91 protein-coding genes (1 of these 91 running past the window's edge) are annotated in these 115343 nt (G+C 74.9%); 41 read left to right on the forward strand and 50 right to left on the reverse strand.

Translation table 11 applies throughout. The annotated features are described in order from the left end of the window. From B086_RS0114720 to B086_RS0114730, 3 genes are all read right to left on the reverse strand, one after another. The coding region (locus B086_RS0114720; protein ID WP_037873528.1) for an NAD(P)-binding domain-containing protein at positions 1-362 on the reverse strand (362 nt) is incomplete at its 3' end. Positions 363-514: 152 nt separating this feature from the next. Beyond that, on the reverse strand, positions 515-1126 hold the full coding sequence (locus B086_RS0114725) for a flavin reductase family protein (protein WP_018567182.1): 612 nt from the start codon (positions 1124-1126) through the stop codon (positions 515-517). Between the two features lie 102 nt (positions 1127-1228). Continuing rightward, entirely contained in the window at positions 1229-2431 is a 1203-nt protein-coding gene (locus B086_RS0114730; protein WP_018567183.1) for an acyl-CoA dehydrogenase family protein, read from the reverse strand. A gap of 188 nt (positions 2432-2619) precedes the next feature. Here B086_RS0114730 and B086_RS0114735 point away from each other — a divergent pair, with 188 nt between their 5' ends. Then, on the forward strand, positions 2620-3207 hold the full coding sequence (locus B086_RS0114735) for a TetR/AcrR family transcriptional regulator (RefSeq protein ID WP_234020980.1): 588 nt from the start codon (positions 2620-2622) through the stop codon (positions 3205-3207). A 124-nt stretch (positions 3208-3331) separates the two neighbouring features. Here B086_RS0114735 and B086_RS0114740 read toward each other — a convergent pair whose 3' ends face one another. Next, positions 3332-3736, reverse strand: a complete 405-nt coding sequence (locus tag B086_RS0114740) for a hypothetical protein (RefSeq protein WP_018567185.1) — start codon at positions 3734-3736, stop codon at positions 3332-3334. Between the two features lie 412 nt (positions 3737-4148). On the opposite strand from B086_RS0114740, the gene B086_RS45910 reads away from it, so the two are divergent. Further along, on the forward strand, positions 4149-4271 hold the full coding sequence (locus tag B086_RS45910; RefSeq protein ID WP_267880886.1) for a hypothetical protein: 123 nt from the start codon (positions 4149-4151) through the stop codon (positions 4269-4271). A gap of 58 nt (positions 4272-4329) precedes the next feature. Here the strand turns inward: B086_RS45910 and B086_RS0114750 are convergent, their stop codons facing one another. After that, positions 4330-4689: a hypothetical protein gene (locus tag B086_RS0114750; protein ID WP_018567187.1), complete on the reverse strand. Its 360-nt coding sequence runs from the start codon at positions 4687-4689 to the stop codon at positions 4330-4332. Between the two features lie 331 nt (positions 4690-5020). Here B086_RS0114750 and B086_RS0114755 point away from each other — a divergent pair, with 331 nt between their 5' ends. Further along, positions 5021-5560, forward strand: coding sequence for a CGNR zinc finger domain-containing protein (locus B086_RS0114755; RefSeq protein WP_026252431.1), 540 nt, complete (start codon positions 5021-5023; stop codon positions 5558-5560). Between the two features lie 63 nt (positions 5561-5623). On the opposite strand, the gene B086_RS0114760 is transcribed toward B086_RS0114755, so the two are convergent. Next, entirely contained in the window at positions 5624-6199 is a 576-nt protein-coding gene (locus B086_RS0114760; RefSeq protein ID WP_018567189.1) for a TetR/AcrR family transcriptional regulator, read from the reverse strand. Positions 6200-6620: 421 nt separating this feature from the next. Here B086_RS0114760 and B086_RS0114765 point away from each other — a divergent pair, with 421 nt between their 5' ends. Both B086_RS0114765 and B086_RS0114770 read left to right on the forward strand, forming a co-directional pair. Continuing rightward, positions 6621-7055, forward strand: a complete 435-nt coding sequence (locus B086_RS0114765) for a hypothetical protein (protein ID WP_018567190.1) — start codon at positions 6621-6623, stop codon at positions 7053-7055. Positions 7056-7205: 150 nt separating this feature from the next. Beyond that, positions 7206-9923: an AAA family ATPase gene (locus B086_RS0114770; RefSeq protein ID WP_018567191.1), complete on the forward strand. Its 2718-nt coding sequence runs from the start codon at positions 7206-7208 to the stop codon at positions 9921-9923. Between the two features lie 515 nt (positions 9924-10438). Here the strand turns inward: B086_RS0114770 and B086_RS0114775 are convergent. The 3 genes from B086_RS0114775 to B086_RS0114785 all read right to left on the reverse strand — a co-directional run bounded on the left by B086_RS0114775 (position 10439) and on the right by B086_RS0114785 (position 16930). Continuing rightward, positions 10439-13237, reverse strand: coding sequence for an AAA family ATPase (locus B086_RS0114775; protein ID WP_026252432.1), 2799 nt, complete (start codon positions 13235-13237; stop codon positions 10439-10441). A gap of 198 nt (positions 13238-13435) precedes the next feature. Next, complete coding sequence (locus tag B086_RS0114780) at positions 13436-15694, reverse strand: ATP-binding protein (RefSeq protein ID WP_026252433.1); 2259 nt, start codon at positions 15692-15694, stop codon at positions 13436-13438. Between the two features lie 312 nt (positions 15695-16006). Beyond that, positions 16007-16930, reverse strand: coding sequence for an NmrA family NAD(P)-binding protein (locus B086_RS0114785; RefSeq protein ID WP_026252434.1), 924 nt, complete (start codon positions 16928-16930; stop codon positions 16007-16009). 105 nt (positions 16931-17035) lie between these two features. Between B086_RS0114785 and B086_RS40020 the strand changes: the two genes are divergently transcribed. The 3 genes from B086_RS40020 (at position 17036) to poxB (ending at position 20161) form a co-directional block, all read left to right on the forward strand. After that, positions 17036-17611, forward strand: a complete 576-nt coding sequence (locus B086_RS40020; protein ID WP_018567194.1) for a TetR/AcrR family transcriptional regulator — start codon at positions 17036-17038, stop codon at positions 17609-17611. A 240-nt stretch (positions 17612-17851) separates the two neighbouring features. After that, positions 17852-18325, forward strand: a complete 474-nt coding sequence (locus tag B086_RS0114795) for a Dps family protein (RefSeq protein ID WP_018567195.1) — start codon at positions 17852-17854, stop codon at positions 18323-18325. A gap of 102 nt (positions 18326-18427) precedes the next feature. Further along, positions 18428-20161 (forward strand): ubiquinone-dependent pyruvate dehydrogenase, encoded by a 1734-nt coding sequence (poxB, locus tag B086_RS0114800; RefSeq protein WP_018567196.1) that lies wholly within the window; start codon positions 18428-18430, stop codon positions 20159-20161. Positions 20162-20224: 63 nt separating this feature from the next. Here the strand turns inward: poxB and B086_RS40025 are convergent, their stop codons facing one another. The 6 genes from B086_RS40025 to B086_RS0114830 all read right to left on the reverse strand — a co-directional run bounded on the left by B086_RS40025 (position 20225) and on the right by B086_RS0114830 (position 26053). Next, on the reverse strand, positions 20225-20611 hold the full coding sequence (locus B086_RS40025; protein WP_018567197.1) for a hypothetical protein: 387 nt from the start codon (positions 20609-20611) through the stop codon (positions 20225-20227). 188 nt (positions 20612-20799) lie between these two features. After that, complete coding sequence (locus B086_RS0114810) at positions 20800-22146, reverse strand: cytochrome P450 (RefSeq protein WP_018567198.1); 1347 nt, start codon at positions 22144-22146, stop codon at positions 20800-20802. Between the two features lie 57 nt (positions 22147-22203). After that, positions 22204-24147 (reverse strand): acyl-CoA dehydrogenase, encoded by a 1944-nt coding sequence (locus tag B086_RS0114815; protein WP_018567199.1) that lies wholly within the window; start codon positions 24145-24147, stop codon positions 22204-22206. A gap of 10 nt (positions 24148-24157) precedes the next feature. Further along, positions 24158-24688, reverse strand: a complete 531-nt coding sequence (locus tag B086_RS0114820) for an EF-hand domain-containing protein (RefSeq protein ID WP_018567200.1) — start codon at positions 24686-24688, stop codon at positions 24158-24160. A gap of 106 nt (positions 24689-24794) precedes the next feature. Further along, positions 24795-25181 (reverse strand): DUF2255 family protein, encoded by a 387-nt coding sequence (locus B086_RS0114825; RefSeq protein ID WP_018567201.1) that lies wholly within the window; start codon positions 25179-25181, stop codon positions 24795-24797. Then, a complete protein-coding gene (locus tag B086_RS0114830; RefSeq protein WP_026252435.1) occupies positions 25178-26053 on the reverse strand; it encodes a helix-turn-helix domain-containing protein in 876 nt (291 codons plus the stop codon). Before B086_RS0114830 ends, B086_RS0114825 begins: the two co-directional genes overlap by 4 nt. Positions 26054-26247: 194 nt before the next feature. On the opposite strand from B086_RS0114830, the gene B086_RS0114835 reads away from it, so the two are divergent. Next, a complete protein-coding gene (locus B086_RS0114835) occupies positions 26248-27183 on the forward strand; it encodes an alpha/beta hydrolase (protein ID WP_018567203.1) in 936 nt (311 codons plus the stop codon). A gap of 249 nt (positions 27184-27432) precedes the next feature. Beyond that, positions 27433-27963, forward strand: a complete 531-nt coding sequence (locus tag B086_RS0114840; protein ID WP_018567204.1) for a VOC family protein — start codon at positions 27433-27435, stop codon at positions 27961-27963. A 15-nt stretch (positions 27964-27978) separates the two neighbouring features. On the opposite strand, the gene B086_RS0114845 is transcribed toward B086_RS0114840, so the two are convergent. Next, positions 27979-28329 (reverse strand): hypothetical protein, encoded by a 351-nt coding sequence (locus tag B086_RS0114845; RefSeq protein WP_026252436.1) that lies wholly within the window; start codon positions 28327-28329, stop codon positions 27979-27981. Between the two features lie 236 nt (positions 28330-28565). On the opposite strand from B086_RS0114845, the gene B086_RS0114850 reads away from it, so the two are divergent. Beyond that, positions 28566-30125, forward strand: a complete 1560-nt coding sequence (locus B086_RS0114850) for a dolichyl-phosphate-mannose--protein mannosyltransferase (protein ID WP_234029319.1) — start codon at positions 28566-28568, stop codon at positions 30123-30125. 55 nt (positions 30126-30180) lie between these two features. Here the strand turns inward: B086_RS0114850 and B086_RS40030 are convergent, their stop codons facing one another. The 4 genes from B086_RS40030 to B086_RS0114875 form a co-directional block, all read right to left on the reverse strand. Next, a complete protein-coding gene (locus B086_RS40030; protein WP_018567207.1) occupies positions 30181-30609 on the reverse strand; it encodes a DUF2690 domain-containing protein in 429 nt (142 codons plus the stop codon). A gap of 435 nt (positions 30610-31044) precedes the next feature. Next, complete coding sequence (locus tag B086_RS40035) at positions 31045-32004, reverse strand: hypothetical protein (RefSeq protein WP_158690390.1); 960 nt, start codon at positions 32002-32004, stop codon at positions 31045-31047. A gap of 68 nt (positions 32005-32072) precedes the next feature. Further along, entirely contained in the window at positions 32073-32441 is a 369-nt protein-coding gene (locus B086_RS0114870) for a hypothetical protein (protein ID WP_018567209.1), read from the reverse strand. A 141-nt stretch (positions 32442-32582) separates the two neighbouring features. Beyond that, positions 32583-33410 carry an SAM-dependent methyltransferase gene (locus B086_RS0114875; protein WP_018567210.1) on the reverse strand — a complete coding sequence of 276 codons (828 nt, stop codon included), beginning with the start codon at positions 33408-33410 and terminating at the stop codon, positions 32583-32585. Positions 33411-33554: 144 nt separating this feature from the next. Between B086_RS0114875 and B086_RS0114880 the strand changes: the two genes are divergently transcribed. The 3 genes from B086_RS0114880 (at position 33555) to B086_RS0114890 (ending at position 35636) form a co-directional block, all read left to right on the forward strand. Continuing rightward, the gene (locus B086_RS0114880; protein WP_018567211.1) at positions 33555-34394 is read left to right on the forward strand and encodes an alpha/beta fold hydrolase; all 840 of its coding nucleotides are present in this window, start codon (positions 33555-33557) and stop codon (positions 34392-34394) included. Between the two features lie 22 nt (positions 34395-34416). Then, positions 34417-34950: a TetR/AcrR family transcriptional regulator gene (locus tag B086_RS0114885; protein WP_018567212.1), complete on the forward strand. Its 534-nt coding sequence runs from the start codon at positions 34417-34419 to the stop codon at positions 34948-34950. A 224-nt stretch (positions 34951-35174) separates the two neighbouring features. After that, entirely contained in the window at positions 35175-35636 is a 462-nt protein-coding gene (locus tag B086_RS0114890; protein WP_026252438.1) for a hypothetical protein, read from the forward strand. A 121-nt stretch (positions 35637-35757) separates the two neighbouring features. Here the strand turns inward: B086_RS0114890 and B086_RS0114895 are convergent, their stop codons facing one another. Beyond that, positions 35758-36354: a TetR/AcrR family transcriptional regulator gene (locus tag B086_RS0114895; RefSeq protein ID WP_018567214.1), complete on the reverse strand. Its 597-nt coding sequence runs from the start codon at positions 36352-36354 to the stop codon at positions 35758-35760. A gap of 97 nt (positions 36355-36451) precedes the next feature. On the opposite strand from B086_RS0114895, the gene B086_RS0114900 reads away from it, so the two are divergent. Continuing rightward, entirely contained in the window at positions 36452-37711 is a 1260-nt protein-coding gene (locus B086_RS0114900; RefSeq protein ID WP_018567215.1) for an NADH:flavin oxidoreductase/NADH oxidase family protein, read from the forward strand. A 94-nt stretch (positions 37712-37805) separates the two neighbouring features. Here the strand turns inward: B086_RS0114900 and B086_RS0114905 are convergent, their stop codons facing one another. The 14 genes from B086_RS0114905 to asnB form a co-directional block, all read right to left on the reverse strand. Continuing rightward, positions 37806-38780, reverse strand: coding sequence for an alpha/beta hydrolase (locus B086_RS0114905; RefSeq protein WP_018567216.1), 975 nt, complete (start codon positions 38778-38780; stop codon positions 37806-37808). 157 nt (positions 38781-38937) lie between these two features. After that, on the reverse strand, positions 38938-40287 hold the full coding sequence (locus tag B086_RS0114910) for a condensation domain-containing protein (RefSeq protein WP_018567217.1): 1350 nt from the start codon (positions 40285-40287) through the stop codon (positions 38938-38940). Next, positions 40284-40556, reverse strand: a complete 273-nt coding sequence (locus B086_RS0114915; protein ID WP_018567218.1) for an acyl carrier protein — start codon at positions 40554-40556, stop codon at positions 40284-40286. The genes B086_RS0114910 and B086_RS0114915 overlap by 4 nt, the downstream gene beginning before the upstream one ends. A gap of 70 nt (positions 40557-40626) precedes the next feature. Further along, positions 40627-42282 carry an AMP-binding protein gene (locus tag B086_RS0114920; RefSeq protein ID WP_018567219.1) on the reverse strand — a complete coding sequence of 552 codons (1656 nt, stop codon included), beginning with the start codon at positions 42280-42282 and terminating at the stop codon, positions 40627-40629. After that, a complete protein-coding gene (locus B086_RS0114925) occupies positions 42279-42920 on the reverse strand; it encodes a 4'-phosphopantetheinyl transferase family protein (RefSeq protein WP_018567220.1) in 642 nt (213 codons plus the stop codon). The genes B086_RS0114920 and B086_RS0114925 overlap by 4 nt, the downstream gene beginning before the upstream one ends. Continuing rightward, entirely contained in the window at positions 42917-44158 is a 1242-nt protein-coding gene (locus B086_RS0114930; RefSeq protein WP_086024223.1) for an acyl carrier protein, read from the reverse strand. The genes B086_RS0114925 and B086_RS0114930 overlap by 4 nt, the downstream gene beginning before the upstream one ends. Beyond that, positions 44148-44786 carry an NADPH-dependent FMN reductase gene (locus B086_RS0114935; RefSeq protein ID WP_018567222.1) on the reverse strand — a complete coding sequence of 213 codons (639 nt, stop codon included), beginning with the start codon at positions 44784-44786 and terminating at the stop codon, positions 44148-44150. The genes B086_RS0114930 and B086_RS0114935 overlap by 11 nt, the downstream gene beginning before the upstream one ends. After that, the gene (locus B086_RS0114940; protein WP_018567223.1) at positions 44783-46795 is read right to left on the reverse strand and encodes a hypothetical protein; all 2013 of its coding nucleotides are present in this window, start codon (positions 46793-46795) and stop codon (positions 44783-44785) included. Before B086_RS0114940 ends, B086_RS0114935 begins: the two co-directional genes overlap by 4 nt. Further along, positions 46779-47759 carry a threonine ammonia-lyase gene (locus B086_RS0114945; protein WP_018567224.1) on the reverse strand — a complete coding sequence of 327 codons (981 nt, stop codon included), beginning with the start codon at positions 47757-47759 and terminating at the stop codon, positions 46779-46781. Before B086_RS0114945 ends, B086_RS0114940 begins: the two co-directional genes overlap by 17 nt. After that, positions 47746-49095 carry an MFS transporter gene (locus B086_RS0114950; protein WP_018567225.1) on the reverse strand — a complete coding sequence of 450 codons (1350 nt, stop codon included), beginning with the start codon at positions 49093-49095 and terminating at the stop codon, positions 47746-47748. Before B086_RS0114950 ends, B086_RS0114945 begins: the two co-directional genes overlap by 14 nt. 35 nt (positions 49096-49130) lie before the next feature. Continuing rightward, on the reverse strand, positions 49131-50186 hold the full coding sequence (locus B086_RS0114955) for a MupA/Atu3671 family FMN-dependent luciferase-like monooxygenase (protein WP_018567226.1): 1056 nt from the start codon (positions 50184-50186) through the stop codon (positions 49131-49133). A gap of 49 nt (positions 50187-50235) precedes the next feature. Beyond that, a complete protein-coding gene (locus tag B086_RS0114960) occupies positions 50236-52290 on the reverse strand; it encodes a hypothetical protein (RefSeq protein ID WP_018567227.1) in 2055 nt (684 codons plus the stop codon). Positions 52291-52304: 14 nt separating this feature from the next. Then, a complete protein-coding gene (locus B086_RS0114965) occupies positions 52305-54089 on the reverse strand; it encodes a carbamoyltransferase (RefSeq protein WP_018567228.1) in 1785 nt (594 codons plus the stop codon). Further along, positions 54089-56377, reverse strand: coding sequence for an asparagine synthase (glutamine-hydrolyzing) (gene asnB, locus B086_RS0114970; RefSeq protein ID WP_078509866.1), 2289 nt, complete (start codon positions 56375-56377; stop codon positions 54089-54091). Before asnB ends, B086_RS0114965 begins: the two co-directional genes overlap by 1 nt. On the opposite strand from asnB, the gene B086_RS0114975 reads away from it, so the two are divergent. From B086_RS0114975 to B086_RS0115030, 12 genes are all read left to right on the forward strand, one after another. Next, positions 56376-57911, forward strand: a complete 1536-nt coding sequence (locus B086_RS0114975; protein ID WP_018567230.1) for a class I adenylate-forming enzyme family protein — start codon at positions 56376-56378, stop codon at positions 57909-57911. The genes asnB and B086_RS0114975 overlap by 2 nt on opposite strands. Beyond that, positions 57908-59227, forward strand: a complete 1320-nt coding sequence (locus tag B086_RS0114980; protein WP_018567231.1) for a hypothetical protein — start codon at positions 57908-57910, stop codon at positions 59225-59227. The genes B086_RS0114975 and B086_RS0114980 overlap by 4 nt, the downstream gene beginning before the upstream one ends. Further along, on the forward strand, positions 59224-59478 hold the full coding sequence (locus B086_RS0114985) for a phosphopantetheine-binding protein (protein ID WP_018567232.1): 255 nt from the start codon (positions 59224-59226) through the stop codon (positions 59476-59478). Before B086_RS0114980 ends, B086_RS0114985 begins: the two co-directional genes overlap by 4 nt. After that, positions 59475-60692: an acyl-CoA dehydrogenase family protein gene (locus B086_RS40040; protein WP_018567233.1), complete on the forward strand. Its 1218-nt coding sequence runs from the start codon at positions 59475-59477 to the stop codon at positions 60690-60692. The genes B086_RS0114985 and B086_RS40040 overlap by 4 nt, the downstream gene beginning before the upstream one ends. Further along, complete coding sequence (locus B086_RS0114995) at positions 60689-61864, forward strand: hypothetical protein (protein ID WP_026252444.1); 1176 nt, start codon at positions 60689-60691, stop codon at positions 61862-61864. Before B086_RS40040 ends, B086_RS0114995 begins: the two co-directional genes overlap by 4 nt. Positions 61865-61868: 4 nt before the next feature. After that, complete coding sequence (locus B086_RS40045) at positions 61869-63158, forward strand: ATP-grasp domain-containing protein (RefSeq protein ID WP_158690391.1); 1290 nt, start codon at positions 61869-61871, stop codon at positions 63156-63158. 66 nt (positions 63159-63224) lie between these two features. After that, on the forward strand, positions 63225-66362 hold the full coding sequence (locus B086_RS0115005; protein WP_018567235.1) for a non-ribosomal peptide synthetase: 3138 nt from the start codon (positions 63225-63227) through the stop codon (positions 66360-66362). A 43-nt stretch (positions 66363-66405) separates the two neighbouring features. Further along, on the forward strand, positions 66406-72243 hold the full coding sequence (locus B086_RS0115010; protein WP_018567236.1) for a non-ribosomal peptide synthetase: 5838 nt from the start codon (positions 66406-66408) through the stop codon (positions 72241-72243). Between the two features lie 44 nt (positions 72244-72287). Then, the gene (locus B086_RS0115015) at positions 72288-73679 is read left to right on the forward strand and encodes a KamA family radical SAM protein (RefSeq protein WP_018567237.1); all 1392 of its coding nucleotides are present in this window, start codon (positions 72288-72290) and stop codon (positions 73677-73679) included. A gap of 36 nt (positions 73680-73715) precedes the next feature. Next, a complete protein-coding gene (locus B086_RS0115020; RefSeq protein WP_018567238.1) occupies positions 73716-75272 on the forward strand; it encodes an aldehyde dehydrogenase family protein in 1557 nt (518 codons plus the stop codon). After that, entirely contained in the window at positions 75269-76594 is a 1326-nt protein-coding gene (locus tag B086_RS0115025; RefSeq protein WP_018567239.1) for an aminotransferase class III-fold pyridoxal phosphate-dependent enzyme, read from the forward strand. Before B086_RS0115020 ends, B086_RS0115025 begins: the two co-directional genes overlap by 4 nt. Next, on the forward strand, positions 76594-79185 hold the full coding sequence (locus B086_RS0115030) for an AMP-binding protein (RefSeq protein WP_158690392.1): 2592 nt from the start codon (positions 76594-76596) through the stop codon (positions 79183-79185). Before B086_RS0115025 ends, B086_RS0115030 begins: the two co-directional genes overlap by 1 nt. 129 nt (positions 79186-79314) lie before the next feature. Here B086_RS0115030 and B086_RS0115035 read toward each other — a convergent pair whose 3' ends face one another. Next, a complete protein-coding gene (locus B086_RS0115035) occupies positions 79315-85329 on the reverse strand; it encodes an AMP-binding protein (protein ID WP_018567241.1) in 6015 nt (2004 codons plus the stop codon). Between the two features lie 98 nt (positions 85330-85427). Continuing rightward, on the reverse strand, positions 85428-88862 hold the full coding sequence (locus tag B086_RS0115040; protein ID WP_018567242.1) for a non-ribosomal peptide synthetase: 3435 nt from the start codon (positions 88860-88862) through the stop codon (positions 85428-85430). A gap of 363 nt (positions 88863-89225) precedes the next feature. On the opposite strand from B086_RS0115040, the gene B086_RS0115045 reads away from it, so the two are divergent. The 3 genes from B086_RS0115045 (at position 89226) to B086_RS0115055 (ending at position 92379) form a co-directional block, all read left to right on the forward strand. Beyond that, a complete protein-coding gene (locus B086_RS0115045; protein ID WP_018567243.1) occupies positions 89226-90407 on the forward strand; it encodes an LLM class flavin-dependent oxidoreductase in 1182 nt (393 codons plus the stop codon). A gap of 40 nt (positions 90408-90447) precedes the next feature. After that, positions 90448-91044, forward strand: coding sequence for a GNAT family N-acetyltransferase (locus B086_RS0115050; protein WP_018567244.1), 597 nt, complete (start codon positions 90448-90450; stop codon positions 91042-91044). 177 nt (positions 91045-91221) lie between these two features. Continuing rightward, complete coding sequence (locus B086_RS0115055) at positions 91222-92379, forward strand: FAD-dependent oxidoreductase (protein ID WP_018567245.1); 1158 nt, start codon at positions 91222-91224, stop codon at positions 92377-92379. 50 nt (positions 92380-92429) lie between these two features. On the opposite strand, the gene B086_RS0115060 is transcribed toward B086_RS0115055, so the two are convergent. Then, positions 92430-93326 (reverse strand): winged helix-turn-helix transcriptional regulator, encoded by an 897-nt coding sequence (locus tag B086_RS0115060; RefSeq protein ID WP_018567246.1) that lies wholly within the window; start codon positions 93324-93326, stop codon positions 92430-92432. Between the two features lie 57 nt (positions 93327-93383). On the opposite strand from B086_RS0115060, the gene B086_RS0115065 reads away from it, so the two are divergent. Beyond that, positions 93384-94688, forward strand: coding sequence for an MFS transporter (locus tag B086_RS0115065; protein ID WP_018567247.1), 1305 nt, complete (start codon positions 93384-93386; stop codon positions 94686-94688). A gap of 126 nt (positions 94689-94814) precedes the next feature. Here the strand turns inward: B086_RS0115065 and B086_RS0115070 are convergent, their stop codons facing one another. Then, entirely contained in the window at positions 94815-95513 is a 699-nt protein-coding gene (locus B086_RS0115070; protein ID WP_018567248.1) for a tectonin domain-containing protein, read from the reverse strand. A gap of 349 nt (positions 95514-95862) precedes the next feature. Between B086_RS0115070 and B086_RS0115080 the strand changes: the two genes are divergently transcribed. Next, the gene (locus B086_RS0115080; RefSeq protein WP_018567250.1) at positions 95863-96075 is read left to right on the forward strand and encodes a hypothetical protein; all 213 of its coding nucleotides are present in this window, start codon (positions 95863-95865) and stop codon (positions 96073-96075) included. 4 nt (positions 96076-96079) lie between these two features. Here the strand turns inward: B086_RS0115080 and B086_RS0115085 are convergent, their stop codons facing one another. Next, positions 96080-96802, reverse strand: coding sequence for a TetR/AcrR family transcriptional regulator (locus B086_RS0115085; protein ID WP_018567251.1), 723 nt, complete (start codon positions 96800-96802; stop codon positions 96080-96082). A gap of 147 nt (positions 96803-96949) precedes the next feature. Here B086_RS0115085 and B086_RS0115090 point away from each other — a divergent pair, with 147 nt between their 5' ends. The 3 genes from B086_RS0115090 (at position 96950) to B086_RS0115100 (ending at position 99535) form a co-directional block, all read left to right on the forward strand. Beyond that, entirely contained in the window at positions 96950-97612 is a 663-nt protein-coding gene (locus B086_RS0115090) for an MSMEG_1061 family FMN-dependent PPOX-type flavoprotein (RefSeq protein ID WP_018567252.1), read from the forward strand. A gap of 158 nt (positions 97613-97770) precedes the next feature. Then, the gene (locus tag B086_RS0115095; protein ID WP_018567253.1) at positions 97771-98679 is read left to right on the forward strand and encodes a PDR/VanB family oxidoreductase; all 909 of its coding nucleotides are present in this window, start codon (positions 97771-97773) and stop codon (positions 98677-98679) included. Positions 98680-98767: 88 nt separating this feature from the next. Beyond that, positions 98768-99535 carry a siderophore-interacting protein gene (locus B086_RS0115100; RefSeq protein ID WP_018567254.1) on the forward strand — a complete coding sequence of 256 codons (768 nt, stop codon included), beginning with the start codon at positions 98768-98770 and terminating at the stop codon, positions 99533-99535. A gap of 40 nt (positions 99536-99575) precedes the next feature. Here B086_RS0115100 and B086_RS0115105 read toward each other — a convergent pair whose 3' ends face one another. The 4 genes from B086_RS0115105 to B086_RS0115120 form a co-directional block, all read right to left on the reverse strand. Then, entirely contained in the window at positions 99576-100004 is a 429-nt protein-coding gene (locus tag B086_RS0115105) for a hypothetical protein (RefSeq protein WP_018567255.1), read from the reverse strand. A gap of 136 nt (positions 100005-100140) precedes the next feature. Continuing rightward, complete coding sequence (locus tag B086_RS0115110; RefSeq protein WP_018567256.1) at positions 100141-101187, reverse strand: MerR family transcriptional regulator; 1047 nt, start codon at positions 101185-101187, stop codon at positions 100141-100143. Positions 101188-101192: 5 nt separating this feature from the next. Continuing rightward, on the reverse strand, positions 101193-101882 hold the full coding sequence (locus B086_RS0115115; RefSeq protein WP_018567257.1) for a HEAT repeat domain-containing protein: 690 nt from the start codon (positions 101880-101882) through the stop codon (positions 101193-101195). A 77-nt stretch (positions 101883-101959) separates the two neighbouring features. Then, positions 101960-102814 carry a LysR family transcriptional regulator gene (locus B086_RS0115120; RefSeq protein WP_018567258.1) on the reverse strand — a complete coding sequence of 285 codons (855 nt, stop codon included), beginning with the start codon at positions 102812-102814 and terminating at the stop codon, positions 101960-101962. A gap of 70 nt (positions 102815-102884) precedes the next feature. Here B086_RS0115120 and B086_RS0115125 point away from each other — a divergent pair, with 70 nt between their 5' ends. Further along, entirely contained in the window at positions 102885-103202 is a 318-nt protein-coding gene (locus B086_RS0115125) for a hypothetical protein (RefSeq protein WP_026252448.1), read from the forward strand. A gap of 39 nt (positions 103203-103241) precedes the next feature. Here B086_RS0115125 and B086_RS40050 read toward each other — a convergent pair whose 3' ends face one another. From B086_RS40050 to B086_RS40055, 3 genes are all read right to left on the reverse strand, one after another. Further along, positions 103242-103871: a class I SAM-dependent methyltransferase gene (locus B086_RS40050; RefSeq protein ID WP_018567260.1), complete on the reverse strand. Its 630-nt coding sequence runs from the start codon at positions 103869-103871 to the stop codon at positions 103242-103244. Between the two features lie 125 nt (positions 103872-103996). Further along, positions 103997-104431 carry a nuclear transport factor 2 family protein gene (locus tag B086_RS0115135; protein ID WP_018567261.1) on the reverse strand — a complete coding sequence of 145 codons (435 nt, stop codon included), beginning with the start codon at positions 104429-104431 and terminating at the stop codon, positions 103997-103999. 73 nt (positions 104432-104504) lie between these two features. Further along, positions 104505-106760, reverse strand: a complete 2256-nt coding sequence (locus B086_RS40055) for an ATP-binding protein (protein ID WP_051115839.1) — start codon at positions 106758-106760, stop codon at positions 104505-104507. 399 nt (positions 106761-107159) lie between these two features. On the opposite strand from B086_RS40055, the gene B086_RS0115145 reads away from it, so the two are divergent. Beyond that, on the forward strand, positions 107160-108035 hold the full coding sequence (locus B086_RS0115145; protein WP_018567262.1) for a LysR family transcriptional regulator: 876 nt from the start codon (positions 107160-107162) through the stop codon (positions 108033-108035). A 118-nt stretch (positions 108036-108153) separates the two neighbouring features. Here the strand turns inward: B086_RS0115145 and B086_RS0115150 are convergent, their stop codons facing one another. Next, complete coding sequence (locus B086_RS0115150; RefSeq protein ID WP_018567263.1) at positions 108154-108930, reverse strand: SDR family oxidoreductase; 777 nt, start codon at positions 108928-108930, stop codon at positions 108154-108156. A gap of 267 nt (positions 108931-109197) precedes the next feature. Here B086_RS0115150 and B086_RS0115155 point away from each other — a divergent pair, with 267 nt between their 5' ends. The 3 genes from B086_RS0115155 to B086_RS0115165 all read left to right on the forward strand — a co-directional run bounded on the left by B086_RS0115155 (position 109198) and on the right by B086_RS0115165 (position 113301). Next, complete coding sequence (locus B086_RS0115155; RefSeq protein ID WP_037873521.1) at positions 109198-109935, forward strand: S1 family peptidase; 738 nt, start codon at positions 109198-109200, stop codon at positions 109933-109935. 189 nt (positions 109936-110124) lie between these two features. After that, positions 110125-112353, forward strand: coding sequence for a protein kinase domain-containing protein (locus tag B086_RS0115160; RefSeq protein WP_018567265.1), 2229 nt, complete (start codon positions 110125-110127; stop codon positions 112351-112353). A gap of 168 nt (positions 112354-112521) precedes the next feature. Beyond that, a complete protein-coding gene (locus B086_RS0115165) occupies positions 112522-113301 on the forward strand; it encodes an SDR family NAD(P)-dependent oxidoreductase (RefSeq protein WP_026252449.1) in 780 nt (259 codons plus the stop codon). Positions 113302-113345: 44 nt separating this feature from the next. On the opposite strand, the gene B086_RS0115170 is transcribed toward B086_RS0115165, so the two are convergent. Beyond that, the gene (locus tag B086_RS0115170) at positions 113346-114230 is read right to left on the reverse strand and encodes an MBL fold metallo-hydrolase (protein WP_018567267.1); all 885 of its coding nucleotides are present in this window, start codon (positions 114228-114230) and stop codon (positions 113346-113348) included. A 56-nt stretch (positions 114231-114286) separates the two neighbouring features. Continuing rightward, positions 114287-114880: an NADPH-dependent FMN reductase gene (locus B086_RS0115175; RefSeq protein WP_018567268.1), complete on the reverse strand. Its 594-nt coding sequence runs from the start codon at positions 114878-114880 to the stop codon at positions 114287-114289. Positions 114881-115036: 156 nt separating this feature from the next. On the opposite strand from B086_RS0115175, the gene B086_RS0115180 reads away from it, so the two are divergent. Then, positions 115037-115343 carry the beginning of an Lrp/AsnC family transcriptional regulator gene (locus B086_RS0115180; RefSeq protein ID WP_018567269.1) on the forward strand. Its footprint extends 674 nt past the window's final position, so 307 of the gene's 981 nt are visible here — the first part of the coding sequence; the start codon lies at positions 115037-115039; the stop codon falls past the right edge of the window.

Here is a 115343-nt window from a genome sequence, read left to right on the forward strand (position 1 = left end):
GCCGGGGGCTTGATGAAGCCGTAGCGGATGTTCAGGCCGTGCCCGAAGAACAGCGCGTCGCCGTCCTTCAGGTTCGGCGCGATGTGCTCCTCGTAGACCTGGGCCTGGATCGGGTCCGGCACCAGGATCATGATGACGTCGGCCTCGGCCGCGGCCTCGGACGGGCTCACCACGCGCAGGCCCTGCTCCTCGGCCTTCGCCTTCGACTTCGATCCCTCGTGCAGACCCACCCGCACGTCGACACCCGAGTCGCGCAGCGACAGGGCATGGGCGTGACCCTGGCTGCCGTAACCGATGACCGCGACCTTGCGGCCCTGGATGACGGTCGGGTCGGCGTCGGCGTCGTAGAACAACTCAGTCACCGCAACTCTCCTTGCTCACATCGGCGCACCGCGGCCCGGGAACTCCGGGGCGTCGGTGCCGGATCGTGGGGGCGTCCCGCACCTACGGCCCGCGGATCGCACAGGGGGCCCGAAGACGGACGGATCCCGGCCAGCCTAGCCGGAATACGTTGTCACACGTGACGAGGGGCCGGACACGAAGAGGGGCCGGTGGCCGTTCCACGGCCCGGGTCCGGCTCGCCGCCGTCCTGCCGCCGTCCTCCCGGCTGCGCCAGCGTGCGGTAGCGCCCGCGGTGGAAGACGAGCGGGTCGCGGGCCGGATCCGCCCGGAGCGAGGCGACCCGGCCGACGACGATGGTGTGGTCGCCGCCCTCGTGCTCGTGCACCAGATCGCAGCCGATCCAGGCGCAGGCACCGTCCAGCGACGGTGCGCCCCGGTGGCCCGGCGTCCAGGACACCTGCCGGAACCGGTCCCCGCCGGACCGGGCGAAGGCCGTGCTGAGGTCTTCCTGCTCCTGGGCGAGCACATTGACGCAGAAGGCGGAGGTGTCCCGGATGAGGGGCCAGGTGCGGGAGGTCCGGGACACGGCGAAGGAGACCAGCGGCGGATCCAGGGAGAGGGACGCGAAGGACTGGCAGGTGAAACCCACCGGTCCGGAAGGTGTGTGTGCCGTGACGACCACCACGCCCGACGCGAAGTGTCCGAGGGTTTCGCGGTGGGTTCCGGCGTCGGCGGGGGGAGTGGCGCCGGTGCCGGGGGTGGTGTGCGGAGCGGGGTCGGCCATGGGGTGTCCTCGTCTGACGGGTCGGGAGAAGGTCCGGGTGTGGAACGGCCGTGGACATGGGGCGGTCTCGCGGCGCACGCCGCCCGAACGGGGGCGGTCGGGTCAGACCATGGGGCTCACCGGCCGGGTGTCGCCGACCAGCGCCCGCCCGTACATCTCCCGGGCCAGGCCGGGGTGGAGCGTGGGGTGGCGGGCCGCGGTCTCCAGGTCGTGCCAGTGGCGCTGGACGAGCCGTCCCCGGGCGAAGCTGCCCGCGCCGTTCACGGTGAGCAGCAGCTGCACCGCCTCGCGCAGACACCGTGAGGCGTGTCCGGCGTCCATGCGGACCCGTGCCCGGTCGACGAGGGGCGCGGTGCCGGGTTCCGCCGCCGCGGCGTCGACGGCCTCGGCGGAGCGCGCGAGGTGCAGGGCGGCGGAGTCGATCAGGGTGGCGGCGTCGGCGAGCGCGCCCTGGACGCCGGGGGAGTCGGCCAGCCGGGGATGGAGGGACATGGCCATCGGCTTGCCGCCGTCGACGGCCTCCATGGTCAGCCGGAAGACCGCGCGGGCGGCGCCCAGCAGCGGACCCATGGACGCGAGGGTCATCGAGCCCGGCGGGATCCGGTACAGCGGCTCCTCGGCGGTGTCCCGGCCCGCGGCCACGTCGGCGAAGGGACGCAGCCGGTGCTGCGGTACGAACACCGAATCGCCGACCAGGGTGTCGCTGCCGGTGCCGCGCATCCCCGCCATGTCCCAGGTGTTCTCGATCGTCAGATCGGCGGCCCGGACGAGCGCGAGGCCGCGCTCCGGCGCGGCGCCGGGCCGGGGCAGGGGCACCCCGAGCAGGGCCCAGTCCGCCTGGTGGCAGCCGGACGCCCATCCCCAGCGGCCGGAGACCAGCACTCCTTGCTCGACCGGTTCCGCGGAGGTGTCCGTACCGCCGAACACACCGCACATCGCGGTGTCCGGTCCGGTGCCCCACAGATCGAAGCGTGCCTGCTCCCCGAAGGAGGCCGCCAGCTGCTGTGCCACGTAGGCGACCATCGCGACCCACGCACTCGACGGACATGCCAGGGCGACCTCGGCGGATACGTCCAGCACGGCGGCGAGCGGGAGCTGGTGACCGCCGAAGCTCCGCGGGACGCCGAGCCGGAACAGCCCCGCCTCCCGCAGTGCCCGCTCGGTCTCGGGGGTCAGCCGGCTGTCGCGTTCGGCGGCGTCGGCCTCGGCGCGCAGCAGGGGGGAGATCGCGCGGACGGCCTGGATCAGGTCCTCCGTGGCGCGGGCGGCGGCCGGGGCGAGGCCGTGGTGGCGCGGTGTGTGCATCGCTCTGCTCCGAGGGGTCGAGTGAAACGGACTCAAGGGTCCACTTGTGTCCCCAGTATAATCGGACCCATGAGTCCGGTTGTTTCGGCGGGGTGCGGGCCGCCAGGCCGGACCGCTGTCCGGCCGGCTGGACAGCGGTCCGGCCTGGCGGCGGACCCGGCACACCGTGGGACGGGCACAATGGGACGGTGAAGGAAGTGGAGACGACACCGGAGACCACGGAGACCGCGGGGCCCGAGGCGCCCCAGCGCAGGGCCGACGCCCGGCGCAATCACGAGCGGGTGTTCGCCGCGGCGCTGGAGGTCTTCGGCGAGGCCGGCCTCCAGGGCACGGTGCCGCAGGTCGCCGAGCGGGCGGCGGTGGGCAAGGCCACGGTCTACCGCAGCTATCCCACCAAGGAAGACCTCCTGGAGGCCGTCGTCGGTCACCGGCTGGCCACGCTCGACCGGAACACCGCCCCCGCGCTCGAACTGACGGACACCTACGAGCGGTTCCGTGTGTTCGTGCTCCGCCTCTTCGAGAGCCTCGCCGGGGACCGGCTGCTGTCGGAGGCGCTGGCCACCGTCCAGTTCCAGACCGCCTCGAACCTGCTCGTCCGGCTCTCCGACCTCATGCAGGAGGCCAAGGCCACCGGGCGGGTACGGGACGATGCCACGGCCTTCGACCTGCGCGTCGTGCTGTGCGGCATGACCCTTCAACTGATGCGGACGGCCGAGCGCGACCCCGCGCTGTGGCGCCGGTACGGCGAACTGACCCTCCAGGCGCTGCGCCCCTGAGCCGGTACTCGCCCAAGGGCAGCGCACGGGCGGCCGCCCGCCCGTGCGAAGGCATGACAGCGGCCCCCTCGCCTCCGCCTGCGGGGCGGGTGCGAGGGGGCCTTTCGCCGCTGCGCGGTGCGTACTACTGCCAGCGCACCACGTACGGCGGGTTGTTCGGGTTGCCGGTGTCGCCCTCGGCTCCCCACTTGCTGCCCGGGGTGCTGGAGTTGTACCCGCCGGGCAGCGGCAGCACCGTGGTCAGATCGAAGTGCGCCTTGCTGACGTTGTAGAAGCCCCCGATGGTGTACGGACCGGTGCCGGCGATGTCGAAGGTCTGGCACTGGCCGGGGAAGACGACGTAGCTGTGGAGGCCGGTCGACCAGGTGATGTCGGCCGCGTAGTTGCCCTGGGCGCAGAGCTGGACCCGGTGGTTGCCGATGGCGGCGGAGGCGGGTGTGCCGACGGCGACGACGGCGGCACCGGCGGCGAGGACGGCGGTGCCCGTCGCGAGCGCGGTACGGCGGCTCAGCCGCTGCTTGATACGCATGGGAACTCCCGTGGTGGAAGAAGGCGGGGGACCGGCGGCTGCTGCCGCTCCGCGCGGTCCGGGATCTCAAGAGGACAACGAGCCGTGCGAGCAGCCGAGTTCACATCGGCCGGCCATCGGTGACATGTTTCCCGCCGCAGAAGGCACCGGCCTCGCAGGTGGGCACGGATGGCTACGCGGTCGTCGTCCCGGTCCGGGTCACCGGGCACAGCGAGCGGGGAGTGCTCCTGGAGGCCGCCGAGGGCCTGCTGCCGCCCGGCGTCCGCCGGGCGGGGCTCACCGCGCACTCCTTCGGTCCGAAGGCCGTGGGGCCGGCCGACCGTGTCTGCACGGGTGGCTGGAGACGTCCGGTGACACGGCCGGGTACGCGCCGCACACCTCCGCGGGGTTCGCCGCCCCGCCGGTCAAGAGCGTGCAGTTGTTCTTCGACGGCATGTTCGCCGAGCAGGGCTGGCGCAAGGCCCGGCGCGAGGGCACCCTCGCGAAGCTCGCGCAGCTCGAGGCGGAACACGGGGCGGACCGCCCCACGCGGTGAACCGGCGCCCTTGGGGGCACGGGAACGGCACGGTGCGGGCGGTCCGGGCGGCGTCACCTCACGCCGGGACCACCCGGTAGCTGAGCATGTTCCAGGGCAGGTTCTCCTGGTCCAGGGAACCGGTGCGCCAGGGGTGGCGGCTGGTGCAGCCGGCACCCGAGTACAGCTCCAGGGCCCAGGACCCGGAGACCACCTGGACCGACACGGCCGGCGAGGACAGTGTGTGACACGTCCCGGCGTCCCCGAGGTCGACCTTGGTCACGGTGCCGCTTCCGGTGGGACCCGAGTAGAGGTAGGCGCCGTTCTGGAGGGGCGGCCAGTCCGTGGCGCCCGCCGTCCCGGCACCCAGGCCCAGCAGTGCCGCGGCGGCGGCCAGCGCGGCGGCGGCGCCGGCGATCTTCGACTTCGGCATGAGCATGTTACCCACCTTGTCCTGTGTGGTGACGAACGAGCGAGGAATGTGTCGGGACGGCCCGACCGGTGCCGTCACACACAGATGCTTGCATCTTCAAGCATGTGTGGGTGAGTGCGGATCTCGCCATCGGAGGCCGTCCGGGATGCGCAGATACCGCGGCCTGTATATGGACATATCCACAGGAGATTGACTCACATGTGTGGCTGAAACCAGCGGTTCTCGGGTTGCCTCGCGTCGCGAGATTTGACCAACGACACATCGCGCCGACCGTCCGTCACCGGCTCGGGGGGTTACCTTAAGGGGTGGTACTCAAGTCACCTGTCAGGAGAGTGATGTGAAACATGTATTTCTCTGCGGGACGCCCACGCTCGACTTCGTGGGCACCTTGCAGGCACGGAGCGCCCCGGCCCCGGTGGAGCGGATCGGCTCCCCGCGGCTCCTCGACTCCTGGTTCGTCGCGTCCGGACTGGTCGACGAGGCGCCCGGGGCGGCGGAGGCGGACGTCCGGGCCGCCCTCACGCTCCGCGAGTCGATCTACGCACTGGTCACCGCGCGCCGCACCGGCGCGCCGCTCCCCGCCGACGCGATGGCCGCGGTGAACCGGCAGGCCGCCCGGACACCCGTGTCGGTACGGCTCGGACCGCGCGGGACGAGCCGTACGGGCACCGCTTCCCAGGCCCTCGCCGAACTGGCCCGCGAGGCGGTCGGCCTGCTCGCGGGGGCGGAGTCGGTCCTGCTGCGCGAGTGCGCGCGTCCCGGGTGCACCCAGGTCTACCTCGACCGTTCCCGGGGCCACCGCAGGGAGTGGTGCGCGATGAGGACCTGCGGCAACCGGGTCAAGTCGGCCGCCCTCAGGGCACGGAGGCGGCAGTGAACACACCTCACCCGCGAACACACCTCATCCATGCCGGGGCGCGGTGCCCCGCGCCCCGGTACCTCAGTCCAGCACGCGCAGCGCACCCGACACCGCGCCCTCCAGGAACACCCGGTCGGCACGTGCGTTCCCCATCACGTGCAGCCCCTGGACGAAGGTGACGAGGAACCGGGCGAGTTCCACCGGACAGCGCCCGGCGCCCAGCTCGCCGCGTTCGGCGGCACGCTCCAGCGCGTCCGTCAGCACCGCCTCCACCGCGGCCATGGTGACTCTCACCTGCGCGACCGTGGCGTCGTGCGCGGCGCGTTCCGTCGCGGCGTTCACCAGCAGGCAGCCGCGTTCGGGGTCTGCCACGTCGTCCGCCACCAGCGTCAGCAGTAACGCGCGCAGCGCCGTGCGGATGTCGGTGTCCGCCTCCGTCAGCCGGGCGAGATCGGCGACCAGGGCGGCGCAGTAGCGCTCCAGGGCCTGGGCGTAGAGCCCGTCCTTGGAGCCGAAGGCCGCGTACAGGCTGCCGCTGCCGATGCCGAGCCGGGCCGTGAGCAGGGGCAGGGGGGTGGCGTGGTACCCCTGCCTGCGGAAGAGGTCCATGGCCCGCTCCACTGCCAGGCCGGTGTCGAACGCGCGAGGGCGTGCCATGGCTCAGTCCTTCCTTCGCCGGTGCTGCGCCGACGGATGGGATCCGGTGGTGTCCGGCCGGATCCGGACGAGCGCGGGAAGGCCCTGGGGCCCTGTCGGCACACCGGGGAAACCCCTGGGAGCCGGCGACGGAACACGGTGCCGACTCTGGCAGGCGGGGGACCGGGAGGCATGAGTCGATCGACTGTCCTCCTGGAGAATCACGTGACGTCAAGGCACCTCTCCTGCGCATATGTACGGGTGTGTCCGACAGGTTGGTGCCGACGGAACTCGACGTTCCTGTTCTCGCGGTGCACCATGTGCCGCCGGGGCAGGTGGAACGGAACCGGCTGAGTTTCGGACCAGCGGAAACAGGGGCATGCTGCGCAGGTGTTATCCAGCTAGCCTCGACGACAGTGACGGCATCAGCCCGAGGACGAACATGCAGCTGCACCTGAAGCACCCCCTGGAGCCCGCAAGCGCGCCCCGGCACGCAGCTGCCATCGTCGCGACCGCAGCCGACATCAGCGGCGCGGAGCTGGACTACACCCCGGAGAGCCTCGACGTGGTGGAGGGGATCGTCGACGGCTTCCGCGCGGAAGGTGCCACCGGTGAGGAGATGGCCGAGTCGCTCGTCGCCTTCGGCTGCTACATCGGCGAGATGCTGACCCGCCGGGCCGGCGGGGTGTGGCGGCACGGACCGGGGCCCTCCGCGACCGCCTCCCCGCTCGTGGTGGAGCTGCCCGGCGCGCGGCAGTGCTGTCCCATCGACTGGGTCTTCCACCGCCTCGAATGCGGGGACCACGTCAGCATCCGCGGTCTCTACGCGGACGCCGACCCCGGGGCCGCCCACCTGGGCGACGTCGCTCGGTGTTAGCATCCGACCTGCCCTTTTGGCGGCGGACGGGAAGCTGATCGCGGTCGCCCCGCGGCCTCCGGGCCAGGAGCACCGCCGGCCTGCCGGGCGCGTGTGTGTCGAGCAGGGACGCACCGCGGCTGCTGGAGGGACGGCGGAGAAGGGCACGGGATGAGCGCGAGGCTCGGTTCGGACGACACGCGTCTGATCGGTCGTGCACACGAACAGGAGCAGGTGGCCGCACTGCTGGCCGCCCTGCCCGCCGGCGGACGGGTGCTCCACCTGAGCGGAGCCCCCGGCACGGGCCGCTCCGCCGTCCTGCGGTACGCCGCCCGCACCGCGGCCGACCAGGGCGTACGGGTACTCACGACGTCCTGGGCACCGGCCGAGCAGGACATCCCGCACGCCGCGCTGCACACCCTCCTGCGCCCGCATCCGGCCCCGCCCCGCACCCTGCCGGAAGCCGACCGCGACACGCTGGAGGCGGCGTTCGGCGGCGACCGGGCCCCGGCACCGGACCGGCTCGCGGCAGCCGTGCTCGCCCTCATCGCCCAGGCACCGGGACCGGCCCTGGTCTGCGTGGACGACCTCGACCGCATCGACGCCGAGAGCCGCGCGGCCCTGCGGGAGATGGCCCGGCTCTGCGCCGGCACCCGCATCGGCATGATCGTCGCCGAGCGGACGGCACCCGACACCCCGCTCGCCCCGGACGCGCTCGCCGTCACCCTGGGCCCGCTGTCCGGCCCCGAGGCCCGTGCGCTCGTCGAACACGCCGGACGGGCCACCGGATACACCGAGACGGAACTCGTCGTCGCCGTGGCCGGGGGCAATCCGCTCGCCCTCACCGAACTGTCCCTGGGCGACGGCGCCCCCGGCGACACCGCCGGACTCGGCCTGCTCCCCGCGACACCGCGCATGGCCCAGGCGTACGCGCAGGACCTGGCCGAACTGCCGGAGCCCGCGCGCCGCGCCCTGCTCAGCGCGGCACTGAGCACCTCGTCCCTCACCTGGGACGTGCTGGGCGCCACCCGGCACGTCCTGGGCAGCGGCGACGCGGCCCGCGACGGACTGACCGAGGCCGTCCGGCGCGGCCTGCTCGCCGAGGACGGCCGAAACCTGCGGTTCCCCCGGCCGCTCGTCCGCCCCGCCGTCCTGCACCTGGAGTCGGCCGCCCGGCGCATGGCCGCCCACGCGGCCCTCGGACGGAGCGTCACGAGCCCGCCGCACGCGGCCTGGCACGCCGCCCAGTGCGCGGTGGGCACCGACGAGGACCTCGCCGCCCGCCTGGAGGAACTGGCCGGACTCGCCAGTGCGGGCACCGCCGTCCTGACCGCCCTGGCCGCACTGGAGAACGCGGCCCGCCTCTCCCCGGACCCCGCCCGCCGGGCGGCCCGGCTGCTGCGCGCCACCGAACTCGCCTGCGACCACGGCCTGCGCGAACAGGCCCTGCGGCTCGCCCGCGGCATCGACCCGGCCGGACTCGGCACCTACGGCCGTGCCCTGCTGCTGTGGGTGCACGAACTCCTGCCGGGCAACTTCGTGGCCGGGCGGGAGAGCATCGCCGGACTGTGCGAGGCGGCCCGCGCGGTCGCCGCGACGGACCCGGAGCTGACCCGGAAGCTGCTGCACGCGGCGGCCCGCCGGTGCTGGTGGCACCAGGCCGGACCCGGCGAACGGCGCCTGCTCACCGACACCGTCGAGGACCTCAGGCCCCGCCCGTGGGACGCGCGCGACATCGCCGTCATGGCACTGGTCGAACCGCAGGCGGTGCCCGACGAGGACACCCACCGCGTGCTGCGCCGGCCCGGCGGCGCGGACGTCGGGCTGCTCGGCCAGCTCGCCCACCTCGTCGGCGACCTCGGCCGCGCGACCCTGCTGTTCCGGGAGGCGGAGCGGACGGCGCGCGCCGAGGGACGCCACGGGCGGCTGCCGCAGATCCTCGTGCCCAGGGCGCTGGAGGAGATCTGGCTCGGCGCCCAGTGGCACACCGCACGCGACCTGGCCGACGAGGGCCGGACGATCGCCGCCAGGACCGGTCAGACCGACTGGGTGGCCAGGGCCACCGGAGCCCTGGGCGTCGTCGCGGCCCTGCGCGGCGAGCACGAGCGGGCCCTGGAGTGCGCGGCGGAGGTCGAGGAGGCGTCCCTGCGCCTCGGCCAGAGCCGCCAGCTCAGCCTGGCCTCGCTCGCCCGCGCCCTGACGGCGTCCGGCACCGGACGGTACGCCGAGGCGTACGCCCAGCTGCGCTCGATGGTCACCGAACCGTCGGCGCCCTACTCCTACGAGCAGTTCTGGGGCCTGGCCTTCCTCGCCGAGGCGGCACCGCCGGCCGGTGAACAGGACGACGCCAGGGCCGTCGTCGCCCAGGTCGAGGCCGCCACCCGCACCGGCCGGACCCCGCTGCTGCGGCGGATCCTGGCCTACGCGGACGCGCTGATCGGCCCGGACGAGGAGGCGGCGGAGCACCGCTACCGCGAGGCGCTGCGGCCCGGCATCGAGACCTGGCCGCTGCTGCACGGCATGACCCTCTTCGGCCACGGCGCCTGGCTGCGGCGCAGACGCCGCGTCATCGAGTCGCGCGCACCGCTCGCCGAGGCCGAGTCCCTGTTCCGTACGCTCGGCGCGGAGCCCCGCGCCGAGCTGGCGGCCACGGAGCTGCGGGCGGCCGGCCGGCCCGCCGCCGAACCCGACGCCGGCGACGTCTCCCGGGTGCTGTCGCCGCAGCAGCTCACCATCGCCCGGCTCGCCGCCCGCGGCCTGTCCAACCGGGCCATCGGCGAACAACTGCGGCTGTCCCCGCGCACGGTGGCCTCCCACCTGTACCAGATCTTCCCGAAGCTGGGCGTCACCTCACGCGCCCAGCTCGCCGCGCGGATCGGCACGGACTGACCGGCCGGTGACCGGCGTTCGGCGGCCGGGCCGCGCCCGTGCGGTCGTACGTACGCCGCTGATCCGCGCGGCCGTCCCGCGGCACCCGGGGGAGCCGCGTCCGGCGGGGCGGCCTGCCGTCCGCACCGGGGGCCCCGGGGCCCGCGCGGAGCGGTCGTCCGCCGCCCCGGCGGCCCGGCCGGGTGTCACCTCGCATGCCCGGCTCGCCGCGCGGATCGGCGGGACCGACCGTCCGGTGCCCGGCGCAGTCACCCGGGTCGGGGCCGCCCCGCAGCACCCCGGCGTCCCGCGTCCGCGCCCTCGCGCCCGGCCGGCCCGGACGTATCCGCCGGCCGCCCCGGCCGCCCTGTCCGCCGAGGCGATCTGCCCCGTGGGCCCGGACCCGGACACCGGCGCCCGCGCGAGCGGGCTTTCGCCGTCCGGGCGGGGCGGCGGGTGTCAGCTCGGGTGGCCGGTTCGCCGTGCGGAGCGGATCGGTACGGGACGGCCGGACGGTGGCCGGTGCCGCGTGTGGATCAGCCGGGCAGGCCGTCGCGGAGCACCTCGGTGAGCTGCGCCCGCGCCGTCACGCCCAGCCGCGGGAAGATGCGGTAGAGGTAGGCCCCGATGGTGCGGGGCGAGAGGTGAAGGAGCTCGCCGATCTGGCGGTTGGACAGGCCCCGGCCCGCCAGCTCGGCCACCCGCAGTTCCTGGGCGTTGAGGACCTCGCGCACGGCGGTCCGCCGCCGCGCGCCGGGCGTGCCGCTCTCCTGGCGCTCGCCGGAGGCCCGCAGCTCGGCGGCGATCCGCGCGGCCCGCGCGTCGGCACCCGTCATCGTGTAGAGGGCCGCCGCCTGGCGCAGGCTGACCCGGGACTCGGCGAACTGGCGCCGCAGCCGCAGCCGCCGCCCGTGCGCCAGCCGCAGCGGAGCCTCCAGGAAGGGCAGCCGGGCCAGATCCATGGCGAAGGCCCGCTCGTACAGCGGCTCCGCGTCCCGCTCGTCGGCGAGGACGGCCCGTGCCACGGCGAGCCGGGCGGCGACCAGCGGCGCGCACTCCGGGCCCAGTTCGCGGGCGAGCCGGTCCAGCGTGGCCCGCGCCTTCCCGGCCGCGTTCACGGCGACGGCGGCCTCCGCGTAGGGGATCAGCGCGGGCATCGCCGCCGTGGGCCGGTCGGGCGCGGTGAGCAGCGACGTGAGCGCGGCGAACCCGGCGCCGAAGTCACCGCCCTCGACCAGGGCCCAGCCGCGGCCCACGGCCAGCACACTGTCGATCGTCGGCAGCGACCGCCGCGCCTCCTGGAGGCCCAGCGGGTCGGCGGGGGGCGCCGTGCCGGTGCGCAGCGCCCGGGTCAGGTCCAGGAGCAGCCGGGCCGCCGCCCGGTGGTGGGGCCGGCCGTACTCCTCGGCGAGCCGCCCCGACTCACCGAACGCCTGCTCGGCCTGGCCCCAGTCGCCCATGGCCAGATGCGCGAGGCCCTGCCGGAGCACGACCCGGGCCAGCCGTTCGGGCAGATCGTGGAAGCGGTAGCGGCGCTCCGCCTGCCGGTGCAGGTCCAGCGCGCGCGGCGGGTCCCCGGCGAGCAGCGCCGCCTCGCCCAGCCGTTCGAGATCGCGTACGGAGGTGTCCGTCAGACCGTGGAAGGCGGCCAGCCGGGAGACGACGGTCCCCGCCCGGCGCACCGGCGCCACCTTGGCCATGGCGTGCAGCAGCCGCGGGTCGCCCGCCCGCTCCGGCAGCGCGTCGAGGAACGCCAGCAGTTCCGCGGCGCGCGCGGGGTCGCGCGCGACCGAGGGCGCCGTGAGCCGCACCAGCTCCAGCGCGCTCTCCTGCTCGGCGGCACCGTCCGGCACGGGCCAGGACCCGGGACCGGACGGCAGCTGTACGCCGTTCTCGCCCGGCCAGGCCAGGACCTGGGCGCAGAGCCCCCCGAGCGGCCCCAGCGGATGGCGCAGCGCCCGCAGCGCCAGGGTCCGCGCGATGCGCTCGAAACCGAGGTCGTCGGCGAGCTGGGCGGCCCGCAGGGTGCACAGCCCGCGCTCCTCGGGCGTGCGGTACAGCTCGGCGGCCCGCCGCAGCAGACGTACGGCCATCGGCGGTTCGCACTGCTCCAGCGCGCGGCGGTGCGCGGCCTCCAGCCGGCGGGCCAGCTCCGGGTCGGGTCCCTCCACCGCCTGCGAGAGGTGCCACAGCATCCGTACCGACTCCGGGGGCAGTACGGCGGCCAGGGCCGCGTGCGCGGCGCGGCAGCGCTGCGGCGCGACGTCGTGGACCACGGCCCCGGCCGTGGCGGGGTGGCCGAACCGCAGCCGCATGCCGTCGAAGACCACGAGGCCGTCGCGTTCGGCCGGTTCCGCCGTGGCGAAGTCCAGCTCGGCGCCCGCGATCCGCGACGCGGCCGACAGCAGCAGCGGCAGCTCGCCCGCCGGGTGCAGGGCCGCCACCAGCAGCAGGTCCCGGGTGCCCGAAGGCAGCCGGGAGACGCCCGGCGCCATGGCGGAGGCCAGCCGGTCGGAGGAGGCCGGCACGTGGGGGAAGTCGTCCTCGGAACGGGTGGGCAGCTCAAGGAGCGCCAGCGGGTTCCCGGCGGCGGTGGCCAGCAGCTCGCGCACGGCCTCGGCGTCGTTGCCCGGCCGCCGCGCCGCCAGCAGCGCGGCGGACTGCACCGGCGACAGCGGGCCCAGCGGCAGCTCGGGAAGACCGGCCAGGGCCGTCAGCCGCGTCCGGTGCGGACGCGAGGACAGCAGGAAGCCCATCGCACGGCCCTCGGCACGGCGCGCCACGAAGGAGAGCACCTCCCGGCTGGGCCGGTCCAGCGCGTCCCAGTCGTCGACGGCTATCAGCAGCGGCTGCTCGGCGCTGACCGACTCCAGCACCCGGAGCACCGCGAACGGCAGCAGCGAGCGGTCGTCGCGGGGTGCGGCGGCCCCGTCGATCAGCAGCATCTCCAGGGTGCGCAGCCGTCCGGCCGCCGACGACCAGCCCGGAGTGCCGAGGACGGGCCACACGATCTGGAGCAGACCGGACAGGTCGGACGGGTGGCCGCCCCGGATGCCGGTGCAGCGCAGCACCCGTATCCCGGCGGCCGTCGCCCGCTCGACACAGGCGTCCAGCAGCGCCGACTTCCCCGAGCCCGCGTGCCCGCACAGCACCCGGGCCGCGCCGCGCTCCAGCGACTCGCGCAGGAACCCGTCGAGCTCCCGCAGTTCGCGCCCGCGGCCGACGAGGCCCGAGTCCCCGGGCGCCCTGCGGGCCAGGGCCGCCGCGAGCGGCAGCACCGGACGGCGCTCCTGCGTCCCGGCAGGGGCAGGGGGAATCTCGGTCTGCGCGTTCATGGATGACCCCCGATCTGCGGCGAACGGCCCCACCGGATTCCCGGGAGCGCTCTTCTGCCTGGGTCCATCCCACCGGAAGGCATACCCGCGGAACCAGGCAGTTCGCATGCAGCTTGCCGCTTCCTGCTTCTTCCTGCCGCAGGCGCAAGAACCGGCCGCCGCCGCGTCTGTGCAGGTCAGAGCCGTTCGGCCGGGCCCTCAGCGGTCCGTTCCGGGCCGCGCGCCCACTGCCTGTGCCTTGGCCCGCATCGCCGCGGCGCGCGGACTGCCGGTCTCCGCCAGCAGCTCCGCGGCCCGCGTCCAGCCGGCCCGCGCGGCCGCGGCGTCCCCCAGCTCCAGCTGCGCCGACGCCAGGTGGTCCAGCACCTCGGCCTGGTTGTAGCCGTCCAGGACCTCGCCGTACAGCTCCAGCGATCTGCGGTAGTTCACCACCGCGGCGTCCAGATCGCCCAGCCGGTGCAGCGCGTAGCCGATGCTGTCCCAGGTCGCGGCCTCGTTGCGGAGGTTGCCGTTGGCCTGGAGGATCGGCAGCGCCTCCTCGCACATGGTGATGGCCTCCCGGTACTCGCCGAGCAGGGCCAGGTACCAGCCGACGGCGTTCAGTTCGCGCGCCACCTCGTTGCGTTCCGGGAGCGTACGGTAGACCGCCAGCGCGCGCCGGGCATGGAGCAGGGCCTCCGCGTGACGGCCCTGCCGGCCCCGCACCCAGCCGATGCTGCGCTCGGTGGCGGCGCGCTGCGCCGGGGCCAGCCGGTCCAGTTGCCCGAGCATCAGGCGGACCTGCTCGTCGGCCTCGTCGGCCTGCCCCGTCTCGGCCAGCGCGCGCGCCAGACTGGCGCAGTTCACGGCGATGGCCGCCGGGTCGTCCAGCGCGAGCGCCGCCTCCAGCGCGACGCGCTTGGTGGAGACCTCCTCGGCCCAGCGGCCCGTGAAGGAGAAGTAGCCCACCCAGTCCGCCGTGAGGTCTGTGCGGCGCCGCAGCAGCCGGGGGTCGTCCAGCGAGGTCAGCGCGGCCATGACCGTCGCCTCCTCCTGGCGGTACCAGTCCAGTGCCTCGGCGCGGTCCTCGATCGCGACCCGCACCACTCCCGGCGGCGGCCCGGCGGGTCCGGGCTTGGGCCGGGTGTCCAGCACCCGGGCGGCCGCCGCGGCGTTGTGCCGCAGATAGTCCAGCAGCCGGGTCTCGGCGCCGTGGCGGTCGTCCTCCTCCTGGGCGCGCAGTTCGGCGGCGTAGGCGCGGACCAGGTCGTGCAGGACGTAGCGGCCGTCGGCGTCCCGGGACAGCAGGCTGGCCGCGGTCAGCTCGCGCAGATACCGGCGGGCCTCGGCCATCGGGACACCCGCCAGGGAGGCGGCGGCCTCGGCGGACGCCGCCGGACCGGGGTGCAGGGACAACTGCCGGAAGAAACAGGCCGTACCGGCGGAGAGCGCCCGGTAGGACCAGGAGAAGACGGCCCGGACGTCGCCCCTGCGGTCGTCGGCCGACAGGGCGTCGAGCCGGGACGCCTCCAGTTCGTGGACGGCGGCCCGCAGCGGCAGGTGCGGAGCGGCGCTGAGCTGCGCGCCGACGACGGCCACGGCCAGCGGCAGATGCCCGCACAGCCCGGCCAGCCGGGCGGCGGCCCCGGGCTCCGCCGCGCACCGCTCCTCGCCCACCCGCGCGGCCAGCCCGGCGACGGCCTCCTCCTGGCTCCACACGTCCAGGCCGACCAGCGTGGCGCCCTCCCTGGCCGCAAGACCGGACAGCTGGTTGCGCGAGGTGGTGATCGTCAGACACCCCGCCGAGGCGGGCAACAGCGGTCTGACCTGCTCCGCGTCGCGCGCGTTGTCCAGCACCACGATCAGCCGCAGGGAGCCGGTGCGCTCCCGGAACACGGCGGCCCGTTCCTCGGTGCCGGAGGGGATGTCGCCGCTCGGCACGCCGAGCGCGCTCAGGAATCCGCCGAGCGCCTCACCGGGATCCAGCGGCGCGGAGTCCTCGAAGCCGCGCAGGTTGACGTAGAGCTGGCCGTCCGGGAAGCGGTCGGCCACCTGGTGCGCCCAGTGCACCGCGAGCGTGGTCTTGCCCACCCCGGCCATGCCCCCGATCGCGGATACGACGACATGCCCGCCATGCCCCCCGCCCGCCGCGACCCGCTCGCCGAGGCCGCCGACGGTCGCCAGGGTCTCCGCGCGGCCCCGGAACACCGCCAGGTCGGGCGGCAGCTGCTGGGGAACCTGCCGCCGGGTGCGCCGCGCGGACGAGGTCGCCTGGAGCAGCCGCCGCCGTTCGTCCTCGTCCAGCTCCAGCGCGTCCAGCAGCTCGGCCAGCGTCGCCTGCCGGGGAAGGCTCCTGCCGCGTTCCATGTCGCTGATGGCCCGCACGCTCACCCCGGACGCGTCCGCGAGGCTCTCCAGGGTCAGCAGCGAACGCTGCCGCGCCTGGCGCAGCAGCCGGCCGAATGTGCTCTTGTCCATCCCCACCCCCGGGGAACCGCACCCCCGACGCGCCTGCCGTGTGTCCGCCGGTCCCGCTCCGCGACGCCGCGGAACCCTCGGATATGGATTGAACATTAAAGCAAGCCCGTGGGGCGCGGACGCCCCCGCCCGCCATCCGGACCGCGGCGGCGCCGCCGGGAGGCAGAAGCGGGAGCCCGGACCCGAGGAGGTGGTCAGGCCGTCGAGCCGGGGCGCGGGCCGGGTTCGCCGCCCTCCGGGCCCACGGCGCGGTTCCCGGCCCCCGCACCGGGGCCGGGACCGCGGCGGCGCGCCGACGTCACACGTGCCCGCTCAGGCGGCGGCCCGCAGGTGTGTGTGCGCCCACTCCTCGAAGCCGGTCGGCTCGATGCCCAGCGCACGGGCGAACCGCGGCCGGGCCGGCTGACCGAACACCTCCATGAACTCGTGCGTGGCGCCCATGTCTCCCATGCCGGCGGCGCGGGCCTGTTCCTCGGTCATGTCCGGGGCCGTCAGCGGGACGCCCAGGGCGCGGGAGAGGATCTCGGCGATCTCGGTCATGGTCAGGTGGTCGCCGGCCAGCTCCAGTTCCACCCGGTGGAACTCGGCGGGGGCGGACAGGGCGGCTGCCGCGGCCCGGCCCACGTCCCGGACTGTCACCAGCGCCAGGCGCGTGCCCGGTCCGACGACGGTGACCAGACCCCCTTCGATGCCGCGGGGGAAGTAGAACCGCAGGGACGGCTCGAAGTTCTCCATGAAGAACGACGGCTTGATCAAGGTCCAGGAGGGGAAGTCGAGTTCGCGCAGCCGGTCCTCGATCGCGGCCTTGGTGCCGAGCGGGGCCTCCAGTGCGGCCCAGCGTCCTTCGGCCCAGCCCGGAGCCTCGGTGTGCCGGCCCACGCCGCTGGTGGAGGACTGGACGAACTGCTCCACACCGGCGGCCCGCGCCGCCGTCATGAGGTTGTCCGCCTGGCTGACCTCACCGGCGAAGTCGAACCCCTGCTCGGTGTACGCGGGCATCTGCACGGAGAACACGGCCCGCACACCGTCCACGGCCGCCTCAAGGGTCGCGGGTTCGGTGAGATCGCCCACGCACAGGGCGGCACCGAGTTCCTCGACGGCCCGTGCCCGGGGCGTGTCCGGGTCGCGCACCAGGGCGCGCACCGGTGTTCCCCGCGCGAGCAGAGCGCGGGCGGTGGCGCCGCCCTGGCGGCCAGTGGCACCGGTGACGAGAACCGGTGGTGCGGCAGTGGTCATGAGTGCATCTCCCCGGCGGTCACGCACACCATAAACGGCGGGGCCCGCCGTTTCGTGTTCGCTACGATATGGCGGGCCCCGCCGCTTATCAACATCGGAGAGAGCATGACCGGCCGACGCTCGGACGCCCGCCGCAACCACGCACACATCCTCGCCGTGGCCGAGGCCGAGGTGGCCACCCGGGGAGCCCAGGCGTCCCTGGAGCGGATCGCCCGCGTCGCAGGCGTCGGATCAGCCACCGTGCGGCGCCACTTCCCCACCCGCAAAGCCCTGCTCGAAGCCGTCTTCCGGCAGCGCGTCCACGCCCTGTGCGAGCGCGCTCACACACTCTGCGGCGAGCACGACAGCCGCGCGGCGCTGGTGGCATGGCTGCGCGAGCTGCTCGCCTACTCGCTCGCCGCGCGCGGGCTCGCGGACGTCCTCTCCTACGAGCCCCTCCGGGACGAGGGCCAGGACGAGGCCGGCGAGGACTCCTGTGCGGCGGCCCTCGGCGCGGCCGGTGCCCTGCTGCTGCGCAAGGCCGTCGAGGACCGGGCGGTCCGGGCGGACGTCACCATCGACGATCTGCTCGTACTGATCGTCGGAATCGCCCTGGCCACCGAGAACTACACCGACCCGGCGGTGCACGCGGACCGCGCCTTCCGGCTCGCCGTCGCGGGCTTCGGCGCCGACGGCACCTGAGCACCCGCACCCGGGCGCCGCGGACCGGCTCGACGGCGGCTCCGGGTTCACCTCGGCACCGCCCCCCAACGGTCGCCGGGTGCACACCTGCACACTCCGGTGGACGGCGTGGACGGCGCGGACCAGCAACCCGAGCACCAACGGTCACCGGACGGATCGGCAGTCAAACGACTGATCCGCCGCCACCGGCGCGGCGAGCAGGATGGGACACACCCGCCAAGCACCAGGAGAGGACCACACATGTCTGTCATCCGCAGCCCGCTGCCGGACAAGGAGCGCGAGATCGCGGGGGGCGCCCTCCAGGCGACCCTGGTCGATCTGCTCGACCTGTCCCTGGTGGCCAAGCAGGCGCACTGGAACCTGTTCGGACCGCGCTTCCGCTCCATCCACGAGCAGCTCGACGAGGTGGTCACCACCGCGCGCGACTACGCCGACACGGTCGCCGAACGCGCGGCGGCCCTCGGCGTCGCCCCCGACGGCCGGGCCGCGACCATAGCCGCCACCAGCGGTGTCCCCGGCTTCCCGGAGGGCTGGACGAAGGACACCGCCGTCGTGGAGATCCTGGTCCGCACCTTCTCGACCGTCATCGAACGGGTGCGGCAGCGGATCGAGGACACCGGGCACGCCGACGCCGTCACCCAGGATCTGCTGATCGGCCTGACCGCCGACCTGGAGAAGCAGAGCTGGATGTTCCAGGCGGAGAACCGGACCTGAGCCGAGGAACCCGGCCCGGCCCCGCGCGGAGCCGGGCCGGGCGCCGCGCACCGGCACCGGCACCGAAGGCACACACCCGACGGACGGAAGGCACACACCCCCATGCACACGATCGCCGACCACCTCATCGCCTCGCTGAAGGCCAGTGGCGTACGGCGCCTCCACGGGCTGCCCGGCGACTCCCTCAACGGTCTCACCGACGCGCTGCGCCGCGACGGCGAGGTCGACTGGATCCATGTACGGCACGAGGAGAGCGCCGCGTTCGCCGCGGCCGCCGAGGCCGCGCTCACCGGTGAACTCGCCGTCTGCGTGGGCAGTTGCGGGCCCGGCAACCTGCACCTGGTCAACGGCCTCTTCGACGCCCAGCGCAGCCGCGTGCCCGTGCTCGCCATCGCCGCCCAGATCCCCGGCCCCGAGGTCGGCTCCGGCTACTTCCAGGAGACCCGCCCGCAGGAGCTGTTCCGCGAGTGCAGCGTGTACGCGGAGGTGATCAACAGCGCCGAGTCGGCTCCCCGGATCCTGCGGATGGCGATGCGGGCGGCCGTCGAACGCAACGGGGTGGCCGTGGTGGTGGTCCCCGGCGAGATCTTCCTCGCCAAGGCGCCCCAGGACACACCGCCCACCGTGGTCCGCGCGGCCCGTACCGTCGCCCGGCCCGACGAGGCGGACCTGAGGGAGGCCGCCGCGCTGCTGAACGCCGGGCGGCGGGTCACCGTGCTGGCGGGCGCGGGCGCGGCCGGTGCCCACGACGACCTGGTCCGGCTCGCCGAGGTCCTCCAGGCGCCCGTGGTGCACACCCTGCGCGGCAAGGAGCACGTCGAGTACGACAACCCCTACGACGTCGGACTCACCGGTCTGCTCGGCTTCGCCTCCGGCTACAAGGCGATCGAGGAGGCCGACACCCTGCTGATGCTCGGCACGGACTTCCCCTACCGCCAGTTCTACCCGCGGCACGCGAAGGTCGTCCAACTCGACCTGCGCGGCGAGCAGATCGGCCGCCGCACCCATGTCGACGTACCGCTGGTCGGCAGCGTACGGGACACCCTGCCCGCGCTGCTGCCGCTGCTGACGGCCAAGCCGGAGCGGGACCACCTGGACCGGGCCCTGGCCCACTACACCCGCACCCGCAGGTCACTGGACCGGCTCGCGGACAACGACCACGACCGCACCCCGGTCCACCCGCAGTTCGTGGCGAGCACGATCGACCGGCTGGCCGCCGACGACGCCGTGTTCACCACCGACGTCGGCTCGCCGGTGGTCTGGGCGGCCCGCTATCTGACCTTCAACGGGCGGCGGCGCCTGCTCGGTTCGTTCAACCACGGCTCGATGGCGTGCGCGCTGCCGCACGCGGTGGGCGCCCAGGCGGCGTACCCGGGGCGGCAGGTGGTCGCCCTGGCCGGCGACGGCGGACTCACCATGCTGCTGGGAGAGTTGTTCACGCTCCGGCAGAACAGGCTGCCCGCCAAGATCGTCGTCTTCAACAACGGCTCGCTGAACTTCGTCGAGCTGGAGATGAAGGCGGCGGGCGTCGTCAACTTCGGTACCGCGCTGGACAATCCCGACCTCGCGGCGGTCGCCTCGGCGATCGGGCTGTGGGCACGGCGGGTGGAACGCCCCAGCGATCTGGAGGGAGCGCTGAAGGACGCGTTCGCGCACGACGGACCCGCCGTCGTCGAGGTCATGACGGCACGTCAGGAACTGTCCGTGCCGCCCGCGATCACCGCCGAGCAGGCCAAGGGCTTCACCCTCTACGCCATCCGCACCATCCTGTCCGGACGCGGCGAGGAACTGCTCGACCTGGTCTCCACCAACGTCGCCCGGCGCATCCTGCGCTGACCCCGGCCCGTCGGGTACGGCGTGGGCCGGGTCCCCCCGCCGGGGGAGCCGGCCCACGGTCCGTCACTGCCGGCGGAAGCTGTGGGCCGGGCCGTAGGAGAGCCACGAGTGGAAGTCGCCCGCCGGTTCGGTCAACAGGGCGCCCGTGCAGTCGGCGTTCTTGTAGTACGTGACCGGCCTGTCCGTCATGTTGAAGTCGGCGAGGACACCGAACGGTGTGGTGACACACCCGCTGTCGACGTCCTGGTAGAGGGCCACCTTGCCGTCGAACCACTGCGTCTCGAAGACGCACACGTTTCCGCTGTTCACCGTGACACACCGCTCGTCGGCCCGGTCCAGGAACGTGGGGCCGGAGGTCGCGGATGCCGTGCCGGTGGCCAGCCCCAGCAGGGCCGCGGCGGCGGCCGAGGCGACGGCGACGGTGATACGTCTGTGCTGCGAACTACGCATGATTCTCTCCTCATGGGAACGGGAGTGGGACCGAAGTGCACACGTAGCCTGCCCGCACACATGGAAGTTTTAGATACTTCAACTATTTTTGGCTTGATCTGTTGGTCCGCGTGCACCGCGCGGCACCCCCGAAGAACCACACATGTGTGCCCTGTGCAGGCGGACCGGGGGCCGGGCCGCCGCGATGGTCACGTCCTCCCGGTGCGGGCCCGCAGCCGGATCCGGCCACCCCGGGCCGGGACGAGCGTCACCGACACCAGCCGCGCGGGCTCCCGGGGACCGGCCGGCTCGGGGACGGCCGCCGCGAGCACCACCCTCAGCACGGTCTCGATCTCCAGCTGGGCCAGCGCCACCCCGATGCAGCGCCGCACACCCCCGCCGAACGGCGTCAGGGCGTACGGCGCCGGATCCGCGCCCAGATGCCGCTCGGGCCGGAAGTCGTCCGGCCGCGGCCACAGCTCGGGGTCGAGATGGGTGAGCGGGAACAGCGCCGCGACGAACGCGTGCCGCGGCACCGGGCGGCCGCCGAGCATCGTGTCCCGCGCCGCGGTGCGCATGGCGTTCCAGACGGCGGGGCGCAGCCGGCCGGACTCCTTGACGGTGGCCTTGAGCAGGCGGTCCGAGCCGGCGTCGAGATCGGCGATCAGATCGTCGCGCGCGGCGGGGTGGTGGGCCAGCAGGTGCAGCGTCCAGGCGATCGTCGTCGCCGTCGTCTCGTAACCGGCCAGGACGAGACCGGTCAGCTCGTCCAGGAGCTGCGCGTCGTCCAGCCCGGCGCCCCGTTCGTCGCGCGCGTCCAGCAGCAGGGACAGCACGTCGTCGCGCCGGGTGCGGTCGGGGGCGGCCCGGCGGGCGGCGATCTCCTCGCGGGTCAGGTCCAGCACGGCGCCGCGCAGCCGGTGGAACCGGCCGCCCGGCGAGAGCGGCCCGAGGTCGCGCCGCAGCGGTTCGGGCAGGAACAGGTACACCAGGTTGCCGGTGGCGACGAACGGGCCGAGGGCCTGCCGGAAGGCGGCCGTCCGGGACGGGTCCGTCAGACCGAGGACGACCCGCAGGATGACGTCCAGGGTCAGCCGCTGCGCCCAGGGCCGCACCGGTGCCCCCTCGCCGGACAGCAGCGCGGGCAACTGGGCCCCGACGAGTGCGCGCACCCGCTCCGCCCAGACCGCGATCCGCGCGCCGTGGAACGACGGCAGCAGCAGCTTGCGGTGGTCCAGGTGCACCGGCGGCGGGGTGCAGATCAGCGAACCGGCACCGACCGCGGGCGCCAGCAGGGCGGCGGCGTCGCCGCCCGTGAACCGCTCGTGGTCGGTCAGCACCGCCCGGTTGGCCGAGGCGTCGGCGGCGCACACCAGCGCGCCGCGGTAGGGATGCGTACGCAGCGAGAAGACCGGCCCGAGCCGCGCCCGCAGCGAGCGGGCGTAGCCCTGGGGGTCCAGGAGCATCCGTGCGGTCTGCACGGCCCGTGGGGCGCGGGCGGCCGGCGGGAAGCGCCGGGGGTCCCACGAGGGCTCGCGGGTGAACGCGTCGTTCATGGCCGTGGTGCTCCTCGGAGGTGGTCGCGGGGCGGGGACGGGCCGGTGGGGCGGCGGTCAGCCGGGCGGTGTCCGCCGCCAGGGGCCGTCCGGGTCGTCGTACGCGGCGGCGTAGCCGTCGGTGGCGATGGGGGCCTGGAGCATCGCGTCCGGTACGGCGAACGCCGCCACGAGGTCCAGTGCGTACGGGGCCAGCTCGGCGCCGAGCCGGTCGACGGCGGGGGCGAGACCGCGGACCGTCTCGGCGCCGAGGCGGCCGTCCGCCAGCAGGACGCCCGCGTGCGGGCTCAGGCACTCCAGGGCGAACAGCCGGAACACCTGCTGGAGCAGGGCGCGTACGGCCGGGTCGCGGACCCGGCCCGCAGCGGCCAGGAACGCCTGCGCGGCCCGTCGCGCGGCGTAGGCGTCCACGAGGCCGAGGCCCGGGTTCACGGCGTGGTTCCAGCGGTCCAGCGCGCCGGTGCTGGGTCTGCCGAGGCTGTCGCGGGCCTGCCGCAGGCGGTACAGCTCGTGGTGCACGAGCAGGTCGAGCAGTTCGGCCGGGCCGAGGGGGCTGAGCGGGGCGGGCGTTTCGAGGGGGACGGGCGTTTCGAGGGGGTCGTGCGGGGCGGGTTCGGCCGGTGGGTCGTAGCCGTGGCCGGTCAGCATGTCGGCGGCGGCCTTGGTCCAGATGACCAGGTTGTCGCCCTCGGCCGTGATGGTGCTCTCGATCGGGGTGAGCAGGTCGACGACGCGGTTCGCGGACAGCAGGCCCTGCGCACCGCAGCGTTCACGGCATTCGAGCGCGATGTCCCTGGCCTGCCAGGTGATCCAGCCCTTCGCCGCCGCTACCAGGACGTCCGCCTCGCCGTCCGCTCCGCCGTCCGGCCCGCCGTCCACCCCGCCGCCTGGTCCGCTCCCCTCCGGGGCTCCGGCGGCGCGGGTGGTCTCGCGGAGCAGGAAGGTCGCCGCGTAGGCGCGGGCCACCGCGCCCAGGAGCCTCGTCTGATGGCAGCGGTAGGCGAAGAGCGGGACGCCGGATCTGCTCGCCGGGGCGAAGGTGTGCCGCCGGTGGGCGTGGCGCACGGAGATGGTGAGGGCGGCCCGCGCCCCGCCCAGCGCGGCGGCGCTCAGGCACAGCTTGCCCGTGGTGACGCGCTGGATGGAGCGCAGGAACCGGCGGCGCCGGCTGCCGGTCGTGCTGCGGAAGGTGCCGTCGGCGGTCAGCTCGCCGTGACCGCCGCCGAGCAGCGCCGTGCGCGGCAGGACCACCCGGTCGAAGGAGGTGAGGGCGTGGTCGACCGACGAGCCGGGGGTCTGCGACAGGGGCCGCACCCGGATGCCCGGCAGCGGGCCGTCCTGTTCGCGCAGCGGTACGAGGAACAGGAACACCCCGCAGTCCTGGCCGCGGACGATCAGGCGGGCCGCGACCAGACCGCTCTTGGGGCCGCCGTACGGGCCGGTGTTGGGCATGAACTTCTGGGCGCCGGGCGACGGGGTGTGCAGGACGAAGGTGTCGGTCTCCGCTTCGTGGGTCGCCGTGGTCTCCAGCGCGGCGGCGTTGTTGCCGTAGCCGAGCTCGGTGATCAGCACGGTGCCGTACCGGCGCAGCCGGAGGAACGGGGACAGGTCGGTCGTGCGCCGGGTGTCCAGGCGCAGCAGGCTGCCGAGGAACAGGTTGTAGTGGATGGTCGCCAGGGTGGTCAGACTGCCGTCGACCATGCCCAGCCATTCGTGCAGGGAGACCAGGTGGTCGGTCGCCGTGACCAGATCCTCGACGGACGGGATGTCCTCGTTGAGGATCCGCAGCCGCCGGTAGGCCAGTGCGGTCCGCTCCTCGGGGGACAGCCCGTCGCGGTACCGGAACACCTCGCGGCCCAGGATGTCCGTCCAGGGCCGGTGCAGTTCCTCGAAACGTCCGTCGAAGAGCGCCTCGGTCAGCAGCGGGACCCGGGTCCCGTGCGGCCGACCGGCGGCGGGGCCGGCCGCCGTGCCTCGTCCCGCCACCGCGGTCGCGTCCACCGGGGCTGCCTCAGAGCGCCCCGAAGAGGAGATGACTGCTGGTGTTCGCCGGGTCGTCGTCGCGGTAGTACCCGCCGGCGGCGCTCATCAACTGGTCTCTCGTCAGCTGTCCGTCGGGTCCGGCCAGGCTGTCGAAGGCCGGTCCGGCGTCATGGGCGGGGACCCCGATGGCGGTGAGGACCGTGACGAAGTCCTCCTTGCCGACCAGACCGTCGTCGTCGTGGTCGGCGAGCCGGAATCCGGCTTCGTAGAGCGGGCCGATCAGCGTGTCGAAATTGTCGCTCACATGGCGCACCGCCGCGCGGAACTCCTCCTTGTCGATCCGGCCGTCGCCGTCGGTGTCGGCGGTTTCGCGCAGCGCCTGCCAGTAGTTCGCCATCTCGGCGGCGTACGCCTGCCCCTTCACCGACTGCTCACCGCCGACCGCGGCGATGCACCGGCCCGCCATCAGGGTGAAGTCGTCCTCGGCGATGACTCCGTCGCCGTTCGCGTCGAGTAAGGAGAACAGCCGTGCGTACTTCTGGTTCAGCAGTTCGCTCATGCGGGCCTCCGGCAGAGGAGTGGCGAATTGATCCGAATGCGAGAATACGGGCGGGTGATCGGGTGAATCCATCCCCGGAAGCCTTCTCGTTCGAGTGAATGAACTCTTATGAGATTGACGAAAAGGCGGTCGAATGCGTGGGCGCCGGGTCGATCCGGAGCGTCGCGGCGCGGGCCGCGGGGGAGTGGACGAGGGCGGCGGCCGGTCCGTACCGGTCCCGGTAGGCGGCGTCGATCTCGGCGGCGGGTCCGGCGGCACCGGGCACGAACAGGACCTCGCGGGTGGCCGGGCCGACCCGGATCCGGCCGCGGCCGTGCTCGCGCGCCGCCCGGAACCAGCGGGATCCGACGCCCCGGAAGGCACGGACGTACAGGGCGCCGCGCACCAGCACCATGCCGGTCTCCACGCCGTCCGGGTGGCTGTCACCGGCGGTCAGCACGAGGGAGTCGTGCGCTGCGAGCAGGGCGAGGTCCTCGGGGGTCCAGGTGTTCATCGGGCGGGGTTCTCCGTTCTGCCGGTGTCCGGCTGCGGGGCGTTCCAGGAGGTGAGGATGCGCAGGGCGTCGTGCGAGGGGGTGCCGGGCGCGGCGGTCAGCACCAGCAGGCGCTGCCCCGAGCCGTCGGGTGCGTCCCAGGTGTCGCAGTCCAGGGTGAGGTCGCCGATCAGGCGGTGGCGCAGGTGCTTGGTCCCGTACGGGGCGACGGCGGCCCGGTGTCCGGCCCACCAGGTGCGGAAGTCGCGGTCCCGGACGGACAGTTCGCCCACGAGACGGGCGAGCGCGGGATCGTCCGGATGTGCCGCGGCCTCCCCGCGCAGCGCGTCGACGGCGTCCCGGGCGTCGTGCCGCCACCGCGTGTGCAGCTCCCGGACGACCGGATCGGTGAACAGCAGGAGCGCGTAGTTGCGGCGGGCCGCGGGCAGCGCGGCGAAATCCGTGTAGAGGGCCGAGGCGGCGGCGTTCCACGCCAGGATGTCCAGGCGCGGTCCGAGGACCATCGCCGGGGCGTGCGCGAGGTGTGCCAGCAGGCGGTCCAGGGCGGGGCGCACGGGCCGGACGGACCGCCGGCGGGGCGCACGGGTGTCGTCCCGGCCGGCGAGTTCGTACAGGTGTCTCGTCTCGTCCTCGTCCAGGCGCAGGGCGCGGACCAGTCCGGCGAGCGCGGCGGCGGAGGCGCGGACGCGGCCCTGTTCCAGCCGGGTGTAGTGGCCGACGCTGAGGGCGGCGAGCCGGGCGACCTCCTCGCGGCGCAGCCCCGCCGCCTTCCGGGCGGCGGCCGGAGCGGGCAGCCCGCACTCGTGCGGGTCGAGCCGTGCCCGGCGGGATCTGAGGAAGGCCCCGAGTGCGGGGCCGGGTGTCGAGTGCATGTCTTCGAGTGTCATGCCGTGGGTGCCGGGCCGGAACACATGGTGGGGGGGAAGGTTTCTTCCCAGGAAGAAACCTGTCTCTTTTCCCTCCCCCGGCGAGGAGTGATCGTAGGGATGTGCCCGCCGGGACGGCGGACACCGGGCCCCTCCCCGGGGCCCCTCCGATCCGACATTTCCTCGACAAGGAGCCTTCCATGGCCAGGACCGACGTCACCTTCGACAGCGCCGGCATCACGATCGCCGCCCACCTGCACACCCCCGGCACCCCGGCGGCGGGCCCGCGTCCGGCCCTGGTGGTCGGCCACCCGGGCACCGGTGTGAAGGAGCAGACCTCCGGCACCTATGCGCGGCTGATGGCCGAGCGCGGCTTCGTCACCCTCGCCTTCGACGCCGCCTACCAGGGCGAGTCGGGCGGTCTGCCGCGCGGGCTGGAGGATCCCGCACAGCGGGTGGAGGACTTCAAGGCCGCCGTCTCCTTCCTCACCGCCCGAGCGGAGGTCGATGCCGACCGGATCGGCCTGCTCGGCATCTGCGCCTCCGGCGGCTACTCGCTGGCCGCCGCCGGCGGCGACCACCGGGTGAAGGCCGTGGCCACCGTCTCCACCGCCGAGCCCGCGCGCCAGTTCCGTCACGGTGCGGAGGGCGCCCAGGACCCTGCGGTCTTCCAGACCCTGCTCGACGCCGCCGCCCAGGCCCGGACCCGGGCCGCCCGAGGCGAGGACCCGGGAGTGATGACCATGTTCCCCGAGACCGCCGAGCAGGCCGCCGCGCTCGGCGGCGAGCACGCCGTGGAAGGCTTCGAGTACTACTGCACCTCCCGGGGCGAGCACGAGCGGTCGGCGAAGTTCCTCGCCTGGGAGAGCATCGACAGGATGGCCTCCAGCGACGCCTTCCACGCCGTCCCCCTGATCGGCCCCCGGCCCATGCTCCAGATCATCGGCGCGCGCGCCGTCACCGCCTGGATGGCCGTCGAGGCCCACCGGCGCGCCACCGGCCCCGCGGAGCTCCACCGCATCGAGGGCGCCAGCCACGTCGATCTCTACGACAAGAAGGAGTACATCGACCCCGCCGTCGACAAGCTGACCTCCTTCTTCACCGAGCACCTGGGCGCCACGCCCCGCAGTGTGTGACGTGGTGGACTCACATGTGTCGGTGTGTGTCGCCATGTGTCCGCGGTGTCTCGCGCGCGCTCTCTCCCTCCCCCTCCCCGGTCTCTCTCCCCCCGGCGAGGACGCGAAGGTGCTGCGGCGAGTGGCGCGCGAACAATGGCCGAATTTAGTTTAACGTTAAACCGATGTAGGGGGCATGCTGATTGAAGCGCCGGAGACCGACCCCGGTACCCGGCTCAACGTCCCAGCCGATCAACGGAGATGCCCCCCATGAGCCAGACCCTGCCGCTCCGCCTTCACCACCACGCATGGATCACCGACGACCAGGAGGCCAACCGCCGCTTCTACGAGGACGTGATCGGCCTTCCCCTGGTGGCCGTGTGGACCGAACGCGAGGTGCTGGCCGGGGCCGAACGCGCCTACAGCCACGCCCTGTACGGCCTGGCCGACGGCAGCGCGCTCGCCTTCTTCCAGTTCGCCGACCCCAAGGACCAGGAGGAGTTCAGGACGGACATCAACTCCACCCCCTTGCGCCACCTGGCCTTCAAGGTCGAGGCGGAGACCCAGGAAGCCATCCTCAAGCGGGTCGAGGCGGCCGACCGCCCCGAGTCGAACGCCCATGTGCTCGACCACGGCTTCTGCGTCTCGCTGTACCTCACGGACCCCAACGGACTCATCCTGGAGTTCGCCGTCGACCACCCCGACGCGGAGAAGATCGACGCCGAGCGACGCGCCACGGCACACGCCGACCTGGCCCGCTGGCTCGCCGGCGACCACACCAGCAACAACGTCTGGCGCTGACCCTTCGGACATGCATCAGTCGCCCTGCGACCACGCGGCCACCGGCAGGGACAGATAGACGCCGACGTCGCCGAGTCCGGTCGCGGTGGTGATGTCGCGCTGGAGTCCGTCGACGCGTTCCTGGCGGTCGGCGGCCCTGCTCTCGAACCACTTGGAGCGCACCTCGATCACCACGTCCAGGCCGCAGCGGTCCAGCGGACCCAGGCTCCGGAAGCGGATCTCGACGTCGCCCGGCTGTAGATCGCCGTCGTACGGCTCCTCGGGGCACTCCACGGCCTTGGAGACCAGGTGCGGCAGCACCGCACCCAGTTCACGGAGCGTGGATTCGGGGACGTCCGGGGCGTAGGTGACTTCCACAAGAGGCATCGGACCACTCTAGGGCGGGCGCGGCGCACCCCCATGGGCCGGGCCGGGCGGCCCGGGGGCTGTGAACCTTTTCGCCCCGTGATTCGTGCGGCGGGACGGTCTGGACACGGGGCGGCGGCCAGTGGTTCGCTGCCGTGACAGATGTGTGCACCGGGATCCTGGCGGTTCGTGATGGTCGTGGCAACGCACTTCGAGGTCCGCCGGTGACGAGTGGTCCGGTCACAGCCGGTGGTGAGGTGTCGTCGGCACACCGCCCTGCACCGCGTACCGAACGCCTCGCGCGGGCGAGAAGCTGGCTGGGACCGGTGCTGGTCGCCGTCCTGGCCGGGGCGCTCCGCTTCCGGCACCTCGGCCGGCCGCGCGACCTGATCTTCGACGAGACGTACTACGCCAAGGACGCCTGGTCCATGCTGCGGCTCGGCTACGAGGGGGTGTGGCCCGACCGCAGGACCGCCGACCCGCAGCTCCTCGCCCACCCGCAGACCGTCCCGCTCTCCGACACGGGGGCCTTCGTCGCGCACCCGCCGGCCGGGAAGTGGGTGATCGCCCTCGGTGAGTGGACGTTCGGTCTGGACCCGTTCGGCTGGCGCTTCATGACGGCGGCCCTGGGCACCCTGTCGGTGCTCATGCTGTGCCGGATCGGGCGCCGCCTGTTCCGGTCCACCCTGCTGGGCTGCCTGGCCGGCGCGCTGATGGCGGTGGACGGACTGCACCTGGTGATGAGCCGCACCGCGCTGCTCGACCTCGTCGTCATGTTCTTCGTCCTGGCGGCGTTCGGCTGCCTGCTGATCGACCGCGACCACGCGCGCGCCCGGCTCGCGGCGGCCCTGCCGACCGGGCCGGACGGCCGCGCGCGCCCGGACGCGCGCGTCGCCGGCCGCGCCGGGACCGGGGTGCGCCCCTGGCGAATCGCGGCCGGGGTCTGCCTGGGGCTGGCCGCCGCCACCAAGTGGAACGGCCTGTACGTCCTCGTCCTCTTCGCCGTCCTCACGCTGCTGTGGGACGCCGGTGCCCGCCGCACCGCGGGCGCCGCCGCCCCGTACCGGACGGTGCTGCGCAAGGACCTCGGTCCCTCGGCGCTGTCGCTGGTGCCGGTCGCCGCGCTGACCTATCTGGCCACCTGGACCGGCTGGTTCCGCTCGGACGACGGCTACGGGCGCCACTGGGCCGACGGCCGCGGCGGCACCTGGTCCTGGATCCCGGCCCCGCTGCGCAGCCTGTGGCACTACGAGTCCGCGGTCTACGAGTTCAACGTGGGCCTGCACACCCCGCACGGCTACCAGTCCAACCCCTGGAGCTGGCTCGTCCTGGGCCGCCCCGTGCTGTTCCACTACCGCTCGGCCAAGTCCGGTCAGGACGGCTGCCACACCGCGGCCGACTGCTCGCAGACCGTCCTCGCCCTCGGCACCCCGCTCCTGTGGTGGACGGCGTGCTGCGCTCTCGTCTACCTGCTGTACCGCTGGGCGCTGCGCCGCGACTGGCGCGCCGGTGCGATCCTGTGCGCGGTGGCGGCCGGCTATCTGCCCTGGTTCCTCTACCAGGACCGTACGGTCTTCTCCTTCTACGCGGTCGTCCTCGTGCCCTACCTGTGCCTGGCCGTGGCGATGGCACTGGGCGCCCTGGCGACGGGCCCGCCGGACGCGACCCCCGCCCGCCGCCTGCGGGGCACGGTGGCCGCGGGGGTGCCCGTCCTCCTCATCGTCTGGAACTTCATCTGGTTCTTCCCGCTCTACACCGGGCAGACGATCCCGTACACCGCCTGGCAGAGCCGGATGTGGCTCGCCACCTGGATCTGAGGGCCGCGCGAGGGAGACGGCGCCGGAGGCGACGGGGTGACCGGAGGTCAGGAACTCAGTACCAGCCGGTGCACTTGATGTGCCCGGTGGAGTCGTTCCACGCGCAGGCGCGCATCACATAGCCGCCGTCGTAGCGGGAAGCGGTGTGGGTGTCCGAGCCGCTCTTCACCGTGGTCATGCTCAGCGGACCGTCCCAGGACTTGCCCTTGTCGGAGGAGCGGTCCACCCAGACCTTGTCACCGGGGTCGGCGCTGTAGATGCGGCCCCAGGCGCACCGGGTGGACGTGCTGTACCGGAGTTCGATGGTGATCGAGTCGACCTTCGCCGTCTTCACCGTCTTGGGACTGGCGAACGTGCACGTCCCCGCGGCACTCGTGTCGGCGGCGGTGGCACTCGTCGCGGCGACGGTACCGCCCAGCCCGGCGAACAGGGCTGCCGTCGCGACCAGGACTGCGGCGCGGGTGCCGATGCGCGGTACGACCATGATTCCTCCCGTTGTGGACGTGGGCCGGGGCAGCATCCCCGGCCGATCCGGAACGCAGCCGTCATCGCTTCTCCGGGTGGCTTGAGCGCCGCTCCCGTCGTCGCACCGGCTTGCGGCAACGACGCTACGAGAGCAGCCGTCCGGCGCGAATCCCACAGCGGTTGCAATCAGCGCTCAACCTCCAGGGGTACGCCGACTACCGCAGCGGTTTACTCGCGCAAGCCCCGGCCCCTCCTGCCATCCGCCTGCCGCATGCCCGGACGGAGCCTCGCAGCGGTGTGCCGCAGCACGCTGCGTGGCTGCCCTGTCACGAGTGAGCGCCGAACACACCCCCGCCCTGGAAGACGCGGACGTCGTCGCCGAACGCGCCGTCGGCCGTCCCACCCAGCTCTGACGTCATCGCTCACTTTGTAGTGCAGGGAAGCAGTCAGGCCCTCAACTCGAAGGGAAGATCTCCCTCACTTCACTTGCTCTTCTCCAGCCACCCAGGCAGGTTGCGCCGATGATGAACCCGAAAGGCGCGAGAAAGGTGACGACGCCGTCCGATGCGCCCACGGTCGGCCCCAACTTGTAGATCGCTGCGCAGCCGGCCAGGCCGCCAAGGAGAGAAAGGACCATGCGCATCGACTCCCGCAGCGCAGTATTAATCAGGGACAAAGGGGCGACTCCCTCGAGATCGCCATCGGGGAGAAGCCGGCCCACACGGCCTTCCGAATACCTCAACATGATGCAGACCGATTTGTTGGACAAGCGCTCCAGGGCGAGGCCGGAGTCGTCGTCGATTTGGATCAGATCCTTGCGCATGGCACCTGCGACGTGAGCTTCGTGCCGCCGGCAGTCGGAGCGTCTCAGAGAATGGACGGGCATCACTCCCCGCGAGCGGTGGATCCTGAGCAACTGCTTCTCCGCTCTCTGATACATGCCGTCCGCCGAGCGGAGACGCTGGAGACGCTCCTCCAGTGGCAGCATGCGCGTTTCATGGCAGTAGAGAACAAGATCCATCAGCGCTGTGAGCAGTCGAGCCTGACCCACATCCCCTGTCTGGTTGTAGGACCAGACGCAGAGCATCAGCATGATCCATGCTGCTACGGCCACGCCACTCGCGACAAAAAAGTGGGCCTGTGGCATCGTGGGGCCACTCGCATTCCCCTGTGGCGATTCGGTGTTCTGTAGATAAATTCCCCATGCCGTCATGAGAAGTGCGCTCCCCATGACGGCGATGTACGTGCCCTTGATGGATTCTGTGCCTTTTTCTATTGCGCTGCGAATGAAAGGCGACTCGACTTTCGGGAGTTGTAGTTCGGCTACGGCTGAGTCGAACTTCGCGAGAGCTCTGAGACGCTCCCTTCGCATCTTCTCGTCGGTTCCCGTGTTGGCAAGTCTGTACATCGGCATCGGTACCCCTTGTGACAGGCCGGGCCCGGCACCTCGTCGGTGCCGGGCCCGCTGTGTGCCGGCGGTGGTTACGGCCGGTTCAGGACGATGGAGTTGATCGGTCCCAGGTCGACCCAGCGGAACGCGACCGCGGGCACGCTGTAGCTACAGTCACCGGTGCCGTTGTAACCGGTGCACAGGTTGATGGTCGCGCCGCCCGTCTGGTTGTTGTACACCCAGTGACTGCCGTACTGGCTGCTGAGGTTGTGGGCGCCGTAGGTCCAGTAGGTGTTGCTGGGCGACGAGGAGACGGGATCCGCGTTCTCGCGGTAGATGCACGCCGCTCCGCTCGGGCATCCGAAATCGGCGGGCCGGGCCTCCGCGGCACCGGTGCTCAGCACGGTCGCGGCTGCCAGGCCGGCCGTGACCGCCGCCGCGGTCCGGATCATCCTGCGCATAAGGATTCCTCCAATAGCTCACATGCCCGCGGCCTCCGGCCGTGGCCGGACGTCCGCGGCTCTGGTGGCCAACTGCTCAGCAGCGTAAGGGAAGTGGCGCCTGGAACCGCCCCATCCGCCACGGCGGACGGGACGACGGGACTAGACCTTGCGTGCCAGCCCCGCCGCGATCAGGTGTTCCCAGACGGTGAGTTCGCGGGGGGCGCCGTCGCCCCAGGGGTTGGCGATCTGTTCGGGGTGCCACAGGGGGGCGGGGACGATTCCGGGGTCGAGTATCTCCAGGCCGTCCAGGAGTCCGGCGATCTCCTCGTCGGTGCGCCAGCGGCCGCGCCCGAAGGTCTGCTGGAGGACGCGCTCGGCCTCCTCCGTCTCGGCGTTGTGCCCGGAGCGGAAGTGGCTCATGAAGAAGTAGCTGCCGGAGGGCACCTGGTCGCGCCAGTAGCGGACGATGGCCGCCGGGTCCTCCTCGTCGTTGACGTGGTGGAGGATGGCGCTGAACATCACGGCCACGGGGCGTTCGAAGTCGATCAGTTCGCGGATGTCCGGGTGGGTGCGGATGCCCTCGGGGTCGCGTACGTCGGCCGCGATGACCCGGGTCCGCCGGTTCTGCTCCAGCAGCGCCCGGCCGTGCACCAGTACCTGCGGGTCTATGTCGACGTAGACGATCCGGGACTCGGGGGCGTGCCGCTGGGCGACCTGGTGGACGTTGTCGGCGGTGGGGAGACCGCTGCCCAGGTCGATGAACTGCCTTATGCCGGTGGTGGTGGCGATCTCCGCCACGGCCCGGGTCAGTGCGGAGCGGTTGGCGAAGGCGATGGCCACCGAACCGGGGAGGTCGCGTTTGAAGACGTCGCCGATCTCCCGGTCTACGGCGTAGTTGTCCTTGCCGCCGAGCAGGTAGTCGTAGACGCGCGCGATGCTCGGCCTGGTGTGGTCGATGGAGATGCCCTCTTCCGTCATGGCGGCCATCTTCCCCTGCGAAGAACCCTGTTGACCATCGTTTCTGCATCTCCGACGACGATCGGCGGACGCGGGCCGTTGACATGGTTGGCTAATGAGATTAGCTTATGGCTAATGACATTAGCCGGACTTCGGCCGGACCTGGGAGACGCCATGACCGAGTACCTCGCCGTCGGCGACGGCACGATCGCCTACGAGGTGACCGGGACGTCCGGCCCGCTGCTCGTGCTCGCGCACGGCATGGGCGACAGCCGTGCCGCGTACCGCGCGATGGTCCCGCCACTGGCGGCGGCCGGATACCGGGTCGCCGCCGTCGACCTGCGCGGCTGCGGCGAGTCCGGCACCGACTGGCCGGACTGGAGCCGCACCGCCATCGCCGGTGATCTGCTCGCCCTGATCCGCCACCTGGGCGGCCCGGCCGTGCTCGTCGGCCACTCCGTCTCCGGCGGCGCCGCCACCATCGCGGCGGCACAGGAGCCCTCGCTGATCACGGCGGTCGTCGAACTGGCGCCGTTCACCCGCAAGCAGACGATCCGGCCGGGCGACCTGCGCGTGCAGCGCTTCCGGCAGAGCATGCTGCGGCTGCTCGGCACCGGAGTGTTCGGCAGCCGTCGGCTGTGGCGCTCCTACCTCGGCCTCGCCTACCCGGGAGTGCGCCCGGCCGACTGGGACGACCGCCTCGGCCGCATCGACGCGCTGCTGCGCGAGCCGGGCCGGATGAAGGCCATGCAGCGCATGGGCCGCAGCGCGCCGACCGACGCCGGAGCCCGCCTCGGCGACGTCCGCTGCCCGGTCCTCGTCGTGATGGGCACGCTCGACCCCGACTGGGCCGACCCGCACGCCGAGGGCTCGGCCGTCGTCGACGCGCTGCCCTCCGGCCTCGGCCGGCTGGAGATGATCGAGGGCGCCGGGCACTACCCGCACGACCAGTACCCCGACCGGGTGACCGCGCTCGTGCTGGCCTTCCTCCGGACGGAGGCCGCCCGTGCCTAGGGCCGGACTCGACCCGGCGGCCGTGGTCGCGGCCGGTGCCGCGCTCGCCGACGAAGTGGGCCTCTCCCGCCTCACGATGGGCCTGCTGGCCGAACGGCTGGGCGTGCGCACCCCCTCCCTCTACAAGCATGTGAGCGGGCAGGAGGACCTCAGCCGGCGGATCGCGGTCCTGGCGCTGCGCGAGGCGGCCGACGCCGTCGGCGGCGCGGTCCAGGGCTACGCCGGCCGGGACGCGCTGGCCGCCGCGGCGCGCGCCTTCCGCGCCTTCGTCCTGGCGCACCCCGGCCGGTACGCCGCGACGATCGGGGCCGAACCCACCGGCCCCGACGATCCGTTGGCGGCCGAGGGGCAGCGGCTGCTCGGCGCCTTCATGGCGGTGCTGCGCGGCTACGAGATCGCGGAGGCCGACGTGGACCACGCCCTGCGCACGCTCCGCAGCCTCTGCCACGGCTTCGCCACGCTCCAGTCGGCGGACGGCTTCCGGTGGAGCGCCGACATCGACGAGAGCTTCGAGTGGCTGATCGCGTTCGCCGACCGGGGGCTGCGCGCGAGCTGAACAGCCGCCCTCCCACGCCCCCTTGTGTCCGGGACGCGCCGAACGTCCGGGAACGGTAACAGTGTCCCCGGGACGCAACCCCCGCCGCGCCCGGCCCCTCTGGAGGGGTGGCAGGACGCAAGAGCCCCTCGCGGGACCTCTTCTGACCAACCGTCATGCCACCGGAGACCGACGACACAGTCTGTGGATTGCCGCATGGGGGAGATCCACGGGAGGGAAAGTCCATGACCAGGACGATGAAGAGCGGTACGGGAACCACGGGAAGCACAGGGACCGCGGGGACGCTGAGCCGGCGGCGCGTGGCCGTGACCGGCGCGCTGGGGCTCGCCTCGATCGCGCTGGCCGCCGTGCCCGCGCACGCCAAGGGCGACGTGGATGTCACGGCGCCGCGCACCGCCGCGGTCGGCAAGACCATCACGGTCAGCGCGAGCGGCAGCGACGACGCGGCCGTCTACCAGCGGATATGCCTGGAGGACCGCATGGGCAAGGCGGCCTGGCACCAGGTGGCCTGCGGCGCCACGGTCTCCCGTGACACGGGCGGCGACGCCCGCGCCAGTGCCCGTGTGAAGGCCGCGCACCGCGGCGGACTCCAGTTCCGCGCGGTGATGTACGGGCTGACCAGCGCGCACGACAAGCACCCCGTCCGGTGGCGCACGTCGGACGTGGTGACCGTGCGGGTGCGTTGATCCAGGTGCGCTGATCGCCCCGCCGTTCTCCCGGGCGGGGGAGCGGCGCAGCGCGGAGAGCACACCAGGAGCGGCCGGGATCTTCCCGGCCGCTCCCTGTGTTCCCCCGCCGCTCCGCGCCCTACCCGGCCGGTCGCGGCGGCGCGGCGGCGGTGAACAGGGCGTGGACGGCGGCGCGCACCTGGGCGGTGACCACCTCGGGCGAGGAGGTGTCGAGCTTGCCGTCCAGGTGCAGGAACGCCAGGCCGTGGACGAGGGCCCACACCGTGGTCGACAGGGCGTCCGGATCGGTGCCGGGGAACGCGTTGCGGACGATGTCCCTGACGTACTCCGAGATGGCGGCCGTCGCGCGGACCCGTTCCTCGCTGGTGGGGTCGCAGGGCTCGGCGAACATCACCCGGAACAGCGCCGGGTGGCCGAGCGCGAACCGGACGTAGGCGTCGGCGACCGCGGCCAGTTCGTCGGGGGTGGTGGGCGAGGGGTGCGCCGCCGCCAGGTGTCCGGCGAGTTCGCGGTAGCCCTCGGCGGCGACGGCGGAGACGAGCGCGTCCCGGTCCGCGTAGTGGCGGTAGGGCGCCGTCGCCGACACCCCGGCCCGCCGCGCGACCGCCCGCAGCGACAGGCCGGAGCTGCCGTCCTCCTCCAGCAGCTCCCGCGCGGCGCGCAGACAGGCGGCGCGCAGATCGCCGTGGTGGTACGTGCCGCTCGCTTGGGACACAGGTCACACTCCCTCATGTTTGCAGTGCTCACATCGCTGCCCTAATGTGAACGGTGCATACATCGTAGTCGATCGTGAGGGAAAGTGAGGAACCCGGATGACCAGCGAGCTGTTCTCGCCGTTGCCCCTGCGCTCCGGGCAGGTGCTGGGCAACCGCGTCGCCAAGGCGGCCATGGAGGAGAACATGGCCGGTGCCGGCCAGCTGCCCGGCCAGGAGCTGTTCGGACTGTACCGGCGCTGGGCCGCCGGCGGCGCCGGGCTGCTGATCACGGGCAACGTCATGGTGCACGCCGAGGCCCTGACCGGCCCGGCCGGTGTCGTGCTCGACGAGGTGGCGCCGCTGGAGCCGTTCGCCGCGTGGGCGGAGGCGGGCAGGTCCGGCGGCGGCGCGGTCTGGATGCAGATCAACCACCCCGGCCGCCAGATCGAGGCCGACATGCCCGGCGTGGTGTGGGGCCCCTCCGCGGTCGGCGTCGACCTGGGCCGGCACAGCGGCCGCTTCGGCCGTCCGTCCGCCATGACCGCCGAGCAGATCGAGGCGACCGTGCGCCGCTACGCCGTCACCGCCCGCCGCGCCGAGCAGGCGGGCTTCGACGGCGTCGAGGTGCACGCCGCGCACGGCTATCTGCTCTCCCAGTTCCTCTCCCCGCTGGTCAACCGGCGCACCGACCGGTGGGGCGGCTCCCTGGAGAACCGGGCCCGGATGCTGCTGGACGTCGTCCGCGCCGTACGGGCCGCCGTCTCGCCGTCCTTCGCCGTCGCGGTGAAGCTCAACTCCGCCGACTTCCAGCGCGGCGGCTTCGACGCGGACGACGCCCGCCAGGTGATCGCGATGCTCGCGCCGCTCGGCGTCGACCTGGTCGAACTGTCCGGCGGCAGCTACGAGAGCCCGGCCATGTCCGGACGCCCCGCCGACGCGCGCACCCAGGCCCGCGAGGCGTACTTCCTCGATCTGGCGAAGGACCTGGTCACGACCAGTCCGCTGCCGCTGATGCTGACCGGCGGCATCACCCGCCGCCGGACCGCCGAGCGCGTCCTCGCCGGGGGCGTGGCCCTCGTCGGGATGGGCACCGCCCTCGCCGTCACCCCCGACCTCCCCGCCCGCTGGCGCACCGGCCGCGAGGCCGACCGGCAGTTGCGGCCGGTGACCTGGTCCGACAAGGCCCTCGCCTCGGCGGCCGGGATGGCCCAGGTCCGCCACCAGATGCGCCGCATCGCCCGCGGTGCCGGACCGCGGCCCGGCACCCACCCGGCCCGTGCCCTCGCCTGCGAGCAGCTGCGCCAGCGGCGGGCCCTGCGCCGCTACCGCACCTGGCTCGCCACCGAGCGCGCCACGGCGCGGCCCGCCGCGCGCTGACCCCGCGCACGGACATGCGGGGACGTGCGGGGACGCGCAGGGACATGCGCGGACATCGGGCGGCGGACCGGTCCCGCGCGCCGGGCCGCCGGGTTCAGTCGCCGTGCAGGGCCGTCCTGAGCGCGTCCACGGCGAGCTTGCGGGCCACGTTCGCGGCGCGGGTGTCGCGCAGGCTGTCCAGCAGGAGGAAGTCGTGGACCATGCCGGCCACCCGGACCGAGGTGACGTCCACGCCCGCCTCGCGCAGCCGGTCGGCGTACCGCTCGCCCTCGTCGCGCAGCACGTCCGCCTCGTCGGTGACGACCAGCGTGGTGGGCAGCCCGCGCAACTGGTCGAGCGAGGCCCGCAACGGGGAGGCGTACGCCTCGGCGCGTTGCGCGGGATCGGTGGTGTACGCGTCCCAGAACCACTTCATGGCGTCCCGCGTCAGGTAGTAGCCCTCGGCGAACTGCACATAGGACGGGGTGTCGAAAGAGGCGTCCGCCACCGGGTACAGCAGGACCTGCGCCTTGAGCCGGAGGCCGCCGCGCTCCTTGTTCATCAGCGCGAACACCGTCGACATGCAGCCGCCGACCGACTCGCCGGTGACCGCCACGCGCGAGGCGTCCAGGCCGTGTTCCGCGCCGTGGTCGCGGACCCAGAGGCCCACCGCGTAGTTCTGCTCCACCTGGGTCGGGTACTTCGCCTCCGGCGCCCGGTCGTAGACGGGGAAGACACCCGCCGCGTCCGCGCCGACGGCCAGCTCGCGGAAGAGGCGGTCGTGTGTCCGGTCGTCGCCGAACACCCACCCGGCGCCGTGGAGGTAGAACACCACCGGCAGCGGGCCGCGCGCGCCCTTGGGCCGGACGATCCGGGTGCGGACCGTGCCCCACTGACCGGCGTCCACGTCGACCCACTCCTCGTCGACGTCGGGGCGGGGCACGTCCGGGTCGCTCTGGAGGCCGAGCAGGATGTCCCGGCCCTGCTCGGGCGGCACCTCGTAGATCCGGGGGTGCGGGGCGGTCGCCTCGGCCAGCGCCTTCGCGGCGGGTTCGAGGTACGGGGTGGACGGCGGCGGAAGCTCGGTCATCTTCGCTCCAGGTCGCGAGCACACGTGTGCCCTGCCGTGCGGCGGCACCGGCCGCTGCGGGTGACGGTCGCCTCCCGGCGGGAGGCTCCGGCAAAAGCCCCCCGGTCCATCGTTGGCGCCCCGGCCGCGGTCCGCAACCGCCGCGGACACCCGCAGGTCAGCCGGGCGCGGGTGTGCGGGCGGCGGCCGGGCGGTCCAGCGCCGTACGCAGCACCGAGCGGAAGGCCGCCCACAGGGCGTCGGCCTCGGGGACCGGGACGGCCGCCGTGGCGTGCTCCAGCTCCAGGGCGAGGCCGCCGCCGGGTGTGTCGGTGACGCCGAGCCACACGTCGTACTCGGCGGTGCCGTTGCCGTGGACGCGCACGGAGCGCACCGGCGGGGCACACACCGGCGTGTCCTGCACGGCCAGGACGCAGTTGAACAGCGGGGTGCGGTGGGCCGCGCGCTCGGGCCGCAACAGGGACAGGAGGTGCGGCAGCGGCACCTTGGCCCGGTCGCGGACGAAGGTCACGGCGGGCGCCACCTGCTCGGTCGCGAACCGGGCGAAGGACGGCGCCGCGCCCGGACGCAGGGCCAGCGGCAGCGTGTTGACGAAGAAGCCGCACAGCCCGAGCGCCCCGAAGGTGTGCCGGGCCAGGAACGGGCTGCCCAGCACCACGGCCGGATCGCCGGTGTGCGCGTGCAGCGCGGTGGCGTACACGGCGGTGAAGAACTCGTAGCCGGTCAGCCCGAGCGCGCGGTGGGCCGAGCGGATCGCGGCGCGAGCCGCCGGGTCCGGCTCCCAGCGAAGGCGCCGGGCCGCGCGGTCGCCGCCGTCCGCCGCCGGTGCCGTCGCGCCGCCGAGGGAGGCGGGCGCCGTACCGGCCACGGACCCGGCCAGCTCCGCGGCCCGGCGGCCCGTCGCCGCCGAGCCCTCGGCGGCGGCCTGGGCGGCGTGCTCGCCGAGGAGACGGGCCTCGCGCGCGGCGCGCAGCCGGTCGCCGGGCGCGGCGGGCCCGGGGGCGGTGAGGAATCCGGCGAGGTCGTCGGCGAACGGCTGGAGCGAGAATCCGTCGAACACCAGGTGGTGGACCGCCATGACCAGCACCGACCGGCCGTCCGGGCGGGCGTGGGCGAAGCGCAGCAGCGGGCCGCGCGCCAGGTCGAAGCGGTGCGCGCCGAGCCGGGCGACGACCGCGTGGGCCTCGGCGGCGCCGCAGTGACCGATGTCCTCGAAGGGCAGGTCAGCGGCGGCGAGCGGCTCCTCGATCAGAGCTGTGCCGGTGAGCGGATCCGCGACGCGCATCCGCAGCGCGGGCTGCACGGCGAGAACGGCGGCCAGGGCCTCGGCGATACGGGGTGTGCCGATCGCGGGGTCGAGACCGATGGTGACGACGATGTTGTGGAGCTGCCGGGGACCGAGCCGGTGGGTGACCCACAGCCCCTTCTGGGAGGCGGTCAGCGGCAGCGCGGGGGCGGCCGGTTCCGCCCAGGGCTCCGCCCACGCGTCCTCGGACCAGATGCTCATGCCGCGCCGCCCGGGACGGGCACGGACCCGGTGTCCAGCAGGTCGGCGAGCCATCGCCGCAGGTCCCGCAGGGTGCTGCCGCGGCTGATCCGGGCGAAGTCGATCTCCACCTCGGGGCCGAGGGGCAGCGCGGCGACGATACGGACCACCTGGCGGGACTCGATGCCGAGGTCGACCAGGGTGCGGTCGTCGTCGGCGGTGCCGAGGGGGCGGCCCAACTGCCGTGCGAGAAGGTCGTCGAGGACGCGGACGGGCGGGGCGGGGTCCATCGGTGTGGTTCCTTTCTGCGGGGCGCGGCTCGGCGCGCGCACAGCGGGACTCGGCAGGTGTCGGCGGGGCTCAGCGGGCGGCGGCGACGGGCACCGGTGCCGCGGTCCGCCCGTCCGGGGCGGTGAGCAGGTCGAGCAGCAGGCGGCGGTCGGTCTTGCCGTTGGCGTTCAGCGGCATCCGTTCGAGTTCCGTGACGGACCCGGGGCACATGTAGGACGGCAGCGACCCGGCGGCCAGCTCGCTCAGCGCGGGGCCGAGCCCGGGATCGCCGGTGTACGCGGCGAGCAGGGTGCCGCCGCCCTCCGGGGCGAGCACCACCACGGCCTCCGTGACCCCCGGGCAGGTGCGCAGCACCGCCTCGACCTCACCGAGTTCCACACGGAAGCCGCGCACCTTGACCTGGTGGTCGAGCCGCCCTAGGTGCACCAGGACGCCGCCCTCGCGGCGCACCCGGTCCCCGGTGCGGTACCACAGGTCCGGGCCCGGCGGCCCGGCCGGGAGCGCGGTGTCCCCGCGCGGCGGGCCGGGTACGCGGGCGAACCGGCCGCGGTCGTCGGCCGGGTCGAGATAGCCGCCGAAGCGCTGCGGGCCGCGCAGCAGCAGTTCCCCCTCGTCGCAGGGGGAGCCGTCGCCGTCGACGACCAGATGGTCGAGGCCCGGGTGGACCGTTCCGACGGGCACGGTGCCGTTGCGGGTGTGCGGCCAGTGCGCCGGGTCGGCGGGCAGCCGGTACGCGGCGCAGGCGACGGTCACCTCCGTGGGCCCGTACAGGTTGCTGAGGGTGCTGTGCGGGGCGGCCCGCGCCCAGCACTCGGCCTGCGCGAGGGTGAGCTGCTCGCCCGCGAAGAAGCTGTGCCGCAGGGTGGGCATGCAGCCGGGGCGCAGGGCGCGGGTGCGCCGGGCCAGGGTGATCAGCGAGGGCACGGAGAACCAGTGCGTCAGGCGGCCCTCCTCGACATAGCGCACCGGGTTCAGCGCGAAGGCGTCCGGCGGGGGCAGGACGAGCGTCGCCCCGGCGGCCCAGGTGGCGAAGAGGTCGTCCACCGAGAGGTCGAAGGTCAGGTCGAAGGTGTGCGAGACCCGCGCCCCCGGCCCCAGGTCCCGGGTGCGCAGGGTGTGCGCGAGGTACGCGACGGCCTGGGCGTTGCGGATGGGGACACCCTTGGGCTCCCCGGTGGAGCCCGAGGTGAACAGCAGATAGGCGACCGCGTCGGCGTCGTCCGGCAGCGGCGGCAGATCCGGGGCCTGCCCGGTGCCGCCCGCGACGGGCGGCGGGGCGGGCGGCCCCTGCGGTGCGGCGGTCAGACGCAGGACCGGCACACCGGGTCCGGGGACGGGCCCGTGTGTGTCGGTGACGACCAGGTCCGGGGCCGCGGCGGCGAGGATGCGGGCGGTGCGGCGGGCGGGGTGGCCGGGGTGGAGCGGGACGACCCGGGCGCCCAGCCGCAGGGCCCCCAGATAGGCGGCGAAGGCGTCGAGGCCGGACGCGGCGTGCAGGGCGACGGTGGCGGGCGGCGCTCCGGTCACACGCAGCACGCGCCGTGCGAACTCCTCGGCGAGGAGCCGCAGTTCGTCGTAGCGGACACCGCGCTCGCCCAGGTCGACGGCGGTCAGGGCGCCGTGGCGGCGGCTGCTCGCGTCGAACCAGGCGTAGAGCGTCGCGGGCGGCGGCAGAGGCGTCAGGTGTGACTGGGGTGTCAGGGGCTCGTCCGGGGCAGCTGTCATGGGTTCTTCCTCGGGCCGTACGGTGCCGTGTAGGCGCAGGTCAGGGGGATCCGGGAGGTGTCGTACGGGGCCTGCCAGCGCACTCCCCGCCAGGTGCCGGAGCGCTGGCCGACCGTCACCGGCACGGTCCAGGGCGCCCCGGCCAGACCGGTGCCGAGGGCCTTGACGCAGGCCTCCTGCGCGGTCCACAGCCAGGCGAACGCCGTCTCCTGCTCCCGGCGGGGCAGCGCGGACAGCCGGGCGGCGTCCTCGTCGCCGCAGCAGCGGCGCACCAGCCGCGGCGACAGCGGGCCCGGGACCTCGATGTCGACGCCCACCTCCCGGCCGAGGCCGACGGCGGCGGCGGCCCAGCCGCCCGAGTGGGACAGGCTGACACCGGTGCCGGAATGCTCCGGCAGATGCGGCCGGCCGCTGTCGCGGGCCGCGATCACCGCGCCGGACAGCCCGGGGGCCAGCGCGGCGAGCAGGGCCCGCAGCAGACTGCGCGCCGCGACGAACTCGACGGCCCGGCCGGGCTCCAGCGCACGGGCGGCGGCCCGGTCGGCGGGGTGGGCGGGCAGAGTGCGCAGGATCCGTGCGCAGGGAGCCGCCGCGTAGTGCACGCCCGGGGCGACGCCGTGGTGCGGGAAGCCCTTCACCGCCCGCCTCCCGCCGCCCCCGCCGGTGCGGTGAGGTGGCGCAGGGCGAGGTCGCGCAGGGTGCCCGCGTCGCGGAGGGTGTCGGCGGTGAGGTCACCGGCGGGCACCTCGATGCCGAGGGCGCTCTCGACGTGCTCCAGGATGTCCACCATCCGGAAGGAGTTGAACCCGGGGACGGAGCTGAACGGCCGCCCGTCGGCCGGTTCGCCGGGCGGCAGCCGCAGCACGGCGGCCAGGGCCTCCCGTACGGCCCGCTCGGCGCGCTCGGCGGGTCCCTCGGCCCCCTGTCCGGCGGGCGGCCGCCCCTCCCGTGTGCCGGGCCCGTCCTGCGCGGGGCGCGCGGGTGCGGCGCCGGCGGCCGGGTCCGTCAGCAGCAGCGCCGTGAACTCCTCGAACAGGCCCGGGGGTTCGCCCTTGCCGCGGGCCGTGCGGCGGGCGGCGAGATAGACGCGTTCGGACAACCGCCGCCACCGCTCGGCGAGTCCGGCGGCCTCCGCGCTCCCGGTGCGCAGGGCGTACAGCCGCCAGGCCCGCACGCCCAGCCACACCTCCAGGTTGAGCCGGTCATGGGCGGCGGCGCGGTCGGGGTGGTCGCGGTAGGCGCCGACGTAACGGAGCACGGCCGCCGGGCCGGTGGGCTCCTCGGCGGTGCCGGTGGGCCCGGCCTCCGGCGGGACCGGCTCCAGGGTGTACAGGGCGGCGTCCGCCCCGGCGAGCAGGGCGGCCAGCCGTGGCAGCGGAAGCGTCCAGGCACCGGGGCGCGCGCCGCCCCACGGGGTGTCGTTGAGGTAGGCGTCGTGCACGACGGCCCGCCCGGCGCCGTACTCCACGACGAACGAGTGCTCCATGTGCCGCTGCCCGTGGTACGGCACCCAGGGCAGGTGGTAGGCGTCCGCGACGGCGTAGTACGGGCCGGGGCCGGGCGGCAGCCCGCTGCCGGGGCGCACCCGGTGGAGGCGGCTCACCCGCAGGCCGAGCAGGCGGCGGGCCTCGGCGAGCCGGTCCGCCGCGCTCGCCTCGACGGTGGGCAGCGGCGCCGCGGGCCGGGGCCGGAGCGCGGGCCGGACGCCGAGCCGCAGATGGGTGCCCCGGCCGTGGTGGTGGTCGGCGAGCAGGGCGAGCCCGGTCTGGAGGCAGTCCAGCGCCGCGGCGGACGCCTCGGGCAGCGGCCCGCCGCGGAGCGTCCCGCCGTGCGGCGGCACCGGCCGCATCCCGTACGGGCCCGGGTCAGACGTCATGGGAGGCCCCCGCCCACGTCCCGGCGCCCACCGGCTCCCCGGCCGGGCCGCGCGGCGCCCGTGCCCGGCGGGCGAAGCCGACGACCTCGGCCGCCATCAGGTGCAGCCGGTCCCGCAGTCCGGGATCCACGAGCGCGCCGTCCGCGTCGAACGCGCCCTCGGCCGTGTTCACCGCGACCCCGAGCGGGGTGGGCCAGCCGCGCAGCGCGTGGACGACGTCCCGCAGGGCGCCCAGTGTCGTCATGGCGCCCTGCCAGCCCTGCCCGACCGCGACGCAGCCGACCGCCCGCCCGGACAGATACGGCCGCGGCTCGTCGCGCAGCTCCTCCAGGTAGTCCAGAGCGTTCTTCACCAGTCCGGAGAGCGAGCCGTGGTAGGCCGGGCTGGCGAGCACGACTCCGTCGGCCTCCGCGACCTCGGACAGCAGCCGGAAGACGCCGGGCGGGCGGATGCGCGCGGTCGGGTCGAACAGCGGCACGGCCAGGTCCGCGCCGGCGATCAGCCGGGTGTCGGCGCCCAGCCGCCGTGCCTCCTCCAGCACACAGCGCAGGGCCTGTTCGGCGGAGGAACCGGGCCGGGGCGAGCCGCCGAGCCCGACGATCCTCGGCCGGTGCTGCGGGAACGTCATCGCTTCTCCTCGTGGTCGTGGCCGGTCCGTTCCGAGGGCAGCGGAGCCACCCGGACCCGGTCGTCCAGGACGGCGCCGATGGCCTGGACGCCCGCGCTCAGCGCGCGGACGCCGGTGAAGCAGGGCACGCCCCGACGGGCGGCGGCGGACCGCACCGCGGCGGCCTCCGCCGGGTCGTCCGCCGGGCCGGGGACACTGAGCACCAGGTCGAGGAGGCCCGCGCGCAGCAGCCGTACAGCGGGGAAGTCCCCGGGCGCGGCGGCGGTCTTGGACCGGGCTTCGGGCAGTGCTTCGGGCAGGGGCGTGACGGGCACCCCCGCGCGGCGCAGCGCGCCGAACGTGTCGCCGTCGGCGAGGAGTTCGAAGCCGTAGGAGGCGAGTCTGCGGGCGGGCAGGATCAGGGGGCGCAGGTCCTGTCCGGCGCCGGACAGACAGGCCCGGCCCTTGGTGGGCAGCGAACCGTGGCGGCCGATGAGGTACTTGGCGTACGCGGCGCCGAAGTCCGGCCCGGCCGCCGCCGCGCCGCCGGGTGTGCCGTCGGGCGGCTCGCCGTCGCCGCCCGCGCGCAGGAACACCCGCGTGGCGGTGTCCGGGCGGATCCGGGAGCCCTCCGCGGGCAGCAGCCCCTCGGCGCGCAGCTCCGCCAGGGTGGCCCCCAGGGCGATCCGGGCCGCCGCCCGCGCCAGCGGCACGCGGGCGGCCACGGCGGTGAACGGCGCGGTGTGCGCGGTGCCGGGGACGGCCTCCCTGACGTACAGCGCGTCGCCCGCCGCCGCGAAGCGGACACTCAGCGCGCCGCGCACCGCCAGCGTCCGGGCGGCCCGCGCGGTCGCCTCGGCCAGCCGGGCGGTACCGCTCGCCCCGAGGGAGACCGGCGGCAGGGCGCACACGGGGGTGCCGCCGTGGTCGTCGTCCAGGTACTCCAGTACGCCCGCCACGGCCAGCTCCCGGCCGTCGTACAGGGCGTCCACGCGCAGTTCGACGCAGGCCCGCAGGGCGGGGGCGACGAGGACCGGACCGTCGTCGGCACGCCGGTGCCACAGCTCGGTGAGGGCGGCCGGGCCGGTGACGGTGTGCGCGGTGCCGGCGGGGCCGTGCGGACGGGTCACGGCGACGGGATAGCCGGTGGCGTCGGCGGCGGCCAGGGCCTCGGGCAGGGACGCGGCGGCCCGCCGGGGCGCGGTGCGCAGCCCGGCACCGGCCAGGGCCCGGCCGAGCGCGTCCGGGTCGGCGGCCGTGCGGACCGCACCGGCCGGGAGATCGCTCAACGGGGCTCCGGCGTCCGCGAGTCCGGGCGCCAGGGCGGCCGTGGCGGGTCCGCCGAACTGGCCGAGGACCGCGGCGACGGTGCCCGAGCGGCGCTCCTCGGCCACGGCCTCCAGCACCGTCCGCACGGTCAGCGGCGCCGGGCGGCAGCGGGCGAAGGCGTCGGCGGTGGCCGCCGCCGTGCGCGGGTCGGCGGCGAGGAGCACCGGCGTCCACCCGGCCGCGCGCAGCGCGAGGGCGGCCTCCCGGCAGGAGTGGTCGGCGTCCGCGCCGCTCCGCACGGCCGGGCCCAGCACCAGCACGGTGCCGCGGCCGGGGCCCGCGCCGGGCGCCGCCGGTCCGAAGGCGCCGCCCGGTGCGGGCAGTTCGCGCGGGCGCCGGGCGCGGCCCTGGGCGGTCCGGTCCGGGTCCGCGCCGATGAACTCGACGTCGTACTTCTCGGGCACCCCGGCCGAACGCAGGATTGCCAGCACGGTGTGCGCGGCGGGCCCGCCCAGCTCGGCGAGGACCGCGTCCGGCCGTTCGCGGGCGACGACCCGCTCCACGACGTGCGGGGTGAGCGGTTCGGCGTAGACGGCGTCGGCGGCGTCGGCTCCGGTGAGCACCGCCGGGTGGGAGCCCAGCAGGACGGTGCGCAGCCCGAGCCGGGTCAGGTTCCGGCAGGCCCGTACCGCGTCGGCCGCGAGGTCCGCCCCGTCGCCCGCGAGGACGAGGACGGACCTGGGGTCAGCGCGCCGGGGCATAGGAGTGGTCCACGTGCGGGGCGATGATCCGGTGGAAGCGTTCCTCGTCCACGTTGCCTCCCGACAGCACGACGCCGACGCGCAGGCCGGCCGGGTCCGGGCGCCGGGCGCGGACCGCGGCCAGCGCGCAGGCACCGCTCGGTTCCACGACCAGCCGGCCGTGCCGCCACAACTCGCCCATGGCGGCGGCGATCTCGCTGTCGTCGACGGTGACGACCGAGTCCAGGAGCCGCCGGTTGACCTCGAAGGTGAACCGGCCGGGCGTCCGGTGGCGCAGTCCGTCGGCCAGGGTGTCCGGGGTGCGTACGGACACCCGGTGTCCGGCACGCAGCGACCGCGCGGTGTCGTCGCCGCCGCGCGGCTCGACGCCGATGACCTCGATGCCCGGGTAGAGCGCCTTGGCCACGGTGGCGCAGCCCGCCGCCAGTCCGCCGCCGCCCACCGGCAGCACGAGCCGGTCCAGCGGGCCGGTCGTGGCGAACAGCTCCAGGGCGAGCGTGCCGTGCCCCGCGGCCACCACCGGATCGTCGGAGGACGGCAGGACGCTCATCCCCTCCTCGGCGGCGATGCCCGCGGTCAGCGCGTCGCGGTCGTCGTGCACCGGGTCGTACAGCACGACACGGGCGCCCTCGCGGCGCACCGCGTCGAGCTTCGCCGCCGGGGCGTCGGCGGGCAGCACCAGGACGGCGGGTACGGCCAGGCCGCGGGCGAGGGTCGCCACGGCCCGGCCGTGGTTGCCGGAGGACGCCGCGACGACGCCCCGGCGCAGCGCGCCGGGCGGCAGCGACAGCAGCTTGTTCAGCGCTCCGCGGATCTTGAACGCGCCGGTGATCTGGTGGAGTTCGGCCTTCAGGAAGAGCTGGGCGCCGAGTTCCGTGTCGAACTCGGGCAGTGTGAGCACCGGGGTGCGCACCACACGGCCGCGGATCCGTTCCGCGGCCCGGTACACCTCATTGATCTGCATGGTCGTGTCCCTGGGGAGTCAGGCGGCCGGGCGAGGCGCGGTCCGCGGCGGCGGCGCGGACGGGGGTCTCCCAGACCGGTTCGGGTCCGCGCAGCAGCAGCCGGGGCAGGGCACCGGCGACGGCGACCACGGCGGCCACCGCCCACCAGGCCCAGACGTGGTGCAGCAGGGCGGTGCCGAGCAGGACGGGCCCGATCAGGTCCTGGCCCACCCGCCCGAGGTTGTAGAAGGTGAGGTAACGGCCGCGTGCCTGCGGCGGGGAGAGGGAGAAGGACAGCGGGGTGCTGGCGATGTGCAGGCACTCGCCCGCCGAGTGGGCCACGATCGCCAGGAGCAGCAGCGCGGTGGCCGCCAGCGCGCCGGTGACCGCCCCGGAGGCCGCGTACACCAGACAGGCCACACCGATCGCGGCACCGCTGAGCGCGGACGCCCCGGCGGCGGCGTGATAGCTGGAGAAGCGGCGGTTGACCGGGATCTGCGCCAGCATGGCCAGCACCCCGTTGACGGCGAGCAGGGCGGTCAGCGCCCAGCGGGGCGCGTCGGTACGGGTGGTGATCCACAGCGGGAGCACCAGCGTCAGCACCGTGTTGTGGGTCAGGAGCGCCGCGTTGACGGCCGTGATCAGCAGATAGGCGGGGCTGCGCAGCGGTGAGCGCACCCCGCTCGCGGGAGGCCGCCGGGGGGCGCCGCGCCCGGTGCCGGTGGCCGCGTCGGCGCTCGCCCGCATCCGTACGAGCAGGGCCGCGGCGGCGACGAAGGAGCCCGCGTTGGCCAGGACGCACGCCTGGTACAGCGACGGCGAGTCCAGCATGACCGGCACCGTCGCGGCCATCGAGCCCAGCACGATCGCCGCGTTGCGCAGGGAGAACACCGTGCCGAGGATGGTCGCCCGGTCCTTCTCGCCGAACAGGGCCGCCATCAGGCTCTGGTTGATGGCCGGGCTCGCCCGGTCGGCCGTGGAGACCAGACAGGTGAGCAGCACGAACGCCCAGTACGGCTTGGCCAGCAGATACATGCTGTAACCGGCGGCCCGCACCAGGAAGAGCAGCATCAGCGCCCGGTGGGCGCCCAGCCGGTCGGCCAGCCGCCCGATCTGCGGGCTGATGAGCAGGGCGCAGACGCTGCCCGCCGAGATGCCGAGGCCCACCGAGGTCACCGAGAAGTGCCGCACCAGGGTGAAGAACAGGATGGACGTGGCGCTGTACAGGCCCGTCCCGAAGGAGTCGACACCGGCGGTCAGCAGCAGCAGCCGGGTCTCGCGCCGGCCCAGCATCAGAGTGTCCGCCAGGGCGCGCAGCCGTGCGGCCACGCGCGTGGGGGGCGGTCGGTTCGGCACGGTGGGCTCTCCTTGGCGGTGGGGATCGGGGCGGGTCAGCCGTGCCGGGCGGCGAGGGTGCACAGCGGGGCGATCCCGGCGAGGATGCCCTCGGCCGGCAGGCCGAAGTCGATCAGGCAGGCCACCTCGTCGACGCCGGTGGCGGTGAGCCGTTCGACCATGGCGGCGCAGCTGTCGGGGGAGCCGATCAGGGAGCCCTGGTGCAGATAGCGCTCGTAGGTGACGTCGAGGAGTTCCTCGATCAGGTCGTCGGGGATGTCCTCGTCGGGCAGCGACAGACCGCCGCTGATGGTGCCGCCGCCGCCCGCCGCCTGCCGTTCCAGGCCGACGGCGGAGCGCAGGTACTCGCGGAAGGGGGTGCGGGAGCGGGCGACCGCCGTCCCCGCGTCCTCGTCCAGATGGGTGTGGAGCATCAGCGAGACGACGCCGTCCTCGGCCCGGTGGCCGTGCTCGGCACGGGCCTTGCGGTAGACGTCGATCTTCTCGGCGAGCTGGTCCAGGTCCTGCCCGATGAGGTGGGTGAGCACATTGACGCCGAGGGCGCCCGCGTCGGCGAAGGTCCGTACGCTGCCCGACGAGGTCAGCCACACCGGCAGTTCCGGCTGCACGGGCCGCGGGTGCAGCCGGACCGCGGTGGGCCGCCCCGCGCCGTTGGGCAGCTCGACGGCGGCCCCGCGCCACAACGACCGTACGGTGTCGAGCTGTTCGAGCATGACGGCACGCCGGTCGGCGTAGGAGTCCGGGCCGAGGACGAAGTCGTTGGTGTTCCAGCCCGCGCCGAAGGAGACGGCGGCCCGCCCGCCGGACAGGTTGTCGACCACGGACCAGTCCTCGGCGATCCGCACGGTGTGGTGCAGCGGAGAGATGAGGCTGCCCGCCCGCAGCTGCATCCGGCTGGTCACCGTGGCCAGCGCGGCGCTGGTGAGCGCCGGGTTGGGGAACACTCCGCCGAACGTGTCGAAGTGCCGTTCCGGGGTCCACACGGCGGCGAGCCCGCCGTCGTCGGCGAGCCGGGCGGCGTCCAGCATCGTGCGGTAGGTCTCGTGGGCGTCGCCCGTGGCGGAGGCGAAGAACATGATGCCGAAACGCATGGTCACTCCAGTTCCCGGGCCCGGCGACGGCCGGCCCGCGGCCAGGTCGTCAGGCCCGTGCGGGGGCCTTGTGTGCGGTGCACGCGAAGACGTGCCCGTAGGACGGCAGTCCCCGCGGCAGCGCCCCGCGCTCCAGGGCCGCAGCCCCGGCGGCGATCTGTTCGTCGCCGCCCGGTTCCGGCAGCGGCCAGGCGATGCCCAGCACGTTGCGGCCGCGGCGCAGCAGCCCGGCGGGCACGGTGAGCGTGCTCTTCGTCCACGCGGTGCCGAGCCGCTGCTCGGCGCAGGGCCTGCCGTTGACGGTGAGGGTGACGGCGGCCTCGCCGGTACGGGGCCGGGGCAGCCGCCAGGTGAGGGTGAGCGCGGTGTCCGCCGGGTCGTCGACGACGAGATGGAACTCGCTGGTCAGATCGCGGGCCAGGAGGTAGGCGGCGCCGCTGCCGACGCCCGCGCCCAGGCGTTCGCCGAAGGTGGCGGCCTGCGCCTGGTCGGCCAGCAGGTCCACGGTGTCGTCGGCCTGCTCGGCGATCAGCAGCTTCTCGTAGCGCTCCCGTACGTCCGAGCCCGCCGCGGCCAGCACGTCCACCATGGTCTCGCGCAGCGTGTGGTCGGCGAGCTTGCCGGTCAGCCGGGTGTCGCCGGCCACCAGATAGCGGGCGAACTGCGGGAGCACGGCGGAGCGTTCGTAGCTGGCGCACATCCAGTGCGGCGCGGTGCGGGTCTGGTAGTCGAGGTAGTCCTCGATGCGCGCCGCCACCCCGGGATCGAGCTCCAGTGCCCGCTCCAGGTGGTGGCGCAGCAGCTCGGCGGGCTGGCCGTAGTGGGCGTTGTGCACCGCGGCCAGCAGATGGGCGGCCGCGGCCTGCGCGGGGGTGGGTCCGCTCGCCGTGGCCGCCAGGGCGGCGGGGTCGGCCGCCGTGCCGCCGGGCGGGGCCGCGGTGACGGCGGCAGCGGCGGCTGCCGCCAGCGCGAGCCCTTCGAAGGAGAGGTGGCAGTAGTCGAGGTGGAAGCGGCGGCCGGGCAGAGCGCCGCCGGCCGCGTCCCGGAACAGCCGGGGCAGGTCGACGAGGCGGAAGCCGTGCTCCCGGGCCTTGCGGCGCATCTCGTCCTGGACGACGGCGAGGATCCGCGGCGAGTGCACCGTGAACAGGCCGACGGCGGCGTCCTTCGCCGTCACCAGGGCCTGTTCGCGCAGCGCCTGGTCACCGCACGCGGCGGCGGCGCGGGCCAGCAGCCGGGCGCTCACCGGGCTGGTGCCGCCGTCGAGTCCGGTCAGCTCGCGGGCCAGGTCCAGCGCCTCCCGGTCGCGCCCGGCCCGCAGCGCGTCGGCGGTTCGGGCCCGCAGCCGCAGCCAGCGCGGCCCGGCGTCGCCGGGCAGGACCGGACACACCAGGGAGCGTTCGTCCGCCCAGTCGGCGAGGTTGAACTCGGGCACGACCAGTGTCACCGCGGCGCCGCACCCGGCGGCGGTGGCCGCGAGCAGGTCGAGGAAGCGGCCCGAGCGCTCCACCACGAACTCCTGGAAGAGCCGCCCGGCGGCCGGGTAGCCGCCCGCGCGCAGCGCCTCGGCGAGCCGCTGCCCCTGGTGCGGGGTCAGGTCGATGTTGTTCCAGTTGTTGCCCGCGTACACCACCAGGGCGTCGGGCCGCAGCCCGGCGGCCTGTGCGAGGACCCGCTCCAGGTCGCCGAAGTTCGCGTTGGTGCGCGCCAGGTCCAGCACGTCCACGTCGCCGAGGCCGGTGCCGTGGGCGAGCAGGTCGCCCAGGACGCTCGCGAAGCTGAACGCCGGGTCGTAGAAGTAGCCGCGGGCGGCGGACTCGCCGAGGACCACGGTCCGGCCCCGGCCGGGCGTCAGCGGCAGCCGGTCCAGGTCCGCCCAGTACCGCCACTGGTCGCGCAGGGCCGGATCGCGGACGTACTCCTGCCCCGAGCGGCGCCACACGCCGACCGCGTCGGGGTCGGCCGGGGCGGCGGGGGCGGGCGGCCCGGCCGTGTCCGGTGTGCCGAGTTTCTGGAGCAGGGCCAGGGCCAGGGTGCCGTTCTCGTCCGACAGCAGTTCGCTCAGGCGCCGCGTGTAGAGGGGATTCAGATCGTGCGTGCTCATGAGGCCGCCTTCGCCTAGAGGAGGGTGTAGACGGAGTCGCTGACCACCGAGGCGCGCGGCGGGCGGGTTCCTTCGAACCAGGTGCGCCAGGCGGCGGGCAGGTTATCCCGGTCGATCACGAAGTCCTCGAGCACCAGGCAGTCGATGGCCGAGCGCAGGAAGCACAGCAGCGCGTCCTGCGGGGTGCACACGATCGGCTCGCCGCGCAGGTTGAACGAGGTGTTCAGGACGATGGGGCAGTCGGTGCGCGCCTCGAACGCCTTGATCAGGCGGTAGAAGCGGCCGTTGTCGGCCGCGGTGACGGTCTGCACCCGTGCCGAGCGGTCCACGTGGGTGATGGCCGGCAGGTCCAGCGGCGAGATCACCTCGCACGTCTCCAGCATGAACGGCGAGGGATGGTCGAGCCGGAAGTGCTCGGCCGCCTTCTCGGCGAGCACGGCGGGCGCGAACGGCCGGAACGCCTCCCGCATCTTGACGGAGGCGTTGATGCGGTCGCGCATGTCGGCGCCGCGCGGGTCGGCGAGGATGGACCGGCCGCCCAGCGCCCGCGGCCCGAACTCCATCCGGCCGTGGTACCAGCCGACGACCTTGCCCTCGGCGAGCCGCCCGGCGACCGCGTCGAGCAGTTCGGGCTCCCGGCCGCGGAAGTCCAGGAAGCCGCGCGGACCGGCCGCCTCCACGGTCCTGGCCACCTCGGCGGCCGGGACGGGCGGGCCGAGCAGCGCCGAACGCATCCGGGCCGGGGCGATCCGGCTGCCGGTGATCCGCTGGTGGGCCACCGCCGCGGCGCCCAGGCTGCCCCCGGCGTCCCCGGCGGCGGGCTGCACGAACACCTCCTTGAACGGCCCCTCCTCGACGACCCGGCGGGTGGCCACCACGTTCAGCGCGACACCGCCGGCCATGCACAGCCGGTCGGAGGGCACCAGGCGCCGGGCGCGGGCGGCCAGCGCGAGCAGGGTCTCCTCGGTGACCAGCTGGAGGCTGCGGGCCAGGTCGCAGTGGATCTGCCCGATCTCCGACTCCGGTTCCCTGGGCGGCACCCGGAGCAGTTCGGTGAGCCGTTCGGTGCCCATGCCGTCGGGGTCGCGGAAGTCGAAGTAGGACAGGTCCAGGGTGAAGGTGCCCTCGTCGGTGATGGTGATCAGTTGCCGCACCCGGTCGGCGAACCGGGGCTCGCCGTAGGGCGCGAGGCCCATGACCTTGTACTCGCCCTCGTTGACCTCGAACCCGAGGTGCCCGGTGATCGTCGAGTACAGCAGGCCCAGGGAGTGCGGGAAGCGGACCTCGTCGACCAGGTCGAGCCGGTCGCCGTCGCCCCGGCCCCAGGTGGTGGTCGCCCACTCGCCGACGGCGTCGACGGTCAGCACGGCCGCGTCGGGGAAACCGGAGTAGTAGTAGGCGCTGGCCGCGTGCGAGAGGTGGTGCTCGACGATCTCCAGCCGGCCGTCGAAACCGAGCACCTCGCGCACGTCCCGGCGCGGCCGGTCCGCGTCGAGGCGGAACAGCGCATCGGGCCGGGTGTCGGGCACCTTCGGCAGCCCCATCCACAGCTGCCGGTCCAGCTTCTTGACCGGGTCCTCGTAGTAGGCCACGCAGTCGACGTCGGCGAGGGTCAGCCCCGCCTCGTCCAGGCAGTGCCGCAGCGCCCGGTGCGGTAGGCCCGGGTCCTGCTTGACGCGGGTGTAGCGCTCCTCGTGCGCCGCGTTGACCAGCTCCCCGCCCACCAGCACGGCGACCGCCGAGTCGTGGAAGTGCGCCGATATCCCGACGACGACCGGCCCGTCCGCGCGGGCGGCCATCACCGGCCCCGCCGCGGCAGGTCGTACTCGTCGAGCAGCAGGTTGAACGTGATGACAGTCATCAGCAGGTCTTTCTCGAAGGGGACGTTGATCCGGAACCCGGGCCGGGAGTACTCCTCGACGAGCCGGGCGACGGCGCCCGGGTCGAAGTAGCCGTCCGCCTTGATCCGTACGGGATCGAGCAGCGACTCGACGAGTTCGTCCTGCTGCCGCAGGAGGTAGGGGCTGCCGGGCGCGGTGAAGCCGAACTTCTCGCGGTCCACGATCGATGCCGGGATCCAGTCCCGCGCGACCTGTTTGAGCAGGTACTTCTCCTCCAGGCCGCGCACCTTCAGATCCGGCGGCACGCTCGCCACGAACTCCACCAGCTCCCGGTCCAGGAACGGGTGCCTGCTCTCCACGGAGTTGGCGAACGCCATCCGGTCGCCGTGGTCGCCCAGCAGATGGTCGGCCAGGCGCACCTTCAGGTCGATGTAGGAACGGCGGTGCAGCGGGTGCAGCCCCGCCAGGCGCTCCCGGTCGAGCAGCGGATGCTCCAGGCAGTCGATGTCCGGGACGTCCTCCAGCAGGCCGTCCGCGTACAGGGCGCGCTTGGTGGCGCGGAAGGCGACGTCGTCGCCCTCGTAGAAGAAGTTCTCGTCGCCCCACACCCGCGCGCGCAGTTCGGCCTCGCGCAGCTCGTCCGGGCCGAAACCGGTCACCTGGCCGCCGCGCACCTGGTCGAAGCGGTAGCCGATGTAGCCGCCGAAGAACTCGTCGGCGCCCTGCCCGGTCAGCACCACCTTGACGCCGTTGTCGTGCACGGTCTCCGACAGCGCCATGGCGGCGGCGTCGAAGGACTCCTTCAGGGGGCACTCGGTGTGCCGGATCACCTGTCTGAGCCGCTCGCTGATCTCGTCGCCGTGGATGAACCGCTCGTGGTGCTCGGTGCGCAGGGCGCGGCTCATCGTGCGCTGGTGGTCGGCCTCGGACAGCTCGCGCTCCGGGAACGCCGCCGAGAACGAGGGGATGTCCGCCTCCGGCATCAGCCGCCGCATGATCGCGCCGACCAGCGAGGAGTCGAGCCCGCCGCTCAGATAGAGGCCCACGCCCACATCGGACAGCAGGCGCTTCTCCACGGACCGGACGAGGAGTTCCTCCAGGCGCTCGGCGTAGTACCGCTCGCTGTGCCGCTCCACGGGCTCGTCGGCGCGCGGGTAGACGAGGTCCCAGTACTTCTCCTCGCGCGGCTGCTCGCCCAGCCGGCACAGCACCGTGGTGCCCGGCGGCACACTGCGCACACCCCGGAACATGGTGCGCGGGCTGACCAGTCCGGGCAGGGTCAGCACCTGGTCCAGGCCCACCGGGTCGACCTCGCGCTCCACCGCCGGGTGCTGGAGGATCGCCTTGATCTCGGAGGCGAAGACGAGGGTGTCGCCGGTGCTGGTGTAGAAGAGCGGGGTGACCCCGAAGTGGTCCCGGGCGCCCAGGAAGAGGCGCTCGCGCCGGTCGTAGAGCACCAGCGCGAACTGCCCGTCCAGCCGGCGGACGAAGTCGCTGCCGTACTCCTCGTACAGATGCGGCACGACCTCGGTGTCGCAACCGGTCTTGAAGACATGGCCCCGCGCCGTCAACTGCCGCCGCAGGTCCCGGTGGTTGTAGATCTCCCCGGTGGTCATGGCGACCACGCGGCCGTCCTCGCTGTACATCGGCTGCTGCCCGCCGGCCGGGTCGTTGATGGCGAGCCGGGCGAAACCGAAGGCGACGTGCTCCTCCACATGGGAGCCGAAGAAATCAGGGCCGCGATGCTGGATCGCGTTCTGCATGGACCTGAGCTCGGGGGCCTCGGCGGGAATCGCCTTCGTGCTGATGAAACCGCATAGTCCGCACATTGAAATAGACCGTTCCCCAGTGTCGAAGACGCGAGTGCACACGGCCGCGCCGACTGTGAAGCGGCATGGATCGGCCCATCGGAACGCACTCGGGGACCAGGGAAACGTAGCACCGACACGGCCCGCGGGCAGGGCCTGTCGAGCACTTCTCCAACGCCGCTCCAGCCGCCGCCCGGCCCTCGGGCCCTGGCGGGAGCGGCGCAAGCGGCCCGATCGGGACGTGCTGAAGGATTGCTGGAGCACACGGCGTACGGCATTGACCGCCCGCCGCGCCCGCACCTTGTATGAGAACTCATGAGCCCGATTCCACAAGCTCCTTCGACGCACCTCCTGGAATTCCGTCCAGTTCGTCAAGAGCGGCGGAAGGCGGTCACTTTCCATGGGTGACCGCTTGTCGGAATCGTCCCCGATAACCATGGAATTCGACGCGGACACCGACGAGGACGGCTCGCTGCGCCTGCTGAGCGGGCTGGCCGCCCGTGCCGCGGCCCGCTGGCCCGGCCGCACCGCCGTCGTCGGTTCCGGACGCGCCGTCACCTTCGCCGCGCTGCGGGACGCCGCCGACGCGGCCGCGCACGCCCTGCGGCGGGCCGGGATCACCCGCGGCGACCGGGTCGTCGTCGCCTGCGAGGACGCGGCGAGCACCCTCGCGCTGCTGCTCGCCACGGCCGCCCTCGGCGCCGTGCACATCCCCGCCGACCCGCATCTGCCCGGCTACGCCGCCGCGCACCTGCTCACCGACGCCGCACCCGCCTGCGTGGTCGCCGACGGGTCGGCGCCGCTCGCGGCCGCCGCCCGCGACCGGCACACACCGGTACGCGATCTGCGCCCCTTCGACCTGCCCGGAGACCCGGGTGGCCCGTCGCGGCCACACCCCGGGCCCGGCGCGCCCATCCCGTCCGACCCGGTGAGCATCCTGTACACCTCCGGGTCCACGGGACGGCCCAAGGGCGTGGTCAGCACCCACGCGGGCGTGCTGTTCTGCGTCCGCGCCATCGCCCGCCGACTGCGCCTGCGGCCCGGCGACGTCATCGGCTGCGTGCTCCCGCTCACCTTCGACTACGGCCTCTACCAGCTCTACCTGGGGCTGTACTCGGGCGCCGCGGTCGCCGTCGGACACGGGGTGGACGCCGGACCGGGCCTGCCGCGCTTCCTGCTGCGGCACGAGGTCACCGTGCTGCCCTCGGTGGCCGGACTCACCTGGTCGCTGTGCCGGCTCGCCGAACGGCAGCGTGAGCGGCCGCCGTTGCGCATGCTCACCAACACCGGCGCGGCCCTCTCGCCCGCGCTGGCGGCCCGGGTGAAGGAGGCGTTCCCCGGGATCGACGTCGTCGCCATGTACGGGCTCACCGAGTGCAAACGCGTCTCCGTGCTGCTCCCCGAGGAGTGGGAGCAGCGGCCCACCTCGGCCGGCCGGCCCCTCGACGACACCGAGGTCCTCGTCCTGTGCCCGCGCACCGGACGCGTGCTGCCGCCGGGCGAGGAGGGCGAACTCGTGGTGCGCGGACCGCACCTGATGCGCGGCTACTGGAACGACCCGGAACTCACCGGGCAGCGGCTGCGCCGCGTCGGACCCGCCCAGGAGACCATGCTGTTCACCGGCGACCGGGGGCGTGTGGACGCCGAGGGCTATGTGTACGTGAGCGGACGCGACGACGACGTCTACAAGGCGAACGGCTTCCGCGTCAGCGCCGCCGAGGTCGCCCTCGCCGCCGAGGACGTACCGGGCGTGGAGAAGGCGCACTGCCTGCCCGCGCGCGCCGAGCGGCCCGCCCGGCTCGCCGTGGTCAGCGGCCGCCCCGCCGAGGACATCCGGCGCGAACTCGCCGAGCGCATCGAATGGTTCAAGGTCCCCGACCACATCCACCCGCTGCCCGCCCTGCCGCTGCGCAGCAACGGCAAGACCGACACCGCGGCGCTGGAGACCCTGCTCACCGGGGGCACGGCATGACCGGATCCGCGCTGCTCGCCGGACTGGCGGAGCGCTACGGCACCCCCCTGTACGTCTACGATCTGGCCGAACTGCGCGCCGCCCACGCCGCGTTGCGCCGGGCGCTGCCCGAAGAGGCCCGGCTCTACTACTCCCTCAAGGCCAACCCGCACCCCGAACTGGTGCGGGAACTGGCCGCGGCGGGCTGCTCCGCCGAGGTCTGCTCCGAGTCCGAGCTGGACGCCGCCCGCACGGCCGGGGTGCCCGCCGCCGACGTGCTGTGCACCGGCCCCGGCAAGACCGCGGCCGAACTGCGGCACGCCCTCACGCACGGTGTGCGCCGCTTCTCCGTCGAGTCACCGGTCGACCTGGCCCGCCTCGGCGCCATCGCCCGCGCCGCCGGGGTCCGGGCCGAGGCGCTGCTGCGGCTCAACCCGGAGACGTACCCGGCGGGCGCGGGCCTGGCCATGGGCGGGGCGCCCACCCAGTTCGGCAGCGACGTCTCCTGGGTCCGCCGCTCGCCCGAGGCGTTCCGTACCGAGGGCGTCGACCTGATCGGCTACCACGTCTACTCGGGCAGCAACGTCCACGAACCCGCCCAGCTCGCCCACTGGTTCACCGCGGCGGCCGACGCCGTGACCGAGGCGCAGCGGGCCCTCCGCCTCGACCTGCGCGCGGTGGACCTGGGCGGCGGCTTCGGCCACCCCTACCTCGTCCCCGGCGGCAGGCCCGACCTCGGCGCCCTGCGCCCGCTCCTCACCCGGCTCCTGAAGGACCGGATCGCCCCGCTCGCCGAGCGTCCCGTGGAACTCGCCTTCGAGTCCGGCCGCTATCTGGCGGGCGCGGCCGGCCGGTTCGTGGTGCGCGTCCAGGACGTGAAGACCAGCAAGGGCCGCCGCGTCGTCGTCGCCGACGGCGGCATCAACGCGCTGGGCGGCATGGCCGGACTGCGCCGCATACCACCGATGGCCGCGGCTGCGGTGACCTTGACCGCGGGTGGCGGGGGGCGGACGGGCGGGGCCGGGTCCATTGGGGGTCCGGAGCGCACCGGCGGAGCCGAGAACTTCCGCAGCACCGAACCCACCGGCGAAGCCCTCCTGACCGGCCCCCTGTGCACCACCCTCGACGTCCTCAACGCCCGGCTCCCGCTGCCCGACGTACGCCCCGGAGATCTGCTGGCGATCCCCAACTGCGGGGCCTACGGGATGACGGCGAGCCTGCTCGGTTTTCTCGGGCGCCGTCCGCCCGCCGAGGTGTTCGTCGACGCGGGCCGGGTCCGCGCCGCCACCGTGCTGCGGCTGAGCCGCCACGACATCCATCCCAGGAGGCATCCATGAGCGCCGCCCGCACCGCCTTCCGCGACGTCCTGCTGACCTACCTCACCTGCGACGCGGCGGGGCTGCGGCCCGAGGAGCGGCTGCGTGCCCTCGGCCTCAACTCGATGCGCGCCGTGGACCTGGTGCTCGACCTGGAGGACCGCTTCGACTTCGCGTTCCCCGACGACCGCTTCACCGACGAGAACTTCGCCACCGAGGCCAGCCTGTGGGCGGCCGTCGAGCCGCTGCTCGGCGCGGGAGCCCGGCCGTGACCCCCGCCGGCCCGGACACCCTGGAGAAGGAACTCGCCGGACTCGCGCGCGACGCCGACGGCGACGGCGACCCGGAGGGCCGCGTCGTCGCCCTGCTGCGCGCCCACCGGCTGCTCGGCCACGCCGTGCCCCGGGAACTGGGCGGCGAGGGCGGCGACCTGACCGCGCTGGCGGCGCTCGCCCACCGGATCGGCGGGGCCAGCCCGGGAGCGGGCGTGCTCTGGGTCATGCACTGCCAGCAGGTCGCCATCCTGCGCGACCACGCCCCCGAGCCGCTGCGCACCCGTGTCCTGCGCCGGGTCGCCGAACGGCAGCTCCTGCTCGGCTCGGTGACCACCGAGCCCCGCAAGGGCGGCCATGTGCTCACCGCGCACGCCGCCGCCCGCGCCGAAGGCGGCACCGTTGCCTTCCGCCGCGCCGCCCCCGTGGTCAGCGGCGGCGCGCACGCCGACGCCTTCCTGCTGTCCCTGCGCCGCACCGAGGACAGCGCCCCGGACGACGTGGTGCTCGTCTACGCCGACCGCGCCCAGAGCGGCGCCACCGTGCTCGGACCGCTGGACCTCATGGGGATGCGGGCCGCCGGGAACGTGGCGATGGAGTTCGACGGCCGCGTCCCGGCCGGCCAGGTCATCGACCCCGAGGGCGGCTTCACCCGGATCACCCTGCGCACCCTCGCCCCGGTCGGCCATCTCGGCTGGGCCGCCTGCTGGACCGGCGCCGCCCGCCGGGCGCTGCGCCAGGTCGTCGCGCTGCTGCGGTCCGGCACCCTCACCCGTACCGACTCCGCCTACCACGCGCTGGCCCGCGCCCGCGCCCGGATCGACGGCGCCGAGGCGCTCGTCCTCGCCGCGCTCGCCGAACACCGCGCCCGGTCGGCGCCGCTGCCCGGCGAGGACCCGGACCGGGCGGGCGCCCGGCTCGACGCGCCCGCCTTCCAGATCCTCGTCAACAACGTCAAGCTGACCGTCTCCGAGGAGACCTGCGCCGCCGTGGACGCCCTGCTCGGCCTGGCCGGGCTCGCCTGGGGCTACCGGCGCGACGCGGGCACCGACCTGGAGCGGCTCTTCCGCGATCTGCGGGCCGCCCCCCTGATGTACGGCAACGACCGGCTGGCCGCCGCCGGCGGCCGGCTCGCGGTGATGGACCGCGCCGCGTGCTCCTTCCCGGACACGGGCCTGGACGCCCTGCTCACCGAGGGCGGCGAGGGCCGGTGAACGGGCGGCGCGCGGCGGACGCGGGGGTCCCTGGGGGGCGTACGGCGGTCCGGGGCGACCTGCTGTCCTGCTACACGGCCGCGGTGGCGGTGCTGGCCGAGGCCCGCGGTCTGTCCCACCGGGCGGTGCTGGGCGGGCAGGTGTTCCTCGGGGTGCGCCGGGACGGCACGCGGTGCGAGGTGGTGCACCAGCACACGCCGCTCACCGGCGACGGCGAGACGTTCGCGCTGCCGCTGGTGCGGCGCGGCGCGGCGGACGCCGAGGAGGCGGGGCGCGCCGTCGAGGCCGCCGCCCGCCGGGACGGCGCCGTCATCGTCACCGGGTCCACCGACCGGCTGCCCTGGCTGGCGGGCGCCGCGCCCGCGCCGCACTGGTTCGCCGTCACCCACCGGGACGGGCGGACGGCCGTCGAGGACGTGTTCACCTGGAGCGACGACCGGGGCGACTTCGGCCCCTGCCGCGCCCCGGCCGACGCGTACGCCCTCGGCCCGCTGGCCGCCGCCCCGCCGCCCCCGGACCCGGCGCACCGCACGCGCGAGCGGCTGGCCCTGGGCGGCACCGGCACCGGCACCGGCGCTGGCACCGACCCGGCCGCCCGGCTCGGCCTGCCCTACCAGTGGCTGGAGCTGTCGGCGGCCGGTGACCCGCCGGGCACGGGCGCCGCCGTGCCGCCCGCCGCCGTGCCGCCCGCCGCCGTGTCGCCCGCCGCCGCGGCGGACGTCCTGCGCCGGATGCTGCACCGCACCGCCGCGCCGCCGGACCCCGGCCCGGGGTGGCTGACCGGCCGGGCCGCGGTGGAGGCGCTCGCGGAGCTGCTGGCGGAGGCCGGCCGCACACCGGAGGTCCTCGCCGTGCAGAGCGACCTGTGGGTGGCGGCGCGCGGGCGCGCGCTGTTCCGGCAGGTGCTCGCCGCCGAGGCCGCCGCCCTGCTGGGCCCGGCGGCGGCCGGACTCGGCGACTGGCTGGAGGAACGGGTGCTGCCGCTGTGGAGCGGCGTGGTCCGCGCCGTCCAGTACAACGCGCTGCGGATCCGGCGCGGCCACGCGCCCCAGCAGGGGATGGCGCGCGAGCTGCGCCGGCTCGGCGCCTTCGAGGACGAGTTGCGCGACCGGCTCAGGGACGTCCTGGCGCCGGTGGCCCCCGCCGGGGGCCGTACGACGAGTGGGAGATGACATCGTGTCGACGAAGAAGCGGGTGTGTGTGATCGCGGCCAGGGAGCCGCTGCTGCGCCGGGCCGCGGCGCTGGACCTGGAGGTCCTGTCGGTGCAGTCGCCGCAGGAGTTCAGAAGCCTGCCGGCCGGACTCGCCGACTCGGTGACCACGCTGGTGCTGGACTACCACGACCGGGACCTGCTGGTGGAGACCGTGGGCGCGCTGCACGCCGCCCGGCCGCTGGACGGCGTCTTCACCGTCTACGAGGAGGCGCTGCTGCCGACCGCCCACCTGGTCGACGCGCTCGGCCTGCCCGGCGCGTCGTACGAGACGGTCAAGCTGCTCACCGACAAGTGGGCGATGCGCGAGCATCTGCGCGAGGCCGGTGTCGGCACCGTCGCGGCGGCCCTCGGCCGGGGCGAGGCCGACCTCGCGGCCTTCGGCGCCGAGCACGGCTACCCGTTCGTCGCCAAGCCGGTGGCCGGTTCGGCGAGCCTCGGGGTCTTCCGGGTGGACGCCGCCGACGAGGTGCCCTCGGTGGCCGGGCGGCTGCGCGAGGTCGGGCTCGACCTGTTCCTGATGGAGGAGTTCCTCGACGGCCACGAGATCAGCGTGGACGGCATCAGCTTCCACGGGCGCTACGTCATGCTGGCCGTCTGCGACAAGATCACCGGAGAGGGCTTCATCGAGTTCGGGCACTCGCTGCCGACCGCGCTGGACGCCGACCGGCTCGGTGCCGTCGAGGAACTCGTCGCCTCCTTCCTGGAGTGCGTCGGGCTCACCGAGGGCCTCTCGCACGTCGAGGTGAAGCTGACCGCCGCCGGACCGAAGATCGTCGAGGGCCACAACCGGCGCGGCGGCGACCGGCTGAACACCATGGCCGACGCCGTGTACGGCGTCGACCTGGAGGAACTGGGCCTGGCCTGGGCGGCGGGCGCCGCCGAGGAGCTGCCCGCCGCGCCGCCGGCCCGCTGCGGCACCGCCGTGCGCTTCTTCACCGCCGAGCGCGGTGTGGTGCGCGAGGTGCTGGGCGCCGACGAGGTCCGCGCCCACCCGCAGGTCCTCGAACTGCACGTCAACTTCCCCGTGGGCCGCAGCGTGCCCCGGCTGCGCTGGTCGCTGGACCGGGCCGGCTATGTCGTGGTCCGGGCGGACACCGCCGCCGAGGCCCTCGCGCTCAGTGAGGACCTCGCCTCGCGGATCCGGCTCGTCGTGGACCCCGCCGACCCGGACCGCGCCGCCGACGACGCCTCGCACCGCGAGCTGGTCGGCGAACTCGACCAGGCCGGGCGCCTGGGCTACCGGACGTCCTGAGCCGCCCCTGCCCCGCACCTGCCCCGCCCTCCCGCCGGCCGCACGAGAGACGACAGCGGAGTGACCATGTACACGAGCACGTCGACCCTGATGGATCTGCTGGACCGGCAGTGCGCCCTCACCCCGGACGCGGTGGCCGTCGTCGCCGACGACGGGACACTGACGTACGGGCAGCTCGCGCGGCGCTCCCGGGCCGTCGCCGCGCGGCTGCGGGCGCTGGGGGCGGGGCCCGACCGGGTGGTCGCCCTGGCCCTGGAGCGGTCGGCCGCCCTGGCCGTGGCGGTGACGGCCGTGATCCGGGCCGGCGCCGCCTATCTGCCGCTGGCGCCGCAGGACCCGCCCGAGCGGCTGCGGCTGCTCCTCGCGGACTCGGCTGCGGTCGCGGTCCTCACCACGCCCGGTACGGCGCCGGGCGCCCGGCCCTGGCCGGTGCCCGCACTCGACCCGGACGCACTCGCCCCGGACACCCCAGGCCCGGACACCGCCGGGCCCGTGGCGCCCACCAGCGGTGACCTGGCGTACGTCATCTACACCTCGGGCTCCACCGGTCTACCCAAGGGCGTGCTGACCGAGCACGGCGCCATCGTCAACCGGCTGGAGTGGATGCAGCGGACGCTGCCGATCGGGCCGGGCGACACCGTGCTCCAGAAGACGCCGTACACCTTCGACGTGTCGGTGTGGGAGCTGTTCTGGCCGCTGATCACCGGCGCCCGGCTGGTGTTCGCCCGGCCGGGCGGCCACCGTGACCCGCGCCATCTGCTGGAGACCGTCCGACGGCACCGGGTGACCGTGACGCACTTCGTGCCGAGCATGCTGGAGGAGTTCCTGAAGGAGCTGCCGCACCCCGGGGCCGCGTCGCTGCGGCGCGTCCTGGTCAGCGGCGAAGAGCTGAGACCACGCCTGCGGGACCGTTTCTTCGAGGTGCTGCCCACCGCCGAACTGCACAACCTCTACGGCCCCACCGAGGCCGCCGTCGACGTCACGCACTGGCAGTGTGCCCCCGGCCGGGACCCGGACCGGGTGCCCATCGGACGGGCCATCGACGGCGCCCGGCTGCATGTCCTGGACCCGGAGCTGCGGCCCGTGCCCCAGGGGGAGACCGGTGAACTGTGCATCGGCGGGCCGGTCATCGCCCGCGGCTACCTCAACCGGCCCGAGGAACAGCGCGCCCGCTTCGTCCCGGACCCCTACGCCGACGAGCCCGGCGCCCGCCTCTACCGCACCGGGGACCTCGCCTCCCTGCGCCCCGACGGCGTCATCGACTACCACGGCCGGATCGACCACCAGGTCAAACTGGGCGGCGTCCGCATCGAGGCGGGCGAGGTCGAAGCCGCCCTGGAGGCGCTCGACGAGGTCGACCAGGCCGTGGTCGGCCTGCGCACCTGGCCCACCGGACGGCCCGTCCTCGTCGGCTGGGTGACCGGCTCCCTGGGCCCCGCGGGCACGGCCGGCCTCGCGGAACAGCTGCGGCGCACCCTGCCCGCCGCCTTCGTCCCCGGCGCGCTCATCCCGCTGGAGCGGCTGCCGCTGAGCCGGCACGGCAAGGTCGACCGCGCCGGACTGCCCTGGCCGCCACCGGGGGAGAGCACCGGCACGGCCGCCGGACCCGACACCTCCTGGCCCGCCGGGGAACCGGAGCCCGGCACCACCGCCGCCCGGGTGCACCGGATCTGGCGCGAGATGGTCCCGCGCCCCGGCCCCCACTTCTACGTCTCCGGCGGGGACTCGCTGCTCGCCGGGCAGCTCGTGGCCGCCGTCTGCCGCGCGTTCGACATCGACCTGTACACGGCCGAGTTCCTCCAGACCCCGCACCTGGAGGGCCTGGTGCAACTGGTCGACAAGGCGCTCGCCTCCGGCGGCCGGGAGAGCGCGCGGGTGCCCGCCGTGCCCCGCACCGGCCGGCTGCCGCTGTCCTCGGCGCAGCGCCGCATGTGGCTGCTGCACCGCTCCGACCCGGCGGACGTGGCGATGAACATCCACGGCGGGCTGCGGCTCACCGGGGCGATCGACCCGGCGGGCGCCGCCCGGGTGCTGACCGGGCTGACCCGCCGCCACGAGGTGCTGCGCACCGCGTTCCCCGACTTCGACGGCCACCCGGTCCCGGTGATCGCCGACGCCGTCCCGGTCGAGGTGCCCGGCGAGGAGCACCGGGGACTGGACGCCGCGCGGCGGGAGCGGGCCGTGCGCGACGCCTGCGCCGCGATCGGCGCCGCGCCGTTCGACCTCGCCCGGGGGCCGCTGCTGCGCGCCCGGCTGCTGACCTTCGCCGACGACGACCACTTCCTCGCCCTCGGCCTGCACCACATCGTCACCGACGGCTGGTCCTGGTCGGTGCTCGCCCGCGACGTCGCCCGGCTGTGGGCCGAGGACGGCGCGAGCCTGCCCCGGCTCGCGGTGCAGTACCAGGACCACGCGGCCTGGGAGGCGGCTCAGCCCGAACGCGAGGAGGACGTGGCGTACTGGACCGAGGTGCTGCGCGACCCGCCCCCGCCCCCGCGCCCGGCCGGCACCCCCGGGCGCCCCCCGGAGCTGAGCATCGCCGCCGGGGTCACCGACGTGGTGTGGCCGGACGGCTTCGCCGCGCGCCTCGAAGCGTTCTGCGCCCGGCACGAGGTCACCGTCTTCACCGTGCTGCTCGCCGGGTACGCGCTGCTGCTGGGCCGCCTCGCCCAGCAGGAGGACGTCATCGTCGCCGCCCCGGTCGCCAACCGGACCGGCGTGGACGTCGAACCCCTCGTCGGCTGCTTCATCAACACCCTGCCGCTGCGCCTGGAACTGGACGAGGACCAGACGTTCGCCGAACTGCTCGCGCGGGCCCGGGAGACCGCGACCGCCGCGCAGGCCCACGGACGGCTGCCCATCGAACGGATGCCGCTGGCCGACGCCGACCGCGGCCCCGGCCGCTCCCCGCTGCTCCAGGCCCTCCTCGTCGTCCAGAACACACCCCCCTGGCGGGCGGAGCACCGCGGCCACCGCGTCGAGGTCGTCGAGCAGCCCAGCCCGCGCACCCACTACCTGCTGAAACTGGAGGTCCTCGGCACCGGCGCCCCGCTGCCGGCCCGGCTGGTGTACGCCGCCGACGCGTTCGGCGCCGCCGAGGCCGCCACCCTCGCCGCCCAGCTGGCCACCCTGCTCGACCAGGCTCTGAGGGACCCGGACGGATACGTCTACGACTTCTCACTCCTCGACTCCCCGCGGCGCTGAGCCCGCGCTCCCCGCCGCACCCGACCCGGAGGAACTTGCCGTCATGACCCCGCACAGCAGCCAGGCGGGCCTGCTCACCGCCCCCGCACCGGCCCTGCCGACCACGGCGCAGGCGGCGGCCCCCCTCACGCCGACCCTGCCCGTACCGCTGACCGCGCGGGTGGAACGCCTCGCCGCCGAGGCACCCGACCGCCCCGCGGTGCGCCGCGCCGGACGCGCGTGGACCTACCGCGAGCTGGCCGACCGCGCCCACCGCATCGCCTCCGGCCTGGCCGCGGCGGGCGTCGCGCCCGGCGAGACCGTCGCGGTGCACGGCGGGCGCACCTTCGAGACGGTGGCCGCGCTCCTCGGCGTGCTGCGCGCCCGCGCCGTCCTGCTGCTCCTGGACCCGGCGCAGGCACCCGACCGCACCCGGCTCCTGCTGGCGGAGTCCGGCGCCTGCCGCGTGATCGCCACCGGCGACGCACCCGAGGGCCTGGACCGGCCGGTGCTGCGCGACACCGAGCTGGCCGCGACCGGGCCCGCCGCGCTCGCCGAGGTGGACGCCCGCGACCCGGCGTACGTCATCTTCACCTCCGGGACCACCGGCCGCCCCAAGGGAGTCCTCGGCTGGCACGGCGCGCTCGCCCACTACGTCGAGTGGGAGCAGACCCGGTACGGCTTCGGGCCGCACGACCGCGTCGCGCAGATCGCCTCGTTCTCCTTCGACGCCGTACTGCGCGACGTGTTCCTCGCGCTGGGCTGCGGCGCCACGCTCAGCCTGCCGCCCACGGACCGCCCCTTCGAGGACCCCGAGGGACTGCTCGCCTGGTTCGACGAGGAGGCCGTCACCGTCGTCCACACCGTGCCCAGCGTGCTCGCCTCCTGGCTGCACGCCGCCCCCGGCACCGGCGGCCCCTCGCTGCGCGCCGTCCGCCTGCTGGGCCTGGCCGGGGAACCGCTCACCGGCGCCCTGGTACGCCGCTGGCGCACCCGCTTCCCCGGCTTCACCGGGGTGGTCCTCAACCTCTACGGCACCACCGAGGGCACCATCCTCCAGTCCTGCCACGAGGTCCCCGAGGACCCCGGCGACACCGTCCTGCCCGTCGGCACGCCCATCGCCGACACCCAGCTGCTGGTGCTCAACCGGCGCGGCGCGCTGTGCGGCGCGGGCGAGCCCGGCGAGGTCGTCGTCCGCTCGCCGTTCCTGGCCCGCGGCTACCTGGACGCGCCCGCCGGATCCGGCTTCGCCGCCAACCCGTTCCGCGACGACCCGGCCGACCGCGTCTACCGCACCGGGGACGTGGGCCGCTTCACCGCCGACGGCACCCTGCACCTGGCCGGGCGCCTCGACGACCAGGTCAAACTGCGCGGCGTGCGGGTGCAGCCCGCGGAGGTGGCCGCCGCGCTCGCCGCGCACCCGGCGGTGCGCCAGGCCGCCGCCGTCGCCCGCACCGCCCCGGACGGCCGCCCCGAACTCGTCGGCTACGTCGTCCTCGGCCCCGACGCCCCCGCCGGCTGGCGGCAGGACCTGCGCGACCTGGTCGCCGCCCGTGTCTCCACCGCCGCCGTCCCCGCCCATCTGCTGCCCCTCAAGGCCCTGCCGCTGTCCGGGAACGGCAAGCTGGACCGCGCCCGGCTGCCCGAGCCGCCCGCCGCCGACGAACAGCCCGCCGGGACCGAGGAGCCGGTGACCGACCCGCTGGAGCGGAAGGTCGCCGCCGTCTGGGCCGGTGTCCTCGGCCTCGCGGTCGCCGCCGTACCGCGCGAGCGGCACTTCTTCGAACTGGGCGGCGACTCCCTGACGATGGTCCGCGTGCTGTCCCGGCTGCGCCGCGACACCGGCGCCGACGTGGGCATGCAGGACTTCTTCCGGCACCCCACCGTCGCCGCTCTCGCCGCCGCGGCCCGCGAGCACGGCGCCGGGACCGCGGGCGGCGGCGACACGATCACCCGCCGCACCCGCACCGGACCGCTGCCGCTGTCGCAGGAGCAGGAGGGCCTGTGGTTCGTCCACCAGGTCGCCCCCGACAGCCACGCCTACCACATGTCCGGCGCCTTCGAAGTCGCCCCGGGCACCCGGCCCGTGGACGTCGAGCGCGCGCTGAGCGATCTGCTGCGCCGCCACGAGGCGCTGCGCACCGTCTTCCGGACCGGCGGGAGCGGCGACGGCCGGCCCGTGCAGATCGTCCTCGACACCAGCGCGCCCGACCTGGCCGAACTGCCCGCGGCCGCGGACCGCGCCGCCGCCCTGGACGCCCTCGCCACCGCCGCCGCCCGGCCCTTCGACCTGTCCCGGGGGCCGCTGCTGCGGGCCCGTCTGATCGCCGAACCGCGCGGCCTGCTGCTCGGCCTGACCGTGCACCACATCGTCTGCGACGGCTGGTCGTGGGAGGTGATGGCGGCCGAGCTGAACGCGTCCCTGGCCGGGCACGCCGAGCCCGCCGCACCCCTCCCGCCGGGCTACGGCGACTACGCGCTGTGGCAGCGGGAGCGCACCGACGAGACCCGGCTGGCCGAGCACCTGGCCTTCTGGACCGAGCGGCTGGCCGACGCCCCCCAGCTCGACCTGCCGCTGAGCAGGCCCCGCCCGGCCCGCCTCACCCACCACGGCAAGGTGCGGCGCTTCACCCTCGACCTGCCGCTCGCCGCCGAACTCGACCGGTTCTGCCAGGCCCACGGCTTCACCCGCTACACGGCCCTGCTGACCGCCTTCGGACTGCTGCTGTCCCGCTCCGCCCACCAGGACGAGGTCGTCGTCGGCGTCGACAGCGCGGGCCGCGACCACGCCGAACTGGAGCAGACCGTCGGCTTCTTCGTCCGCACCCACGCCGTGCGCATGGGCTTCGCCGACGCGCCCGGCTTCCTGGACGCGGTGCAGCGCGTGCACGACACCTTCCTGGAGGCGTACCCGCACCAGGACGTGCCCTTCTCCCGGATCGTGGAGAGCCTGAACCCGGAACGCGACCCGAGCCGCACCCCGCTGTTCCAGGTGCTGTTCCGCATGCCGCCGAGCGGGGTGCGCACCGAACCGGCCACCGCGCTGCGCCCGGTGGACCTGGAGGGCACCTTCGTGACCTCCAAGTTCGACCTGACCCTGATGGTGCGCGCCGACGAGAGCGGCCTGGTCTGCGAACTGGAGTACAACACCGACCTGTTCGACGACGAGGTCGCCGAGGCGCTGGGCGCCCGCTACCGCGCCCTGCTCGCCGCGGCCGTCCGCGCACCCCGCACCCCCGAGCCGGCCCTGCTCCCGGCGGACGGCCCGGACGGGCAGGACAGCAAAGACGGGCGGGGCGGTCAGAACGGCCGGGACGGCATCCCGTCCGACGCCGGGAGCGAGGCGGTCGGGGCGGGTACCCCGCCCTCCGCCCACGCCGCGTTCACCGAGACCGCCCGGCGCACGCCCGGAGCGGCGGCCGTCCGCGAGGACGGGCGGACCTGGACGTACGCCGAACTCGCCGACGCCGTACGGGCGCTGGACGCCGCGCTGCCCGAGCGCGCCGTCGTCGCCGTGCTCGGCGGACGCGACCTCGCCTCCGTGGCGGCGCTCGTCGCCGCCACCGACCGGGGCCGTGTCGCCGTCCCCGTCGACTCCTCGCTGCCCCCGGTGCGCCGCCGCGAGATGCTGGCCCGCGCGGGCGTCCAGCTCGCCGTCGTCGTCGGCGCACCGGACACCGAACTGCCCGTGCCCGCCCTGCACATCGGGCCCGACGCCCGCCCCACCGCGACCCCGCCCGACCTGTCCGCCCTCCCGGCGAGCCGGGTCCCCGACGGCGCCGCGTACGTCTTCTTCACCTCCGGCACCACCGGCGAGCCCAAACCGGTCCTCGGACTGCGGCGCTCGCTGGACCACTTCGTCGACTGGGAGCGCCGCCGGTTCGACGTCGGCGCCCACGACCGGGTCGCCCAGCTCACCTCGTACTCCTTCGACGCGGTGCTGCGCGACGTGTTCCTGCCGCTGTCCTGCGGCGGCACCGTCGTGCTGCCCGCGCCCGCCGTCCGCGACGACGCGCTGCGCCTGCTCCAGTGGCTGGAGAACGAGCGGATCACCGTCCTGCACACCACGCCCAGCGTGCTGGGCTCGCTGCTCGCCGTCGCCGCGGACGCCGACGGGACCACCCTCGGCGCGCTGCGCCTGGTCTGCCTGGCCGGCGAGCCGCTGACCGACGCCACGGTGAGCGGACTGCGCCGCCGCTTCCCCGGCTGCCCGGCCAGGGTCGTCAACTTCTACGGGCCGACCGAGACCACCATGATCAAGAGCTGGTTCGAGGTGCCCGAACCGCCGCTGCCCGGGGTGCAGCCGGTCGGCCGGCCGCTGCCCGGCACCCGGATCCGGCTGCTCGGCCGCGGCGGACGCCCCTGCGCGCCCGGCGAGCGCGGCGAGATCGTCATCGACACCGGCCACGGCACCCTCGGCTATCTCGCCCCGCCGCGCGCGCCGGGACACCTCGACGTCCTGCCCGGCATCCACGGCGTCCCCTACCGGACCGGCGACATCGGCGTACGGCGGCCCGACGGGACGCTCGTCGCCCAGGGGCGGCGCGACGGACTGCTCAAGATCCGCGGCGTGCGCGTGCACCCCGCCGAGATCGCGGCGGCCGCCCTGACCCACCCCGACGTCGCCGCCTGCCACATCGAGGCCGTCACCCAGGACGGCGGCACCCGGCTCATCGCCTTCCACAGCCCGCGCGAGGGCGCCGCCGTCAGCGCCGAGGCGCTGCGCCGCCACCTGGCCGAGCGGCTGCCCGCACCGGTGGTCCCCGGACTGCTGTTCACCGTGCCCGCGCTGCCGCTGCTGCCCAACGGCAAGGTGGACCGGCGGGCCCTGCTCGACCGGTCCCGGCCCACCGCCGCCGACCGGCCCGCCCCGCCCACCACCCCCACCGAACAGGCCCTCGCCCGGATCTGGGGCGAACTGCTGCACAAGGACGGACTCGGCGTCCACGACGACTTCTTCGAGACCGGCGGCCACTCCCTGCTCGCCACCGTCATGATCACCCGGGTGCGCAAGCAGCTCGGCGCCCAGCTCACCCTGCGCCAGGTCCTGGAGATGCCTCGGATCGCCGAACTCGCCCGCGCCGTCGACAGCGCCCGCGAGACGGCCGAGCCGGAGGACGAGGGCCAGCTCGTGCGGCTCTCCCGCGGCCGGGACGGCGGGCGCCCGCTGTTCTGCGTGCACGGCATCGGCGGAGACGTCCTGCCCTTCCGCGCGCTCGCCGGGGAACTCGGCGACGACGGACCCGTCCTGGCCTTCCGCGCCCAGGGCACCGCACCCGGCGAGCGGCCCCGCGACGACATCCGCCAGCTCGCCGCCGCCTACCTCTACGAGATGCGCAAGGTCCAGCCCGAGGGCCCCTACCGGATCGCCGGCTGGTCGCTGGGCGGACTCGTCGCCCACGAGATGGCCCGCCAGCTCTCCTTCGACGGCGAACGCGCCGCACTGCTGCTGCTGGTCGACACCTACGCGCCCGGCACCCGCGCCTACGACGGCTTCGACGGCGACGCCGCCGCCCGCGCCCGCTCCTTCACCGCCGAACTCGCCGGCACCGGCTTCCCCGGCGACATCCCCGACCCCGGATCCCTGGTCTCGCCCGACGGCACGGCGGACGGTCCCGACGACGAGCTGCGGCGCCGCTTCGCCGTCTACCTGGCCCACTCCCGGGCCGCCGCCCGCTACCGCCCCGGTGCCCGGCGGCTCGACGCCGACCGGATCCTGCTGGTGCGGGCCACCGGACAGGAACGCCCCGAGGGCACCTCGCCCGCGCTCGGCTGGGAACGGTTCACCGGCGGCACCGGACCGGAGGTCCTGCCCGTCGACGCCGACCACTACTCCGTGCTGCGGCGGCCCGCCGTCACCTCCCTCGCCCGGAGTCTGCGGGAGGCCGGCACGCAGAACTGACGGCACCCCCGCCCCCACCGCCGCCGCACCCACGGAGGTAACGCATGACGGCCCCCGCCCCCGCCCTCACCCCCACCGCACCCGTGACGCCGTACGTCTACCGGCGGCGCGCCCTGGAGGAGCCCGACTGGACCCGCTTCCCCGGCTGGCGCACCGTCACCGCGGCCGAGTGGCGCTCCGCCCAGTGGCAGCGCAGCCACTGCGTCAAGAGCGTCCGGGACCTGCGCGCGCTCCTCGGCGACCTGCTCGACACCTGCGTCTACGACGACCTCCAGGCCGACCAGGACAAGCAGGCCACCATGTCCCTGCTGATCCCGCCGCAGATGCTCAACACCCTGATGCCGCACGCCCGTCCGGCCGGACCGGGCTCCCTGAGCGAGGCGTTCCGCACCGATCCGGTCCGCCGCTACATGCTGCCCCTGGCCTCCGACCGGCACCCCGACCGGCCCTCCCACCCGATGGCCGCCCGCGACTCGCTGCACGAGTCCGAGATGTGGGCGGTGGAGGGACTCACCCACCGCTACCCCAACAAGGTCCTGGCCGAACTGGTCTCCACCTGCCCCCAGTACTGCGGGCACTGCACCCGCATGGACCTGGTCGGCAACTCCACGCCCACCGTCGCCAAGACCCGCTTCACGCTGCGCCCCGCCGACCGCACCGAGGCCATGCTCGCCCATCTGCGCGCCTCCCCGGGCATCCGGGACGTCGTGGTCTCCGGCGGCGACGTCGCCAACGTGCCCTGGCCGCGCCTGGAGGCGTTCGTCGACCGGCTCCTGGACCTCGACCACATCCGCGACATCCGCCTCGCCTCCAAGGCCCTGGTCGGGCTGCCCCAGCACTGGCTCGCCCCGGACGTCCTCGACGGCCTGCACCGGCTCGCCGCGCGCGCCGCCCGCCAGGACGTCTCCCTCGCCCTGCACACCCACGCCGACGCGGCCCAGTCCGTGACCCCGCTCGTCGCCGAGGCCGCCCGCGCCGTCCTGGCCGCCGGGCTGCGCGACGTACGCAACCAGGGCGTGCTGCTCGCCGGGGTCAACGACAGCGCCGAGGCGCTGCTCGACCTGTGCTTCGCCCTGCTCGACGGCGCCGGTGTGATGCCGTACTACTTCTACCTCTGCGACATGATCCCGCAGAGCGAGCACTGGCGGCTGCCGCTCGGCCGCGCCCAGGAACTCCAGAGCGAACTGATGGGCCACCTGCCGGGCTTCGCCACGCCGCGCCTGGTCTGCGACGTGCCCTACCTCGGCAAACGCTGGGTCCACCAGGCCGCCGCGTACGACCGTGTCACCGGGATCTCCCGCTGGGAGCCCAGCACCACCGGCGCCCGCTTCACCGACACCGGCGACAGAGGCGACACGGGCGAATTCCTCTACTACGACCCGCTGCACACCCTGCCGCCCGAAGGCCGCCGCTGGTGGGACCGGCACACCGCCTGAGACCCCCGACCGCCCCCGCTTCGCAAGGACGCACCGATGGCATCCAGCAGAATCACGTACGCGGACCTGGCCCTGCCCGGGGAGGAACTGCACCGCTCCTACGAACAGGCCCTCGCCGCACAGCGCCTGGGCGCGCACCACCCGCCCGGCGCCGCCCGCGGCCCGCACCGCACCGAACACTCCCCGCTCGACGGGCGGATCGCCGTCGGGCACTTCACCGAGGCGCACCCCGACGAGGTCCACCACGCCGTGGCCGCCGCCCGCGCCGCCCAGCCCGCCTGGGCCGGGCGGCCCTGGACGGAACGCCTGGAGATCCTGGAGGCGGCCGCCGAACGGATCTCCGCACAGGTCCACGACCTGGCCGCCCTGCTCACCCTGGAGATCGGCAAGACCCGGCTGGAGGCCATCGGCGAGGCCGAGGAGGCAGCCGAGTTCTTCCGCTACTACAGCGCCCGCTGGCGGGCCGACGGCGGCTTCGAACGGCCCATGGCCGGTGCCTCCCCGCGCGAACGGACCCGCAGCGTGCTGCGCCCGCACGGCGTCTGGGCGGTGATCGCGCCGTTCAACTTCCCGCTGGCCCTGATCGCCGGTCCCGCCGCCGCGGCCCTCGCCGCAGGCAACACCGTCGTCGTCAAGGCGGCCGAGCACGGCTACCTGGCCGCCCTGCGGCTGCGCGAGACCGTCGTGGCCGCGGGCGTCCCCGCCGAGGCCCTGCACGTCCTGCTCGGCGACGGACCCACGGTCGGCGCGGAACTCGTCGGCGCGGGCGTGGACGGCATCACCTTCACCGGCTCCTACGACGTGGGCACCGAGATCCTCCAGCGCACCGCGGCCGGGCCCTGGCCGCGCCCGGTCGTCTGCGAGATGGGCGGCAAGAACACCGCGATCGTCACCCGGCACGCCGACCTCGATGCCGCCGCCGAGGGCATCGTCCGCTCCGCCTTCGGGTTCGGCGGACAGAAGTGCTCCTCGTGCTCCCGGGTCCTCGTCCAGCACACCGTCCACGACGACCTGGTCGCCGCCGTCGTCGAACGGGCCGCCCGGCTGCGCGTGGGCGACCCGCGCGCACGCGCCACCGACTACGGCCCGGTCATCGACGAACGCGCGGCCAAGCGCTTCACCCGCGCCGTGGAGGCCGCCGCGGCGGCCGGGTCCGTGCTCACCGGCGGCGCCCGGCTGACCGGCGGCCCGTACGCGCACGGCGTCTATCTGGAGCCCACCGTCGTCGCCGTGCCCCGCGACGAACCCCTGTGGCAGGAGGAGCTGTTCCTGCCGCTGGTCGCCGTCTCCCGCTTCGACACCTTCGAGGACGCCCTGGCCGAGACCAACGCCACCCGCTTCGGCCTGTCCGCCGGGCTCTTCTCAAACGACGAGGCGGAGACGGCCGCCTTCCTCGACGGCGTGCACTGCGGCGTCGTCTACGTCAACCGGCCCGGCGGCGCCACCACCGGAGCCTGGCCCGGCATGCAGCCCTTCGGCGGCTGGAAGGGCTCCGGCAGCACCGGCCGCGGTGGCGGCGGCGAGCACTACACCCAGCTCTATGTGCGGGAACAGAGCCGCACCCTCCACAGTCTGCGAGGAGACCAGGCATGAACGACCAGGTCAGCCGGCTCGGCGACCACTCCGGCCCGGTGCTGCGCACCCCCCTGCCCGGTCCGCGGGCCCGCCGGACCGTGGCCGAGGACGAGCAGGTCACCAGCCCGTCGCTGCCCCGCGCCTACCCCTGCGTCCCGGTACGCGGCGAGGGCTGCCTCATCGAGGACGCCGACGGCAACGTCCTGCTCGACTTCAACGCGGGCATCGCCACCAACTCCACCGGCCACGCCCACCCCCGGGTGGTCGCCGCCGTCCAGGAGCAGGCCGCCCGGCTGCTGCACTATTGCAGCTCCGACTTCTACGTCCCCGTCTACGCCGAACTGTGCGCCCGGCTCGCGGGCCTCAGTCCGTTCGGCGAGGACGCCCGGGTGTTCCTCGCCAACTCCGGTACGGAGGCGGTGGAGGCGTCCCTCAAGCTCGCCCGGCGCCACACCGGACGCCCCCACGTCGTCTCCTTCCTCGGCTCGTTCCACGGCCGCACCTACGGCAGCGTCTCGGTCACCGGCTCCAAGCACACCTACCGCGACGGATTCGGCCCGCTGCCGCCCGGGGTCTTCCACGCCCCGTACAACGACACGTTCACCCACCCCGACGGCACCCGCACCACCGTCCCCGGCTATCTGGAGGACGTGCTGTTCACGCGGCTGACCGCGCCCGAGGAGGTGGCCGCGGTCCTCGTGGAACCCGTCCTCGGCGAGGGCGGCTACGTGCCTGCCGACGCGGACTGGCTGCGCGGCCTGCGCGCCCTGTGCGACCGGCACGGCATCCTGCTGATCGCCGACGAGGTGCAGACCGGCTGCGGACGCACCGGCGCCTTCTGGGCCTGCGACCGCTACGGCGTGACCCCGGACATCCTGCTGGCCGGCAAGGGCCTCGCCAGCGGGCTGCCGCTGAGCGCGATGATCGCCCGCGCCGGAGTCATGGACTGGCCGGTGGGCACGCACGGCTCCACCTTCGGCGGCAACCCCGTCAGCTGCGCCGCCGCCCTGGCCACGGCGGACCTCGTCACCGGTTCGCTGGCCGAGAACGCCCTGAAGCAGGGCGCGTTCCTGCTCGACCGGCTCCAGCACCTCGCGGACGGACCGCACGTGGAGAGCGTGACCGGCCTCGGCCTGATGATCGGCGTCACCTTCGCCTCGGCCCGCTTCGCCGCCGAGGTGGAGGCCGCCTGCTTCCGCCGCGGTCTGCTGGTGCTCCAGGCGGGCGACCGCACCGTGCGCGTCTCCCCGCCCCTGGTGCTGCGCGAGGACCAGGCGGCCACCGGCGCCGACCTGCTGTGCGAGGCCGTCGCCGCGTGCGCGGCGGCGGGGATCCGCTGATGCCCGCTCACCTCGCCCCGGACGCCGGTCGCACGCAGGGCAGTCGTACGGACGGCAGCCCCACGGACGGCACCGGGACACCGTCCGGCCACGGGGAGCACCGGCTGACCGTGTCCGTGCGCATCGCGTCCGCCACCGCCGCCGCGGTGCGCGCCGCGCTCGGCGCGGCCCTGGCCGCGGCACCCGGGCCGCCCGCCCCGGCGTCCGTACGGACCGCCGTGCGCGCCACGGCGGACGGCACCGAGCTGACGCTCTCCTGCCCCACCGACACGGCCGATGCCGCCGCCGTCGGGCGGCTGTTCGCGGACACCGCCCGGCTGCTGGCTCCACCGGACGCGCGGGACGGCGGCGGAACCGTCCGGTGGGAGCGGGCCGCGGCCGGGGAGCCGCCCGCTCCCGAGCGGCCGGGCGGCTCCCCGGATGCGGCCCGCGGCGATCTGCTCCGCCTCGCCGACGTGATCCCCGGCACCGGCTCCGGCCCGTACGTCCGGCACCTCGACCGCCGCCTGCCCGCCGCCCTCGGGCCCCGCCTCGACCGGCTGGCCGGGGAGACGGGCCGTACCCCGGACGACGTGGCGCACCTCGCGCTCACCGTCGTACTCCAACGCCTGGGCGTGGCCCCGGAGACGCTGGGCACCGTGCGCCCCGACCGGACGGACCGGACCGGCGCGCGCGGGGCACAGGAGGCCGTGCCCGCCCGGCCCGTGGACCCGGACCAGGACGCGCGGACGGCCCTCGCCCAACCGCGCACCGGCCCCGCCTTCGCGGGCGCACCGCCCTTCGACCTCGTCCTCGACCGGCGCGGCACGCCGCCGCTGCCCCGCGGCTGGGAGCTGCTGGAGTTCTCGTGCCCGGCCGGGGACGCGGTCACCCTCTCGCTGCGCCGCACCGGCACCGGCCCGGTCCTGTGTGCCGAGTCCGCCGCACCGGCCGGACAGGACCGCCTGCGGGCGCTGCTCGACCTGTGGGAGGGCCTGCTCGCGGACCTGCTCGCCCGCCCCGGTGCCCCGCTGTCCGCACTCGCCCTGCTCCCCGCCGGCCAGGAGGAGCGGCAGGCCGCGGTGCTCGCCCGCGCCCAGGCACGGGCCGCCGCGGCGCCCGCCGCGCCCCTGGCCGCCCGCTTCCGGGAGCACGTCAGGACCCGGCCCGACGCGCCCGCCTGCCGCCAGGGCATCCGCACCTGGAGCTACCGGCGGCTGGGCCGCCGTGCCGCCGCCGTGGCCGCCCGGCTGGCCGGACTCGCCGACGGTGCCGTCGTCGCGGTGCTGGCCGACGCCGAACCCGACCTGCTCGCCGCACTGCTGGCGGTCTCCTCGCGCGGCGCCACGTTCCTGCCGCTGTCCCCGCAGGAACCCGCCGCCCGGCTGCGGGACGCCCTCGTACGCTCCGGCGCGTCCCTGCTGCTCACCGGCACCGGCGCACCCGCCGTCCCGGCCCCCGAAGGATGCCCCGTCCTCGCGCTGCGCGACCTCGAGGACGCCGGGCCGGACGGGGAGGAACTGCCCGCGCCGCCCGCCGGGGACTTCGCGGCCCCGGCGTATCTGCTGCGCACCTCCGGTTCGACCGGCGTGCCGAAACTGGTTGCGGTCGGCCGGCCCAGCCTGGACAACTACCTGGACTGGGCCGCCCGCGCCCTGCTGGCCGGCGGCAGCCCGGTCCCCGTGGTCTCCAGCCCCATCTTCGACGCCAGCCTCAAGCAGACCCTGGGCCCGCTGTACGCGGGCGGCTGCGTGCAGCTGCTGACCGCCCACCGGCTGGACCTGGAGGCGGTCCGCGCCGAACTGAGCCATATGGCGGCGCCGGTCACGCTCAACTGCGTACCGAGCTACTTCTCGGCGCTGCTGTCCGACGAGGAGGACGCCGGGGACGGCCCGACGATGCGCCTGGACCGGCTGCTGCTCGGCGGCGAACCGCTCTCCGCCGACCTGCTGCGCCGGATCCGGGACCGCTATCCGGCCGTCGAGGTGTGGAACTTCTACGGCCCCACCGAGACCACGTCGACGGCCACGGCGGGACCGATGCACCCGGCGGGCGGCATCCATGTCGGCACACCGGTGGCCGGTGCCGCCGTCGCCGTCGTCGACCGGCACGGCGCGGTGCTGCCGGAGGGGGTCGTCGGGGAGGTGGTCATCGCGGGCCCCGGAGTGGCCCTCGGCTACCTCGGCGAGGGGCCCGGCCCGTCGCCGTTCACCACGGTGCGGCCGGCCGGACGGACCGTCCGGGTCTACCGGACCGGCGATCTCGGCCGGCTCGACGGCGACGGCAACCTCCGGGTGGCGGGCCGCCGGGACAGCCAGATCAAGCTCAACGGGTGGCGGATCGACCTCCAGGAGGTCGAGCAGGTCGCCCGCCGGGCGCCGGGCGTGCGCGAGGCCGTCGTCGTACTGGACGACCGCACCGGCACCCCCTGCCTGCGCGCCTTCGTCACCGGCCGGGACGCCGAGCCCGCCGCCGTCCGGCGCGCCCTGGGCGAGCTGCTGCCCCGGCCGATGGTGCCCGCCTCGGTGACGGTGCTGCCCCGCTTCGACACCACCGCCACCGGCAAGGTCGACCGGGCCGCCCTCCTGGCCCGCGCGACCGGGCCCGCGTAGCGGCGCCCGGCACCCGCACGGCCGGAGCCGGGCGTCCCCCCCCGAGGGGACGCCCGGCTCCTTCGGCTGCGGCGCGGACCCCGTCCCCGGAGCCCGGCTGCCCGCCCCGCCGCCCCCCCTCGCGGCCGCCTACCGCTCGCGCAGGGCCTCGCCGAGCCGCGCCGCGACCCCGGCGTCGGTGATCACGGAGTAGTGGTCGGTGTCCGCGACCACCACCGGATCCACGGCGCGGCCGAGCAGTTCGGCCCAGCCGAGGGCCGCGGTGGTCCCCTCGGGCCTGCGCTGGGCGCCCGCGGCGAAGAGCAGCACCCGGGTCCCCGGCAGCCGGGGCGTGGCCGCCCGGTACCGGGCGGCGCAGGCGCGGTGCGCGCCGAACAGGGCGAGGCGGCGGCGGAGTTCGGCGGTCGTCTCCGCCTCCGGCGCCCCCGCCTGCGGTGTGCGCAGCAGGGCCGCCTCGGTCTCGGCCGGGTCGGCGCCGGTGAGCCGCCCCACGTCCTCGGCGAAGGCCCGCAGATCGGCACGGGCGGAGGACGCGGTGCCGCCGTAGGCCGGGCCGCCCGGCGCGTAGCTGTCCAGCAGGACGAGGAGTTCGGTGCGCTCCCCGTCGAAGGAGAGCTGCCGGGCCATCTCGGCGGCCACGGCACCGCCGAAGGACCAGCCGCCGAGCCGGTACGGTCCCGAGGGCCGCACCCGCCGCAGTTCGTGCAGATACCGGGCGGCCAGCTCGCGCAGGTCGCGCGGCACCGGCCCGCCGTCCAGGGCGGGCGCGCGGAAGGCGTGCACGGCCGGTCCCGGGGGCAGCGCCCGCACCAGCGGCCGGTAGCAGACGACGTCGCCGCCCATCGGATGCACGAGGAACAGCGGGCTCTCCGCCGCGGGCCCCTCCCGCAGCAGGAGCAGCGGCCCCTGATCGCCCGTGGCGCCGCCGCCGTGGCCGTCGCTGCCGCTGCCTTCCGCCGCGCCGCCGGTGCCCGCGTTGCCCTCGGGGCCCTCGGCGCCGAGGGCGGCCAGCACCGGGGCCAGCCGGTCGACGCGCGGCGCGGCCAGCAGGTCCCGCAGGGACACGGCCACGCCGAACTCCTTGCGGATCCGGGTGATGAGGACCGTGGCGAGCAGTGAGTGCCCGCCGACGGCGAAGAAGTCGTCCGTCACCCCGGTCTCCGGCCGCCCGAGGACATCGCGCCAGACGCGCAGCAGCCTGGCCTCCTCGGGGGTGCGCGGCTCGGCGCGCCCGGCCGGGGCGGCGGCCCGCGGGGTGCCCGCCGCGCCGCCCAGCAGCGCGTCGCGGTCCGGTTTGCCGTTGGGCAGCAGCGGCAGCGCGTCGACGAAGAGGACCAGGGCGGGCAGCAGCGCCGCGGGCAGCCGTCCGGCCGCGTGCGCGCGCAGCGCCTCGGTGCTCACCCGGGCGTCCGGGACCCGGACGACGTAGGCGACGAGCGAGACGCGGTCCGCGTCCCGGTGCGGTTCCACATGGCAGCCGGTCACCTCGGGATGCGTGGCCAGGGCCGCCGCCACCTCGGCCGGGTCGGCGCGTACGCCGTTGACCTTGACCACGGAGTCCCGGCGCCCGGTCGGGACGATCGCGCCGTCCGCGCCGACCACGGCCGTGTCCCCGGTCCGGAAGAGCAGGTCGTCCGGATCCGGCTCGCGGCAGAAGGAGTTGGGCCGGAAGCCGCCCGGCTCGCCGGACAGGTACCGCGCCCGGTAGGGCGTGCGCAGGACGATCTCGCCCCGCTCGTACGGCAGGCAGGGCCGCCCGTCCCGGCCCAGCACCGCGACCTGGGCGCCCGGCAGCGGGCCGCCGACGGGCAGCACACCCGCGCCGGGCCGCTCGGGCACCCGCAGGAAGGTCTTGATCATCATGGTCTCGGTGGGACCGTAGAAGTTCACGATCTCGGCCCGGCAGCCCCGCAGCCCGGTGCGCAGCCGCGTCACCAGCTCCCCGGTCAGCGGTTCACCGGCCAGGCAGATCAGCCGCAGCGCCGACAGGTCGGGCCCGGCGGCGTCGGCGCCCAGCGCCAGCCAGGACGCCGCCACCGAGGGGGTGGTGTGCACGACGGTGATCCGTTCGGCCGCCAGCCACTCCAGCAGGCGCAGCGCGTCCTCCCGGGCCGCCGCCGGGGGCAGGCAGAGCGCAGCCCCGGCGGTCAGCGGCACGAACACGTCCCGCAGCACGGCGTCGAAGGAGAACGTGGTGAGCTGGGCGACGCGGTCACCGGGACCGATCGCGAACTCCGCCCGCTCCCAGGCCGCGAAGTGGTCGAGGCCGCGGTGCGCGCCCAGCACGCCCTTGGGCGTGCCGGTGCTCCCGGAGGTGAAGAACACACAGGCGGGCGCGTCCGGCGAGGGCGGGCCACCCGGTGCGGGGCCGTCCGGCGTGCCGGGGTGCGGCACTTCCGGTACGGCGCCGGGGGCCGCGTCCGCCGCGCGGGCGACCTCCACGACGGGCAGCCCCGCCGCCTCGCACCACGGCGGACGGCGGTCGCGGCCCGCCGCCAGCACCGCCGTGGCACCGGCCAGCTCGGCCAGGGCGCGCTGCCGGGCCTCGGGCAGCTCCTCGTCGACGGGCACGGCGACCGCACCGGCGGTCACGGCCGCGAGCAGCGCCGTGACCGCGTCCGGGTGCTTGCCGCCGACGACCGCCGTGACCTCGCCCGGCCGCAGCCGCCGCGCCGTCGCGGCCACCCGCGCGGCCAGCTCCCCATAGCCGAGCCGGCCACCGGCGCAGCGCAGCGCGGTCGCGCCGGGGGTCTCGGCCGCGCGGCGGGCGAACTCGGCCGCCACCCGCGGCTGCGGCCGGGCGGGCAGGGCCGCGCCGAACGGATGGGCGGGGCGGCCCGCGCCGGACACGGCCCGCGGCCGGTCCGGCTCCCGGACGGCCGCCGCCAGCAGCGCCACCAGCCGCCCGCCCAGCGCGTCCACCGATCCGGCGTCGAACAGGTCGGTGTGGTACTCGACGTCCAGCCGCAGCCGGTCCCGCTCCGCGCGCGCCACGAGCGTCAGGTCGAACTTGGCGGCCGGGGCGAGCGCGGCGTCCGCGGGCAGTTCACCGCCCGACAGCTGCCGCACCAGGCGGCCCGTGCGCCCCGAGCCGTCCGGCGGCATCCGCAGCATCACCTGGAAGACGGGCGTCCGGCTCGGATCGCGGACCGGCCGGACCGCCTCGACCAGCCGGGAGAACGACAGGTGCTGGTGCGGGTGCGAGGCCAGCAGCACCTCGCGGACCCGGCCCACGGCCTCGTCGAAGTCCGGCCCGCCGCCCAGGTCCAGGCGCAGCGCGTGGGTGCGCACGAAGAAGCCCACGGTCTGCTCCGTGTCGGCCCGGTCCCGGCCCGCGCTGTCGGTGCCGAGGACCACCTCGTCCTGGTCCGCGGTGTGCGCGAGGACCAGCCCGAAGGCCGCGAGCAGCGCCATGTAGGGCGTCACGCCCCGGTCGCGGCAGTACGCGCTCAGCGCGGCCCCCAGCCCGTCCGGCACCGGCACCGGGCGTACCGCACCGCGATGGGTGCGCACCGGGGGCCGGGGGCGGGCCGTGGGCAGGTCCAGGACCGGGGGAGGGGTGCCCAGGTGCGCGCGCCAGAAGGCGACGGCCGCCGCGCGCCGGGCCTCCTGGCCGGGCCCGCGCGAGCGCAGCGCGTGCTCCGCGAAGCGCGGCGCGGGCGCCGCCGCCTCCGGCTCCCGCCCCTCGCGGGCCGCGTGGAGCAGCCCGTCCAGCTCCCGCAGCAGGATGTCCCACGACCAGCCGTCGCAGGAGAGGTGATGCACGGTCAGGCCGAGGAACTGCTCGGCGGACCCGTCGGCGCACCGCACCAGCCGGGCCCGCAGCGGCCTGCCCTCGGTGAGCGCGAACGGCCGGGCGCCCTCGGCGGTGAGCCGGTCCAGCGCCTCGTCGCGCCCCGCCGCCCCGGGCAGCACACCGAAGTCCGCCGGGCCGGGCGGCAGCACCCGCTGCACCGGCCGGTCCTCGTCCACCACGAACGCGGTGCGCAGCGCCTCGTGCCGGGCCACCAGGCGGTCCAGCGCCGCGCGCACCCACGCGGCCGGTACACCGGCGGGCAGCGCCAGCACCCCGGCCATGTTGTAGGCGCCCGCCTCCGGGGCGAGCTGTTCGAGGAACCAGACGCCCTCCTGCTCGGGAGTGAGCGGGATGCCCTGCTCGGGGGTGAGCGGGATGCTCTGCCCGGGGGTGAGCGGGATCCGCCCGTCCTGCTCCGCGCCGCCGTCCGCCGCCGCCGTCTCCCCGGGCGTGGGGCCCAGCGCGTCGAGCCGGGCGGCGAGCGCGGCCACCGTGGGCGCCTCGAAGAGGTCCCGCAGTTCCAGCGGGGCGCCGAAGTCGCGCCGTACCCGGGACAGGACGCGCGCCATCAGCAGCGAGTGGCCGCCCAGCGCGAAGAAGTCCGCCGCCCGGTCCTCCACCGGCACGCCCAGCACCTCGGCCCAGTATCCGGCGACCGCCTCCTCTGTCCCGCCGCGCGGCGCGCCCGCCTGCTCCCGCGCGGCGGCGGGATCCGCCCCGGCGGCGGGCAGCGCCCGCCGGTCGAGGGTGCCGTACGCGGTCAGCGGCAGCGCGTCGAGCGGGACGACCTCGGCGGGCACCGCGGCGGCCGACAGCCGCTCGGCCACGGCCCGCCGCAGCGCGTCCGGGTCCAGGCCGGTGCCCGCCGCGGGGACGACATGGGCGACGAGCCGCCGCTCACCGGCGCCGTCCTCCGGCACCGGTACCGTCACCGCGGCCGAGGCGACCGCCGGATGTCCCGCGAGCACGGCGCCGACCTCGGCGGGATGCACCCGCACGCCCTGGATCCTGACCTGGTCGTCCCGGCGTCCCAGGCACTCCACCGAGCCGTCCGGGAGGTACCGGCCCAGATCCCCGGTGCGCCGCGCGGGCCCGTACGCGCCGTACGCATCGCCCGTGCCGTTCCTGTCGCTTGTGCCGTTCGCGTCGCTCGTGTCCACGAGGATCTCGCCCAGTTCGCCGACGCCGCACGGCCTTCCGCGCCGGTTGACCACGAGCAGCCGGGTGCCGTCGATGCCGCGGCCGACCGGCACGATGCCCTCGCCCGGCTCCTCGGGCACCGGGTACCAGGCGGCGACCGGCGCCGTACCGGGGGCGCCGTACAGGTTCACGCACCGCGCGGCGGACGCGGGGAACGCCCGGCGCCACCGCCGTACCAGCGCCGCCGGGAGCGGTTCGCCGGACAGGCACAGCAGCCGCAGCCCGGACAGGTCGGGCGCCGGGTGCCCCGCGCCTTCCTCCTCCCCTCGGCCGAGCAGCGCGCCCAGCGCGGTCGGGGCCGTGTGCAGCGCGGTGGCGCCCGAGGCGGCGAGCCGGGCGAGGACCGCCGCCGGGGCCTCCGGCGCACCGCCGGGAGACGGCAGGCAGACGGCGCCCCCGGCGACCAGCGTCGGCAGCACGGCCCGGACCAGGACACCGGCGGTGAACCCCGCGAGCTGCGCCACGCGTTCGCCCGGCCCGCAGGGCAGCGTGCGCGCCACCCATGCGACCTGGCGGGCGAGGGTGTCGTGGTCCATCGTCACGGTCACGGTGCGGGGGAGGCCCGGGGAGTCCCCGGCACCGGAGCCGTCGGAGCCGTCGGAGCCGTCGGAGATGCCGGAGCTGTTGGAGTCCTCGGAGCCGAGGACCAGACAGGCGTCGTCGTGGGCCGGCGAGGGCGCGGGCTCCGCGTCTCCCGCGTCCGCACCGCGTGTCACCAGCTCCGCGAAGGCGAGCGTCCGCACCGCGTCGGCTGCCGGGCCGCCGTCCGCCGCCCCGGCCCGCAGCAGCAGGGCCGCCCCCGTCTGTGCCAGGAGCGCCGCCCGGGAGTCCGGCGGCAGCGACGGATCCAGCGGCAGTACGACGCCCCGCGCCCACAGGGCCGCGAGCAGCGCGGTCACCGCCGCCCCCGGGTCACCGCCGTCCACGGCGACCACCGTGCCGGGGCGGAGCCCCCGCGCGCACAGCGCGGCGGCGCCGTGCCGCACCCGGTCCAGCAGCGTGCCGTAGCTCAGCTCCCCGTCCGGCAGGACCAGGGCCACCGCGTGCGGGGCGGACCGCGCCCGCCGCTCGAAGAGTTCCAGGACGCCGGCCGGGGCCTGCGGGCGCGGGTCGGTGCGCGGGTCGGTGGTGAGGGGGGACGTGGTCATCCGGCACTCCAGGTCAGACGAGGTCAGACGGTGGCGGGGCGGGCACGGGCAGGCACGGGCGGACACGGGCGAGTTCGGGCAGGGGGCGTGGGGGAGGCTCAGACGAGGGAGTGGTCCCAGACCGGGGCGTCCGGGTCGGCCAGCGCCTGGTCGGCGAGGGCCGCGAGCTGCCGTGCCATCGCCGCGCCGCGGGCCGGTCCGAACATGCCGTCGGGGTGGACGAGCAGGGCCGGCAGACCGGGCCCGGCCGGAAAGACCTCCAGCTTCAGCTCGTAGTGCGTCTGGCCGGACTGCTCCTGGACCACGCTCACCTCGCCCGCCCCGGCGGCGGACCGCCACGAGGGGATGTTCTGCACCACCAGCAGGTTCTGGAAGAGCGGCAGACTGCCCGAGCGCCGGTCCACGCCGAGATCGGCCACGATCCGGTCGATGGGCACCCCGGCGTGCCGGTGGCCGTGCAGGGTCGACGTCCGGGCCTGCGCCAGCACGTCCCGGAAGGTCGCGTCCTCCTCCAGCCGCAGCCGGTGCGGCACGGTCGTCACGAAGCAGCCCAGCATCGAACGCGTCCACTCGGGCGTCCGGTTGGCGCTCGGCGAGGCCACGACCACGTCCTCCTGGTCGGCGAGCCGGGCCAGCCAGAGGCCGAACAGGGCCAGCAGCGCCATGTGCCCGGTGACCCGCTCGCGGCGGCAGAAGGCGGCCAGGCGCTCGTCCGTGCCCTCGCTCCAGACGACGGGCCGCACGGCGGCCGGGACGCTCAGCCGCCCGGGGCGCGGCCGGTCGGCGGGCAGGGCGATCCGGGGTGGCGCGCCCGCGAGCCGCTCGCGCCAGTGGGCGCGGGAGTCCGCGAGTTCCGCCCGCGCCTCCTCGTGCCGGGCCCGCTCGTGCAGCCAGGCCGCGTGGTCGAGGAGCTGCGGGGAGCCGCTGGGCGGCGCGGGCGGCTCCCCGCGTCCGACGCGCGCCCAGTCGTCGGCGAACTCCCGGGCGAGCAGCGACCAGGACCAGCCGTCGGTGGCGATGTGATGGAGCGTCAGGACCAGCAGGTGGTCGTCGGGCGCGAACCGCACCAGCCGCGTCCTCACCGGCGGCCCGGCCGCCAGGTCGAAGGGCGCCGCCCCGGCCTCGGCCACCAGGCGCCGCACCCGCTCGTCCCGCTGTGCCGGTCCGAGCCCCGGCATCTCCTCGGTCGGGGGCAGCTCGACACCGCCGGGCGCCTCGACGACGGCCAGCGGGCTGCCGTCGCGCTCCGGATAGCGGGTGCGCAGCACGTCGTGCCGCGCGAACAGCGCGGCCAGACAGCGGCGCAGGTCCGCCGGATCGGCGGCGCCGCGCAGCCGCAGCCCGGTCGGGGCGTTCATCGCGGTGCCGTCCGGCTCCAGCCGCTGGAGGAACCACATCCGCTCCTGCACCGGCGCGGGCCGCAGCGGCCGCGAGGTGTCCGCACGCGCCGGTCCGTCCGGCCGCGCCGCGGTGCCCGCCTCCGCCACGGCCGCGCGCAGCCCGTCCAGCGTGGGGCGGCGGAAGAACACGTCCAGCGCCACCTCGGCGCCCAACTCGTCGCGTACGGCGGCGAGCAGGGCCAGCGCCTGGAGCGAACTGCCGCTGGAGGCGAAGAAGTCCCGGTCCCCGGCGACACCGGGACCGAGCACCCGGTTCCACACCGCCGCCAGCCGGTCCCCGGCCCCCGATCCGGACCCCGCCCCCGGCCCTCCGGCCGTTCCCGCCCCGGGCGCCGAGGCCGCTCCCGCCCCCGGCTCCCCGGCGGCCCCCGCATCGGGCGCCGAAGCCGCCCCCGGCCCCCCGGCCGCCCCCGCCCCCGGCGCCGGGACCGTCTCCGTGCCCCGTGCCCCGGCCGTCTCCGGCGGGGGCCACGGCAGCGCCGCCCGGTCCGTCTTGCCGTGCGCGGTCAGCGGCAGGGCCGTCAGCGGCACCAGCACCGCCGGGACCAGCGCGGGCGGCAGCGTGCCGCGCAGCAGGGCGGTCCACCGCCGGCGCAGCGCGGCGTCCACGGGCTCCCCGGCCACCGGATAGCCGACCAGCAGCGCGGTGCCCGAGCCGCTGTGCCGCACCGCGGCGGCGGCCTGGCGCACCCCGGGGAGCGCGGCCAGCGCCGCCTCCACCTCGCCCAGTTCGATCCGTACGCCGCCGACCTTGACCTGGCCGTCGCGGCGCCCGTGGTACTCCAGCACCCCGTCGGGCCTGCGGCGTGCCAGGTCACCGGTGCGGTACAGCCGGGCGCCGGGCCCGTCGCCGTACGGGTCGGGCGGGAAGCACCGCGCGGTCAGCTCGGGCCGGTTCAGATAGCCGCGGGCGACCTGGACGCCGCCGACGCACAGCTCGCCCCGCTCCCCGTCCGGCACCGGTCGCAGCCGTTCGTCCAGCACATGCAGCCGGACGCCGGTGATGGCGCGGCCGATGGGCACCGGCGCGTCGTCCGGCTCGTCCGGCCGGCACCGCCAGTGCGTCACGTCCACGGCGGCCTCGGTCGGCCCGTACAGATTGTGCAGCTCGACGTCCGGCAGGGCGGCGAAGAAGGCCCGCCGCAGCCCCGGCGTGAGCGCCTCGCCGCTGCACAGCACCCGCCGCAGCCGGGGACCCGCGTCCACCTCGGGCAGCCGGAGCAGCTCGGCGAGCATGCTGGGCACGAAGTGCGCCGTCGTCACCCCGTGTTCGCGAATCGTACGGACCAGGGCACGCGGGTCGCGGTGTGCCCCGGGGGCGGCCATGACCAGGGTGGCGCCGGTCAGCAGCGGCCAGAAGAACTCCCAGACGGAGACGTCGAAGGTGTACGGCGTCTTCTGGAGCACCGTGTCGCCGGGCCCGATCCGGAAGGTGTCCTGCATCCAGCACAGCCGGTTGACGATGGCCCGGTGCTCGGTCAGCACGCCCTTGGGCAGCCCGGTGGAACCGGAGGTGTACAGCACGTACGCGAGGTCCCGGCCCGCCGCCGCGTCCAGCCCGTCGGCGCCCGCCCCCGCCGGGCCCGCGTCCGGGGCCGCCGCCGCGTCGGGCGCGAGCAACGGCACCCCCGACCCGGCCGGCACCTCACGGGCGTCCCCGGCGCCTCCGCCCTCTCCGGGGCCCTGCGGGTCCCCGAGGTCCGTCACCACCGCGACCGGTCCGGCGTCGCCGAGCAGCGTCCGCAGCCGGGCGGGCGGGTCCTCCGGGGAGAGCGGGAGGTACGCGGCACCGGACCGTACGACCGCGAGCACGGCGACCGCCAGGGACACCGACCGCTCCAGGCGCAGGGCGACCACCCGGTCGGGACCCGCGCCCAGGGCCCGCAGCCGGTGCGCGAGCGCCGCGGAGGCCCGCTCCAGCTCCGCGTAGGTCAGGGTCCGCTCCCGGTCCACCACGGCCGGGAGCCCCGGGGTGCGTCGGCACTGCGCCACCACCAGCCCGGCGAGGGACCGCGCACCGGCCGCCGGGACGGCAGCGGCAGCGGCGGTGGTGGCGGCGGTGGTGACGGCGGTGGCGGTGGTGGCGGCGGTGACTTCGGCGGACGGAGGAGGTCGACGGAGCTCAGCGGTCATCGAGGGTCCCTCTCGGCATTCCGGGGGTACGACCGAACCGGCCCCGGGGCGCGGCTCGCCGCCGCCCCGGACAGCTCCGGAACGTAGCACCGCCACCCGGCACCGGCCGGGCTCGTCCAGCCCTTCTCGACCGCACCTTCAGACGGCCCCGTCCGCCCCGCCACGGCCCCCGCCACGGCCCCCGCCACGGCCCCGCGCGGTGGGACTCACGGACCGCTCCAGGAACGCTGGAACCCGCGCCGGGCCGCCTTGACCGGCGTCGCCCCCGGCCGTTGGATGACACCCCATGAGCCGGACCAGGCACGTTCCCACGACGGACTCGCCGCACATCCCCGGCGAGCGGCGCACGGCGGAAGCCACCCCATGACCGCCCATGTACCGCACGGCACCGCCGCGGGATCCGCCCCGGGCGCCCCACCCCCGGCGCCCCTGCCCTGGCGGCTGTGGACCGTCTGCCCCTCGCACGGCACCGGCTTCGCCGGAGCGCACCCGGCCGACGGGCCCGGCTATCTGCGCCTCCTCGGCGAGCACTGCGCGTGGGCCGAGCGGCTGGGCGCCGACGCCATGCTCGTCTACGACTTCTGGCAGGCCCTCGACCCGTGGACGGCCGCCCAGGAGGTACTGGCCCGCAGCCGCGCCCTCGAACCGGTCGTCGCGGTCACCGCCCCGCTGTCCCGGCCCGCGACGGTGGCCCGCCGCGTGTCCTCGCTGTCCTACCTCCACGGCCGGGCCGTCCACCTGAACATCGTCGCCGGTGCCCGCGGCACGGACCTCGGCCTGCTCGGCGCCGACCCGACGCCCCCGGACGAACGGCAGCTCCGCTGCGCCGAGTTCGCCGCCTGCGTCCGTGCGGTCCTGGCCGGCCGACCGCACGAGTCCACCCACTACCGCGTCCACGCCCCCTCCCCGTCCCTGTCCCCTTCCCCCTCCCCGTCCCCTTCCCCCTCCCCGTCCCTGTCCCCAGGCCCGCTGTCCGGCCGCACCCCGCGCCTGTACGCGCCGGCCTCCGCCTCCCCGGGCTTCGACGCGTTCGCCCCGCTGCTCGACGGCTGCCTGGTGATGGCCAAGCCGTACGACCGGCTCGCCGCCGAGACGGCACGGCTGGCGGAGCAGGGCGCCACCGGGGGAGTGGCGCTGATCGTCGGCATCGTGGCGCGCGAGACCTCCCGCCGGGCGCGGGAGGCGGCCGTCGCCGCGTACGGCGGCTCCCGCCGGGACGCCCTGCTGCGCAAGCTCTTCACCGACGGCCTGACCTCCACCCAGCACCGCGCCACACTCGACCTGGCCGAGCGGTCCGAGTGGCACGACGACTGCCTCTGGTACGGCGCCGGACGCGTCGGCATCGACACCCCCAAACTCGTCGGCGGCTACCGCGAGGTGGCCGACGCCCTGCTGCGCCTGGCCGCGCTCGGCATGACCACACTGGTGGTCGACCTCCCGGCCGACCCGGCGGAGTACGCCCATGTGGCGCGGGTGCTCGACGAGGCGGCGCTCGCGGCGGCGGCCCCGGCAGCGCCCGCGGGGGAAACAGGGCGCCCGGCCTGATCGTGCGGCCCTGACCTGGCCGATCGTGTAGAACGAGGGCATGAGCCAGTCGACAACTGCCCCCGCACCGCCCACGATCAGCGCGGACGGCCTGCTGCTGCGCCCGCTGACCGAGGCGGACGAGCCCGCCGTCGCCGAAGCCCTGCGGGACGCGGACATCCTGCGCTGGGCGGTGGGCAGAGCCGTGACCGGGGCGGCGCCGGGCGAGCGTGCCCGCGCCTGGCTGGCCCCGCGCCTCGCCTGCTGGCGCAGCGGCACCGCGGCGTTCGCGATCGCCGCCCCGGACCGCGGGACCCTGCTCGGCTCGCTCAGCGTCCGGGAGATCAACCGCCTGCCCGACCAGGCCGTGGTGACCTACTGGGTGACCCCGGCGGCCCGCGGCAGGGGCCTGGCCGCCGGGGCGCTGGACGCCGCGGCGCGCTGGGCGTTCGCCCCGGCCGCGGACGGCGGCCTCGGACTGCACCGCGTCACCCTGGACCACGCCGAGCCCAACATCGGCTCGTGCCGGGTCGCCACCCGGGCCGGCTTCCGCCTGGAGGGCACCATGCGGGACTTCTACGTCGACACCGACGGCATCCGCCACGACTCCCACCTGCACGCCCGCCTCGCGAGCGACGGCCCGCACCCGCGGGGGTAGCCGCGCCCCGGCTCAGCGGCCCTCCGGGCCCCCGAAGATTCTCGGGCGTCCGGTGCCCGGCACCTGGGGCTGGGGTGCCGGTGGGCTGTCGGTGCCGTGTCGCCGGTCTGTCGACGGTCTGTCGACGGCCGCCCGGATCGTGGTACCGGCAACAGCGCAGCTCAGGAAGGACACACCATGACCACCACCCCGGTCACGATCATCGGCGCGGGACTCGGCGGCCTCACGCTGGCCCGCGTCCTGCACGTCCACGGCATCCCGGTCACGGTCCATGAGGCCGAACCCGCACCGGATGCGCGCGCGCAGGGCGGGATGCTCGACATCCACGACTACAACGGGCAGATCGCCCTGGCGGCGGCCGGGCTGACGGAGGAGTTCCGGGCCATCGTCCTGGAGGGCCGCCAGGCGATGCGCGTCCTGGACCGCGACGGCGCCGTCCTGCTCGACCGGCCCGACGACGGCACGGGCGGACGCCCCGAGGTGCAGCGCGGCGAGCTGCGCCGGATCCTGCTCGGCTCGCTCCCGGAGGGCACCGTCCGCTGGGGCAGCAAGGTCACCGGCACCCGCACCCTCGCCGACGGCCGCCACGAGGTGGCGTTCGCGGACGGCGGGACCGTCGTCACCGGACTGCTGGTCGGCGCGGACGGCGCCTGGTCGCGGGTCAGGCCGCTGCTCTCGGACGCGGTGCCCGCGTACGCCGGCGCGTCCTTCGTCGAGACGTACCTCTTCGACGCCGACACCCGGCACCCGGCCGCCGCGAAGGCGGTGGGCGGCGGGGCGATGATGGCGCTGGCGCCGGGCGGGGGCATCCAGGCCCACCGGGAGGACGGCGGCAGGCTGCACACGTATGTGGCGCTCTCCAGGCCGCGGGAGTGGTTCGACGCCGTCGACTTCTCCGACGCCGCCGGGGCCATCGCCCGGATCGCGCAGGAGTTCGACGGCTGGGCGCCGGAACTCACCTCCCTGCTCACCGAGAGCGACTCCGCGCCGGTGCTGCGCCCGCTGTACGGCCTGCCGGTCGGCCACCGGTGGGACAGGGTGCCGGGAGTGACCCTGATCGGCGACGCCGCCCACCTGGCGCCGCCGAACGGCGAGGGCGCCAACCTGGCGATGCTCGACGGCGCCGAACTCGCCCTGGCCCTGGCCGCGCACCCGGGCGACACCGAGGCCGCCCTCACCGCGTACGAGCGGGACATGTTCCCGCGCGGCGCCGAGGCCGCCACCGACGGCGCGGAGCTGCACGCGCTCATGTTCGGCGAGGACGCGCCGCACGGTCTGCTCGCGGCGTTCGCGGCGGGCGAGGAGGAGGCCGCCGGGGCGCACCCCGGTCAATGAGTCCGGCCGGTCGGCGAACCTGGCCGGTCAGCGACTCGGAGTCCGGCCGGTCAGTGAGTCGGAGTCCGGCCGGTCAGTGAGTCGACGAGGGCCAGGGCGTCGTCGACGGAGCCCGCCGGGTCGTCGAGCGGGTACAGCACGCCCCGGACCGTACGGGAGGAGTCGACGACGAGGGTGAGCCGCTTGAGCCGGTCCGCGCCCCCCGCGCGGAAGGTGGGCAGCCGCAGGGCGGCGGCCAGCTCCAGGCCCGCGTCGGACAGCAGCGGGAAGGCGATCCGCTCGTGCTCCGCGAAGGCGGCGAGCTGGTCGGGGCGCTGCGTACTGACCCCGTGCACCGCCGTGTCGCGCCGCGCGAAGTCCGCCATCCGGTCGCGGTAGGTGCACGACTCCAGCGTGCAGCCGCGGGTGCCGGGGATCAGCTCCCAGCCCGGCGGGTAGGCGTGCGCGCCGGGCGCGTAGGCCCCGGGGAAGCAGTACAGGACCGTGAGGGCCCGGTCCGCCGCGACCGGGTCGGCGGGCGCGTCACCGGGCCCGGCGAGCGTCAGCTCGGGAAGCCGGTGCCCCACCAGGGCGTGCACGCGCCGGGTCTCGGCGGAGTCGGCCGCGCTGGTCGCCGAGAGGGTGCCGTCGCCCATCACATGCCGGGCGCCCCAGTCCTGGAGGGCGACGAGGACCGGCAGCAGTCCGCGCCCGGCCGGTGTCAGGTGGTACGCGTAGCGCGGCGGGTGCGGGCTGTAGAGCCGCTTCTCCAGTACGCCGTCCGCGACCAGTCCCTTCAGGCGCTCGGTGAGCACCTTGCGGCTGATCCCGAGCCCCTCCCGCAGCGCGTCGAACTGGTGCGTGCCGCCCGCGACATCACGGATGAGCAGCAGCGTCCAGGGATCACCGACCACCGTCAGCGCCTGCGCGATGGCGCAGTCCGGATCGCTCAGCTCTGAGTAGCGCATGATCCATGAGTATAGTGAGTTCCCTAAAGAGACTCACTCGGCTCGCAGGGGGCAGGCATGGCGACGGCGGTACAGGGGCGGCCGGAGGGCGAACGGGACGGACAGGGCGGAGTGGCGGGGGCGGAGGGGGAGCCGGGGGACGGCCGGGCAGAGGTGCGGAGCGCGGCGGTGTTCTGGCGGTACTGGGGCGCGTCCACGGTGAGCGGGGTCGGCGACGCCGTGACCGGCGTGGCCCTGCCGCTGCTCGCGGTCCTCGTGCTGCACGCCTCCGCGTTCCAGGTCAGCCTGATCACGGCCGCCTCCTACGCCGCGTGGATCGTGATCGGCCTGCCGGCCGGCGTCCTCGTGCACCGGCTGCCGCTGCGCGGGACGCAGGTGGCGATGGACCTGGTCCGGGCCGTCGCGGTGGCCTCCGTGCCGGTCGCCGCCGCCCTCGGCGCGCTGAGCCTGGCACACCTGATCGCCGTCGCCCTGGTGGTCGGGCTGGCCTCGGTCGTCTTCGACGTGGGCACCTCGACCTTCCTGCCCTCCATCGTCGGCAAGGACGAGCTGACGGCCCGCAACAGCCTCACCTCGGGGACCCGGGCGGCCACCCAGCTCGGCGGCCCGTCCCTGGGCGGCGTCCTGGTCCAGGTGCTCGGCGCGGCGGCCTCGGTCGTGGTCGACGCGGTGAGCTACGTGCTGTCGGCGGCGCTCATGGCCAGCCTGCCGCGCGTCGGCCACCCGGCGCAGGAGGGCCCGCGCCGGGGCATGGGCGAGATGATCCGCGAGGGCTGGCGGTACGTCGTGCGCCATCCCGTCATCGGACCCTGCGCGGCCGACGCGACCGCCGTCAACTTCGTCTGCGGCGGCCTGATGGCGCTCACCCCGGTCTTCCTCGTCCGCACGCTCGACGCCCCGCCCGCACTGGTCGGCCTGCTGATCGCGACCGAGGGCATCGGCACGCTGGCCGGGGCCGCGCTGACCCCCCGGATCGCCGCCCGGCTGGGCACCGGCAGGGCGCTGCGCTGGGCCGCGGTGGCCGCCCCGTGCTGCGCGGTGCTGCTGCCGCTGTCCGGGCACGCCGCGGGCCTCGCCGTGTTCGCCCTGGGCAACGCCGGTTTCGCCGCGGCCGTGGTGGTGACCAGCATCGTCACCCGCACCTACCGGCAGACGGCCACACCCCCGGAGCTGCTGCCCCGGGTCATGGCCACGGTCCGCTTCATCTCCTGGGGCGCGATCCCCTTCGGCGCGCTGACCGCGGGCACCGCCGCCGCCCTGTGCGGCGACCGCGCCTCCCTCGCCCTCCTCGCCGCCCTCTCCCTGATCAGCCCCGCCGTCCTCCTCGCGAGCCCGGTCCGCCGGATGCGCGACCTCACCTGAACCGGCGCCCCGGTTTCCGCTGATCCGGCGCCCTGGCACGGCCTCCGGTACGGCGGGTTCGCGTACGCCGTACCGGGCCGTCGGCGGCCCCGGCCGCTCCCCGGGCAGCCGCCGCCCCGGCCCCGCTCAGCCGGGCAGATCCCCGGTGTACCGGTAGATGTTCCCGGCGGAGTTGACCCCCCAGACGGTTCCGTCCGCCCCGGCGCCGATGTCGGTGAGCGCGCCGGGGATCTGTACCCAGGGGCTGGCGTCGTCGCCGGTGTAGCGGTAGATGTTGCCACCGGCGTTCGCGCCCCACACCGAAGTGCGCGAACCGGCGTCGATCGCCTTCAGTCCGCCGCTGATCTGCTTCCAGGTGCTGCTGTCCTGGTCGCCGGTGTAGCGGTAGATGTTTCCGGCGGAGTTGACTCCCCAGACGGTGCCGTCGGCGGCGGCGCCGATGTCGGTGAGNNCGCCGGGGATCTGTACCCAGGGGTTGGCGTCGTTGTTGGTGTAGCGGTAGATGTTGCCGCTCGCGTTGACCCCCCACACGTTGGTCCGGGATCCCGCCGTGATCCGCGTCAGTCCGCCGCTGATCTGCTTCCAGGTGCTGCTGTCCTGGTCGCCGGTGTAGCGGTAGATGTTTCCGGCGGAGTTGACTCCCCAGACGGTGCCGTCGGCGGCGGCGCCGATGTCGGTGAGTCCGCCGGGGATCTGTACCCAGGGGTTGGCGTCGTTGTTGGTGTAGCGGTAGATGTTGCCGCTCGCGTTGACCCCCCACACGTTGGTCCGGGACCCCACCGCGATCCGCGTCAACGCGCCCGAGATCTGCTTCCAGTCGGCCATGGACCGGCTCCTTTCGCCTGAGAAGTGGCTCACCGTGACACTCCCCGAGCGAAACGATTCGCCGGACAAGTGAACTTCCTGGCGGCATACGAGAATTGTCCGCGAGGCAACGTTTGGCGACGGCGCTGCTCCGCCGGACAGGGCCGCGCCCTGCGACGGCCATCGTCAACCCGGCCAAAAGCCCTGTCCCACTCAGGGGTTGCCGATCGACGCCGAGTTGACGGCTCGGCGGATCCGTCAGGAAGCCGTCCGCGGGGGACGGGCCGCGTCGTGGCGGCGCCGGTTGTCCCCGATCTCCGTGCGGTGGGCGGCGGCCCGGTCGCCCAGCACGGTCAGGGTGTACTCCACCTTGGGCGGAACGCTCCTGGCCAACGTCGGCGCGGCCCTGGCCGGCCCGCGCAACCGGGCGCACGCCCTGCACACCGAACTCGCCGAGACCGACCCCGACGTCATCGGGGCCCGCTCCTACGCGATGTACCGCCACCGGGAGCGGCCCGAGGAGGTCATCGGCGACATGGACGCCTTCCGGGCCCTCGTCGGCCGCCCCGTGCGCGCCCGGTGATCCGTCAGCCGAACGGCCCGCAAGCGGACTCGGACCCGGACCCGGAAGCGGACCCGGACCCGGAAGCGGACTCGGCCCCGGAAAGGGACCCGGACTCGGGCGCGGAGGCGGGTCCCCCCGTCAGATAGCGGACCAGCATGGTGACGAGTTCGTCCTCGAACAGTGCGGCGTCGACCTGTCCGGGGCCCGCCATCACCCGGTGCACCACCATCTCCACCGTGGAGACGACGAGCCGGGCCGCGATGTCGGTGTCGGCGACCCGCACCTGCGGATGACGGCCGAGCAGCGCGCGGACGTACGCGATCCGCCGCTGCTCGTGGTCCGCGACCCGCTCCAGCAACTCCGGTGCCCGCGGCCCCTGTTCGATCATCACGCGGAGCAGCTTCGGGTCGTCGCGGTGGTTCTCGACGACTCCGCGCACGAAGAAGCGGATGATGCCCTCGATGGACTCCGGCAGCCCGTCCTGGTCGAGCGGTGCCGCGGCCATCCCGGCGTCGAGGTGCCGGGTCAGCAGCTCGACCAGGATCGCGTCCTTGTTCGGGTAGTACTGGTACAGCGAGCCGATCGACACCCGGGCCCGCTCCGCGATCCGGTTGGTGGTCCCGGCCGCGTACCCGTACTCGGCGAAAACGCGAGCAGCGGCGTCGAGGATGCGCTGCCGGGTCAGCTCCGCCCGGACCTGACGGGGCTGTTTACGTGGCTGAAGTCCGCGCCGGTCGGACGCCATGGCACCTCCTGCGACGGGCCGTGAAAGCGAGTAGCGCACGACCTGAGTAATTGCTCACAATAGTGTCATGAACTGCGGTGATGCGGCGACAGATCGCTGACGTCCGGCTCGCGCGCCGCCACCCTCGCCGCGCCGAAGGAAGGTGCCATGACCCCCACGACGACCTCGGCCGCCCTGCCGTCCGCCCCCGCGCGCCGCCGATTCCGCCAGGTCTCCCCACAGGAGGTGCGGGCCCGCCTCGGGCCGCCCGAGCCGCGGATCGAGGCGAAGGTGAAGGACCGCATCGACCGGTACGCCCACTGCTTCATCGCCCACTCGCCGTTCCTGGCGATGGCCACGGCGGACGCGGCCGGACGCGCCGACTCCTCGCCCCGCGGCGACTACCCCGGCTTCGTGAAGGTCCTCGACGCGCACACCCTCGCCCTCCCCGACCGCCCCGGCAACAAGATGGCCGACTCGTTCCGCAACCTCGCCGAGAACGACGGCATCGGACTCTGCTTCCTGGTCCCCGGCGTCCGCGAGGTCCTGCGCGTCAACGGCAGCGCGTACGTCACCGACGAACCCGACGTCCTGGTCCGCATGCGCACCGAGGCGAAACGGCCCGAGCTGGCGATCGTCGTCGAGGTCGCCGAGGTGTACTTCCACTGCGGGCGGGCGCTGGTCCGCTCCCGGCTGTGGGACCCCGCGAGCCAGGCGCTGGCCGAGGAGCTGCCCCCGGTCGGCGAGATCGTCGCCGCGCAGTTCGGGGGCGGGGTCGACCCGGCGCTGGTCGAGCGGTCCCTGGAGGACGCGTACCGCAGTCTCTACTGACCGGACCCACCGCCCGGCCGGCCAGACCCACCGCCCGGCCGGCCAGACCCACCGCCCGGCCGGCCAGACCCACCACCTGACCGGCCAGACCCACCACCCGGCCGACCAGACCCACCGCCCGACCGAGGGAACACCGCGCGACAGACCGAGGGAACACCGTGCAACAGACCGTCGTCGAACACATCGAACCCGTCGCCCAGGACGTCGTCGCCCTCACCCTGCGCGCCCGCGACGGACACCTCGCGCCCTGGGAGCCCGGCGCCCACATCGACCTGGAGCTGCCCAACTGGCTGACCCGCCCGTACTCGCTGTGCGGAGACCCCGCCGACCGGGACACCTACCGCGTGGCCGTCCGCCACGACCCGCTCAGCCGGGGCGGCTCGGAGTACGTCCACCGCTTCCTGCGCACCGGCCGCCCCCTCGCCGTCTCCGCGCCGCGCAACCACTTCCCGCTCGTCCCGGCCCCGGCGCATCTGTTCCTCGCCGGAGGCATCGGCATCACCCCGCTGCTGCCGATGCTGCGCGCGGCGAGGGCCGCCGGACGCCCGGCGACCCTGCTGTACACGGGCCGGTCCGCGCGCACCATGCCCTTCGTGGACGAACTGCGCCGCGCCCACGGCGACCGGGTGCGTGTCGTGGAGACCGAGCGGCAGGGCCGCCCGGACCTCACCGCGCTCGCCGCCGCGCTGGACCCGGACACCCACGTCCACTGCTGCGGGCCCGCGCCCATGCTCGCCGCCGCCGACGCGGCGTTCCCCGCCGACCGGCTGCACACCGAGCGGTTCCAGCCGACGGAGCGCGCCTTCGGCCCCGGCACGGCCTTCGAGGCGCACTGCGCACGCTCGGGTGACACCGTCGCCGTACCGGCCGGGACCTCACTGCTGGACGCCCTCGCCGACGCCGGGCACCCGCTGCCCTCCGGCTGCCGCGAAGGTGTCTGCGGCAGCTGCGAGGTCACCGTCCTGGACGGCGAGCCGGAACACCGCGACGACATCGGCGCCGAACGGGGCCGCATGTACACATGTGTATCCCGCGCGCTGACGCCCCGGCTCGTCCTCGACCTCTGACCCGTTCTCGGCCTCTGCCCGTTCCCGACCTGCGAAAGGCACCCCGCACAGCATGCTGCCCAAGGTGCAGTCACCCACGTCCCGGCGCATGATCACGCTGGAGGTCCGCCGGACCGCCCGGACCACCCCGCACTTCGTCACCGTCACCCTCGGCGGACCCCAGCTCGAACACCTGGTGCCGTCCGGCTTCGACCAGGCCGTCCGGCTGTTCTTCCCCCGCGCGGGCCAGGACACCCTCACGATGCCCACCCTCTCCAGCGAGGCGTGGATGGCGCAGGTCCTGCTCCTGCCCAAGTCCCGCAGGCCCTGGGTGCGCAACTACACCGTCCGCCGGGTCCGCCCCGAACTCGCCGAGCTGGACATCGAGTTCGCCCTGCACGGCTCCACCCCCGCCTGCGCCTGGGCGCTGGCGGCCCGGCCAGGCGACCCGGCGGGCGTCTTCGACATGGGCCTGACCTATCTGCCCCCGCCCGGCACCCGGCGCCAGTTGCTCGTCGCCGACGAGAGCGCCGTACCCGCCGTCCTCGCCATCCTGGAGGACGCGCCCGCCGCCCTGGAGGCGGACGTCTATCTGGAGGTACCCGGGAGCGCGGACATCCGCACGGACCTCACCGCCCCCGCGGGCGCCCGGGTCCACTGGCTGCCCCGCGACGGCTCCACCGCCCTCCCCGGCCGCCTCGCCCTCGACGCGGTCAGCTCCGCGCCGCTGCCCGACGGCCCCTTCTACACCTGGGTCGCGGGCGAGTCCGGCCTCGCCACCGGTCTGCGCAGACACCTCACCCGCGACCGGGGCGTCCCGAGGACCCGCATAGCCTTCCAGGGCTACTGGCGCCACGGCCGCTCCAGCCCCGGCTGACCCCGCCCGGCTGACCCTGCCCGGCAGGCATCCCGCACGGCTAGGCGGGTACGCAGACTTCCTTGCCCTTCATCGTGTACTGCTCGATGACATCGATGAGCGGGTAGACACATCCGGCGGCGAGATAGGTGGTCCACACCTCCGTGCCGGTGTCGTCACCGGCGAAGAGCGGTCCGTGGACGGTCTTGCTGTAGTTCGCGCCGCCGCCCGTGGTGTTCTGCCAGCCGAGGCGTACGTGGACGATGTCGCCCGCGTGCTTCCAGTAGCCGACACCGATGCGGCCGGTCTGGCCCACCCCGCCGGTGACGTCGATGCAGAGGTCGCCGTTGCCCAGGTTGGTGCACCGCTGGACATAGCCCAGCGGTGAGCGGGGGGCCGCCGTCGTGGCCGCGCCCGCCGCGGTCGTCGTCGTCAGTACGGTGAGGGCGGCGGCGCCCGCGATGAGCCCGGTCCGGAGTGATGCGCGCACGGGACGTACCTCTTCTGTGAGGGGGTGTGGGAAAGCCGGCCGTGAGACACGGCCGGCGCCCTCAGCATTCAGGAGCGCCGCGCGCCCGGAACAGCGCGAAACCGGCCAAACGGTGTGATGCCGGGGTGAAGGGATCTCAACGTGACCCGCGCAACCGGAGGACATACGACGCGGTGAGTGCGACGGCGCGGTCCTCGTCCCGGGCCAGTTCCGCGAGGGCACGGGAGGAGGTGGCCCCCTCGATGCCCGCGAGCGCCTGGGCCACGGCGTGCCGCCCGTGCGCCGTGAGGGAACCGCGGGCGAGGCGGCCGGCGAGCCCGGCGGCGATCTCCTCCGCCAGGTCCGGATCACCGGCCAGCGCGCTGAGCGCATCGGCCGCGTCGACGTCGTTCGTCCCCCGGACGACCATGTCGACGAGCACCGGGACGGCCGCGGCCACCCCCCGTACGCCGAGCGCCAGCGCCGCGTGCCGGGCGACCACGGATCCGGCACCGCATCCACCGCCGTATCCCTCCTCGGGCTCGCCCCCGGCCTCGCCCAAGGCGCTCCGTAGCAGCGCGGTCGCCTCGTCGCCCGGGATCTCGGCGAGGGCCAGGACGGCTCGTTCGCGCACCTCGGCCACGGGCGAGGCGAGCCCGTCCGCCAGCAGAGCCGCCGCCTGACCGCCCGCCCGCGCCAGCGCCCACCGCAGCGCACCGGCGGCATTCGGGTCCGTCTCGTGCAGTACGGCCTCCACCAGCGCCTCCACCGGCACCGGATCCTGCCCGGCCGAGGACAGGGCCGCGCGCTGGCGCCTCCCGGCGCTCTCCGAGCCCAGGGCGTGCAGCAGCGCGACGGTCTGGAGGACGTCCTCCCAGTCGTCCGGGTCCGCCGCGCCGATCCGCCGGAGCCGGGTGAGCAGCGCCGTCTCCTCCGCGATGCGGGCCCGCGTCTGCCGGACGAGGTCGTCGACGAGCGCCGACGGCCGGAAACCCGGATCGTCCAGCGCCCGCGCGACCTCGCGCAGCGACAGCCCCAGCGACCGCAGGCTCTCGACATGGAAGATCCGCCGGATGTCCTCGGCGGAGTACTCCCGGTAGCCGGACCCGGTGCGCACCGACGGCCGCACCAGGCCCAGCGACTCGTAGTGCCTGAGCATGCGGGCACTGACCCCGGAGCGCCGTGCCACCTCACCGATCAGCACACGTATCACTCCTCCCGGCCGGTCGGTCCCAGCGCCACGACGCGCTTCGCCTCCTCGATCGCGAACTCGAACCCGGCGTCCGGGTCGCGCAACAGCCGTTCCGTGCCGACCGCGTGCGCACACACCCGGGGGTCGGAGTGCCGTGCCGCACCGCGCAGCACCGGTACGACGACGTCCGCGCCGAGCGCGATCAGCGCCCGGCTCAGACTCAGCCGCGTCTCCCGTCCGCCGCGTCCGAGCTGGGTCACCAGCACACCGGCGAGCGTGGGCACCTCGTCCTCGGGGGCCAGCACGACCGCCGCCCGCCAGGCGCACCGGGCCACCTCGTCGTCGGCGTCGGTCAGCAGCGCCCGGGTGATCGACGGCCAGGCCCGCCGGTCCCCGATCTTGGACAGGGTGTGCAGCGACTGGCTCCGTGCCCGCGCCCGCACCGAGCGGAGTTCACCGAGGAGCCGGGGCAGCGTCACCGACACCGGGTGCCGGGTGAGCGCCCAGGTCAGCATGTCCCGTACGAACAGCTCGGGCTCGACCGCGCACCGGTCGACGAGCCCGTCGACGTAGCGCGGATCCGGGTCCGTACCCGCCGCCAGCGCGGTCCGCAGCCGCACCGACGCGTCGCCGTTCGTCAGCCCGCGCAGCACGCGCGCCACGTCCGTGACGTCGTCCACCCCGTCCATCCCGTCCACCCCGGTCATCGGGACCACCTCCTGGTCCCGCAGTGAAGACCCTGCCACGGTGTCAAGGTCAAGCGGCCTCCGGTCACCCGGTCACGCTAACCGTCCTCGCCCGCCGGCCGGGCCTCCAGCGCGGCGGCCACGAACGACGCGAGCAGCGGACGCCGGTCCCGCTCGTTCCAGGCGAGCACGAGACGGCTGGGCGGGGCGTCGGCCACGGGGACGCAGACGAGACCGGCCGGAGCCGGTACGACCAGTGAGCGCGGCAGCATCCCGACCGTCCGGCCGACCGCGATCATCTGGAACAGCTGCACCACGTCGGCGACCTCGGGACCGGTGCCGTCGCCCCCGGGCACCCCCTTCCAGCGCGGCAGCGTCTCCTCGGCCAGCTCGGCCGTGCGCACCGAGGCACGCCCGGCCAGGCGGTGGCCGGACGGCACGACGGCCACACGGTCCTCGGTGTGCAGCGTCTCGTGCGCCAGGCCGTCGAGCGGGTCGAAGGGGGCGTAGAGCAGTCCCGCGTCGGCGCGGCCGTCGCGCAGGAAGTCGGCGCGGTCGGCGGGCCCGCTGAACAGGATGTCCACCTGGTGGGCGTCGGGCCGCAGGGCGTACCGGGCGAGGATCGCGGACAGCAGCCCGGCGTCGCCGCCGGGTTTGAGCACGAGCCTCAGCCGCTCCCGGGTGTCCCCGGCACGCCGGGCCCGCCGGACGGCGGCACCGACCGCGTTGAGCGCGTGCCGCCCGTGCTCCTGCAACGCCTCGCCGGCCGGGGTGAGTTCGACATGCCGGCTGGAACGCAGGAACAACTGCACACCCAGTCGGGACTCGATCCGCCGGATCGTCTTCGACAGCGCCGGCTGGGCGATCGACAGCCGGGCGGCGGCCCGGCCGAAGTGCAGTTCATCGGCGAGCGTGACGAAGTGCTCCAGCTCGCGGGTCTCCAGTTCAGCCATTCCGCCAGGTTATCGCCGCATGCCGAACCGGTCTTGGACACCGGCGGGGCGAGCCGCCGAGAATCGTCGCATGATTCACCACACGATGCTCGTGTCCTTCGACGAGCCCCTGCCCGACGCCACCCTCGATCAATACCTCACGGACATCGAACGGGCACTGCTCGACTCCGGTCTCGTACGCTCGGTCGCGGCCCGGCGGCACCTCCCCGTGCCGGGCGAGGAGGCCATCCCCGCGCTGATCGCCACCGTCGTCGTGCAGGTCGCGGTGACCGACACCGACACACTGGCGAAGGTGTTCGCCGCCCCCGGTCTGCACGAGGTCATCGCCCGCTGGCGGGCCCGGTACTCGTACAAGGTCGCCTGGGCGAACCACGAACCCCTGACCTGACCTGACCCGGCCGACCTGACCTGACCCGGCCAGGCCGGGTCAGGCCCGTCCGGTCCGGTCCGGCTCAGCGCCGCACGTCGTACACGCGGTTGGTGAGCGTCTCGTCTTGGCGATCCGGTCGGGATGGGAGTGCATGACGGCCACACCCATGCGCAACTGCCGGTCGCGGAGCTGGTCGTAGAGGCGGGAGAGGATCTCGTTGCCGCCGCTGCGGACGATCTCCGCGTGGAAGCCGCCGAGGTCGTGGAGGCAGTCGAAGAACGTCACGAGGTCGTAGCCGCCGCCGGGGAACTCGTGCGCGGCGGCCACCTCGAACGTCACGCGGTCGGCGACGCCCGCCTCCTCGGCCGGCTTCCGAGCCGCTTCGACGGAGGGCCCGTGGAAGTCGAACCCGTGGAAGCGGGACCGCGGGAACGCCGTGGCCATGAGTACGGTCGAACGGCCGAACCCGCAGCCCACGTCGGCGACCGAGGCACCGTCCCTGAGCTTGGCCTCGACGCCTTCCAGGGCGGGCAGCCACTCCCGGACGCAGCGCTCGACCAGCCCCGTCCTCGCGGCCAGTTCGTCCGAGGTGAGCGGCCCCGCGCCCGCCATCGCGGTGTACAGCCCCAGGCGGACACCCGAAGAGGTGGAGACCCCGGCGGAGGCGGCGGCGTTGTCGGCCACCACCCGTTCGAGGAATTCCCGTACGCGTTGCTCGTCCGTGATGCCGGAGACCCTTTCAAGCGGCTGATTCCGTTCCCGGTCTTCCCACGAACGGGACGTCCCGCACGGTGCACCCGGCCCGCTCCCGGTCAGCCGCGCAGATGGCGGCTCACATCACCCACCAGATGGATCCGCACCCGCCGCTCCACGAACCGCCACTCGCCGTCGCGGCGCTCGAAGCGGTCGTGGTAGCGCCCCGCGGCCACGGGCTGCAACGGGAAGTCGGGCAGGCTCTGGAACACGGTCACGTAGGCGCGCGCGGTGGCGGTGCCGGCCTCCCCGTCGACCTCGACGGCGACGTTGCTCGTGGCGTGGTGGGTCCGGGGCGTGCCGTCCTCGTAGAGGATCACCGAGTCGCGGAGCATCTTCGCCACGGCCTCACCGCCCCGGACCGGTGCGCCGCTCCCGACGAACACGGCGTCGGCGAACAGTTCCCCGACCCCGGCGAAGTCTCCGGTGTCGACCCGCTCCGCGTAGGAGGCGATCAGGTTGGTGATGGCGTGTGTGTCCGTGGTCGCGTGCATACGTATGAGACTACGTGGCCTGGTGCCCGTCGGTTCCGTACGCGGACCGGCGGGCGGGCACACCTCACTCGCCTCACTCGCCGGGGCGCGCGTCCGGCCGCGCCGCCGCGGCCTCCGCCTTGGCCCGGGTCTCGTCGGCGCGCACGGCGCGCAGCGCGGTGAACAGCTCCGCGGCCCGGTACCAGTTCGCCCGCGCCCGCGCGACGTTCCCCTGCTCCAGCTCCGCGGTGGCGAGGTGGTCGAGCACATCGGCCACGTTGTAGTCGTCGAGGACTTCCTGGTAGATACCGAGCGCCGTGCCGTAGTGCGCGATCGCCGCGGTGAGGTCGCCCGCGCGCTGCCGGGCGTGCCCCATGTGCCTCCAGGTCGCCGCCTCGTCATGGCGGTTCCCGGTCTCCCGCAGCAGCGGAAGCACCTCCTCGCAGGTCGCGACGGCCTCCTTCGGATCGCCGGACACACAGAGGAAGTACGCCACGATGGCGAGCGCCCGCGCGACCTCGTAGGGCTGGCCGAGGCTCCGGGCGAGGGCCAGGCTGTTGCGGGCGTGCCGCAGGCCCTCGTCGTAGCGCTGCTCGTAGTGGCGTATCCGGCTGGCGTGCCGCTCGGCCTGGAGCTGCTCGTCCAGGGGCAGCCGGGGAAGCTGGCCCAGGATCACGCCGAGCAGTTCACCGGCCTCGTCGAGGTCGCCCTGCTCGACGAGCGCACGCGACAGGTTCGCTCCGGTCCGTGCGACGCCGACCGGATCGTCGAGGGTGAGGGCGGCGTCGAGCGCGGTGCGGCAGGCGGCGATCTCCTCAGCCCAGCGCCCGGTGACCGAGTTGTAGGCCACCCACTCCAGCGTGAGGTCGAGGCGGTGGCGCAGCAGCCGCGGGTCGTGGAAGGCGCGCAGAGCGGCGTCGGCGGTGGACTCCTCCCGGCGGTACCACTCCAGCGCCTCCTCGCGGTCGCCGGTCTCGACACGCGCCACACCCGGCACCGGGGTCCCGGCCGGCCGGGAGGGGAAGCGCCAGACGAACCGGTTGGCACCGTGGGCGTTGTGCCGCAGATAGTCCAGCAGCCGCGTCTCGGCGCCGAGCCGGTCGTCCTTCTCCTGTGCGAACAGCTCGGTGCCGTAGTCCCGTACGAGATCGTGCAGCACGTAGCAGCCGTCCGTGTCCCGGGTGAGCAGGCTGGCCGCGGTCAGCTCCCGCAGACAGCGCAGGCCCTGCGCCTCCCCGACGCCCGCCAGCGAGGCGGCTGCCTCGGCGGAGACGGCCGGGCCGGGGTGGACGCAGAGGTACCGGAAGAACCGTGCCGTCCCGGCGCCGAGCGCCCGGTAGGACCAGGAGAACACGGCACGGACGTCCACCCGGCCGTCGTCGACCGACAGGGCGTCCAGCCGCGGCCGGGTCTCCCGCAGTTCCCGCACGCCCACCCGCAGCGGCATCCCGGGCACCGTGCTGAGCTGGGCGCCGACGACGGCGACCGCCAGCGGCAGGCAGCCGCACAGCTCGACCAGCTCGGCGGCGGCCGCGGGCTCCGCCGCGCACCGCTCCTCGCCGATCCGGGCCGCCAGCGCCGTCACGGCCTCCTCCCGGCTCCATACGTCCAGGCTGACCAGCGAGGCGCCCTCCGCCGCCGCGAGACCGGGCAGCCTATCGCGCGAGGTGATGATCGTCAGACATCCCGCCGAGCCCGGGAGCAGCGGCCTGACCTGGTCCGCGTCCCGCGCGTTGTCCAGGACCACGATCAGCCGCAGCGCGGCCGCCCGCTCCCGGAACAGGGCGCTGCGCCGCTCGGCGCCGGACGGGATGTCCTCGCCGGGCACGTCCAGCGCGCGCAGGAAGCCACCGAGCGCCTCCCCCGGGTCCAGGGGCTGCCCGTCGGCGTCGAAACCCCGCAGATTGACGTAGAGCTGGCCGTCCGGGAACCGTTCCGCCGCCTCGTGCGCCCAGTGCACCGCCAGCGTGGTCTTGCCGACCCCGGCCATGCCGCCGATCGCGGAGATGACGACGTGCCCGCCGCGCCCGGCCATGTGCGAGGTGAACCCGCGGACGGCCGCGAGCGCCTGCTCCCGGCCGCGGAAGACCGCGAGATCGGGCGGCAGTTGCCGCGGGACCCGCCGGGAGTGCCGGGTGGCCGCGCGCACCAGGCGCCGCCGCTCGCCCTCCTCCAGCCGCAGCGCGTCCAGCAGTTCGCCCAGCGTGGCCTGGCGCGGCAGGCTCCGCCCGCGCTCCATGTCGCTGATGGCCCGGACACTCACACCCGACGCCTCGGCCAGGCTCTCCAGGGTGAGCAGTGCCCGCTGCCGCGCCTCGCGCAGCAGCCCGCCGAATGTGTTCTCGTCCATACCCACATCCCCGGCGACGGGCCCCCGCCACGCCTGCCCCGGCCGGATCTCGTCGCTTCGGAACCGTATGAACCTAGCAGTTCTGGATCGGACACCACAGATGCCGTCTCAGCTGGTGAACCGGCACCGGCAGGCACGGGCGTGGGCGGCCCGCCGAACTGCCGCGCGATCTGCCCCACGGCCTCGGACGGCGGAGCCGCCGGCCACGCCTCGGAGCAGGTCCGGTCCGCGACGGTGGCGGTGTCCGGCGGCGGGCCGCCCGCGCGCTCGGGTGCCGGGCCCTGCCGCGCACCCGGGAATCACCGCCGGGCCGGCCGGGTTGCCCTGCTGGGCCGCACGACGGGACGGACCGCGGGACCGTGGGACCGGGGTCCCGCCAGGGAGAGGAGAAGGACACCGATGAGCCTTCGTCAGTTCGAGTACGCGTTGGCCGTGGCGGCGGAGGGCTCGGTGACGGCCGCCGCCGAGGTGCTGCGCGTCGCCCAGCCGTCGGTGTCCCAGCAGATCCGGGGCCTGGAACGGGAACTCGGGGTGGAGCTCTTCGACCGCACACCGAGCGGACTGGTGCCCACCGTGGTCGGCCGCGCGTTCCTGCGGGAGGCGGAGGTCGCGGTGAACGCATCACGCCGGGCGCGCGCGACCGCGCGGGCCGGTGCCGACGAGCTGGTGGGCGAGCTGATGGTCGCGGTGCAGATGGGCTTCGGCACCCGGCAGCTCCCGCGGGCGCTGGCCAGACTGCGCCGCCGCTTCCCGCGCCTGGAGGTCACCGTCTTCGAGGAGCCCGGCGCCGCCGAGATGGACCGGCTGGGCCGCCGCGACGTACTGGACCTGGCCCTGATGGCGGCCTGCGACGCGACCCCGGCCGACGCCCACCACCTCGGCGACGAGGAGTTCGTCGTGGTGCTGGGCGCCGGGCACCGCCTGCTCGCCGGGGACCGGGTCGGACTGCGCGCGCTGGAGGGCGAGCAGTGGGTGAGGTTCGGCCGTGACAGCGCGCTGGACGGCGTCCTGGTGAACGTACTGCGCGACCACGGCCTGACCCCGGTCACCGCCGCCCGGGTCTCCCAGGCGGCGACGGCCGTGCGCTGGGCCGCCCACGGCCTCGGGGTGGCACTCGTCCCGGCCTCCGCGGTGCCGCCCGGCCACGAACACCTCGTCCGCCGGCTGTCCCCGGCCGTGTCCCAGCCCGTCATCGCCGTACTCCGGCAGGGCGCCGGCCCGGGGGAGAAGGCCCTGTTGGAACTCCTGCGCGAGGAGGATTTCCCGGGAGAGTGATGATCCGGGGTCGTCCGGGAGTCCGCCTCCTGATGAACCGGCCTCTCGGTGAATTCACCCCTCTACGAAATCACCCCTCTATAAGATCACCCCTCTATGAAATCACCTCTCGGTGAATTCACCCCCTGGGGAATTCACCTCCGTCCACGACGAGCTTGCTCCCGGTCAGCCAGCTCGCCCGCTCGGACACGAGGAACAGCACCGCGTCCGCGATGTCCTCGGGCCGGCCGTCGCGCCCCAGCGGCGGCACGTCGTCCGCGTTGACCTGGGCCGGTCCGGTGTTCAGCAGCGCCCACTGCTCACGCGTCGCCTCGCCGCCGGGGGTGGTGACCCGGCCGGGACTCACGGTGTTGACCCGGACTCCGGACGGGGCCAGCTCCAGGGCCAGCCCCCGGCTGTAGTTCTCCAGCGCCGCCTTCGCCGCCGAGTAGTGCAGGAAGGGACCGGCCGGGGTGAGGACCGCGGCCGAGGAGATGTGCACGATCCGCCCCTGGCGCCGCTCCCGCATCCCCGGCGTCAGCAGCGCGTCCAACCGCACCGCGGCCAGGTAGTTCAGGTCCAGCGCGTCCTGCCACTCCTCCTCGGGGATGGCCGAGGCGCTCAGGTGCGGCCGCGCCCCGCCCGCGTTGTGGACCAGGATGTCCACCCCGCCGAGCACCTCCCGCGCGGCCGAGGCGAGCGCCTGCGCCCCGGTCCGGGTCCGTACGTCCGCCGCCACGAAGGCGGCACCCTCCGGCGCCGTACCCGTCGCCGACCTCGCGGTCGTGAGCACGTCGGCACCGGCGTCCAGCAGCCGGCGCACGACGGCCGCCCCGATCCCGCGCGTACCGCCCGTCACCAGCGCTCGCTTTCCGGCGAGTTCCCGCTTTTCCGAGCCGCTCTCGACACCGGTCATGATTCATCATCCTTCTCGTTCTATGTAAGCCGTCGGCCCGGCGGAGAACAACCGAGCCGTTCCACCGTAGGTCCGTAGCGGAACGAGAGACAAAGACGAAACAGCAGCGGACGGTATAGGTGATTCCTATTCCTCCTCCTGTTCCTCTTCCTCTTCCTCTTCCTGTTCCTGGGCCTCGATCCGGGCGCGCACAAGGGAACGCATCGGTGCGGTGACGCATCTCCACAGACGTACCGCCCGTGCCAGCGACGAGAAGGGCCGTTCCGGATGAGGGTGCGACAAGCACGTGTGCTGCTCTTGGCGTTGTCACTGCTGCTGGCCGGGTCGTTCGCGCTGGCCGGGCCCGCCTCCGCCGTCATCGGGGGCGCGAGGAGCGGCTACGGGCCGTGGGCGGTACGCATGCTCGTGGACGGCCGTCCGGCGTGCACCGGGACGGCGGTGGCGCCGCAGTGGATCCTCAGCGCGTCGCACTGCTTCTTCGAGCAGGGGCAGCCCGTCGCCGACAAGCGGATCTCGTTCCGCGTCGGCAGCCTCGACATGCGCAAGGGCACCACGGTCCGCCCGCTGCCCGGCAGGCGTGCCGGGAGCGCCCGTGCCGACATGATGCTGATCAAGGTCCCGCCGATGAAGATCCCCACGGCGCGCCTGGCCACGGCCCCGGTCCGGGTGGGGCAGACCGTGCGGCAGTACGGATGGGGCGCCACCTGCACCGGGGACGAGAACGCCTGTCAGTCCCCCGTGCTCAAGCAGTCCGACCTCCGGGTCGTACGGCCCGACGACCCCCGGTGCGCGGGCTTCACCGCCCCGGGCGGCTCCGACTTCTGCATGGAGAAGGTGTCCGGCATCCCGGCCGGGGGCGACTCCGGCGGCCCGGTGATGAGCGTCGGCCCGCGCGGCACCGAGACCCTCCTCGGCGTCTTCGACGGCTCCGACCGCGAGCGGATCGCCGAGGCGGGCGGGATCGCCGGGGAACTCGCCTGGATCCGCTCGGTCGTCGGGAAGTAGCCGCCTGCCGGGCCCGTTCCCGTACGGTCCCGCCCGCCCGGGACGACCGGTTCCGGTCCCGGTGCCGGTCGCGATTCCGGTGTGTGACGCTTCTGCGAAGGACTGTCCGTACCCCCGAGGGCGTGCCGCGGGGCGGATTCGCGTTCCGTATCCTGGTGCGCGGAACTGCTGGGTGACCGAGGGGGGCGCGTGCCGCTGCACAAGGAGGACCCGAGATCCATCGGCGGCTACCGGCTGCTCGACCGGCTCGGGGCGGGCGGCATGGGCATGGTCTACCGGGGCAGATCGCGCTCCGGACGCGAGGTCGCCCTCAAGGTCGTGCACGCCAAGCACGCCCAGGACCCCGTCTTCCGCGCCCGGTTCCGGCACGAGATCGACGCCGCCCGCCGGGTGAGCGGCGCCTTCACGGCGGCTGTGGTGGACGCCGACCCGGAGGCGGACCCGCCCTGGATGGCCACCCAGTACGTGCCCGGCGAGTCGCTCGCCGCCCGGATCCGCGACGGCGGCCCGCTGCGCGTGTCCGAGCTGCGGCCCCTGGCGCTCGGCCTGGTGGAGGCGCTGCGGGACATACACCGGGCCGGGGTGGTGCACCGCGACCTGAAGCCGGCCAACGTCCTGATGGCCGAGGACGGCCCCCGGGTCATCGACTTCGGCATCTCCCGGGCGGCCGAGAGCCACCACACCCTCACCGAGACCGGGCAGGTCATCGGCACCCCGCCCTTCATGTCCCCGGAGCAGTTCACCGACGCGCGCACGGTCGGCCCGGCCTCGGACATCTTCTCGCTCGGCGCGCTGCTGGTGTACTGCGTCACCGGGCGCGGCCCCTTCGACGCCGACAGCCCCTACCTGACCGGCTACCGGGTGGTCCACCACCAGCCCGCCCTGGACGGTGTGACCGGACCCGTGCGCGCCGTGCTGGAGCACTGCCTGGCCAAGGAGCCCGCCGACCGGCCCGGACCCGACGAACTGGCCCGGGAGTTCGCGAGCGCCCTGCCCGAGCCGGAGCCGGGCGACTCGGGGACCATGACGCTGCGGCTGCCCCCGACCTGGCCCGGCACCGCGTCCGCCCCGCACACCACGGCCGTCACCCGCCGCCCCCGCCGGCGCGGAACGCGGGTGCTGCTGGCCGCGACGGGCGTGCTGGCCGTGGGCCTGAGCGGCTGGTTCGTGGTGGGCATGCGCGGTGACGACGGCAGCGATGTGACGCAGTCCGAGAAGGCCGCCGCGTCCTCGCCGCCCAGCCGCTGGGGCACCCTCCCCGCCGGGTGGAAGCCGTGGCAGACGACCGCGGCCGCGCCCGCGGAGAAGGGCGTGCGAAAGGCGCCCGGCTACGAGGGCATCAGGTCACCGTCGTGCGTGGCGGCCGGCGGCGCCCTCTACTGCGCCGGGGCCGCCCTCCTGCCGGAACGGATCGATGCCACCACCGGGCGCACCCTCTGGCGTGCCGGCATCGCACCCGCCGGGGTCCCGACCGAGCGGTACGTCACGACGGTCCTCGGCACGCACGAAGGCGTGGTGCTCGTCGAGCTGTCGGTCACCGACGAGGGCGGCCGGGGCGTGTCGCAGGCCGTCTCCGCGCTCGACGCGGCGAGCGGCGAGCGCCTCTGGTCCCACCCGGTACGCACCGAGAGCCTGGGCTCGATCTACGCGGCCGGGGCGACGCTGACGCAGGAGGGCGACAGCAGCACGGTGACCGTACGCTCCGCGCAAGACGGCACCGTACGCCGCCGGATCCCCCTGCCCGAGGGGTACGACTGCCTGCCGCTCGCCGTCGACGACCGCCCCTACGTGGAGTGCACCCCCCAGGAGGGGAAGGCCCGCACCACGAAGTTCTTCGTCGTCGATCCGGCCGACGGCTCCGCGCGCACCCTGTCCTCCCCGGCCCAGTGGAGGAGTTTCGTCGGCATGCTGGACGGCAGGCTGCTCTTCGCGGAGACGGACGAACGCCCCGTGACCAACAGCCCCGACATGATCTACACCCGGATCGTGCTCGTCGACCCGCGCACCGCCGAGCCCACCTCGGTCCCACTGCCCGAGCGGTACCGGGGCAGTCCCCCCGTCCTGACGCACGGCACGCTCTACTTCGCCACCTCCAGCGGCCTGGTCACCGCCGTCTCCCCGACGACGGGAGCCCGGCTGTGGCAGACCCACACGTCCGTGGAGACACCCGGCCCGGCCTCGGTGGACCCGACCGGGCGCACGGTGTACCTGGCCGGGGGCAGCGGCCGGGTGGCCGCCCTCGACACGGCGCGCGGCACCCTGCTGTGGGAGTCGTCGGCACGCGCGGAGGTCCTGGACACCGGGCCACTGCCCCCCGTGTGGTTCAACGGGGGAGCCCTGGTCCTGGCGGCCTTGGACGGCACCGTCTTCACCCTCGACCCGGCCCACCCCGGACGGAAGCCGGTCAGGGTCGGCTGACCCGGTGGGGGCCGAACTTTTCCGGGCCCCGATTCGTTGCGGCCCTTCGCACTTGTGATGGTTCCGGGTGATCAGCTTGACTGCTGGTCACGGTATGCCGGGCGGGGCGACGTGGCCCAGTGGACCACTCGTGCCCGCCCGTGCTCGGGAATCAGGACAAGAGGTGCCATGGATCTCCAACTCGCAGGCCGACGGGCCGTGATCACCGGCGGAAGCCGGGGTATCGGATACGCCGTCGGACGGGCTCTCGCCGCAGAGGGGGCGTCGGTCGCCCTCGTCGCCAGAACCGCCGCCGACGTCGAGGAACGGGCGAGGATCCTCGCTGAGGAGACCGGTGCCGAGGTGATCGGAGTCGCGGCCGACACCGGAGCCGACGCGTCGGTGGCGGACATGGCGGGCGAGGTGCGGGACCGGCTCGGCGGCGTGGACATCCTGGTGAACAACGCCGCCAGGACCAACCCCGGGGCCTTCCCGGAAGAGGATCTCGAATCCGAGATCAACGTCAAGGTCCGCGGCTACCTGCGATGTGCCCGCGCTTTCGCTCCGGAAATGTCGCAACGAGGCTGGGGCCGGATCATCAACATCGGCGGACTGGCGTCGCGCCAGACCGGGTCGGTGACCGGCTCGATCCGCAACGCCGCCGTGGCCGCCCTGACGAAGAACCTGGCGGACGAACTCGGGCCGTCCGGGGTCAACGTCGTCTCGGTGCACCCCGGCCCCACACGGACCCGGACGTACCTGGACAACCTCGGGCGCCGGGCTGCCGACCTGGGCTGCGGCCGGGAGGAACTGGAGCAGCAGGTCGCCGCGACGATCTCGATCGAGCGGATCGTGGACCCCGAAGAGGTCGCGGCTGTCGTCGCCTTCCTGGCGAGCCCGCTCAGTGTGGCCCTCAACGGCGATCCGGTCATCCCGAGCGGCGGGGTCAAGGGAGTCATCTACTACTGACGCGGACCCTCGGCCGGGCGGGGAGCGGGGGCGGGGCGTGCCTCTCACACCGCCCGCGGCGCCGGAAGGAGCGCCGGCGCCGGGACCGGCGTCCAGCCGGTGCCGGTCAGACGCCCGAACACCTGGTCGCCGAAGTGGAAGGCGAAGCCGATCGTGCCCGGCTGTCCGAGCTCCGCGGTGAGGCGCTCGCGGGCGGCCCGTACTCCGGCCCCGTCCAGGTCGGGCCGTGAGGGCCAGTCGGGGTGCGTCAGCTGCGCCGGTGTGTGGAACACGTCCCCGAGGACGATCACCCGCTCGCTCCCGGCGGATATCACGTAGCAGGTGTGTCCCGAGGAGTGCCCGGGTGTGACCAGCGCGCGCACACCGGGAAAGACCTCCTCGCCGTCGTCGAAGGGTGTGTGTTCGGCACCGATACGGGTGAGTACGTCGGCCGCCGGGGCGCCCGGCACCGTCGTACCGCAGCCGTGCGGGGTCCATTCCCGGGCGGCGACCAGGTACCGGGCCCGGGGAAAGGTCTTCTCCGGGGTGAACGCCCACCCGGTGTGGTCGACGTGCAGATGGGTGAAGGCGACCGCCTCGATGTCCTCGGGGGTGTGTCCGAGCGCGGCCAGTGTCGCGAGGAGCGCCCCGCTGTCACTGTGCCCCACCAGGTCGCCGGAGACATGCACCGGCCCGCGTACGGGCCCCAGACCGGCGTCGATCAGCAGGCGGCGGCCGTCCCGCTCGACCAGCAGACCGCCCGCCGACATGGGCAACCTCCCCTGAGCGTCCAGGAGTTCGGGATGCCGGTCCCAGTGGTCCGCGGGGAAGCCGGGGAAGAAGCCGGACGGCAGCATGGCCATCGCACCGTCCACGACATAGGTCATCCGCACCTCACCCAGCACGAGTGACCGGACGGCGGACTGCTGGTCGAGGGTTCCCAGTTGCATGATCAAACACTCTCCTTCTCCACGGTGGGCTCTCGGGGCTGTCGGTTTCGCCGCGGTCAGCGGACGGTCGCCTCCGTACGGCTGCGCAGGTGTGCCTCGTCCTCGACGAGCCGGGTGAGGGCGTCGAGGACGTCGCACAGCAGCCCCCGGGCCGGGGAGTCGTCCGGGAACCGGCCGTCGTCACCGAACTGACGGTGTGCCTGGAAGAGCAGGAACTCGGGCTGCTGCACGACGTGGGCGTTCATCTTGTGCAGCACCTGCCGCAGCGCCGACTGCGCCCGCACGGTGCCGAAGGGGCCCGGGGAGGCGCCGACCACGGCGACCGGCTTGCGCAGCAGCGCGGGACCCTCCCCGTCGGCCGGACGGGAGAGCCAGTCGAGGGCGTTCTTGAGCGCGCCGGGGAACGAGGAGTTGTACTCGGGCGTGGCGATCAGCACCGCGTCGGCCTCCCGGACGCGGCGGCGCAGCTCGGCGACGGCGGCCGGTGCCGGGTGCTCCTCGTCCTCGTTGAAGTGCGGCAGGAGACCGAGCCCGCCGAAGTGGTCGAACCGCAGCCGCGGGCCGAGGCGTTCGGCCTCCCGGAGAAGGGTGGTGTTGAGGGAGTCGCGGCGCAGACTGCCGGACAGGGCGAGTACGTCGAGGTGGGTCATGGCGCTCCTCCGAGGCGCGGGCCGGACGCGGCCCGAAAGGGGAAGGGGTAGTGCGCGGGCCCTCGGACCCGGCCTGATCCATCCTCTGCGGACCGCCGATACGGCGCCAGAAATACCCGTAAGAACGCCGTTTCCACGCCACTCACACCGCGTAAAATGCTGATGGTGCGCCAAAATCTCGACGAGACGGACCGGCGGATCGCCGCCGCGCTGATCGCTTCGCCCCGTGCCTCCTGGCGGGCGGTCGCCACCTGCCTCGGCCTCTCCGAACGCACCGTGGTCCGCCGCGCCGGCCCGCTCTACGCCGACGGCACACTGCGCGCCACCGCGGAGCGCAACCCGATCCGCTTCCCCGACCTGGTGCCCATGGCCCTGCGCATCCGCTGCCGCCCCGACCGCATCCGGGCGGTCGCCTCCACCTTGGCCCGGCGCACCGACACCCTCTGGGTCGACATTCTCGGCG

The organism is Streptomyces sp. PsTaAH-124 (assembly GCF_000373685.1).
Classification (GTDB): Bacteria; Actinomycetota; Actinomycetes; order Streptomycetales; family Streptomycetaceae; genus Streptomyces; species Streptomyces andamanensis.

Coding starts and splice junctions, on each gene's coding strand:
- B086_RS0114725 (WP_018567182.1), bottom strand. CDS start 1,126: ATGGCCGACCCCGCTCCGCACACCACCCCCGGCACCGGCGCCACTCCC.
- B086_RS0114730 (WP_018567183.1), bottom strand. CDS start 2,431: ATGCACACACCGCGCCACCACGGCCTCGCCCCGGCCGCCGCCCGCGCC.
- B086_RS0114740 (WP_018567185.1), bottom strand. CDS start 3,736: ATGCGTATCAAGCAGCGGCTGAGCCGCCGTACCGCGCTCGCGACGGGC.
- B086_RS0114750 (WP_018567187.1), bottom strand. CDS start 4,689: ATGCTCATGCCGAAGTCGAAGATCGCCGGCGCCGCCGCCGCGCTGGCC.
- B086_RS0114760 (WP_018567189.1), bottom strand. CDS start 6,199: ATGGCACGCCCTCGCGCGTTCGACACCGGCCTGGCAGTGGAGCGGGCC.
- B086_RS0114765 (WP_018567190.1), top strand. CDS start 6,621: ATGCAGCTGCACCTGAAGCACCCCCTGGAGCCCGCAAGCGCGCCCCGG.
- B086_RS0114770 (WP_018567191.1), top strand. CDS start 7,206: ATGAGCGCGAGGCTCGGTTCGGACGACACGCGTCTGATCGGTCGTGCA.
- B086_RS0114775 (WP_026252432.1), bottom strand. CDS start 13,237: ATGAACGCGCAGACCGAGATTCCCCCTGCCCCTGCCGGGACGCAGGAG.
- B086_RS0114780 (WP_026252433.1), bottom strand. CDS start 15,694: ATGGACAAGAGCACATTCGGCCGGCTGCTGCGCCAGGCGCGGCAGCGT.
- B086_RS0114785 (WP_026252434.1), bottom strand. CDS start 16,930: ATGACCACTGCCGCACCACCGGTTCTCGTCACCGGTGCCACTGGCCGC.
- B086_RS40020 (WP_018567194.1), top strand. CDS start 17,036: ATGACCGGCCGACGCTCGGACGCCCGCCGCAACCACGCACACATCCTC.
- B086_RS0114795 (WP_018567195.1), top strand. CDS start 17,852: ATGTCTGTCATCCGCAGCCCGCTGCCGGACAAGGAGCGCGAGATCGCG.
- poxB (WP_018567196.1), top strand. CDS start 18,428: ATGCACACGATCGCCGACCACCTCATCGCCTCGCTGAAGGCCAGTGGC.
- B086_RS40025 (WP_018567197.1), bottom strand. CDS start 20,611: ATGCGTAGTTCGCAGCACAGACGTATCACCGTCGCCGTCGCCTCGGCC.
- B086_RS0114810 (WP_018567198.1), bottom strand. CDS start 22,146: ATGAACGACGCGTTCACCCGCGAGCCCTCGTGGGACCCCCGGCGCTTC.
- B086_RS0114820 (WP_018567200.1), bottom strand. CDS start 24,688: ATGAGCGAACTGCTGAACCAGAAGTACGCACGGCTGTTCTCCTTACTC.
- B086_RS0114825 (WP_018567201.1), bottom strand. CDS start 25,181: ATGAACACCTGGACCCCCGAGGACCTCGCCCTGCTCGCAGCGCACGAC.
- B086_RS0114830 (WP_026252435.1), bottom strand. CDS start 26,053: ATGCACTCGACACCCGGCCCCGCACTCGGGGCCTTCCTCAGATCCCGC.
- B086_RS0114835 (WP_018567203.1), top strand. CDS start 26,248: ATGGCCAGGACCGACGTCACCTTCGACAGCGCCGGCATCACGATCGCC.
- B086_RS0114840 (WP_018567204.1), top strand. CDS start 27,433: ATGAGCCAGACCCTGCCGCTCCGCCTTCACCACCACGCATGGATCACC.
- B086_RS0114845 (WP_026252436.1), bottom strand. CDS start 28,329: ATGCCTCTTGTGGAAGTCACCTACGCCCCGGACGTCCCCGAATCCACG.
- B086_RS40030 (WP_018567207.1), bottom strand. CDS start 30,609: ATGGTCGTACCGCGCATCGGCACCCGCGCCGCAGTCCTGGTCGCGACG.
- B086_RS40035 (WP_158690390.1), bottom strand. CDS start 32,004: ATGCCGATGTACAGACTTGCCAACACGGGAACCGACGAGAAGATGCGA.
- B086_RS0114870 (WP_018567209.1), bottom strand. CDS start 32,441: ATGCGCAGGATGATCCGGACCGCGGCGGCGGTCACGGCCGGCCTGGCA.
- B086_RS0114875 (WP_018567210.1), bottom strand. CDS start 33,410: ATGGCCGCCATGACGGAAGAGGGCATCTCCATCGACCACACCAGGCCG.
- B086_RS0114880 (WP_018567211.1), top strand. CDS start 33,555: ATGACCGAGTACCTCGCCGTCGGCGACGGCACGATCGCCTACGAGGTG.
- B086_RS0114890 (WP_026252438.1), top strand. CDS start 35,175: ATGACCAGGACGATGAAGAGCGGTACGGGAACCACGGGAAGCACAGGG.
- B086_RS0114900 (WP_018567215.1), top strand. CDS start 36,452: ATGACCAGCGAGCTGTTCTCGCCGTTGCCCCTGCGCTCCGGGCAGGTG.
- B086_RS0114905 (WP_018567216.1), bottom strand. CDS start 38,780: ATGACCGAGCTTCCGCCGCCGTCCACCCCGTACCTCGAACCCGCCGCG.
- B086_RS0114910 (WP_018567217.1), bottom strand. CDS start 40,287: ATGAGCATCTGGTCCGAGGACGCGTGGGCGGAGCCCTGGGCGGAACCG.
- B086_RS0114915 (WP_018567218.1), bottom strand. CDS start 40,556: ATGGACCCCGCCCCGCCCGTCCGCGTCCTCGACGACCTTCTCGCACGG.
- B086_RS0114920 (WP_018567219.1), bottom strand. CDS start 42,282: ATGACAGCTGCCCCGGACGAGCCCCTGACACCCCAGTCACACCTGACG.
- B086_RS0114930 (WP_086024223.1), bottom strand. CDS start 44,158: ATGACGTCTGACCCGGGCCCGTACGGGATGCGGCCGGTGCCGCCGCAC.
- B086_RS0114935 (WP_018567222.1), bottom strand. CDS start 44,786: ATGACGTTCCCGCAGCACCGGCCGAGGATCGTCGGGCTCGGCGGCTCG.
- B086_RS0114940 (WP_018567223.1), bottom strand. CDS start 46,795: ATGCCCCGGCGCGCTGACCCCAGGTCCGTCCTCGTCCTCGCGGGCGAC.
- B086_RS0114945 (WP_018567224.1), bottom strand. CDS start 47,759: ATGCAGATCAATGAGGTGTACCGGGCCGCGGAACGGATCCGCGGCCGT.
- B086_RS0114955 (WP_018567226.1), bottom strand. CDS start 50,186: ATGCGTTTCGGCATCATGTTCTTCGCCTCCGCCACGGGCGACGCCCAC.
- B086_RS0114960 (WP_018567227.1), bottom strand. CDS start 52,290: ATGAGCACGCACGATCTGAATCCCCTCTACACGCGGCGCCTGAGCGAA.
- B086_RS0114965 (WP_018567228.1), bottom strand. CDS start 54,089: ATGGCCGCCCGCGCGGACGGGCCGGTCGTCGTCGGGATATCGGCGCAC.
- B086_RS0114975 (WP_018567230.1), top strand. CDS start 56,376: ATGGAATTCGACGCGGACACCGACGAGGACGGCTCGCTGCGCCTGCTG.
- asnB (WP_078509866.1), bottom strand. CDS start 56,377: ATGGTTATCGGGGACGATTCCGACAAGCGGTCACCCATGGAAAGTGAC.
- B086_RS0114980 (WP_018567231.1), top strand. CDS start 57,908: ATGACCGGATCCGCGCTGCTCGCCGGACTGGCGGAGCGCTACGGCACC.
- B086_RS0114985 (WP_018567232.1), top strand. CDS start 59,224: ATGAGCGCCGCCCGCACCGCCTTCCGCGACGTCCTGCTGACCTACCTC.
- B086_RS0115005 (WP_018567235.1), top strand. CDS start 63,225: ATGTACACGAGCACGTCGACCCTGATGGATCTGCTGGACCGGCAGTGC.
- B086_RS0115010 (WP_018567236.1), top strand. CDS start 66,406: ATGACCCCGCACAGCAGCCAGGCGGGCCTGCTCACCGCCCCCGCACCG.
- B086_RS0115015 (WP_018567237.1), top strand. CDS start 72,288: ATGACGGCCCCCGCCCCCGCCCTCACCCCCACCGCACCCGTGACGCCG.
- B086_RS0115020 (WP_018567238.1), top strand. CDS start 73,716: ATGGCATCCAGCAGAATCACGTACGCGGACCTGGCCCTGCCCGGGGAG.
- B086_RS0115025 (WP_018567239.1), top strand. CDS start 75,269: ATGAACGACCAGGTCAGCCGGCTCGGCGACCACTCCGGCCCGGTGCTG.
- B086_RS0115030 (WP_158690392.1), top strand. CDS start 76,594: ATGCCCGCTCACCTCGCCCCGGACGCCGGTCGCACGCAGGGCAGTCGT.
- B086_RS0115035 (WP_018567241.1), bottom strand. CDS start 85,329: ATGACCACGTCCCCCCTCACCACCGACCCGCGCACCGACCCGCGCCCG.
- B086_RS0115040 (WP_018567242.1), bottom strand. CDS start 88,862: ATGACCGCTGAGCTCCGTCGACCTCCTCCGTCCGCCGAAGTCACCGCC.
- B086_RS0115045 (WP_018567243.1), top strand. CDS start 89,226: ATGACCGCCCATGTACCGCACGGCACCGCCGCGGGATCCGCCCCGGGC.
- B086_RS0115050 (WP_018567244.1), top strand. CDS start 90,448: ATGAGCCAGTCGACAACTGCCCCCGCACCGCCCACGATCAGCGCGGAC.
- B086_RS0115055 (WP_018567245.1), top strand. CDS start 91,222: ATGACCACCACCCCGGTCACGATCATCGGCGCGGGACTCGGCGGCCTC.
- B086_RS0115060 (WP_018567246.1), bottom strand. CDS start 93,326: ATGCGCTACTCAGAGCTGAGCGATCCGGACTGCGCCATCGCGCAGGCG.
- B086_RS0115065 (WP_018567247.1), top strand. CDS start 93,384: ATGGCGACGGCGGTACAGGGGCGGCCGGAGGGCGAACGGGACGGACAG.
- B086_RS0115085 (WP_018567251.1), bottom strand. CDS start 96,802: ATGGCGTCCGACCGGCGCGGACTTCAGCCACGTAAACAGCCCCGTCAG.
- B086_RS0115090 (WP_018567252.1), top strand. CDS start 96,950: ATGACCCCCACGACGACCTCGGCCGCCCTGCCGTCCGCCCCCGCGCGC.
- B086_RS0115100 (WP_018567254.1), top strand. CDS start 98,768: ATGATCACGCTGGAGGTCCGCCGGACCGCCCGGACCACCCCGCACTTC.
- B086_RS0115115 (WP_018567257.1), bottom strand. CDS start 101,882: ATGACCGGGGTGGACGGGATGGACGGGGTGGACGACGTCACGGACGTG.
- B086_RS0115120 (WP_018567258.1), bottom strand. CDS start 102,814: ATGGCTGAACTGGAGACCCGCGAGCTGGAGCACTTCGTCACGCTCGCC.
- B086_RS0115125 (WP_026252448.1), top strand. CDS start 102,885: ATGATTCACCACACGATGCTCGTGTCCTTCGACGAGCCCCTGCCCGAC.
- B086_RS0115135 (WP_018567261.1), bottom strand. CDS start 104,431: ATGCACGCGACCACGGACACACACGCCATCACCAACCTGATCGCCTCC.
- B086_RS40055 (WP_051115839.1), bottom strand. CDS start 106,760: ATGGACGAGAACACATTCGGCGGGCTGCTGCGCGAGGCGCGGCAGCGG.
- B086_RS0115145 (WP_018567262.1), top strand. CDS start 107,160: ATGAGCCTTCGTCAGTTCGAGTACGCGTTGGCCGTGGCGGCGGAGGGC.
- B086_RS0115150 (WP_018567263.1), bottom strand. CDS start 108,930: ATGACCGGTGTCGAGAGCGGCTCGGAAAAGCGGGAACTCGCCGGAAAG.
- B086_RS0115155 (WP_037873521.1), top strand. CDS start 109,198: ATGAGGGTGCGACAAGCACGTGTGCTGCTCTTGGCGTTGTCACTGCTG.
- B086_RS0115165 (WP_026252449.1), top strand. CDS start 112,522: ATGGATCTCCAACTCGCAGGCCGACGGGCCGTGATCACCGGCGGAAGC.
- B086_RS0115170 (WP_018567267.1), bottom strand. CDS start 114,230: ATGCAACTGGGAACCCTCGACCAGCAGTCCGCCGTCCGGTCACTCGTG.
- B086_RS0115175 (WP_018567268.1), bottom strand. CDS start 114,880: ATGACCCACCTCGACGTACTCGCCCTGTCCGGCAGTCTGCGCCGCGAC.